Source organism: Ruegeria sp. AD2(2025), assembly GCF_056542385.1.
This window is the reverse complement of the sequence record NZ_JBQFZS010000001.1, coordinates 559,692-673,257: the sequence shown is the minus strand read 5'-3', so window position 1 is coordinate 673,257 and position 113,566 is coordinate 559,692. Positions and strand designations below refer to the sequence as shown.

Genomic DNA, 113,566 nt, shown 5'->3' with positions numbered 1-113,566 from the left:
TTCGGCGCAGCAGTTGCGGGATTTGGGCGCGGACGAGGCCTATGCGCGCCTGCTGCAATCGGGCTCGCGCCCGCATTTCATCGGCTATTATGTGCTGGTCATGGGGCTGCAGGGCCGCCCATGGAACGATTGCAAGGGCGACGAGAAGAAGGCGCTGCGCAAGCGATTTGACGCAATCAAAGCCGGGGTCAGCCGGGCACCGGAAAGCCAGATGGTCTCTGATTTGGACGCTGTCGGCGTGCGCGTGACTCCGGCAGACCTGAAACCCCTCTGAGCACGAAAAAGGCCGCCCCGGTCCGGAGCGGCCCAATCTTGTCACCGAAGCGGTGGCTTAGCCGACCAGTTCGATGCCCGAGAAGAAGTACGCGATCTCAACCGCGGCGGTTTCCGGTGCGTCCGAGCCGTGGACCGAGTTTTCACCAACCGATTCAGCAAACTCGGCGCGGATGGTGCCGGGGGCTGCGTCAGCGGGGTTGGTTGCGCCCATCACTTCGCGGTTCTTGGCAATGGCGCCTTCGCCTTCCAGAACCTGCACAACGACCGGAGCCGACGACATGAATTCGCACAGTTCGTCATAGAACGGACGCTCGGCGTGCACGTCATAGAACTTGCCTGCTTGCGCCTTGGTCATGTGGATGCGCTTTTGCGCGACGATGCGCAGACCGGCTTCTTCGAACTTGGCGTTGATCTTGCCAGTCAGGTTGCGGCGGGTTGCATCGGGTTTGATGATCGAGAATGTGCGTTCCAGTGCCATGTCGGCCTCTCCTTACAATGTGGCGCAAGGTGTGCGCCGAAATCCATCGCGCGCCGCCTAACATGGTCTGCGGCGTATGAAAAGCACTATGATGCGTGATGGCTCAGATCGTATCGGGCAACGGGTCCTGCCGGTCGACCCGGCGCACGTAAAGCACCGCCAGCAGGCCGATGAAGCTGCTGACACACATCAGGCCCAACACCAGAAACGGCGCGTTCTCCGGGCTGACCAAGGCCCCGGTCAACGAGGTGATCACCGCGCCCAGCCCTACGATCATTGCCCCCGATAACCCTGCCGCGCTGCCCGCCAACTTCGGGCGCACCGACATAACGCCCGACGAGGCATTGGCATTGGTCAGCCCGTTGCCGAACCCCACGCAGATGGCAGATCCGAAGAAAACCCAGACCGAGCCCAGCCCCGCCGCAAACACAAGCAGCCCGCAAAACGGCCCGGCCGAGGCCACGATACGCCCCGCCAGGATCATGGTGGTCAGCGGTGTATGTGCCGCGATGCGCCCGGTGATGAAGTTACCGACCATGAAGCCTCCGGTGATGATCCCGATGCCCAGCCCCAACAACGCGGGGCTCAGATCGAACCACGCTGCCGCCACCAGCGGCGCGCCGGTGATGAAGCTGAAGAAAGCTCCGATCGAAAAAGCCGCACACAGGGCATAGCCCCAGAACCGGCGGGCGCGGAACAGGTGGGGATATTCGCGCAGCTGCGCCGAAAAGGTTGCGGCGCGGTTGGTATTGGTCTCGCCCATATCGGCCCAAAGCAGCGCCAGCATCCCCGCGCCCAGCGCCGCATAAAGGACAAACCCCGCGCGCCAGCCGAACAGCATATCCAGCGCGCCGCCCAGCATCGGCCCCAGCATCGGGGCCAGCGCCATCGCCATGGCGACATAGCCCAGCTTGCTGGCAGCCTCGTTCGGGGGGTAGAGATCGCGGATCGACGCGCTGGACAGGACCGGCCCGGCCACCACCGCCGCCTGCAGCAGGCGAAAACCAAGGAAGGCCCAGATCGACTCGGCCAGCACACAGCCCAGCGATGCTGCGGCAAAGACAGCCATGCAGATCAGCAGAACCGGCCTGCGCCCGAACCGGTCCGACAGCGGCCCCATGATCAGCTGCAACACGGCTGAGACACCCAGATACCCGGCGACCGACAGATTGATCAGGCCGTAATCAACCTGAAAATCTGCGCTCATCCGCGCCAGCGATGGCAAGAACATATTCAGCGACAGCACCGACAGCGCCGTGGCGAAAACAAGCGTAACCAGCGAAGGGGGCGATTGAGCTGCGCGCATGACAGGAACCAGCGAAAATCCGAACCGGATCAGCGCTATCACATCGCCCGCGTATTGAACATGCCACCTCTGCACCCTGAACATACCGAGCCGCTGGCGGGCCGCCGCATGCTCTGTTAAGAGCGCCCCATGCTACGGATCGAGGATATCACATACGCCGTCGAAGGCCGCCCCCTGTTTGACGGGGCCAGCGCCACGATTCCCGATGGCCACAAGGTGGGTCTGGTGGGTCGCAACGGTACCGGCAAGACCACGCTGTTCCGCCTGATCCGGGGTGAGCTGGCGCTGGAATCGGGTAACATCTCGGTCCCGAAACGCGCGCGCATCGGTGGGGTCGCGCAAGAGGTGCCCTCGTCAGATGTCTCGCTGATCGATACCGTTCTGGCCGCCGACACCGAACGTGCCGCCCTGATGGCCGAGGCAGATGTTGCCGAAGACCCCGCGCGCATTGCCGAGATCCAGACACGTCTGGCCGATATCGACGCCTGGTCTGCCGAGGCGCGCGCTGCATCGATCCTCAAAGGATTGGGGTTCGATGATGAGGACCAGTTGAAACCCTGCTCGGATTTCTCGGGCGGCTGGCGGATGCGCGTGGCGCTGGCGGCGGTGCTGTTTGCCCAGCCCGACCTGCTGCTGCTGGACGAACCGACCAACTATCTGGACCTCGAAGGCGCGCTGTGGCTGGAAAGCTATCTGGCCAAGTACCCGCATACGGTCATCATCATCAGTCACGACCGCGGACTGTTGAACCGCGCGGTTGGCTCGATCCTGCATCTGGAAGATCGCAAGCTCACCTATTATGCCGTGCCTTACGACAAGTTCGCCGAACGCCGCGCCGAACGTCTGGCGCAGGCGGAATCCGAGAACGCCAAGGCCAAGGCCCGCATCGCGCATCTGCAAAGCTATGTGGACCGGTTCCGCTATAAGGCATCCAAGGCGGTTCAGGCCCAGTCACGTCTGAAGATGATCGAACGCATCCAGCTGGTCTCAACCCCGCAAGAGGCTGCCTTGCGCGCCTTCACCTTCCCCACGCCCGAGGACCTGTCGCCGCCGATCATCCAGCTTGAGGGCGGCGTGACCGGCTATGGCGACACGGAAGTGCTGCGCCGCCTGAACCTGCGCATCGATCAGGACGACCGCATCGCCCTGCTGGGCAAGAACGGTCAGGGCAAGTCAACGCTGTCCAAGCTGCTGTCGGACCGCCTACCGCTGATGGCGGGCAAGATGACCCACAGCAACAAGCTGCGCATCGGCTACTTCGCGCAGCATCAGGTGGACGAGCTGTATGTAGACGAAACCCCGCTGGACCACCTGCGCCGCCAGCGCCCCGATGAGGCCCCTGGCAAATGGCGCTCGCGTTTGGCCGGGTTCGGGCTGAACGCCGATCAGGCCGAGACCGAAGTTGGGCGTCTGTCGGGGGGGCAAAAGGCGCGGCTGTCGCTACTGATCGCCACTATCGACGCACCGCATATGCTGATCCTCGATGAACCGACCAACCATCTGGACATCGAAAGCCGCGAGGCGCTGGTCGAGGCGCTGACCGCATATTCCGGCGCGGTCATTCTGGTCAGCCACGACATGCACCTGCTGTCGCTTGTGGCGGACCGGCTGTGGCTGGTCTCGGATGGGACGGTCAAGCCGTTCGACGGAGACCTCGAGGCCTATCGCGCCATGCTGTTGGCCCGCGACAAGCCGGTGAAGGAAAAGCCGGCAGCCAAGCCCAAGCGCCCGTCACGCGATACTATTCTGGCCTTACGTGCTGACCTGCGCAAATGCGAAGAGCGCGTCAACAAACTGACGGACATGCACGAAAAGCTTTCGGCCCGATTGGCTGACCCCGCACTTTATGAAGAAGACCGCGTTCAGGACCTTGAAACGTGGAACCGCAAATTTGCCGAAGTGGTTGAGGCCATGCAGCGCGCCGAGGCGCTGTGGGTGACCGCCGCTGAACGGCTGGAACAGGCAGAGGCTGCAGCATGATGGACATGGCGTTCCTGATTACGTCGTTTACCACGTTGTTCGTGGTGATCGACCCTCCGGCGCAAACGCCGATCTTCGTGGCACTGACACAAGGCATGGACAAAGAGACGCGCCGCGTGATCGCCCTGCGGGCTTGCATAACGGCGGCAGGTATCCTTGCGATGTTCGCCGCCTTTGGCGAGGCGGTTCTGGGCTTCATCGGCATCTCGATGGAGGCGTTCCGCGTCGCGGGTGGCGTGCTGCTGTTCCTGACCGCGCTCGACATGCTGTTCGAACGCCGCACCAAACGCCGTGAGCATAGCGCCGAGGAAGAAGAGCACCCCGACCCGTCTGTCTTCCCACTCGGCATCCCTCTGATCGCCGGCCCCGGCGCAATTGCCACAATGATCCTGTTGGCCGGGCAAACGCCGGGGATCGAAGGGCTCGCCGTGGTGATTGGCATGATGCTGATCGTGGTGGCTATGGTCTTTGTGACCTACCTGACCTCGGGCGCAGTGGCACGGTTGCTGGGCAAGACCGGATTGAACGTGCTGACCCGTCTGCTGGGTATGCTGCTGGCAGCGCTTTCGGTGCAGTTCATTCTGGACGGGCTCAAGGCCTTTGGGTTTGCCTCCTGAGGCCCCATATAGACATCAGGAAACTGATTTCGGGTAAGCGGCATGGATGGCGACAGTCTTGGGTATCTGACCTATCTGGTCTTGCTGGGCGCGGCCCTGTTGATGTGGTTCATCACGCAGAACCGCCAATCCCTTGGCAAGACAATGCAGCAAGCAGCTGCCTGGGTGTTCATCTTCATCGGCGTCATCGCGGTGATTGGCCTGTGGGACGATATCCGCTCGACCGTCAGCACCACCCCGCAGCTGACCGTGACCGACCACAGGATCGAGGTGCCGCGGTCCTTTGACGGGCATTACTACCTTCCAATGCTGGTGAATGGTCAGGCCGTCACCTTTCTGGTCGATACCGGGGCCAGCCAGATCGTCCTCAGCGCCGAGGACGCCAAGCGGGTCGGCATTGATCCCGATCAGCTGAACTATGTCGGGCGCGCCGCAACCGCCAATGGCATCGTGCGTACCGCCCCGGTGCGGCTGGACAGCCTCGCGCTGGGGCCGATCACGGATCGCAATGTTTCTGCCTCGATCACCGAAGGCGATTTGGGGCAGTCGCTGCTGGGCATGGCTTATCTGCACAAGTTCCCGAACATCCAGTTCACCGATGGTCAACTGATCCTGTCACGCTAGCGATTAGAGCGGCGCGCGCGGTCACGGCACCTCTGGGTGCGGGTGTCCTGCGATCACGCAACTTGTGACTGGTCAAAACCGCAAGCGCACCCTAGCGTTCCGGGATGACCCACGCGATCCACGATAGTCGCTATTCCTGGCTGCGCCTGCTGATCACTCTGGCCATTGCCACGGTGGTCAATGTGGGCATGTGGGCCGTGATCGTGGTGATGCCCGCCATCGAGACCCAGTTCGGGGCCGGACGCGCCGAAGCGTCGCTGCCTTATGTCCTGACCATGATCGGCTTTGCCTTGGGCAATATGTGGCTGGGTCAGTTGGTGGATCGGCTGGGCGTGACCAAAGCGCTGATCGGGGCGGCAATTCTGAGTGCTGTCAGCTATCTGCTGGCCACACTGGCCCCGAACATGCTGCTGCTGTCGCTGGCGCATCTGCTGCTGGGGTTGGGTACAGCCGTGGGGTTCGGCCCTCTGATCGCCGATATCTCGCACTGGTTCATGCGGCGGCGCGGGATCGCCGTGGCGCTGGTGGCCAGCGGGAACTACTTGTCCGGCGCAATCTGGCCCACGCTGCTGTCGGGCATTCTGGCCCGCGAGGGCTGGCAACAGGTCTACCTGACCCTCGCGCTGATCACTGTTGTTATCGTCATCCCCCTGTCCCTGTTACTGCGCCGTCAGGTCCCGGTTGAGGCGCATAGCACCGCCGCAGCCGCCGCACAGACCCGCGCGCAGAGCGTCGGCCTGTCGCCGCGCGCATTGCAGTATATCCTGGGGCTGGCCGGTATTGGCTGCTGCGTGGCGATGTCGATGCCGCAGGTCCATATCGTGTCCTACTGCGTCGGGCTGGGTTATGGCCCTGCGGTCGGGGCCGAGATGCTCTCGCTGATGTTACTGGGCGGTGTGGTCAGCCGCGTGATCTCGGGCCTTGTGGCAGACAAGCTGGGCGGGCTGACCACCTTGCTGATCGGGTCGATCCTGCAATGCATCGCGCTGTTTTTGTTCCTGCCGTATGACGGGATGGTCTCGCTCTATGTCATCAGCATGTTGTTCGGTCTGGCGCAGGGCGGCATCGTGCCCAGCTATGCGTTGGTCGTGCGTGAATACATGCCCCCGCAAGAGGCCGGTGCGCGTGTGGGCTTTGTCATGATGATGACCATCATGGGCATGGCTTTGGGCGGCTGGATGTCGGGCTGGATTTACGACGTAACCGGAAATTATCAACTGGCCTTCATCAACGGCATCCTCTGGAACGGCCTGAACATCGCCATCCTGCTGACGCTGATGAAACGATCCCGCCCCCGGGGTGGAGAGGTTTTGGCATGACATATCTGACCCGACGCACCTTGATCGCAGGCCTGAGCGCCCTGCCCGTGATGGGGGCCGCGCAGAACGGGCTGATCCCCTATGTGCTGGCGCCCGATGGCACCTCGGTCGGGTTCACCTTCGATCTGTCGGGCGTGGCGCAATCGGGGACGATGCCCATACGCTCCGCCGATATCCGGATCGACACCAAACGTCTGCAAAACAGCAAGGTCGACGTGGTGCTGGACGTGGCGGATGCACGCACAAAACTACCGTTCGCCCGAGGTCCGATGCTGGGCCGCAGCGTACTGGACGCAAAGAGCCACCCCACGATCCGCTTCACCTCCACCAAAATTCAGCTTGGCCCCATCGGTCGTATATCCGAGGGCGCAACTGTCACCGGTGACCTGACAGTCCGTGGGGTGACACGCCCGGTGACGCTGATGGCGAACCTTTATCGCATGCCGGGCAGCGCCGTCGACGATCTGGACGCCTTGTCGATTCGCCTGGTCGGCGCACTGAACCGGCACGAGTTCGGGGCCTCGGGCTATCCCGATCTGGTGCAGGACACCGTCGGCCTGAACATCCGCGCCGAAATCCTTCGCGACAGCTAATACCTAAGGGCAAAAAACGACCTGCGAAAGTCGAATAGTCGCGCGCAATGCCCGGGCGAGCCGTCAATCTGAGACCATCATGCGCACGATCATTTCCTTTGCCGCCCTGTTTCTTTCGGTCATTCTGCTGCAACTGTCGACCGGCGGCGTTGGGCCGCTGGACGCGATCTCGGGCCTGACTCTGAACTTCTCGACAGAACAGATCGGCCTGCTGGGGTCTGCGCATTTCCTCGGCTTCTTCATCGGCTGCTGGTGGGCCCCGCGCCTGATGGGCAGCGTCGGACATTCCCGCGCCTTCGCCGTCTGCACTGCGCTTGGCGCAATGGGCCTGTTGGGGCACACCTTGACCGAGGATCCACGCATATGGGCCATCCTGCGCATCGCCTCGGGCACCTGCGTGGCGGGCTGTTATACAGTAATCGAGGCCTGGTTGAACGCCAAAGTCACCAATGACTCACGCGGGCGCGTCATGGGCAGCTATCGCATCGCCGATCTGGGCGCATCGCTTTGCGCACAGCTGATCATCGCGGTTCTGCCACCTGCGTCTTACGTCTCATATAACCTGCTGGCGATCCTGTGCTGCGCCTCGCTGCTGCCGCTGACCCTGACGCGAGCCAGCCAGCCCAAAACACCGGACGCACCGCGCCTGCGTCCAAGAATGGCTTGGCAAAGCTCACCGCTTGCCGTGGCCGGAGTAATCGTCTCAGCGCTCAGCTCAGCCTCGTTCCGGATGGTGGGGCCTGTTTACGGGCAAGAGGTTGGTCTGGGCGTAGATCAGATCGCCTTCTTTCTGGCCTCCTTCGTACTGGGTGGCGCGCTGGCGCAGTATCCGCTGGGATGGCTTGCCGACAAATACGACCGGCGCTGGGTACTGATCTGGTTGTCCGCGGCCGCAGTTCTGAGCTGCGGCATCACCATGGCGGCCAGCGGAACCGGAACGCTGGGCGTGATGCTGGCGGCCGGATTCTTTGGTCTGACGACCTTTCCGATCTTCTCGGTCTCGTCCGCCCACGCCAATGATTTTGCCACCACCGAGCAGCGGGTCGAGCTTTCGGCCGCGCTGATGTTCTGGTACGCGCTCGGGGCCATCGCCTCGCCCTATATTTCATCGACCTTGATACAGCAGTTCGGGCCGGGCGCACTCTTCGCTTTTGTGGCTGTAGGTCATCTGGGACTGATCGTCTTTGGTCTGGCCCGCATGCGGTCACGCCCAACGCCGCACGAGCGCACGAACTACGTCTACGCACCCCGGACATCCTTCACCATCGGACGCCTGCTGAAACGGTCCCGAGAGGACTAGAGCCTTACTCCAAGGGCGGCGACGACTGAATCATCTCGTCCAGGACAGAGCCCGCTTCATACCCCAGCAGGTCGATCTCCAGCCGGCGCGGATCACCGAATGCCCAGGCCCCGACATGCCGCTGCATACGCTCATAGCCGACAAAATCGGCCATCGCTTTGTTCCCGTGTGCGTTCTCGGCAAACATGACCTGCCCGGCGGCAACCTTTTGCGGCATTACCCGTTCCAGATACAGCTCGACCACATTGACCCCGGTCACGTTCGAGCCGCCATGGTGAACGACATAGATCTTATCCCATTCATCCTGACTCAGCGCCGCGCGGGCATCCGAGACCGCCCGGTGCAACGCCGTAAGTTCCGCACGCGCGGCATCGCGCATATTCGCGGCCCAAACCGGGCGCATCTCGTTTATGGCCTTTGACACATCATCAGGCGTCAACGTCCCGCGTGCCGTCGCTTCGCTGACAAATCCACGGGCTGTTTCCAGCATTTGCCGCTGTTTCCCGATCGCCTCCTTCGAAAGATCAAGATGATCGATTGAGGCCAGCAGCGTATCAATGGCCTGCGCGATCGCTTCAAAATCCTCCTTCCAGCGTGTGTTTCCCGTCTCATCCTCGGGCCATGGCGTGACCGCGCCAATGATCCCCAGAAGAACGTGCGACGTGGATTTGAAGATCAGATAATCCGCACCATCCCGCGGATAGGACACCTGTCCGTCCTCGGTCATCACGGTGACATCGCGGGCGATGACCATGACCGGTCGGGTCTGCGCCGTCAGCGCATCCTGTCCCCTTCTGAAAACAGACAGCATCGCCTTGTCGAAGGTTTCAATCGCCGCCAGCGCTTCGTTCTGGTCCGCCAGAACACTGGTCGGTGACAAAAACGCGGTCATGGCAACGATGGTGGACGCGCGAAATACCCGCGCCAAATAAGAGCAATACATAAATCCCCCCTGCAAAACTGCTTTGGCCATCGTAACACACCGTCCGGAGTTTTCGCGAAGGCGGCGTTTCCGGGTGAGAATAAGGCACCAACACCGAAACCGGGCTTTTGCTGAGCGGTCACATACTGTAGACGGGCGCGCAGTTAGTTACGTGGAAACGCAAAATGGCCCGGATTCTTATTACCTCGGCGATCCCTTACATCAACGGGATCAAGCACCTCGGCAACCTGATCGGCTCGCAACTGCCCGCCGATCTTTATGCACGTTACCAGCGTGGCCGGGGGAATGAGGTGATGTTCCTGTGTGCAACGGATGAACACGGCACCCCGGCCGAGCTGGCAGCGGCGAAAGCGGGCAAGCCCGTCGCCGAATACTGCGCGGATATGTATGCCGTTCAGGCCGAGATCGCGCAGCGCTTTGGCCTCAGCTTCGATCACTTTGGCCGCTCGTCCAGCGCGCAAAACAAGCGCCTGACCCAGCATTTTGCGGGCAAGCTGGACGATGCGGGGCTGATCCGCGAGGTCAGCGAAAAACAGGTCTATTCCAACGCCGATGGCCGCTTTCTGCCCGACCGCTATATCGAGGGCACCTGCCCCAATTGCGGCTATGACCGTGCGCGCGGCGATCAGTGCGAGAACTGCACCAAACAGTTGGACCCGACCGACCTGATCGAACCGCGCAGCGCAATCAGCGGCTCGACCGATCTTGAGGTGCGCGAGACCAAACACCTGTATCTGCGTCAATCCGCCATGAAGGATCAGCTGGACGCCTGGATCGACAGCAAGACGGACTGGCCGATCCTGACCACTTCGATTGCCAAGAAGTGGCTGCATGACGGCGACGGCCTGCAGGATCGCGGCATCACCCGCGATCTGGACTGGGGTGTGCCCGTAAAGAAAGGCGATCAGGACTGGCCGGGGATGGAGGGCAAAGTCTTCTATGTCTGGTTCGATGCCCCCATCGAATACATCGCCTGCGCCAAGGAATGGGCTGATTCCACTGGCAAAACCGACGCCGAGTGGGAGCGCTGGTGGCGCACCGACAAAGGCGCGGATGACGTGCGCTATGTCCAGTTCATGGGTAAGGACAACGTGCCTTTCCATACGCTCAGCTTCCCGGCCACCATTCTGGGCTCGGGTGAGCCATGGAAGATGGTCGACCACCTGAAATCCTTCAACTACCTGAACTATGACGGCGGCCAGTTCTCTACCTCGCAAGGTCGCGGCGTGTTCATGGATCAGGCGCTGGAGATCCTGCCCGCCGATTACTGGCGCTGGTGGCTGCTGAGCCATGCGCCCGAAAGCAGCGACAGCGAGTTCACGTGGGAAAATTTCCAGCAATCGGTGAACAAGGACCTGGCCGATGTGCTGGGCAACTTCGTCAGCCGGATCACCAAGTTCTGCCGCTCGAAATTCAGCGAGGCCGTGCCCGAGGGCGGTACCTTTGGCGAGCGCGAGCAGACGCTGATTGCCGATCTGACCAAACGCATCCGCGCCTATGAAGGCCATATGGAGGCGATGGAGGTTCGCAAATCCGCGCAGGAATTGCGGGCAATTTGGGTCGCGGGCAATGAATATCTGCAGGCCGCGGCACCTTGGTCCACCTTCAAGGAAGACCCCGAACAGGCCGCCGCGCAAGTGCGTCTGGGCCTGAACCTGATCCGGCTTTATGCCGTCCTCAGTGCGCCGTTCATCCCCGAAACCTCGGCCCGGATGCTGAGCGCGATGAACACGCTGGATACCGGCTGGCCCGACGATGTTGAGGCCGCGCTGAGCGCCCTGCCCGCTGGCCATGAATTCTCGGTGCCCGAGGTTCTGTTCGCCAAGATCGCGGACGAACAGCGCGAGGACTGGCAAGAGAAATTCGCCGGAACGCGCAGCTAAGCACCATCTTCAGACAACGCAGAAACGGGGGTCATTGTGGCCCCCGTTTTTCTTTCGCGCGCGGGCCTGAGGCAGCGTCAGTGACCTAAGCCTGCCGAAAAAATGGGAAATTCTGCGCGCTTTCGGACGGCCTCACATTCAACATACTTGAGATGTCAGGGCAAAACGGCCATCCTGAACCGGAATTCTATCGACTCGTCCGGGCGCCGCTCCGCCTCGGGGACGGAAAAACTTAGTTTGAACGAGGCATTCATCATGGCCCCAGCATCAAAACCCCAGACCTTTCGCACCGGCACAGCTTTTGCCCTTGTCGCCTGCCTGACCTTTGCCCAGACGGCCTTGGCGCAGGATCAAAGCGACGCACCCGCGCCCAAGGTGTCGATCGCGGCGGCCTATTCCGAAGAGATCACCGACGAGGCCTCGTTCATCGGGCGCGCCGAGGCCATCAACAAGGTCGACATCGTCGCCCGCGTCAGCGGTTTTCTGGAAAGTCAGGATGTGGAAGACGGCGCGCTGGTGACCGAAGGCGACCTGCTGTTCAAGATCGAGCCGGACCTCTACGAGGCCACATTGCAGGCGCGCAAGGCCGATCTGGACCGGGCGCAGGCCAATCTGGAACTGGCCAAGGTTGATCTGGCCCGCAAGGAAGAACTCTATAAACGCGACGCGACGCCGGAATCCGAACGCGACATCGCCCGCGCCAACGAACTGGTGGCCGAGGCCGAAGTCAAAGCCGCGAATGCCGCTATCCAGCAGGCCGAACTGGACCTTGGCTATACCGAGATCCACGCGCCCTTCACCGGGCGTCTGGGCCGGGTCGCCACCAGTGTCGGCGACGTGGTCGGGCCCAACAACCCTCCGCTGGTCAATCTGGTCAGCGAGGCCCCGATCTATGTCAATTTCTCGTTGAATGAAAAGCAGTTCACTAGCGTTCTTGAGACGGTGGGTGAAGACCCCGCTTCGCTGGCCGAAAGCGACAAGACGCCGGTGGTCAAGGTGACGCTGCCCAACGGCACCGAGCTGCCTGAGACCGGCAAGCTGGTGTTTGTCGATAACCGTATCGACCCGCTGACCGGGGCCATCACCGTGCGCGCCGAGTTTGACAATGCCGACCGACTGATCATCGACGGGGCCTTTCTGAACGTCCAGATCGAGGCACTGGAACCCACCCTGCAAGTGCTGGTCCCACAGGCCGCCCTTCAACGCGATCAACGGGGTGAGTTCGTTTTGGTCGTGAATGACCAGCAGATGGTCGAACAGCGTTACATCACCACCGGAGACGTGGTCGGCACGGCCATCATCGTGCTGGACGGGTTGCGCGAAGGCGAAAGCGTCATCGTCGAGGGCCTGCAACGCGTGCGGCCTGGTGTGGCCGTGGACGCGGTTGTCGCCTCTGAGCAGCCGGGAGAGTAACCGATGTTCTCAGCCCTGTTCATCAGTCGGCCCAAGCTGGCGCTTGTCATTTCGTTGGTCCTGACCATTCTGGGCGGGATCGGCTATATGGTCCTGCCCGTGGCGCAGTTCCCCGACATCACGCCTCCGGTCGTCAGCGTGACGGCCACGTATACCGGTGCGAACGCCGAAACGGTTGAAAACACCGTGGCCGCGCCGATCGAGGCGCAGGTCAACGGCGTCGACGACATGATTTACATGACGTCGACCTCATCCGATAACGGGTCCTATTCGCTGAACGTCACGTTTCAGGTGGGCACCGACCCCGATATCGCCTCGGTCAACGTGCAGAACCGGGTGGCGCAGGCCATGTCCTCGCTGCCGTCCGAGGTGACGTCTTCGGGCGTGGTCACGCAGAAATCCTCGACCAACATGCTGTTGCTGGTCACGCTGACCTCACCGAATGAGACGTATGACAGCGTGTTTCTGTCGAACTATGCCTCGATCAACCTCAAGGACGCGCTGGCGCGGGTTCAGGGCGTGGGCAAGGCGGATGTTCTGACCAACCTGGAATACGCCATGCGGATCTGGATGGATCCGGACAAGATGGCAGCGCTGTCACTGACACCGGGGGACGTCATCAGTGCGATCCGCGAGCAGAATATCGAGGTTTCGGCCGGGTCCATCGGCGCACCCCCGGTGCCCGAGGGACAGACGTTTCAATATACGATCAAGACCAAGGGCCGTCTGACCTCGGCTGCAGAATTCGGTGACATCGTGATCCGCACCGGCGATGCCGGCGCGATTGTGCGCGTCAAAGACATCGCGCGGGTCGAGCTGGGCGCTCAGTTCTATGCGGCGTCCGGCTTTTTCGAAAGCGTCCCCGCCACCGTGATCGGCATCTATCAGGCCCCGGGCGCGAACGCGCTGGCCGTGTCGGAACGGGTTCAGGCCGAGTTGGAGCGCCTGTCGCGATCCTTCCCCACCGATGTCGAATACGCCGTTCCGTTCAACACCACAGACTTCGTGGAACAGTCGCTGAACGACGTGGTCTCGACCCTGATGCTGACCTTCGTGCTGGTGATTTCAGTCGTGTTCATCTTCCTCGGCAGTTGGCGCGCGACGATCATCCCTGCGGTGGCAATCCCCGTGTCCCTGATCGGGACATTTGCCTTTCTGCTGGCCTTTGGCATGTCGCTTAACACGATCTCGCTGTTCGCGCTGGTGCTGGCGATCGGCATCGTGGTGGACGACGCCATCGTTGTGGTCGAGAACGTCGAACGCATCATCGCGGATGAGGGCCTGCCCCCCGCCGAGGCGACCCGTAAGGCGATGGGCCAGATCACCGGGCCGGTGATTGCCACCACGCTGGTCCTGCTGGCGGTTTTCGTGCCGGTGACCTTCATGCCCGGCATCTCGGGGCGGCTGTATTCACAGTTCGCGGTGACAATTTCAACCGCCGTGGTGATTTCGTCGATCAACGCGCTGACGCTGTCGCCGGCCTTATGCGGGCTGGTGCTGCGGGCGCGGTCGGGCCCTCCCAAAGGGCTGCTGGCGGTGTTCGAAGGCTTCATCGGGTCGATGCGCAATGGCTATACCGCGATTGTCCGCAAACTGCTGATCCTGCCGGTCATTTCGCTGGGCATCATCGCCGCCTTTGCGACGGGGACCGGGACGATCATGGGCAACACGTCGAAAGGGTTCATCCCGCTTGAGGATAACGGTTACCTGTTCGTTGACATCCAGCTGCCCGACGCGGCCACGCTGGAGCGAACCGAAACCGTGACCGCCCGCGTCGATGCGCAGATACAGGAAATCCCCGGCGTGGCCAGCACGGTTCTGGTCAATGGGTTCTCGCTGCTGAACGGAACCACGACCAACGGCGCGGCAATCTTCGTCAACCTCACCAACTGGGAGGAGCGGCAGGAACCCGAGCTGAGCGCCGATGCCATTCTGGGTCAGGTTCTGGCCATCGCCAACGGCGAATCCGCGGCCTCGATCGTGGCCTTCAACCCGCCGCCTATTCAGGGCCTCGGCATGTCCGCAGGTGTTGAGATGGAGGTGCAGCAGACCGGTGGTGGCTCGCCGCAGGATCTGGCGGCGGCGGTTGGCTCATACGTCTATGCGGCCAACCAGCGGCCCGAGATTGCGCAGGCCTACACCACCTTCCGCGCAAACGTGCCGCAACTCTTCGTTGATCTGGACCGGGAAAAGGCCAAGACCCTGCAGGTCTCGGTGGCCGAGATTTTCCAGACCATGCAGGCGCAGCTTGGGTCCTACTACGTGAATGACTTCAACCTGTTTGGCCGGGTCTATCGCGTGATGATCCAAGCCGAGGGGTCCTACCGGAACAAGGTCGAGGATATCTCGGACCTTTACGTCCGCTCGACCAAGGGCGAGATGGTGCCGCTGGGCACGCTGATCGATGTAGAGAACGTGCTGGGGCCGGTTCTGTTGAAACGGCACAACCTGTTCCGCTCGGCCACGGTGACAGCGGTGCCTGCACCCGGCCTGTCCACCGGTGACGCGATCAATGTCATGACCGAGGAATCGGCAACCGCCCTACCGCCCGGCTATGCGTTCGAATGGACCGGCACAGCGCAGCAACAGTTGGCCTCGGGCGGGCTGGTGGTCGTGATCCTCGGGCTCGCGATCCTGTTCGGTTATCTGTTCCTTGTGGGGCAGTACGAAAGCTGGTCGATGCCCGTGTCGATCCTGATGTCCGTGGTCGTGGCGCTGTTTGGCGCGGTGGCGGCGGTGGCCATCGTGGGCAGCGACATTAACCTGTATACCCAGATCGGGATGATCATGCTTGTGGGGCTTGCCTCGAAAAACGGTATTCTGATCGTGGAATTCGCGATGGAGCAGCGCGCCAAGGGCCTGTCGATCAAAGAGGCCGCCGCCGAGGCCGCGCATCAGCGGTTCCGGGCGGTGATGATGACCGCCCTGTCCTTCCTGCTGGGCGTTGTGCCGCTGCTGGCCGCTAACGGTGCGGGGGCTGCCAGCCAGAAGGCGATCGGTGTCGCCGTGTTTGGCGGGATGCTGGCCGCGACGCTGTTCGGTGTCATTCTGGTACCGGTCCTCTACGCGGTCATGCAGGGGCTGCGGGAACGGATCAAGGGCAGCAAGGACGATCCCGGACCCTCTGAGGAAGCGGCATAAAATATCGAGCAAAACGCCCCCTCGCGGGGCGTTTTACCTTTGGATAGCGCCCGTGACGCGGTCAGCCATCCACCTGTCGACCCGCTCAATCTGCTCGGGGCTCAGCCGCAGACCCAGCCGGTTGCGCCGCCAGACAACATCCTCGGCGGTGCGGGCGTATTCCTTGTCCATCAACCAAACCAGTTCGGCTGCGGTCAGGGTCGCCCCGAAATCCTCGCCCAAATCCCCGGCCGCAGCAGCATCGCCCAGAATATCCCGCGCCTCGGTCCCATAGGCACGCACCAGACGGCGCGCCCAGGCCGCATCCAAAAAGGCATAGTCCGCGCGCAGGTCACGCACCAGATCGTCGAACCCATCAACCGGAAAATCTCCGCCGGGCAGCGGCACCCCCGCCGTCCACGGCCCCGGTAGGCTCGGAAAATGCTCGGCCACCTTGTCCAGCGCGCTTTCGGCCAGACGACGATAGGTGGTGATCTTGCCGCCAAAGACGTTCAGCACCGGTGCGCCCTCGGCATCGACCCGAAGCGTATAGTCCCGTGTTGCCGCCGTGGCGCTGCTGGCCCCATCGTCATAAAGCGGCCGCACGCCGGAATAGGTCCAGACGATATCGTCCCGCGTGACCGGCTGCGCGAAATACTTCGAGGCGAAATCGCACAGATAGTCCTGTTCGGCCTCTGTGCAGACGGGCGGTTCCGACGGGTCCGCGTGATCCTGATCGGTGGTGCCAATCAGGGTGAAATCCTGCTCATAGGGAATGGCAAAGATGATCCGCCCATCCTCGCCCTGAAAGAAATAGCATTTGTCGTGGTCGTACAGCTTGCGCGTCACGATGTGACTACCGCGCACCAGACGGACCCCTTCGCGCGTGTCGGTGTGGATTTTGGTGTGGATGATATCGCCAACCCATGGTCCACCCGCATTGATCAGCATCCGCGCATGAATGACGCGGGTGCCTTCGTCATCGTGGATTGTGACGTGCCACAGATCGCCGCTTCGCTTCGCGGACACGACCTGCGTCCGGGTCAGGATCGTCGCCCCACGCGCCTCGGCGTCGCGGGCATTGAGGACCACCAGCCGCGAATCCTCGACCCAGCAATCCGAGTATTCATAGGCCGTTTCGAACTTGTCCTGCAGCGGCCCGCCCTCGGGCGCATCGGTCAAATTCAAAGACCGCGTTCCCGGCAGGATCTTCCGCCCACCCATGTGGTCGTACAGAAACAACCCCAACCGGATCAGCCAGGCCGGACGCCGCCCCCTCATCCACGGCATCACCAGACCCAACAGTCGCGAGGTCGGTGTTTCGGTATCGAACCGCATGTCTCGGTGATAGGGCAACACGAACCGCATCGGCCAACTGATGTGGGGCATGGCGCGCAGCAGGATCTCACGCTCGATCAGGGCTTCGCGGACCAGACGGAGTTCGAAGAACTCCAGATACCGCAACCCGCCGTGAAACAGCTTGGTCGAGGCCGAGGACGTGGCCGAGGCCAGATCGTTCATCTCGGCCAGCGTGACCGAAAGACCGCGGCCTGCGGCGTCACGGGCGATACCGCATCCGTTGATGCCGCCTCCGATCACGAAGAGGTCGGTAATCTGGCTGTCCTGAGGCTGCATATCCGGTCGATTCCCTGATGTGGGGGGTCGGGCGCATTAACCGTATCATGGTTCGGATCGTCAATGCATATCTTCGCTAAAGTTCGTTTTGACGCATTTGTCACGATGATCCATGCCCTATTGCCATTTAATCTTGCCTTGCTTCCACAAAAAGAACAAAAACGAAATCACATATCCCACCCCGGAGCCCGTTATGTCATTGTCCTTTCGCCAATCGGACATCCTTGAGATCGCCAAAACCGAAGGCCGCGTGGCCGTCGATGATCTGGCCGAACGCTTTAACGTCACGGTCCAGACCATCCGCCGCGACCTGTCCGACCTGTCGGATGCGGGGAGACTAGACCGGGTCCATGGCGGCGCGGTGCTGCGGTCAGGTGTGTCGAATATCGGCTACGAAGACCGCCGGGCCCTGCACGAAGACGCCAAAACCCGCATCGCCGAACGCTGCGCCCGCGACATCCCCGAAGGCAGTTCGGTCTTCCTGAACATCGGCACCTCGACCGAAGCCGTTGCCGCGCAGTTGCTGGCCCACAAGAACCTGATGGTGGTGACCAACAACATGAACGTCGCCAATATTCTGGTGGCCAACCCCGAGTGCGAGATCGTGGTGGCGGGCGGCGTCCTGCGCCGCTCGGACGGGGGGCTGGTGGGCAACCTGACCGTCTCGACCATACGGCAGTTCAAGTTCGACGTGGCCGTCATCGGGTGTTCGGCGCTGGATGCCGATGGCGATCTGCTGGATTTTGACCTGCAGGAAGTGCTGGTCAGCCAGACCATCATCGCACAGGCACGGCAGACCTTTCTGGTGGCCGACCAGTCAAAATTTCATCGCTCGGCCCCGGCGCGCATCACCTCGCTGGCCGACATTGATGCGATCTATACCGACGCCTCCCTGCCCGGCGACCTGCCGCAGGCCTGCAGCGACTGGCAAACCCGTGTGGCGATAAGCGCCCTTTCTGACCAAACACCCCCACAAACCGATTGACGATTTACCCCCCTCGCCCGAGGATAGGACAACCTTCCCGACACGAGGCGCGAGCATGGGACTTCTGGGGCAGCCGCTGGGCTATTACGACTATCTGACGTTTGTGGCGCTGATTCTGCTGCTGGCCGCGGTGATGGCGCTGTTTCTGTTCCTGATGGGTCTGCCCGGACGCATCGCCATCAAGCGCAACCACCCCCATGCCGAGGCCGTCAAGATCATGGGCTGGATGGGGTTTCTGGCCATCGTCCCATGGGTTCACGCCTTTATCTGGGCCTTCCATGACGGCGTGACGGTCGACATGCGTCGCGGACCGGACGAAGAACGCAAAGCCATCCGGGATGAGATCAAGCGGCTGGGCGGGACGGTCAAACCGGAATACCAGGACCCGCTGGACACCGACGACACTCAGAAAAGCTAAAGCCAGAGGAGCCCAACACCCATGCTTGTCGCCCTCGGCATCACGCTGTTTTACATCATCTTTGTCTGGTTCGTGTTCTTCAAGGCCCAATGGCTGAAGTTCAACATCATGTGGGGCATCGTCTCGTTCTGGGTCGGTGCGCATCTGCTGCTGATCTTTTTGGTCGCGCTGCGCTTCTTTCAGCCCTTCTCGATCGACGGCCATGTGGTGCGCTCGACCATCCAGATCCTGCCGCGGCTGACCCAGCCCACGCTGCTGACCGAGGTGCTGGTCGAGCCGAACACCTGGGTCACAAAGGGCGAGCCGCTGTATCGCTTTGACGACACAGTGTTTTCGCTGGCCGTCGACAAGGCCAAGGCGCAGCTGGTTGCGGCACAGCAGAATGCCAAGATTCTGGAACAGGACGTCATCGCCGCGACCGAAGCCATCGAGCGCGCAAATGCCAAGCTGGCCTATGCCCTGACCGAGCAGGCGCGGTACGAAAACCTCGTCCCCGCAGGCGGGGCCCGGCAGGACGAACTTGATCGCTGGAACGAACAGGTGGCCGAGGATCAGGCTCTTGTGAACGAGGCCGAGGCCAATCTTGAGAAAACCAAGCTGGCGCAGTCCTCACAGATCGACGGCGTGAACACCGGCATCCTGCAGGCCCAAGCACAATTGGCCGAGGCTGAATACTTCCTGAACAACACCACCGTCTATGCCCCCGAAAACGGCATGATCGTGTCGCAACAGGCGCGTCCGGGTCTTGTCGTCGGTGACCTGCGGCTGGGGGCAATTGCCAGTTTCGTAACCGAAGACAGCCCCTATATCCTCGCCACCTTCCGCCAGCAGAACCTGAAATTCGTCGAGGTCGGGCAGCCGGTCGAGGTCGCGCTGGATCTCTATCCCGGCGAGATTCTGACCGGCAAGGTGGAGGCGATCTGGTGGGCCACCCGTCAGGGCCAGTATCTGCCCTCGGGCCGCCTGCCCGGTTTCGAACTGCCGAAACTGCCCGGCCGCATCGCGGTACAAATCTCGGTCGATGTGCCCGAAGGCCATACCTTCCCCGCCGGCGGTCACGGGGCGGTGGCAATCTATACCGGCATGGGCCAGAGTTTCGAGTTTCTGAGGCGCATCAACATCCGCCTCTATTCCTTTGCCAACTTCATCCGACCGCTGGATATCTGAGGATGCGCGCCATGACACTCCGCCGGTTGTTGGGCACCGCCCTCTGCGCCGCCACCCTTGCGGCCTGCACGCCGGTGGGGCCTGATTTCGTGCGCCCGAACTCGCCGGTCGTGAAACAGTGGATCGAGGTGAACAGCCCCAGCGCCGGTCAAAGCGGCCTGACGTCGCGCAGCGCGCCGGTGGTGCGCTGGTGGGAGACGTTCAACGACCCCACCCTGAACAAGCTGATCGCCGAGGCCTATGCGCAGAACCTGACCCTGCAAGTCGCCGGGGCCCGCGTATTGCAGGCCCGCGCGCAGCTTGGCATCGCGTTCGGAGAGCTCTACCCCCAATCACAAGCCGTCGGAGGGTCGCTGCAGCGCCGTCAGATCAGCGACAATCTGGGCCCCATCGCGGATATCCGGCAGATCGTGCCGCTGGACACCGAATTCTCGACCTCGCAGGTCGGGTTCGATGCCCAGTGGGAGCTGGATGTGTGGGGTGCCCAACGGCGTGGCGTGCAGGCGGCGCGGTCCAATCTGGCGCTGCAGGTCGCCAATTACGACGACGCGCTTGTGACGCTGACCGGCGATGTGGCGGCGCTTTATATCAACATCCGTTCCTTGCAAGAGGCCTTGGCCGTCGCGCGTGAGAATATCGAGATCCAGCAGGTCTCGGCGGATCTGACGCAGTTGCGGTTCGACAATGGCGTGACCACCGAACTGGACGTTCAGGAATCGACCGCGCTGCTGAACAACACCAAGGCGCTGGTGCCGCAGTTGGAAAGCGACCTGCAACAGGCCAAAAACGCGCTGGCGGTGCTGCTGGGGAAAACCCCGTCGCAGATGGCGGGCTTGTTGGGTAATTCAGGGCGCATTCCGTCGGCGCGCTCGAACGTCGCTGTGGGCGTCCCCGCCGAACTGCTGCGCCGCCGCCCCGACGTGCGCGCCGCCGAACTGGCCGCCGCGACGCAATCGGCGCAGGTGGGCATTGCGCTGGCTGATCTGTATCCCCAATTCATCCTGTCGGGCTCGATCGGGCTGCAGGCCTCGGGCGGGAGGGACCTGTTCAGCACCAACAGCGCGACCGGTCTGGCCAACGCGGGCGTGGTCTGGAATGTGCTGAACTATGGCCGCATCAAGAACAATGTGCGCGCGCAGGACGCCGCTTATCAGGCGCTGATTGCGAATTATCAGAACACCGTTCTGACCGCCTATTCCGAGGTCGAAAGCGCGATGGTCGCCTATGCGCAGGCCCGCAAACAGGTCACCTTCTACCAACGCAGCGTCGAGGCCTCGCGCAAGGCGGCCGACATCGCGGTCGACCAGTACCGCGACGGCATCGCCAGCTATTCCCGGATTCTGAACACACAGACTGCTCTGCTGCGATCGCAGGCCAATCTGATCGAAGCGCGGCAGGAGGTCTCATCCAATCTGGTCGCGATCTACAAAGGTCTGGGCGGCGGTTGGCAAATCCGTCAGAATCAGGAATTCCTGCCCGGCACGGTGTTGGCCGAGATGGCGTACCGTACCGATTGGGGCGATCTGCTTGAGAAAACGCCGACGCGGGCCAGCCTGAACTGACCGCTACTTCGTCAGCCCGCGCAGACCACCCGAGATCAGGATATTCACCTCATACAGAATGCGCGGCGCGGCCAGCCCGCCGGGGCTGGCGAGGTAGTTCGGGCTCCATTCCGGGTCAAACTTCTGTTTGAAGCTGCGCAGGCCTTCGAAATGATAGAACTGCTCGCCATGCTCGTAGACGAAGCCGCCGATACGGTTCCAAAGTGAGGCCAGTTGCCGGTTCTCGATCCCGGAAAATGGTGCCGCGCCCAGCGAGAACCAGTGGAACCCCTGTTCTGCCCCCCAAGACATCATTTCGGCAAACAGCGCGTCCATGACAAAGCTGGGGCTGTCGGGTTCATAGCGCATCAGGTCCAGCGACAGCTCGGATTTGTTGCCGCCCTGGAACAGGTTCGCGAAGGCCATGATCTTGCCGGTCTCATCCCGCAGAACCGCGTGGTCAAAGTAAGACAGGTACTTTTCGTCAAAGCCCCCGAGGGCAAACCCTTTCTCCTCGCCCGCCTTCCTGGCCAGCCAATCATCCGAGATTTTGCGCAGCTCAGGCAACACCGGGGCCAGTTCCTCTTTGGGAATGATGTCGAACACATAGCCCTCGCGCTCGGCCCGGTTCTTGGCCTGCCGGAACCGTTTGCGCGGCTTGCCGTCCAGCGAGAAATCGGTCAGCGGCACCCGCGCGACCTCACCGATTTTCAGGATCGACAGGCCGAGGTCGAGAAACGTCGGCAGGTACTTGGTCGAAACGCTATAGAACGCGCACAGTTTACCTTCGCGATCCGCCATTTCGCGCAGTTGCCAGATCAACTGCTGGCCCGCCGTTTCATCCCCGACCGGCTCACCCTTGGTGATCAGCGCGTTGCCCGTGTCGGCGTAGGCCAGAAAGGCGGTTTCATCGTCCGAGATCAGGAATTGCTTGTCGCCGGTCAGCGAGATTTGGGATTCGGTGTCTTCGCATTCCATCACCAGCCGTTCGACCACTTCGGGGATTTCGGTGCGGGTCGGTGTCGGTATCTCGCGCCCAAACAGCGAGTTCACGGCTACCACGCCAAGGATCACCGCCACCACGAGGCTGGAGCGCAGGAAGCGTGATGCATCACCGTTCCATGCGAATTCCCACCACAGCGCGTTCTGGTATTCGACATGGGAATAGGCAAACAGCCCAACCCAGAAGATCACCAACAGCAGGGCCATCACGCTGACCAGCCACGGGATGTTTAGCCGGAATATCGATGCACCACTGACGCGGTAGAATGCGCCCCGGAACATCGCCAGCAGGGCGATGGTGCCCAGCAGCGAGATGGCCTCATGCGTGTCCAGACCCTTGGCCAGAGAGGCAAAGAACCCCGCCACCATCAGCAGCATCGCCACAACCCACGCACGGTAAAGCTTGCGGAACAGCGCGCGCGACACCAGCAGCAGCAGCACACCCACAGCGCTGCCCGCCAGATGCGAGGCTTCGACAAAAGACAGCGGCAACACCTCGCGCAAGACGCTCAGGTTCTGCGACCCGGCTGGCAGCGCGCCCGAGACCAGCAGGATCACCCCTGCCACCGCGGCAACCCCCGCGGCGACCATTGGCACGATGGGGCGGATGGCGCGATAGACCCACGTCGCCGCGCCGCCGATCTTGTGCCGTTGCGTCAGCACAGAGGCCCCGGCAATGGACAGGCTGGCGATGCCAAACGGGCAGAACGTATAGACGATGCGATAGAGCAGCAGCGCGGCAATCACATCCGAACGCCCCGAGGCCCCGAGGCCGGCGATCAGCGTCGCCTCGAACACCCCGATCCCGCCCGGCGCGTGGCTGAGGATACCCGCCGCAATCGCCGCGATATAGATGGTGAAGAAATACGGATAGCCGACGCCCAGATCATCCGGCATCAGCACGTAGAGCGCCATGGATGCCCCGAACAAGTCCCCAATCGCTGCGATGGTCAGCAGGCTGGCCAGCTTGCCACCGGGCAGGTTGAAGCCAAAGCCGCCATAGGCCAGACGCCGCCCCCCGCTGGACAACCACACGAACAAGGCGGCGAGACCGGCCAGAAGGCACAGGCCAATCGCCGTTTCGGTGGTCTCTCCGATCGGCAACACGTTGGATATCCCATCGGGATGCAGGGTCAGCAGGATGCCCAAAATCAGGATCAGCCCCATCCAGAACGCCACCCACGAGGTCGCGATAACCCCGGCGACGCGCCCCAGATCCAGCCCCAGCGACGCGTAGATCCGATACCGGATCGCCGTGCCGGTGATGTAGGAAAAACCAAGGCAGTTCGACACCGCATAACCGCTGGCCCCTGCCATGCCCGCAACAGGCAGCGGGACCTTCCCATCCGCAACGCTCTGAACTGCGAAAACGTCATAGAAGGACAGCGACAGAAAGCTGAACGCAGTCCAGCACAGCGCAAAGAACATCAGCTTCCACGAGGTCGCGGCGATGTCGGTCTTCACATCCGCCCATTTCACATGGGCCGACAAGTCGTGCAGCACCGTCAACGCGATCAGCGTGATCAGAACCGGTATCGCCACCCGAACCAGAGGCTTTTCCAGCAATCCGGTGACACGCTCGGCCAGCTTTTCGACACGCGACTCGTCGTTTGTCGCCTCTGAAGTCATTCTGAATTGTCCCTGCCCTGCTGCCGGTTCCGGCGTCAGATCAAAGCTTTGCACATATTTGCAAGCGATCAAAGCACCTTGCGTCGGGTCTTAGGTCCGGCCCTTGCGCGTGGACAGCAGCAAATTGGTCTCGGACCGGGTGACCCCCTCGAGCCGGCGGATGTTGAACAGGACCGTATCGAACTCGGCCAGCGTGTCGGTCCCGATCTCGACGATCAGATCCCAACTGCCATTGGTAGAATGCACCGCGCCGACCTCGGGCATGGCGGCAATGCGGGACCTGATCCGCTCGGTCCCGCGGCCCTCGATCTCGAGCATCATCAGGCCGCGCACCGGGCTTTCCGACACCCCCTGTCGGGTCACGACCGTGAACCCCACGATCTCGCCCGATTGCTTGAGTCGCTGCAGCCGGCTGCGCACGGTGGTTCTGGTAACACCCAGCAGTTCTGCCAGTTCCGATAATGAGGCGCGGGCGTCCCGATGAAGCGCATTCAGCAGGCGGCTGTCCAATTCGTCCATAGGTGATCACCAAATCGAATTTCCACAGCCCAGTTTGACCATTTTGGCCTCTTCTCTCAACCCATATCGCGTCCCTATACACACGTATGGATAAAAAATCTCTCATTCTGGCCGGAGTCCCGATGGATTCCGGTAAACGCCGTCAGGGCTGCCGCATGGGGCCCGACGGCTATCGCGTGGCCGGTCTGGCCGAGGCTCTGACCGATCTGGGACATAGCGTTACCGATGTCGGCAACATCCAGCCGGACCCCGTCGACATGGCCGAAGATTCGCACCTGTTTGCCCTGCCCGAATGCGTGGGCTGGACCAGCGCGCTCAGCCGGACGGCGCAAGAGATCGCACATCAGGGCCTGCCGATCTTCATGGGTGGCGACCACGCGCTTGCGATGGGCACTGTTTCAGGCATGGCCGCCCATGCGCAAAGCGCCGGACGCCCCCTGTTTGTCCTGTGGCTGGACGCCCACAGCGATTTCCACACCCCCGCCAGCACCGACAGCGGTAACCTGCACGGCACGCCCGTGGCTTATGTCACCGGTCGTGCGGGTTTCGAGGCATTCCCCCCCCTCGCCGCGCCGGTCCCCACGGATCGCGTCGGCATGATCGGCCTGCGCTCGGTCGACCCCGCCGAACGCGCTGCGCTAGAGAAAGACAAGGCCATGCTGGCCGACATGCGCAGCATCGACGAACATGGGATCAAGGCCCCGTTGATGGCCTTCCTCGACAAGGTGCGCGCGGCGGACGGGCTTTTGCACGTCTCGCTGGATGTCGACTTCCTGGACCCTTCGATTGCCCCGGCGGTCGGCACCACCGTCCCCGGCGGCGCGACTGAGCGTGAGGCGCATCTGGTCATGGAACTGCTGCATGAAAGCGGCCTCGTCAGCTCGCTGGACCTGGTCGAGCTGAACCCGTTCCTGGACGAACGTGGCCGAACCGCAAAACTGATGGTCGATCTGGCCGCCTCGCTGTTGGGGCGCCGTATCTTCGACCGCCCGACCCGGAGCTTCTAGATGACACAACCCTCTGACAAGGCCCTCGTGCCCTTCGTATCCGTCGACAACATGATGCGCCTGATCCACCATATCGGGGTCGAACAGATGATCACCCAGATCGCCGCACAGATCGAATCCGATTTCAAACGGTGGGAGAGTTTCGACAAAACGCCCCGCATCCCGGCCCATTCGCCCCATGGCGTCATCGAGTTGATGCCCACCTCGGATGGCGAGGCCTATGGTTTCAAATACGTCAACGGCCACCCCAAGAACACCTCCGAAGGCCTGCAGACCGTCACCGCTTTCGGTCTTCTGGCCGATGTCTATACCGGCTATCCCACCCTGCTGACCGAGATGACCATGCTGACCGCCCTGCGCACAGCGGCGACCTCGGCGCTGGTGGGTAAATATCTGGCCCCGAAATCGGCGACCGTGATGGCGATGATCGGAAACGGCGCGCAATCCGAATTCCAGTGCCTTGCGTTCAAGGCCCTGTGCGGTATCAACACCGTTCGTCTGTACGACACCGACCCCAATGCCACGGCCAAATGCGCGGCCAACCTGCAGGGTAAGGGGCTGACGGTGATCCCCTGCAAGACGCCCGAAGATGCAATAGAAGGCGCGCAGATCATCACCACCTGCACCGCGGACAAGAAATACGCCACCATCCTGACGGACAACATGGTCGGCCCCGGCGTTCACATCAACGCAATCGGCGGCGACTGCCCAGGCAAGACCGAGCTGCACCGCGACATCCTGCTGCGGTCGAACATCTTCGTGGAATACCCCGAACAAACCCGGATCGAAGGCGAGATTCAAGCACTGGACGCCGACCACCCGGTCACCGAAATCTGGCAGGTCATGACCGGTCAGGCCCAGGGCCGCACAGATGATCGCCAGATCACCCTGTTCGACAGCGTCGGCTTCGCCATCGAAGATTTCTCGGCCCTGCGCTATGTCAAGCGCGCCATCGGCGACACGGACTTCTTCGAACCCCTCGATATGCTGGCCGACCCGGACGACCCGCGCGACCTGTTCGGTATGTTGATGCGGGCCCAGTAATCGCGCGTATCGCAGCCACTGAAAAAGGGGGCTCTGCCCCCGTCCAGCCCCATTTGGGGCTGGACTCCCCTGGGATATTTATAGCCAGATGAAGCCGGGATCCACTCCGGCTTCGAGGTCGAGATACGCGTCCCTTTCTCGATCTCGTATGTGCCCCCGCCGGGTCCGTCTGGGTCCAATTCTTCATCTGGCTATAAATATCCCGGAGCGCGAGGCAGAGCCTCGCAAACACGCTCTGTGTCTTGCCGCCGTGTCTATTCTGGGCGATAGGTGAGCCCAGGGCACCGGAGGAGCGCGCATGAAAATCGCCACGTTCAACATCAACGGCATCAAGGCGCGGGTCGAAGCCTTGCCGCGCTGGCTGGACGACGCGCAGCCCGACATCGTCCTGCTGCAGGAGATCAAGTCTGTCGACGAGAACTTCCCGCGAGAATTGTTCCAAGATCGGGGATATCACGTCGAAACCCACGGCCAGAAAAGTTTCAACGGTGTGGCGATCCTGTCCAAACTGCCGCTCGAAGATGTTTCGCGCGGGCTGCCCGGGGATGGCGATGACGTGCAGGCGCGGTGGATCGAGGCCGCGGTCGTCGGAAAGCAGGCCCTGCGTATTTGCGGTCTGTATCTGCCCAACGGGAATCCTGCGCCGGGGCCCAAATATGACTACAAGCTTGCCTGGATGGAGCGCCTGTATGATCGGGCGCGTGATCTGATGGCCTCTGAAGAACCTGCGCTGATGGCTGGGGACTACAATATCATCCCGCAGGCCGAGGATGCCAAACACCCCGAGGTCTGGCGCGAAGATGCTCTGTTTCGCCCTGAAAGTCGCGCGGCATTTCGAAAAATCCTCAATCTGGGCTTTACCGAGGCCTTCCGCGCCCGCACACAGGGGCCTGGGCATTACTCATTCTGGGACTATCAGGCCGGTGCCTGGAACCGCAATGACGGCATTCGCATCGACCACTTCCTGCTGACGCCGCAAGCTGCGGACCTGCTGCTCGACTGCCGCATCGACTCGGAGATACGGGGGCATGAAAAACCCTCGGACCACGTGCCAGTGTGGGTTGATCTCGATTTGTAACGCGTCAGGCCGTCGGATCGTAACTGTAAATCCAGTCGTATTTACCAGCCAAACGCGGCCCGATTGCCATCAGCGCAGCTTGCGCCGCTAGCCGCATCGGCCCGCCAAGGTGAAAGTTCCGGGCATTGGCGGCGGCGGCGGCGACCACCTTCTCTGCCCTTGGTCGCCGGGCGGCCTCATAGGCTGCCAAGGCCGAGGTTGCGCCGGATTGGTCTTCAAAGGCCCGGCCCAGTACCCAAGCGTCTTCCAACGCCAAGCACGCGCCTTGTGCCATGAAGGGCAGCGTTGGGTGCGCGGCGTCGCCAAGCAGCGCTAGCCGCCCGTTCTGCCAGGTGCGCGCAACAGGGCGGAGAAACAGCGCCCAGAGATGAAGCGCCTGCACCTGCGCGAGAATGTCGCCGACATCCCCTCCGAAGTCGGCAAATCTTGACCTGAAATCCTGCGGATCGCCTTCGCGCATCCATCCCTCTTCGCGCCAGTCCGATCGTTCTTCGACGGCGACGATATTCATCATGCTCTGATCCCTGAGGGGGTAGGTCACAACATGGCGCCCCGGTCCCATTGTCAGAACGGCACGCGGAGCGTCCACCTGGCGGGTCCAGGGGATCGTGGCGCGCCAGGCCACCTGACGCGAGAACTTTGGATCTTCGGGGCCGTTCAGGATCGGGCGGGTAATGCTGCGCCCGCCATCTGCTGCAATGGCACATTCCGCGCTCAGCCGCTCTCCGGTATTCAGCACGATCTCGACATCCGACGGGTGTTTACGCACCGCCGTCACCCGCGCACCCAGACGGATATCGACGCCCGCTTGCAGCGCAGCGCTGTGCAGCAGATCAATCAGGTCCGCCCGGTGGAAATAATATGTCGGCCCCGCCGATGGCGCCGGCAGGTCGCTGATCCGCCGCCCCCGGCGATAGTCGCGCAGCTCGGTTCCATACGATCTCAGCCCCGCCGGAGTCTTGTCGCCGACCACATTCAGGGCGCGCAGCACGGCCATTCCGTTGGCGCTGATCTGCAAGCCTGCGCCCACTTCGGTCAGTTCTGGCGCTTGCTCCAGCAGGGTAACGTGGCCGCCCTTCTGACGCAGGACCAGCGCCGCAGCCAACCCACCGATGCCGCCGCCGATGATATGGAATTTCAGACCCTTGATATTCATGCCACCGCCATAACGCAAAAACGCCGGAGTGGAAGACCCCGGCGTTCGATGTTTCGTCAATCTCCAGCGATCAATCGTCGCGGTGAACCTTTTCGCGGCGCTCGTGGCGCTCCTGCGCCTCAAGTGTCATGGTTGCGATCGGGCGCGCATCCAGACGTTTCAACGAGATCGGATCACCGGTTTTTTCGCAGTACCCGTACTCGCCTTCCTCGATCCGGCGCAGGGCCGAGTCGATCTTGGCGACCAGCTTGCGCTGGCGGTCCCGGGTGCGCAGTTCCAGCGCACGGTCGGTTTCCTCGCTGGCGCGGTCGGCGACATCCGGTATGTTGCGGGTGTTGTCCTGCAGCCCTTCGATCGTGTCGCGGCTGCCCGCCAAAAGTTCGTTCTTCCAATCCAGCAGCTTGCGACGAAAATACTCGAGCTGGTTTTCATTCATAAAAGGCTCATCTTCGGCCGGGCGGTAATCCTCCGGCAGAAAAACTTCCTGCTTCATTTCTGCTCCCTCAGTATGGGCTGAAACGTCGGTTGCATTTGTGTCACCAGACATTCGGCACCCCCTTCTGCGGAGCGTGTATCCGACCGCGCGGGGAATGTCACTATGCAAACTTGTCCCGCCCCGACGCCGCTGCTCCGGCATGTCTAAATATGAGACCTCTAACAACAAAACCTTATTTCTTTGTGGAATTAAGCGGGCATTTTTCGGGCAAATTGCAACCAATAGCATAGTTTGGCGGAAGCGAATCACGCCTGAAAGCGCCGCACTGCAGCACCGCACGGGCGTCGCGACGCAGCGATCCGGGTTGTCAAAAATGCCGCCTCTCTGTAACCCGGGCTGCAATCGCTCCACCATCATGAGGGTCCCATGACCGCACGTTTTCAAGGCACCGCCGAATATGTCGCCACCGACGATCTGACCATTGCGGTGAACGCTGCTGTGACGCTGGAACGCCCGCTGCTGGTCAAGGGCGAACCCGGCACTGGTAAGACCGAACTGGCCAAGCAGGTGGCCGGCGCGCTGGGACTGACAATGATCGAGTGGAACGTGAAATCCACCACCCGCGCACAGCAGGGTCTGTACGAATATGATGCCGTCAGTCGCCTGCGCGACAGCCAGTTGGGGGACGAGCGGGTCCATGACGTCTCGAACTACATCCGCAAGGGCAAGCTGTGGCAGGCCTTTGACGCCGACGAAAAAGTCGTTCTGCTGATCGATGAGATCGACAAGGCCGATATCGAGTTTCCAAACGACCTGCTGCAGGAGCTCGATAAGATGGAGTTCCACGTCTACGAGACCGGTCAGACGATCCGGGCCAAGCACCGTCCCATCGTCATCATCACCTCGAACAACGAAAAGGAACTGCCCGACGCGTTCCTGCGCCGCTGTTTCTTCCACTACATCCGCTTTCCGGACGAAGCCACCATGCGCCGCATCGTCGAAGTGCACCACCCCGGCATCAAGGATGCGCTGCTGACCACCGCGCTGACCCAGTTCTATGAAATCCGCGAGACGCAGGGGCTGAAGAAAAAGCCCTCGACCTCGGAAGTGCTGGACTGGCTCAAGCTGCTTCTGGCCGAGGACCTGACGTCCGAGGACCTCAAACGCGACGGGGCCAACGCGCTGCCCAAGCTGCACGGTGCGCTGCTGAAAAACGAACAGGACGTGCATCTGTTCGAACGGCTTGCCTTTATGGCACGCAGCAAGCGCTGATCCCCTGAACATCCGGCGATCACGGCTTGCCTTCTGTGGGGCCGGATGTCAGCATTGCAGCCACAAAAGCCCGACGCTGAAACGGGCCCCGCAGAGCAGGAAACCCGAACATGCCGACCGACCTCACCATCCGCCCTTTGCGCCCCGATGACCGGGCGGCGTGGGCCGAGATGTGGCGCGACTATTTGGCATTCTATGAATCCGAAGTCGCGGACGAGGTCTATGACAGCACATTCGCGCGCCTCTTAGGCGATGATCCGCAAGACTTTTCTTGCTTTGTGGCCGAACAGGATGGCGCGCTTGTCGGGCTGACGCATTACCTATTTCACCGTCACGCGTGGAAGGTGGAACGCGTCTGCTATCTGCAAGACCTCTATGCCCGCCCTCAGGCGCGCGGTACCGGTGTGGGGCGTGCGCTGATTCAGGCTGTTTATGACGAGGCCGACAGGCAAGAGGCGCCAAACGTCTACTGGCTGACGCAGGAATCCAATCACACCGCCCGCCAGCTTTATGACCGCATCGGCAAATTAACGCCGTTTCTGAAGTATCAGCGCCCATGATGCGTCTGGGTGTAGTCCTTGTGCTGGCGGCGCTGTCCGCCTGTACCTCGGTCGACCGGATCGAGTTGCCGACGCGCATCAAGGTGATCGAAGAAGCGCTTCCGCCTTCGAAAACCTTCGGCACCGCCCGACCCAGCGCCCCTGCCCGGTCCAACAAGAACATCGCAGCAGATTTCCTATCCCTGCATTTCGCGCTGGAAAGCGGCGCGGAACTGCCCGTCTTTACCCGGTTCGAAGGGCCGGTCACTGTGCGGCTTGCCGGAACGCCTCCGCCATCGATGCAGACCGATCTGACGCGCCTTCTGACCCGGCTGCAGCGCGAGGCGCGGATCGACATTCGTCAGATTTCCGAGGGTCAGGCGAATATCACCATCGAAGCGGTAAGCCAGAAACAAATCCGCCGCATCCTGCCGCAAGCCGCCTGTTTCGTCGTCCCCAATGCCTCGAGCCTTGAGGAATACCGCCGCGACCGTCGCAAAAGCAAAAGCAACTGGACCGAGCTGCGCAGCCGCGAGCGGATCGGGATTTTTATCCCCTATGACGCCAGCCCGCAGGAAGTCCGCGATTGTCTGCACGAGGAACTGGCACAGGCGCTGGGGCCGTTGAATGACCTCTATCGCCTGCCGGATTCGGTGTTCAACGACGACAATTTCCACACCGTCCTGACCGGGTTCGACATGCTGATCCTGCGCACCGCCTACGCGCCGGAGTTGCAGAGCGGCATGACCCAGGAACAGGTCGCGGTGGTCCTGCCGGGCGTGTTGACACGCCTGAACCCGCGCGGCGACCGGATCGCGCCGCAACCGGTGTCCGAGACGCCGCGCGCGTGGATCAACGCGGTGCAGCGGGCCTTGGGATCGGGCTCGGGTTCTGCCAAGCGGGTTCGGGCCGCGCAAGAGGCCGCGCAGATCGGCAAGCAGCAAGGTTGGACCGATCACCGCCGCGCCTACCCGCATTATCTGCTGGGCCGGATGGGTCAGTTCGATGACCCCCAAGCGGCACAGCAGCAATATGCGCTGGCGCAAAAGTACCTTGACGCCACACCGGGAACCGAGGTGCAGCGCGCCCATATCACCGCCCAGACCGCCGCTTTTGCGCTGGCGCAGGGTCAGGGCCCCGACGCGCTGCCCGAATTGAACGACGCCATCAAGGTCATGACCCAGGCCGAGAACGCCGCCCTTCTGGCCACGCTCCTGTTGCTGAAATCCGAAGCGCTGCGGCAAGCGGGACAGACCGAACAGGCACGCACCGTCAGGCTGGACAGCATCGGATGGGCGCGCTACGGCTTCGGCTCGGATTTGGTGGTGCGTTCGGTGTCAGAGGGTCTTGCACAGGCAGCCGCCACGAACACAGGTGGATAACGGCAGATGGTAGTGGTTCTGGGCATGGCGATTCTGGGCGCGTTTCTGGGCGTTCGGACGGCGCGCAAACGCAATGGCAGCGGCGCAGACCTGGCTCAATACGCCGCCGGATATGGCATCGCCTTTGCCCTGCTGGGCCTGATCATCTCGCTGGTTCTGGTCCGCATGGTCTGATCGCATGTTCCTGCCCTTCTTCGACAACCTCCGCAAAACTGGCATTCCCGTATCGTTGCGCGAATACCTGACCTTTCTGGAGGGTATGAAAAAGGGTCTGGCGACCTACGATGTCGAGGCGTTTTACTACCTGGCCCGCGTCTCGATGGTGAAGGACGAACGCAATATCGACAAGTTCGACCGCGCCTTTGCCGCCAGCTTCGAGGGCCTGAACGAGATCAGCTTTGATCAAGTGCTTGAAGCGGTAGATATTCCCGCCGAATGGCTTGAGAAGATGGCCGAAAAGCACCTCAGCGCAGAAGAAAAGGCCGAAATCGAGGCTCTGGGGGGCTTTGACAAGCTGATGGAGACGCTGCGCGAACGCCTCAAGGATCAGCAAGGCCGCCATCAGGGCGGTAACAAATGGATCGGCACCGCCGGGACCAGCCCGTTCGGGGCCTATGGTTATAACCCGGAAGGCGTGCGCATTGGCCAGAAGGAAAGCCGCCACCAGCGCGCCGTCAAGGTCTGGGACAAGCGCGAGTTTCGCAATCTGGACGACACGGTGGAACTGGGCACACGTAACATCAAGGTCGCCCTGAAACGCCTGCGCCGCTGGGCCCGCGAAGGTGCTGCCGAGGAACTGGATCTGGACGGCACCATCCGCGCCACCGCCGAGCATGGCTATCTGGACGTCAAAACCCGCCCCGAGCGTCACAACGCGGTCAAGGTGCTGCTGTTTCTGGACGTGGGCGGTTCAATGGACCCGCATATCAAGGTTGTGGAAGAACTGTTCTCGGCGGCACGAAGCGAGTTCAAGCATCTGGAATACTACTACTTCCACAATTGCCTCTATGAAGGTGTCTGGCGCGACAACCACCGTCGCTGGGACCAGCAAACGCCGACCCACGAGGTGCTGCGCACCTACGGCCCGGACTACAAGTGCATCTTCGTTGGTGACGCTTCTATGAGCCCCTACGAGATCGCCTATCCCGGAGGCGCCAATGAGCACTGGAACCAAGAGGCCGGTCAGGTCTGGTTGCAGAGGGCGCGGGATCAGTGGGCCTCGACTGTGTGGATCAATCCGGTGCCCGAGAAGTATTGGGAATATACCCATTCGGTCGGCATGATCCGCGAGATTTTCGAGGACCGCATGGTGCCGATGACTCTGGCCGGGCTGGAACAGGGGATGCGAGAACTGACGCGGTAGCGCCGCCCAGACCAATTGCCGATGAATACAGGAAACCAACTTATGACCGAAGACGATCTGGGGTTTATATTCAAACAAGTGTCGGGCGGGGATGTCCTGATCACCCATCGTGGCAAGCGCGCGGCGACCTTGCGCAAGGACAAGGCGCGATGGTTTCTTGAGGATATGGACGGTCTGGATTTTGCATCCCAGCAGCAGGAAATGGCGCGGCTGACGGGGAATTATCGCCGCGGCAACGAACGGATGGCCAAAAACCATCCCCGCAATCGGTGAGCGGACGGTTCTTGCCCCGGCGCGCTTCTGCCCTCATATCTGTGTCATGATCAGATTCACGCCGATCCTTCTGGCCGTTCTCTATGGCTTGGCGATGTACCGGATTTCCATCTGGCGCACGCATCGGGAACTGGACGCGAAATCGACCGAGTTGGCGGACCCGGCGCTGAAACGCATGACCGATCGGCTGGCGGCAGCGTTGGAAATCGACCGGGTACCTGTTTACATCTACGAGATCGACCCAGTGAACGGGTTGGCAGCGCCGGATGGGCGGATATTCATCACGCGCGGGTTCTATCGCAAGTTCGCCAACGGCGAGGTCTCGGCCGAGGAGATGGCCAGCGTTATTGCGCATGAGTTGGGGCATGTGGCCTTGGGTCATGCGCGGCGGCGGATGATTGATTTCTCGGGTCAGAATGCGATGCGGGCGGCGCTGATGATGCTGCTAAACCGGTTCATCCCTTTCATTGGCGCATGGATTGCCAATGCGCTGACCGCCCTGCTGGCATCGCGCCTGTCGCGGGGGGACGAGTATGAGGCGGATGAATATGCCGCCGCGTTGCTGACCAAGGCCGGGATTGGGATTGGGCCTCAGAAATCGCTGTTCCATAAGCTTGAAGAATTGACAGAGCAGCGCGCCGGGGTGGTTCCGGCGTGGTTGATGAGCCATCCGAAGACGGATGAGCGGATTGCCGCGCTGGAGGTGTTGGAGCAGCGTTGGGGGGCGGACGGATAGGTTTGGGTGCGAGGGGCGCTGCCCCTCGCGCTCCCCGGGATATTTTTGGCCAGATGAAGGGTGGATCCGCGTCAGGTGGTGAGGGCTTTGCCCAATCTGGGCAGGCGGGCCTTTTTCATCAGGGGGCGGAGGGTCCATTGATCGCCGGAGAGGTGGTTGGCCTGGGTGAGGGTTTTGGCGGCGACCTGCGCCATGCCTTCGGGGTCGGTCAGCCAGAAGCTGTGCAGCAGGCCGTCGGGATCGCGGCGGTCGATGCCTTCTTCGGCAAGGATGTTTTTCGGGAAATCCTTGGCGTTGACGGTGACGATCAGGTCTGACGATGAGGCGACTGCGGTGGCTAGGACGTGGATATCCGCTTTGTCGGGCAGCCAGAGGCGTTGTTCCATGCCCGGTGCGGCGGGGTGTTCGGCCTTGGGCCAGTTGGCTTGGGTCAGGGCGATTTCGGCGCGGGCCTGCGCCTCACCCGTGGGGCCGAGTTTGCGGGCGGCACGGGCCCATTCTTCGAGGATGCGGGCGGACCAGACCGGGGTGAAATGGCCCAGCTTTGCCGCGCCCAGCAGCATCTCTCGCATCACCGTGGGGTAGATGACGCAGGTATCGAGGACCGCTTTCACAGGCGATAGAATACGGCTTTGAGATAGCCGCTTTCGGCCAGTTGCGGCAGTTGCGGGTGGTCCGGCCCGGCAAAACCCGTCTGGATCAGTTGCGCCTGCCGCCCTGCCCGGCCAATCCCCCGCGAGGAGGCGTCGCGGAAGCGGGCCAGATCGGCGGCGTGGGAACAGGAGCAGAGGCCAAGGTAGCCGCCCGATTTCACCAGCGGTGCGGCCAAGCGCGCGATGCGTTCGTAGGCGCGCAGGCCTGCGTCCAGCGCTTGTTTCGAGGGCGCAAAAGCGGGTGGGTCGCAGATCACCACGTCGAATGTGGCCCCTTCTTCGCCCAGTTGCGTCAGAACGTCGAATGCGTCGCCTTGGCGGGTCTGGAACCGGTCGGCAACGCCCGCGGCCTCGGCCCCGTGTTCGGCCAGCGCCAGTGCGGCGGCGGAACCATCGACCGCCAGTGCCTGCGCGGCACCACCGGCCAGCATGGCCAGGCCGAAGCCGCCGACATGGCTGAACACGTCCAGCACCCGCGCTTCGGGATGCACCAGACGGGCGGCAAAGGCGTGATTGGGGCATTGATCGTAGAACAGGCCCGTTTTCTGGCCGCCGGTCAGGTCGGCCATATAAGTTGCACCGTTCATGGGCACGGGCAGCGGTGCCTCGGGCGTCGTTCCGCGCAGGGTCTGGTTAAGGTCGTCGAGACCCTCTAGCCCTCGGGTGCGACCGGAGGCGTTTTTCAGAACCGTGGTCACGCCGGTCACTTTGACCAGAGCATCGGTCAGGGCGTCCAGATGCGCCTCGGCCCACGCAGCGTTGGGTTGGATGACGCAGGCATCTGCAAAGCGGTCGATGATCACGCCGGGAAAGCCATCAGCTTCGGCATGGATCAGGCGGTAATAGGGCGCGTCAAACAGGCGCTCGCGCATCTCCAGCGCACGACGCAGGCGGGTTTCGAACCAGTCGGCATTCAGGTCCGCGTCAATGTCCCGGTCCAACACCCGGCACATGATTTTCGATGCGGGGTTCACCGCGACCAGAGCAATGGGCTGGCGTTTGTCATCTTCCAGCACCGCCAACGCTCCGGCTGCGATCTTGCGGGTGCGGCGGTCGGTGACGATGTCATTGGCGTAGACCCATGGGAAACCATGGCGCAGCCCGCGCGCGTTGGCTTTGGGTTTCAGGCGGATGCGGGGGCGGTCGGATGAGGCGGTCATGGCGCTCTCATAGCTTTGAACCGGTTGGGGTGAAAGCCCTGTTAACGGTTCCGGTTGCGCCAGCCGCCGCGGCGCTTGGGGGCCTGCGCCGATTGCAGCCCTTCGGCCAAAACCTGCGTCATCGGGTGATCACCCGCTTGCGCCGCGTATTGCGCGTGTAGTTCGGTCAGCGCCTGTTTCTGATCCCTGTCCTCGGGCAGGCTGAGCGCCCAGTCGAGGAAGATGCTGCGGCATTCGGACATGGTGATGCCGTCGATGCGATAGGCCTCGCGGATCAGGCCCTTGTGGTCGTTCGGATCATCGCTGCGCGCCATTTGCCTCTCCTTCAACCACAGCGCCGATCAAGGCGGCGGCGGTGTCGTAGCTATCCTGCAACGCGGCCTGTAGCGTGTCGACCTGATCGAACCCGGTGGCCCGGCAGAGGAAGGCCGCGCCGCCCTCACCGATCTTGTCCGCCTCGATCGCTTTGCCCGAAAGCAGCCGCGCCGCGCATTGTACGGACCAGCATAGGTCGTAACAGTCCTTGAGCGTCTGCGCCTGCGCGACCTCCAGAAGTCCGGCAGCGACCGCGCCGTCCAGACCCGCGCGCACATCGCGTTGTGCGGAGCCCGACAACAGCGCTCCGCTCTGGGCCAGCAATTCGATATCCATCATCCGTCCGGGGCCGTTCTTGGCATCCCAAACCCCCGCCGGAGCCTTGGCGGCAGCCAGACGGGTGCGCATCTCGGCGACCTCGGTCAGAACCTTGCTGCGGTCGCGGGGGCGCGAGAGGAATTCGGCACGAAAGCCTTCGATATCCTCGGTCAGCCCGGCATCCCCGGCGATCACGCGCGCGCGGGTCAGGGCGAGGTGTTCCCACACCCATGCCTCGTTCTGCTGGTAATTGGTAAAACTGCCCCAACTGGTGGCCACGGGTCCCTGATTGCCTGAGGGGCGCAGGCGCATATCGACTTCGTAGAGCCGCCCCTGCGACATCGGGGCCGTCAGCGCGGTGATCAGGGCTTGCGTGAACCGGGCATAATAAGTGCGCGTGGCCAGAGGGCGCGGGCCGTCGGACATTTCCTGATCCTGCGGGTCGTAGATGACGATCATGTCCAGATCGGACTGCGAATTGATCCGCCCGGCCCCAAGCGAGCCCATGCCCAGAACCGCCGCCCCGCGCCCCGGTGCAGGCCCGTGCTTTCTGGCAAACTGGGTTTCGACGCAGGGCAGAACCGAGGCGATGACAGCCCCCGCAAGTTCCGCATATTGCTGCCCGGCCTGCGCCCCGTCGATGAGGCCGCGCAGGTGGTGGACACCGATGCGGAAGTGCCATTCCTTGCACCAGCGCCGGGCCAGATCCAGCTGGGTTTCATAGTCGTCTTCTGCTGACAGGGCTTGCTGCAAATCGGATTTCAGCGCCGCCTGCCCCGGCCAGTCGTCAAAGAAACTGCCGCCGATGACCGCATCAAACACCGCCGCGTTGCGCGATAGATGGGTGGCCAGCGCGTGCGAGGTACCGACGATGTCGACCAGCAGGTCGATCAGTTGCGGGTTCGCCTCGAACAGCGAAAATAGCTGCACCCCGGCGGGAAGGCCCGCCAGAAATCCATCCAGCGCTAACAGAGCCTCATCGGGCTTTGCGGTCTTGGCCAGACGCGACAGAAGCTCGGGCCGCAGGCGTTCGAATATCCGCGCGCCGCGTTGCGACCGCAGCGCCGGGTATGTCGTCCACCGGGCCAGCACACCCTTGTCGAATTCAACCTCTGGCGTGGTTGCAGGGCGCGGGCTGGCGCCGGGGGCAAAGAACCCCTCGGTCAGGTCATGCACCTCGGTCAGGCGGCGGGTCAGATCGGCGGTCAGATCCGCGCTGCTGAGGCCCATCAGGCAGGCGACGCGTTCTATGCCGTCCTCGGACTGCGGTAGCTTGTGAGTCTGGGCGTCGTGCACCATCTGGATGCGATGCTCGACCTCGCGATGGGCGCGGTAATGGTCGGTGAGCTTTGCGGCCACATCCTCGGGCACCCAGCCCTTTGAGGCCAGCGCCGCCAAACCCGGAACCGTGCCACGCACGCGCAGATCGGGATCGCGCCCCCCGGCAATCAACTGGCGGGTCTGGGTGAAGAACTCGATCTCGCGAATGCCGCCCTGCCCCAGCTTCATGTCGTGGCCGGGGATCGACAGGCTGCCGCCCGTTCCCTTGTTCTCGCGTATGCGCAGGCGCATGTCGTGGGCGTCCTGAATGGCGGCGAAATCCAGATGCCGCCGCCAGACAAAGGGGCGCAGGGCGTCCAGAAACCGCTCTCCGGCGGCGATGTCCCCGGCGCAGGGACGCGCCTTGATATAGGCCGCGCGCTCCCACGTCCGACCAAGGCTTTCATAATAGCGCTCAGCCGCCTCCATCGCCATGCACACGGGCGTCACCGCCGGATCGGGGCGCAGGCGAAGGTCGGTGCGAAAGACATAGCCATCCGCGGTTTTGTCGCTGAGCGTGGCGCAGAAATTCCGCGTCGCCCGGACCATGCCATGGCGCGCATCGTAGAAGTCACCCGGTTCAAACCGGGTCTCGTCGAACAGCACGATCAGGTCGATATCCGAGCTATAGTTCAGCTCATGCGCGCCCATCTTGCCCATCGCCAGAATGACCATCCCGGCGGCGGTTTCGACATCATCCTCTGTCATGCCCGGCAGTTTGCCGCGTCGGATCAAGGCGGCGATTTCCGCCTTGGCCGCCACATCCGCAGCCAACGCGCCGAAATCGGTCAGCGCTCCGGTCACCTTTTCCAACGGCCAAGCCCCTGCCAGATCGGCCAGCGCGGTCAGTAGTGCCAGCCGCCGCTTAGCCTGTCGCAGCCCCGGCTTCAACTGATCCGGCGGCAGCGCCCGTGCGGCCGCCATGACTTCCGCCAAAGCCTGATCCGGATCTTGCAACGCTTCGGTCAACCAAGCCTTTTCCTGGTCAATCAGCCCTTTGAGATAGGGGCTGGACCCCGCTGTGCCTGCAATCAACTCTCCCTGCTCGGTGCTCAGGTCCGGCAACAATGCGCGGGTTTCGGCCCCAAGGGCCGCGTCAAACGCGCGGGGAATTCGGTGAATGGCAAGGCTCATGGGCGATCCAACGGGGTATCCTGACTGAAACTGTTGATCCAGACATCATGCCTCCGCTCCCACAGGGATGAGATCAGCATCGCCTCGGGCTTGGGTGCATCCGGGCGGGTATAGTCTGCGCGGTATGTCAGCAACACGATGTCCGAGGTCAGCACCCGCAGCTTTGCCTCGGACAGATCATACGTGGCCATCGTCGGTGCATCGGCGAACTGCCCCACGTGATCATCGCGGTTGGCAAAGCCCGTCGGGTAGACGCCCAGAAAATCCGGGCTCAGCAACGCGCGGTCGGCCTGCGCATTACCCTCGACCAGCGCAGTCCAGACCTGCTTTTCCAGCGAAAGGATCTGATCAAGCGTCGGAGCGGGTTTGTTTTCAATATCTTGCATGAGCAGAAATTGCGCCCGATCCGTCACGGCGTCAACCGGCGAATCCTCTATGTAAATCTTTTTCACATCACCCCTTGCATTGATCGGATGATCGCCCCATCTAGGGTATGTGAAGAGCATTTACATCCTGAGTGGAGAGACCAAATGACCGCACTGTCCGAACACGCCGTTCCTGAAAACCCGGGCTGGCTGCACCGCGCAGAGGCCTGGCTTGACAGCAAGGGCAAAGGGGCCTGGATCGCCGCAATGGTCCTTGGCTTTATCTTCTTCTGGCCCATCGGCCTGGCCTTTCTGGCCTATATGATCTGGAGCAAACGCATGTTCAGCAAATCCTGCAGCCGCCGTTCGTCTTGGAACAGCCACATGAGCGCGATGAAACCTTCCGGCAACAGCGCCTTCGACGCCTACAAGGCCGACACTCTGGCGCGGCTGGAGCGTGAGCAGAAGGACTTTGAGGCCTTCCTGCACCGCCTGCGTGAAGCCAAGGACAAGGCCGAGTTCGACGAGTTCATGGACGAACGCGCCCGCGACAATCGCGATGACACAGACACCGGCGAACAACCCGCCTGATCCAGCCTTGCCCTGCCCCGATCTTCGGGACAGGGTGCCTTTGACCAATAACCGGACCAAGACATGACCCACCTGCCCGATCCCGACAGACAGCCGGAATTCTATCAATCCGTCGCCACCAAGCGTTTCTTTGCGTGGCTGTTTGATATCGCTTTCATCTCGTTGCTGTGTACCGTTGCGATCCTGCTGACCTTTGGCATGGGCTTTTTCATCCTCGCCCTGATCTATGCGGTCATCAGCTTCATCTATCGGGTCGTGACCATCGCCAATGGCTCTGCCACGCTGGGTATGCGGTTCATGGGGATCGAGTTGCGTGATGCGTTCGGGGCGCGCATGGATACCGGCAAAGCCATCGCGCATACGGCGGGCTATTTCGTCAGCATGGCGATCCCGGTGCTGCAGATCATCTCGGTCATCATGATGATGACCAGCGCGCGCTGTCAGGGTTTGACCGATGCCTTCCTTGGCACCGTCATGATCAACCAGCGGGCCTGAAAAACTCCTGACTGAAACACTTGGCGGCATAAGGAACCGTTGCTATCATCCGTTCCGAGGAAATGCGGAACCTTCATGCGACACACGCTGCCAATCGCGCCACAATTCTATGTGACGGCCCCACAGCCCTGCCCTTATCTTGAGGGCAGGATGGAGCGTAAGTTGTTCACCGCCCTTCAGGGGGAAGGCGCGGACCAGTTAAACAATTGCTTGTCCCAACAGGGCTTTAGACGCTCGCAGAACGTGCTCTATCGCCCGTCCTGCACCGATTGCTCGGCCTGTTTGTCGGCACGGATCGACGTTTCGGCCTTCCGCCCGAGCAAGAGCCAGAAACGTGCAGCAAAGCGCAACGGTTATTTGAAACGCCGCGCCACATCGCCTTGGGCTACGGACGAGCAGTTCGACCTGTTCCGCCGCTATCTGGATGCCCGTCACGCCGATGGCGGGATGGCCGATATGGACGTGTTCGAATTCGCCGCGATGATCGAAGAAACTCCGATCCGCAGTCGTGTTGTCGAATATGCCGACCCGGTGACGGACGAACTGATCGCGGTCAGCCTGACGGACGTTCTGGATGACGGGCTGAGCATGGTTTATTCGTTCTACGAGCCGCAGTTTCAGCAGAAATCGCTGGGCACCTACATGATCCTCGACCATATCGAGATCGCGCGCGAGGCCGGTCTGCCCTATATCTATCTGGGCTATTGGGTGCCGGGCAGCCCCAAGATGGGGTACAAGGCCAAGTTCTCGGGGCTGCAGGCCTATATTCAGGGCCAATGGCGGCTGGTCGAGGACCCGGATCAGCATGAACAAGCCTCGCACCATCCCCTGTCCTCGGCCCCGATTGCCGAGCAGGTTGCGAATATCCAACTGCCCGACCGACACCCGACCAAGGGCTGATCCGCGATGCGGCAGAGCCTTCATGCGGTGACGCTGGTCGTACCGGACTATGACGCGGCGATTGCGTTTTACACCGGGGTTCTGAACTTCACCCTGACGCAGGATATCGAGCTGGGCGATGGCAAACGCTGGGTCCGCGTCACGCCGCCGGGATCGTCCGGCGCATCGCTGCTGCTGGCCAAGGCGGTGGGCGCGGAACAGGTGGCCTCGGTCGGGAACCAGACCGGCGGGCGCGTTGGGTTCTTTCTGGAAACCGATGATTTCTACCGCGACCATGCCGCAATACTTAAGGCTGGCGTCGGGTTCGAGGAAGCCCCGCGCCGCGAACCTTATGGAATCGTCGCCGTCTGGCGCGATCCTTTCGGGAACCGCTGGGATTTGATCGAGTTTTCAGCACCTTCCTTGATCGAATAAAGCCATATAGATCAAGGCATTACCAAAACCCCCAATCAAACCGCCCATTGATGCGGCAATTTTGACCACCTTGCATAATTTTTAGGCGGTTGAAAACTGACGTTACGTCACCAGATTAGTCGAACTTCTTGATACTCAATCCAGTTCTGAGGCCTGCGGTCATCTAACGATTTGCAGGGGCTGGCATTTCTTGTTGCTGCGACGGGCTTCCCACCATCGCAGAGGTACTGAAGGAGGGGGAAAATGGTTAACGCCACACGCCGACTGGTCTCGGCCACTTTGACGACCCAGATCCTGATCGCGCTGGCCCTCGGGTCGGTGTTTGGGCTGGTTCTGAACTATCTCGATATCGCCGCCCTGAACGCCACGCTTGTCGATGGCGCGCTGTCAATGCTTGGGCAGATGTTCCTGAACGCGCTGCAGATGCTGGTGGTGCCACTTGTTGTCTTCTCGCTGCTCTGCGGAGTGGTCGGGATCGGAGACGTCAAGCTGCTGGGCCGCGTCGGCGGCATGACCTTCGTCACCTATCTGGCCACCACCGCGCTGGCCGTGACCACCGCGCTTGTGTTCGCCAGCCTGATCGGCCCCGGCAAAGGGTTCGAAAGCATGTATCTGGTCGGAGACGGGGTGAGTGTCGCCAACCCGCAGACCACGTGGGAGATTCTGGCGAACATCATCCCCAAGAACCCGATCAACGCGCTGGCCAATGGTGAGATGCTGCAGATCATTTTCTATGTGATGGTCGTGGGTATCGCCGTTCTGATGATGGGCAGCCGTGCCAAGGCGTTTGTCGAAGGTTGCGAGTTCATGAACGAACTGGCGATGAAGATCGTCAAGATCGTCATGGCCTTCGCCCCCATCGGTGTCTTCAGCTTGATCGCCAAGACCTTCGCGATGGAAGGTTTCGGCCTCTTCGGCCCCGTGATCGGCTATCTGACCACGATCAGCCTGACGCTGGTGTTCCACCTCTGTGTCACCCTGATGGCGCTGCTGTATTTCACCACCGGCCTCAACCCGCGTGTGTTCCTGCGCAAGATGCGTTCGGCTCAGGTGTTTGCGTTCTCGACCTCCAGCTCGAACGCGACGATCCCGGCCAGCCTGCAATGCGTGACGCAGCGCATCGGTGTTGATCGTTCGGTCGCCTCGTTCGGGGTTCCTCTGGGCGCGACGATCAACATGGATGGCACCGCGATCATGCATGGCGTGGCCACCGTGTTCCTCGCCAACGCCTATGGCATGGATCTGGGGCTGAGCGGCTATCTGACTGTCATCTCGATCTCGGTTCTGGCCTCGATCGGCACCGCTGGGGTTCCGGGTGTGGGCATCGTGATGCTGGCGATGGTTCTGAACCAGTTGGGAATGCCGCTGGAAGGCATCGGGATCATCCTCGCCGTCGACCGTATCCTCGACATGATGCGGACCGTGGTGAACATCACCGGTGACGCCGTCGTGACCACCATCGTCGGAAACAAGGTCGGCAAGCTGGACCGGGCCGTGTTCGACAACCCCGAGGCGGGCGTGTTCGACACCACCGACCTGGAGATCGACCACGATGTCGAACAGGAGTTTGCCAAGCTGACACATCCTCAGCCGCAGACCTGACATGAAAAAAAGGAGGCCCCGCCGGGGCCTCCTTTACATCAATCAGTTCGGGATCAGATCGGGCACGATGGTCACGATCGTCGGGAAGAACCAAAGTATCCCGATCCCGACCACCTGGATCAGCACGAACGGGACAATACCGCGATAGATATGGCCGGTGGTGACCTCTTTCGGTGCAACCCCCCTTAGATAGAACAGCGCAAACCCAAAGGGTGGCGTCAGAAACGAGGTCTGCAGGTTCACCGCCACCATGATGGTCACCCATTTCGGGTCGAACGACCCGCCATAGATCACCGGACCCACGATGGGGATCACGATGTAGATGATCTCGAGGAAATCCAGAACAAAGCCCAGGAAGAACAGCACCAGCATCACGATCAGGAAGACCGTGAACTCGTTGTCGAAGCTCTTGAGGAACTGCTGGATGTAATGCTCACCGCCGAACGAGATCACCACAAGGTTCAGCAATTGCGAGCCGATCAGGATGGTGAATACCATCGAGGTCACCTTGGCCGTTTCACGCACCACGGGCGTCAGGACACCGCTGGCGAACAAGACCCAGCAGCCGAACAGCAGGCCGAACAGCGCATACAGGTAGGCCGAATAGGCGATGATGAAGGCGATCCAGCTTTCGACCGAGACATTGCCCTGATTGATGCGCAGGTCGAAGTTCACACCCATCAGAAGCGCGATGATCACGGCGAAGGTCGACCAGATGATCACCTTGCCCGACCGCCCCTGATCCTGAAGCTTGCGATAGGCCGCGAGCATGATGGCACCACCTGCCCCCAGCGCCGCCGCGGGCGTTGGGTTGGTCACACCGCCAAGGATCGAGCCCAGCACCGCGATGATCAGAACCAGCGGCGGGAAGACCACGCGGATCAGATCATTGGTGGCGCAGCGTGCGGCGGCTTCTCTGCAGCCATACATGGCCAACGCAAAGGGCAAGGCCAACAGCAGGAACGTGGCCCCGGATGAGGTCGTGGGTGCAATCAGCAGCACATCGGCCAAGAGCATCAGGATCAGACCAATGGCCCCCAAGATCAGCGGCTGAGGCGCACGCGAGGGCGCAATGCCCCGACCCAACACCAGCGTCAGGCCCAACAGAACAACCATTACGGCCACGCCGTTGCCAATTGGCGCAGCCGAGGCGATCTTGGCCTCTTGCGCAGCGGCCAGTTCTTCTTCGCTCAGGCGCTCGGAAGATGCAGCGCCACCGGCCGCATCGATCTCTTCCTGCTCGGCCACCGCCTGATCCCATGCGGATTGGCCATGCAGTTCGATCATCGAAGCCTTGCACTCTTCGGACACGTTGGTGCGAAGCGACGCCCCTTGCCCGATATCCGAAAACGCTGAGACCGAGATGTTCTGGCTTCCGATCACACCCGCGCTGCCCAGCAGCAACGCGCCTACGATCAGAGCAACCGGAGCGCCCAGCAGCCATGTCAGGCCTTCGGACCGTGTGATGGTCTCGCCCGAACCGCCCGACAGTTCCACGGCGGGTGCCTTATCCGGATTAAGCAGCGCATAGCCAAAGGCATAAAGCGCGTAGAGCAGCGCCAGCATAATCCCCGGCAGCAGTGCCGCCTGGAACAATGTCCCCACCGAAACCACAGCGGGTTCACCCAGATATGTCAGCGCGTCGGTACACCCGGCCTCAACCGCGCGGGTTTCCTGTGCGGTGGAATAAAGGTCTCCGGCCAGTGTCCCCAGCAGAACGATCACGATAGAGGGCGGAATGATCTGCCCCAACGTCCCCGAAGCCGCGATCACACCCGTCGCCAATTCCGGCGAATAGTTGTTGCGCAGCATGGTCGGCAGCGCCAGCAGGCCCATGGTCACCACGGTCGCGCCGACGATCCCCGTCGAGGCCGCAAGGAAAGCACCCACAACCACAATCGACACAGCCAAACCGCCGGGCAGCGGGCCAAAGACGCGCGCCATCGTGGTCAGCAGGTCGTTTGCGATCTTCGAGCGTTCCAGCGTGATGCCCATCAGGACGAACATCAGCACCGCCAGCAGGGTTTCGATGGATTGTCCGGCCAGAACTCGTTCGTTCATGCGGTTCACAATGAAGGACACGTTCCGATCCAGCGCGGTTTCCCAGCCCTGCACAAAGACCGGTTCGGCGATCCTTGGTAAATCCGGGTATCGGAACACGGATATCACATCAGGTTTGACCCCTGAATTCACCACGTCTCGGTAAGCCTGCGAACTGGTGTCGATCGCTTGGTGGATCAACAGCCCGGCGCTGTCTAGCGCGGCGATGATGCCAAAGGAAATCACCCCGGCCCCGCCGATGGCGAAGGCCACAGGGAAACCCGACAGGATGCCTCCGAAGAGGCAGAAAAATACGATAATGAGGCCTATCTCGACGCCATCAAGTCCGAATAGCATTGTCTGGTTCTCCGTCCTTAATGCGTGCCTTCGTAGGCTTCTTCACCCTCACCAAGGCTGTCCTTGTCGAGGTATTTTCCGGTGCTTCCCACCCCTTCCACGAATTCCAGATACGAGCGGTACAGGAAGGCAATTGCGTGCAGGAACACCATGGCGGCAAAGGCCACCAGCAGAATCTTGAACAGGAAGTAGGCGTTAAAGCCGTTGGGGCTGAACCCGATGGTTTCCACATTCCAGCGCAGGGCGCGGGACTTGGCCAGCAGACGATCCAGCGTATCACTGGCCGAGGGTTTCGGCACGATCAGGTGCCGCCACATAAAGTACCAGCCATACATCCAGGTCAGCACGGCCATCGGCATCATGAACAGAACTGCTCCGCACATATCGACGACACGTTTGGCACGGTGGCTGATGCCCGCATAGATCAGGTCAACCCGCACATGGCCGCCCTGCACGAAGGTGTAGGTGCAGCAGAGGCAGACGACCATCGCATTATAGAGTTTAAGTTCTTCCGCGAACCAACTGATATCCATCTGAAAAGGGATACCCAAACCAAAGGACATATCAGGCCGCGTGAACACCCGTTGCATGAACACGATGATGATCTGCTGGATCACCATCAGCAGACCCGCCCATGCGAAAAACCGACCCGTCGTGTTGGCGAACCCTTCGAGGACACGCACAATCCCCCACATGAAGCCACGCCAGTAAAGCCCGATGGCGGTCAGAACCAGAAATAGCGTGAAGATCACGAAGAAGAACTCGACCGACCCGCCATAGTAGACAAAGCGCATGATCGCCTCTTTGTCCGACCAGTTCAGCCAGAGCTGCGGATGCGTGATCGCGTATCCGAAATTATAGAAGGCTTCGGCAATGTTCTGAATGAACCAGATCAGCCCATTCCACAGGGCGCCGAAGAACGAGATACCGTTATCGTCCTGCATGTTGTCCCCAGGTCGCGTCGGTTGCACGTTTGGTTAGGGCGGCATGTCCGAGCCGCCTATGTGCAACGGGAAAGGCTCCCCCGTTAGACGGGGGAACCGATTGCTGTGAACGGGATGGCTTAGCCGCGCACGCGGTCGCGCTCGGACGTGTAGACACCCGACGACAGGTTGTTCCAAGCCGAGGACTCAGCCATCGACTTCATGGCGCTGTCGTGGATGCGCGCAAACAGCTCGTCACCCATATACTGGTCCAGAACTTCCTGGCTGGCCTTGCCGAACGCATCCCAAACGGGCTGCGGGAATTCCATGACCTTGACGCCCGCGGCCTGCAGGCGCGCCAGAGCTGCACCGTTATTGGCCAGGAATTGCGCCAGGTTCCACTGGTGGCATTCAGCTGCAGCGATTTCGATGATCTTCTGCTGCGCCGCGCTCAGGCTGTCATAAACCTCACGGTTGGTTGCCAGCGACAGACCCGCACCCGGCTCGTGGAAGCCCGCGGTGTAGTAGGTCTTGGTGATTTCCTGGAAGCCGGCCTTCTCGTCGGCCCAGGGACCGATCCATTCGGTTCCGTCAATCGCACCGGACGACAGCGCCTGATACACTTCCGAACCCGGAATGTTCTGCACCGACGCGCCCAGTTTGCCCAGCGCTTCGCCGCCCAGACCCGGCATACGGAATTTCAGACCGTTGAAATCTTCGGGGCTGTTGATCTCTTTCGAGAACCAGCCGCCCGCCTGCGCGCCAGTGTTACCAGCCAGGAAGGATTTCAGGCCGAAGATTTCGCCCAGCTCATCATGCAGCTGCATGCCGCCTGCGTGGTAGTACCAGTTCACCAGTTCCTGCGCGGTCATGCCGAACGGAACAGCGGTAAAGAACGCATAGCCCGGGTGCTGACCGACAAAGTAATAGTCTGCGGCATGATACATATCAGCCTGACCGGACGAGACAGCGTCAAACACTTCGAACGCGCCAACCAGTTCGCCGGCGGCTTTGATTTCGACGTTCAGGTTGCCATCCGACATGGTGGTGATGCTGTCGGCACAACGCTGCGCGCTGTCGAAAACGCCTGCAAGACCGCGGCCCCACGAGGTGACCATGGTCAGCGTGCGCTTGCCCTGCGCATAGGCGGGTGCCGCCAGTGTGGTGGCTGCAGCAGCCGATCCGCCCAGTGCTGACGTTTTCAGAAACTTACGACGATCCATATGAGTGATCCTCCCCTGTCATATTTATTGCCCGGTTCTGTCCCGGACCGATCGTTTCCAGTGCGCGACAGCCTAGTTGCACGCACATGAATGTGAATACCTACTACTACGTAGCCGAGAGGGTTTTTGGTGAAACAGCCTCGCAAATCGGGCCTGATTTACCTGCATTCCATCAAAACCCGGTGCCTGAACCGTCAGTTTGATCAATCTTTTTGCAATTTCCCCCTCGCTTGCGTATCGATTCGACCATGGGAGGATTCCGAAATCTGGTCTCGCTGACCTACGCGCAGAAGCTGTCGCTTGTCGCTGCAATACCGCTGATCGCAGCGGTGGCGGCGATTGCGCTGGTCGTTGCTTATGAATCCCGTGCAACGGCGGAAAGCGAGATACAAGCGCTCGAGCGTCGTCTGATCGAAGCCAAGAAGGACGAGCTGCGCAACTACGTCACGCAGGCGCGCAACGGGTTTGCCTATATTTACGGGCGCGCATCGCCGGATGACGAGGTAGCGCAGAACCTCGTCACGCAGATCCTGTCGGCGATGATCTACGGCAAGGACGGGTTCTTCTTTGTTTACGATTATGACGGGAATAATCTGGTCAGCCCGCGCCAGACCGAATTTATCAATCGCAACTGGGTCGGCCTGACGGACAGTGATGGCACCCCCATCGTCGACGAATTCATCAAACTCGCCCGTCAGGGGGCCGGTTGGCACAGCTTCATGTGGCAAAAGCCCTCGACCGGGGAAGAGGCGCAGATGATCGCCTATGTGGTCGGCCTGCAGGACTGGCGCTGGGTGGTGGGCACTGGCGTCTTCATCGACGATATCGTCGCCACCGTCGCCAATGCCCGCGCCGAGGTCGAGGCGCGTGTGCAGCGCACCTTCCTTTATATCGGCGGCATCGTTCTGGCCGCTGTGCTGATCGTCTTTGCCTCGGGCATGTTGCTGAATTTCCGCGAACGGCGGCTGGCTGACGCCAAGCTCAAGGAACTGACGCAGCGGGTGTTTGACGCGCAGGAAGAAGAACGGGGCCGCGTGGCGCGCGAGTTGCATGACGGCATCAGCCAGATCCTTGTCGGCGTCCGCTATGCGCTGGACAACGCCCGCCGCCGCCTGTCGCGTGGCGATGATGCAGGCGCACAGGACCCGCTTGAGAAAGGTATCGACAATCTGGGCACCGCGATCACCGAGGTCCGCCGCATCAGCCGCGACCTGCGCCCCGGTGTGCTGGACGATCTGGGCCTTGGCCCCGCGCTCAAGGCGCTGACGGATGATTTCCGCGAACGCACGGGCATCGAGACCGAATTCTCGACGGTGGTGTTCCGCAACCGGCTGGATCAGGACAGCAAGATCGCCCTCTACAGGATCGCTCAGGAGGCGCTGACCAATATCGAGCGTCACGCAGGCGCAACCCGTGTAACCATCGACCTGCGTGGACACAAGAAAGGGGCCACGATGCGCATAACCGATAATGGTCGCGGCCTGCGCAGCGAGCCGGTCGGTGCAAGCACCGGGATCGGGCTGCGCAACATGCAAGAACGTATCGAACAGCTTGACGGATCGCTCCGCATCCTATCTTCGCGCGGCCAGCGCAGCGGCACCGTGATCGAGGTCAGCCTGCCGCTCAGCCACCTGCTGCCGCCGCAGGAAGACGCAACACCAAAACGAAAGGCCGGTTCCCGATGACTGATACGATCCGGGTTCTCATTGTCGACGATCATCCCATGGTGGCCGAGGGCATCCAGTCGCTGCTGGAAAGCTATGACGAGATCGAGGTGGTCGGCACACTGTCGAACGGCCAAGAGGCAGCGGATCAGGCCGTACATCTGCAACCCGATGTGATCCTGATGGACCTAAATATGCCCGGCCTCAGCGGGCTGAGCGCCACCGAGATCATCCTCGAACGCCTGCCCGACACCCGCATCCTGATCCTGTCCATGCATGACAGCCCCGAATACATCTCGACCGCCCTCAGCCACGGGGCGAAGGGCTATGTGCTGAAGGACGTCCCCACGGAAGAAATCAAGCAGGCCATCGACGCCGTGATGCGCGGTGAGAGATACCTCTGCACCGGGGCCAGCGGCTCGCTGGAGCCCAAGGATGGCAACACGCGCGAGGCACTGACAGGTCGCGAGCAGACCATCCTGCTGGAACTGGCGCAGGGCAAATCCAACAAAGAGGTCGCGCAGGCGCTGGATATCTCGGTCCGCACGGTCGAGACCCACCGCAAGAACATCAAACGCAAGCTGGGCATTTCTTCCACCGCAGGCCTGACCCGCTATGCTTTGGAACATGGCGTCCTGCAGGGCACCAGCCCCGGGCTCTGACCGCAGCGCGGCACGCGCTGCCCGGCCCAACCGGAGGAGATGCGCCGAAGGCGCATTGACGACGGGCGGGAGAGCTACCCGCCGCCGCGCGGGCTGATGTCTTCTCCGAAAAACACCAGCGTCCCGTCCTCGTCGATAACATGGAACTCGCGCTGTTGATACGGCTGATTAAAGGGCGGTCGCACACGTCCTTCGGGCAGGTCGTCCAGACCCGGGCGCAAGCTTTCGAACAGGGCGTCGATACCCTTTACATCGATGTAGAAGGACTGATCATCCCCCAAAGCCCGCCCATCGGGGCGCGGCGGGCATTCCAGCAGCCGGATCGCCACCGGGCCATGGCGCAGAAAGGCATAATTGTCCTGCCGGAAAGTGCAATCGAAACCCAGTCGGTCGCAATAAAACGCAACCTGCGCGTCCAGCGAAGAACACAGGACAAATGACGTGAGTTGCACGATCTGCATCAACCGACCCTCCCCTGACCGATGCCCTCAGTCTAGCACAGTTCAGTCGATCAACTGATCCCCGCGCAACCCTTCGCGTTCATAATGGTGCGGCAATACCCGGCCATACAGCTGTCGGGTGCGCTCGACCCCGCCACACATGCCCTCGGTTTCGACGAATGAGAATATCCCGACATACCGCCGCCGCGGCCCCTTGACCGGCGCAACCCGGTGCAGCGAGTACCGGCCACGGAAAATCTGCAAGTCTCCGGGCTGCAGTTCCAGCGTACGCACCCGCCCCATGTTGCCATCCAGAACCGAGGCAACATCCGCAAAATTCTCATCCTCGGCGCTGCGCAGATTGGGCGCATATTGAAACGCCCCACCCTCTTGCCCATTCTGGATCGCCAGCGTGACCGTGTAATTGTTGGTGTCGAAATGCCAGGGAAAGCCCTGCCCTTCCTCGACCACATTTACGATTACATCGGCCAGCGGATCATCATAGCGGAAAAAGCGATCCTCGGGTTCCGCCAATGCCGCACGGATGAAGGGTAGAAACCCCTCGAATTCATAGATCCTCCGCAGGGGGCCATCCTTGGTGAAGTTATCGGCGGGAACAAAGGCGTTCGAGCGATCATAGAACCGACGCAACGGATGCCCGATGCCAAAGCGCGGGTCATCCTGCGTAAAATACGCGTTGGTCCGGTTGAAAGACCGATGCGCCTGCGGGGCGGTGGCTTCAGCCTCTCGCACCAGATGTTCCAGTCCGGCTTCATGCACGAAACCGGGCAGCACGGCGCATCCGTCCCGTTCCAGTTCGCGCCGTAGATCCTCGATCATCCGGTTATAGGCCCACGAATCCGGGCAATCGATCGGGTACCGCCCCAGATCCACCAGATCATGCAGCATCTCTGACCTCCGATAGTCATACGCCTCAGCCCAGCGTGACGCAGAGAATTAGTCTGATCATGCCCATTTCAGACACTTCGCTGACGCTTTCGGACATTCGCGCAGCACTCCGGGCGCGCCAAAATCAGCGCGGAATTCGCGGAAATTCCCAACGTGCGGCAAATTGCGCAACAATATGTCGCAAAATACCGCAATCAGGATAGAAAATTGGTGAGATTGCCTGTTGACGCCCCGGCGTGCCGCTCATAATGTCCCTGCACGCAAAGAAGGAGCCTCTGGCGATGAAAGCGCTAGTCGTAATCGTAGGAACCACGCGCATGGGCCGGTAACGGTAAACCATAATCGAACCCATGCGCCTCCGAAACTCTCGGGGGCTTTTTTTTGGCAAAACGCAAGACACATGTCGCGAACGGAGCAAAGCAGATGACACGTGAGATGACCGGCGCAAAGATGGTGGTTCAGGCCCTCAAGGATCAGGGCGTGGACACGGTATTCGGATATCCCGGCGGCGCCGTCCTGCCCATCTATGATGAGATCTTTCTGCAAAACGACATCCGTCACATTCTGGTGCGCCACGAACAGGGCGCGATCCACGCCGCCGAAGGCTATGCGCGGTCGACCGGCAAACCGGGCGTTGCCCTTGTGACCTCGGGGCCTGGTGCCACCAACGCGGTAACCGGGTTGACCGACGCGCTGCTCGACTCGATCCCGATCGTCGTTCTGACCGGTCAGGTGCCCACCTTCATGATCGGCTCGGACGCCTTTCAGGAGGCCGACACCGTCGGCATCACCCGCCCCTGCACCAAGCATAACTGGCTGGTCAAAGATACCAACTCGCTTGCCGCCAGACTGCACGAGGCGTTTCACGTCGCCACCTCGGGCCGCCCCGGTCCGGTTTTGATCGACATCCCCAAGGACGTGCAGTTTGCCACCGGCACCTATACAACACCCGAACCGTCGGCGTCGCATTACCAGCCGGTGCTCAAGGGCGAGTTGGAGGAAATCACCGAACTGGTGGCCGCGATGGAGACCGCTAAGAAGCCTGTATTCTACACAGGCGGCGGCGTGATCAATTCGGGCCCAGAGGCAAGCCGCCTGCTGCGCGAGCTGGTGGATGCGACCGGCTTTCCCATCACCTCGACCCTGATGGGGCTTGGGGCCTATCCGGCCTCAGGCAAGAACTGGTTGGGTATGTTGGGGATGCACGGCCTCTACGAGGCCAACATGGCGATGCATGACTGCGACCTGATGATCAACATCGGCGCGCGGTTCGACGACCGGATCACCGGGCGGATCGATGCGTTCTCGCCGAACTCGATCAAGGCGCATGTGGATATCGACCCGTCCTCGATCAACAAGGTGATCCGGGTGGACATTCCGATCGTGGGCGACGTGACCCATGTGCTGCAGGACATTCTGGCCGTGTGGACCGAGCGCGGGCGCAAGACCGAAGCCGCAGCTGTGGCCGAATGGCAGAAGCTGATCGCCGACTGGCGCAAGGTGGACTGCCTTGCCTTCACCAACAGCGAGAAGACGATCAAACCGCAATACGCGCTGCAGCGGCTGGAAGAACTGACCAAGGGGCATGACCGCTATATCACCACCGAAGTGGGCCAGCACCAGATGTGGGCGGCGCAGTATCTTGGGTTCGAAGACCCTAACCGCTGGATGACCTCGGGCGGGCTGGGCACGATGGGCTATGGTTTCCCGGCCTCGATCGGTGTGCAGATGGCCCACCCGGATGCCTTGGTGATCAACGTAGCGGGCGAGGCCTCGTGGTTGATGAATATGCAAGAGATGGGGACTGCGACGCAGTACCGCCTGCCGGTGAAACAGTTCATCCTGAACAACGAGCGCCTCGGCATGGTCCGCCAGTGGCAGGAGCTGCTGCATGGCGAGCGCTATTCGCATTCGTGGTCCGAGGCCCTGCCCGATTTCGTAAAACTGGCCGAGGCCTTCGGCGCCAAGGGCATCATGATCAGCGACCCCGCCGATCTGGACGACGCGATTATGGAGATGATCAATTACGACGGCCCGGTGATCTTCGACTGTCTGGTCGAGAAGCACGAGAACTGCTTCCCCATGATCCCGTCCGGCAAGGCCCACAACGAAATGCTTCTGGGCGAGGCCGAAACGCAGGGCGTGATTGATAGAAAGGGTTCGGTTTTGGTGTGAGTTGGATTGCCTTAATAATCAATGGATGGGTGCAGTCCCCTGCGCCCAAGCTCTCAAGGTCAAGATATGCTTAAGTCGACAGGCAATCGCTCAATCGCGCCGGATATCATTGATGATAGACTTCAGGCCTTTGGCCTCGAAGGCCGCTGGCGGTTGGTCTGGTTGATCCTCGTCTATCTCTATGCCTTATCCGTCGTCTGGCTTTATCTTACGCTGCTAACGAACGTTCTCCATGATCGTCCGACCTTTAACAATGATTTCAGGATTTTTTGGGCCGCCGCCCGCATTGCGTTGACAGATGGTCCGTTGTCCACGTTCAGCGTGGACAGAATTATCGAAGTTAACGGCGTTATTGATGAAGGCTGGATGCCCTGGTCTTATCCTCCGGCGTTTTTGGTCGCCGTACTTCCTTTGGGCGCGCTATCTTTCCCGACGGCATGGGTGGTTTTTACTGCCGTTTCAGTCATCGCCATATTCATCGCGATGCGGCCGCTCTCTGGCGGTCGGAGATCCATCTGGCTGGCATTCTCGTGCGCCCCCGCGTTCCTGCCTGCCTTTTTCATGGGGCAAACCAGCATACTCTGGACCGCGGGTTTGATTGCGGCGCTCACTGCCCTGCACGGCGGACGACCGGTGCTGGCAGGCTTTCTGATCGGCCTACTTACACTGAAACCACAACTCGGTATCCTCATTCCGGTCGCGCTTCTCGCCATCGGTACCTGGCGGACGATCCTTGCAGCCAGCATCACAACAATAGCGATCTCTCTGCTCGCGACCTTGATTGTCGGCTTTGACTATTGGCCCGCGCTTCGCGCGATGATGCATGAACATTTCATGGTGCTCAGCAGGACAATCGCCGATGAGGGGCGAATGGCCAGCGCCTTTTCGATCCTTGCAGGCCTTGGCTTGCCAATCACTTCTGCCCTAACGATCCAGTGGTGTATTACCATTTTGGCGGCAGCAGCGATCGCTGTTACATGGCGAAGCAAGACGATTGAATTCGATCTGAAGGCTGCGGTTCTGTGCACCGGCATCATGCTCTCGACACCGTACCTATGGCACTACGAAACAGCTCTTCTCGCTCCGATTGCTATCTATCTGGTAAGAGCCGGAGTTTTAGGGGCTAACTTACCCAGCCGCCTCATCGTACTTCTGATGTGGCTTGGCCTTGGTCCCGCGCTGGTTCTGATAATTTTTGGGGCCTCCCCATCATTGCGCTATGCGTTTGTACCGGCCATGCTGGCTTCAATAGCTGTTTGTACGAAAGCCGTATACGTCCGACTTAACGCATCCTGTTCAACGGTCAGTAATCTTTAGGAAAATCCATGACCCCGCTAAACATCGTCAAAGGCTCCTCCCGCCATTCCGCCTATAACCTGCGCCCGACCTTTTCGGACGTTCAGGAACAACACACAATCGCCGTTCTGGTCGAAAACGAACCGGGCGTTCTGGCCCGTGTGATCGGGCTGTTCTCGGGGCGTGGCTATAACATCGACAGCCTGACCGTGGCCGAGGTGGACCACACCGGGCATCTCAGCCGGATCACCATCGTCACCACCGGCACGCCGCAGGTGATCGAACAGATCAAGGCACAGTTGGGGCGTATTGTCTCGGTGCGGGATGTGCACGATCTGACGGTCGAGGGCTCGTCGGTCGAGCGTGAGCTGGCGATCATGAAAGTGGTCGGCGAAGGCGACAAGCGGGTCGAAGCGCTGCGTCTGGCCGATATCTTCCGCGCCAATGTGGTCGACAGCACGCTGAACTCGTTCATCTTCGAGATCACCGGCGTACCCGATAAAATCGACGCCTTTGCCGATCTGATGCGCCCGCTGGGGCTTGTCGAAGTCGCCCGTACCGGTGTAGCCGCGCTGCTGCGCGGCGATTGAGCGTAATTCGCAGCCGCTCTGGCACCTTGCAGCCAGAGCGGGCTGATGATCTTGTGCCATCCCCGCGTCTGACTGGACGATATTCATACAATAACCGCAAAAAGATCACGCAAATCGGCGTAAACCCTATTGATTTTGTCACCGGGCACGCTAGCGTCTGAGCCGTAGCGGAGCCGACGAGGGTCTCTGTTAGGGTCACCTTTACGATTTCTGCCTGACGTTCGGCCTTTTTTGGGGCCGCTGCGACTATGTTTCCCTGCAATACCACTCACGACCGGGACAAACATGGCCGACACATTTCGCAGCCCCGCCGAGTTGCGCAGCATGTTCGGGGCGAACCTGCGTCAGCTTGCGCGGCGATACCCGTCCGTCGCGGCGCTTTGCCGCCAGTTGGGGATAAACCGCACCCAGTTCAACCGCTATCTGTCAGGCGAAAGCTTTCCGCGCCCGGATGTTCTGGACCGCATCTGCCGGTTCTTCGGGGTCGACGCCCGTATCCTGCTGAAACCGCTGGACGAAATTGCGCCGCCTCAGGATCATCCCGCATCCGAGACAATTGATCGCTTTCTGGCAGCCAAGTCCGAGACACCGATCGAGCCCGGCTTCTATCACGCCGAGGAAACCGGCACGGGCCTGCACCGGCTGTTCTTCATGCGGCAGATCCAACACTGTACCCTACTGCGCGCATATGAGCCGCGACCTCTGATGCAGGAAACCCCCGCCCCCACGCGCGAGATTCAGGGGTTTGTCTCGCATACCAACGGGCAGATTTGCGCCCTGATGTCCCGGCGGGGCGGGCTTGATTGCCGGATGATGGTGGCGACCCCAACCCCTGACACCCCCGAACCAAACTGGTCCGGTTATCTGATCAGTCTTCCGCGCGCCGCAGGTACCGGCGCGGATGTGCAAGAACTGGAACTGCGATATCTGGGCCGCGACCTGCCCGCAGCCCTGCGACTGGCCCGCGCAATGCCTCGCTCACCGGTCCATATGCCCGCGCAGATGTGACCGAAGTGTCGCTGTGAGAAAAGCCGAAGTCGCGGAATTGAAAGTCAGCCCCACTGTGCCGTGGCTAGGCTGGTTCCCAACTCAGGAGGACCACATGACCAGCACCCCAACCAATCTGTCAGCCGTCCGCCAGCCCATCGAGACCGCTCTGGGCCTGCCCAACGCGCATTATACCGACCCCGCCCATCACGCCGAAGAGGCCAGCGCCCTGATGCTGGACGGCTGGGCCGGCCTTGCCGCAACGGCAGACGTGCCCGAACCCGGCGACGCGGTGCCGCTGCAGTTCATGGGCATCCCCTTGCTCCTGCTGCGGGACAGGTCGGGACAGGTGCGCGTGTTTCAGAACATCTGCCGCCATCGCGGCATGATCCTGGTGGAAGAACCACGCAAGATCGAAGGGGCCATCCGCTGCCCCTATCACAGCTGGTGCTATTCGACCGAAGGCCAACTGGTTGCAACCCCGCATGTGGGCGGCCCCGGCCAGAACGCACATGAGCGGGTGAACCGGTCCGAGCTTGGCCTGATCGAGGTGCGCAGCCATATCTGGCGCGAGCTGGTCTGGATCAACGTCTCGGGCACGGCCCCCGCCTTTGAAGAGGCCAACGCCGCCCTGATCGCGCGTTGGGCCGAGTTCGAGAAGCCGCTGTTTCACGGCGGTGCCGACAGCAGCTTCCGCCTTGATGTGAACTGCAACTGGAAACTGGCGGTCGAGAATTACTGCGAAAGCTATCACCTGCCCTGGGTGCATCCGGGCCTGAACAGCTATTCCCGGCTGGAAGATCACTATCACATCCAGGAACCCGGCCTGTTCTCGGGTCAGGGGACGCTGGTCTATCGGCAACTGACAGCCGAGGATGGCACCGTCTTCCCCGACTTCGCGGGGCTTAGCGCAAAATGGGACACCGCCGCTGAATACATCGCGGCCTTTCCCAACGTGCTGCTCGGCGTCCACCGCGATCACGCCTTCGCCATCATCCTGCGCCCCGAGGCGCTGGACCAGACCTCGGAACATATTCACCTGTTTTATGCGGTGGCCGACACCGACGACGATCTGCGCGCGCGCAACACCGCCCAGTGGAAGGAGGTCTTTGAAGAGGATGTCTTTGTCGTCGAAGGGATGCAGCGCGGCCGCGCTGCCCCGGGTTTTGATGGCGGGCGGTTTTCTCCGGCCATGGACGGGCCGACCCACCTGTTCCACGACTGGGTGGCAGGCCGCCTGCAGGCCCATCGCGCCCGACCGGCGGCGGAATGAACGATCTGGACGCGCGGCTCAGACAGGCGCATCAAGCCGCAGACACCGCCGCGCTGGCCGATCTGTATCGGCAGGCGGCGGATGCGGCACGGGATGAAGATACCGCCGCGTTCTTCCTGACCCACGCCTATATCCACGCGCTCGAGGCGAACCTGCCCGCCGCCGCCCCTCTGCGCCAGCGCCTGATCGACATGGGGCGCGAGGTTCGGCAGCCCTGACTACACAGATGGCTGCTGCGCCGCCTCGGCCCCGCCATCTCCGGTGATCAGCCGGTAGAGGTGCCAACTGCCATGGCCCAGCAGGGGCAGCGTCACAAACAGCCCTAAAAACCACGGGATCAGCGCCACAAAGGTCACAACCGCGATGAAAGCCCCCCACCCCAGCATCACCGCCTTGTTGGCATTCACGTAAGCAAAGCTCGAGATCATCGCCGTTACGAAATCCAGCTCACGGTCCAGCAGCATCGGAATGGACAGCACCGTGATCATATAGAGCAGCACGGCAAATACCGCGCCGACAACCGTTCCCACGGCCAGCATCGTCAGCCCGTTGAGGGTCAGGAACACCTCGAACGAAGACGAGATATTGGTCATCGTCGTCAAGCCCAGAAACAGGGCAAAGATCATATGGCCGAGGAAGAACCAGAACAGGAACATAACCACGATGATCGCACAGATCGACGGCAACTGCCGGCGGCTCTGCTGGATCACAACACCGAAAATCGCGCCGAAATCCAGCGGCTCCTGCTGTTCCAGACGGTGCGATACCTCATAGAGACCAACGGCCGCAAAAGGTCCGATCAGCGGAAAGCCGATGGCAGCCAATACCAGCCAGAACGAGGTGCCGGTCTGCAACGTAACCCAGGCCATGATCCAGCCCCCCAGCACGTAAAAGCCCGCAAACAGCAGCCCAAACAGCGGCGCGCGGCGGAAATCATGCCAAGCCCGCCGCAGGGCCTCTTTCAACATCGCCGTATCGGCAGGCTTCAGCGTTGGCACACCAAAGGGTTTGTCCATCTCTGTCTCTCCTCCCCAGGCCCCTGCTCTAAAGGGCCGGTCTTTTCTGCGGCCACTCTGTTTCCACGTGATAGGCCGCGCCAATCGCCAGCAATAGTCCGTCTGATCCACGCGGGCCAAACAGTTGCAGCCCCATTGGCAAACCATCGGCACCGAACCCCGCAGGCGCCGCCAGACAGGGCAGGCCAAGCAGGCTGACCGGTGTCGTCACCTGCATCCAGCGGTGATAGCTGTCCATCGCCTGCCCCGCGATCTCGGTCGGGTAAGGCAGTTCGATCCCGAAGGGCCAGACCTGCGCTGCAGGCAGGATCAGCGCGTCATAGGCCTCAAACACCTCGGCCGCCCGCCGGAACCAGTCCGACCTAATGACGCTGGCCCGGTGCACCTCCATCGCACTCAGCGCCTGCCCCCGATCCAACTCCCACTGGGCGCTGTCCTTCAACGCGGCCTTCTGATCCACCAGCGGCTCCAGCCCCGCCGCCACACTCCAGGATCGCAGGGTGGTCCAGCTGTTCCAGATCAGGTCAGCGGAAAAGGGCGGTGCAACAGGTTCGACCTGCGCCCCAAGCCCCTCGAAAACCTTCAACGCGCGCTCGCAGAGATCACCAATCCCCTCTGCATACGGAAATGCCCCGCCCCAATCGCCCAGCCACCCGATCCGTACCCCCGAAAGGTCAACGGGCCGGACCGGAGCGACATCAGCAACCGGCCCGCTCAAAGGCATCCTCGGATCAGGGCCCGATATCACATCCAGCAATATGCCAAGGTCAGCCGGGCTGCGCGCCATGGGCCCCAGGGTCGAAAGCTGATGCAGGAAACTGTCCCCGGCAGGCTCGGCCGGGACCCGCCCCCAACTGGGCCTGAATCCGTAGACATTGTTCCAGGCGGCCGGGTTGCGCAGGCTTCCCATCATGTCCGACCCGTCGGCCAGCGCCAGCATTCCCGTCGCCAGCGCCACCGCCGCCCCGCCCGACGATCCGCCACAGGACCGGGACAGATCATAGGGATTGCACGTCGCGCCATAGACGGGGTTGAACGTATGCGACCCCAGCCCGAATTCCGGCGTGTTGGTCTTGCCGATGATGATCGCCCCCGCCGCTCGCAAACGCGCCGCGATCAGGTCATCGGACCCCGGAACATGATCCTTGAACAAAGGCGACCCCTGCGTCGAACGAACCCCCGCCACATTCACCAGATCCTTGACCGCAACAGGCAGACCACGCAGGGCACCACGGCGCGGCCCGGCATCCATGGCCCGGGCCTCGGCCATCAGCTCATCCTCGCCCCGCAAGGCCACAATCGCATTGACCCGACCATTGACCGCACCGATCCGGTCCAATGTCGCCTGCATCAGCGCCTCGGCTGAAAGCCGTCCATCAGCCAGCCCGCCCAACAGGTCTTCGGCAGAGAATTCACTCAAATTCATCAAGGTTCCAAACCGATACGCCACCGCCTCTTGCAACCCAGCCTAGCCAAGCCAAGACAGCAATTAAACCCACTGTTTGAATGTATCTTTTCCCGCGCCCACCCGCGCAACGGGATCCCGCTTCATCTGGCCAAAAATATCCCGGGGGAGTCGCGGCCCGCCGCGACGGGGGCAGAGCCCCCGGCGACCTCAGTCGCCCTGCGCCTCGGACCGGGATTTCCCCGCAACGTCCAGCGCCAGCGTCGCCGCCATGAACCCATCCAGATCCCCGTCCAACACCCCTTTGGTGTCCGAGGTCTCATGATTAGTCCGCAAATCCTTCACCATCTGGTAGGGCTGCAGCACGTAAGACCGGATCTGGTTGCCCCAACCCGCGTCGCCCTTGGCCTCATGCGCCGCGTTGATATCGGCATTCCGGCGGTCCAGTTCTTGCTGATACAGGCGCGATTTCAGTGCCTTCATGGCAATGTCGCGGTTCTGGTGCTGCGATTTCTCGGAACTCGTCACCACGATGCCAGTGGGGATGTGCGTGATCCGCACCGCCGAGTCCGTCGTGTTCACGTGCTGCCCCCCGGCCCCCGAAGACCGGTAGGTGTCGATGCGAATATCCGAGGGGTTCACCTCGATCTCGATATTGTCGTCCACCACCGGATAGACCCAGACCGAACTAAACGAGGTATGCCGCTTGGCCGCCGAGTCATAAGGCGAGATTCGCACCAGCCGATGCACGCCACTCTCGGATTTCAACCAACCATAAGCATTGTGCCCGGAAATCTTGTACGCGGCAGACTTGATCCCCGCCTCTTCTCCCGCCGTCTCGGACTGCAGCTCGACGGTATAGCCCTTCTTCTCGGCCCAACGCACATACATCCGCGCCAGCATCGAGGCCCAGTCGCAGCTCTCGGTCCCCCCTGCGCCCGAGTTGATTTCGAGGAAGGTGTCATTGCCATCCGCCTCACCGTCCAGCAGCGCCTCAAGCTCTTTCTTGGCGGCCTTCGCGCCAAGCGCCTTGATGGCCGCTTCGGCATCTTGAACGACCTCTTCGTCCTCTTCCATCTCACCCAGTTCGATCAGCTCGATATTGTCGCTCAGATCGGTTTTGATCGTCTCGTAGGTCTCAATGGCATCGACCAGCATCTGCCGTTCGCGCATCAGCTTCTGCGCGTTCTCGGGATTGTCCCACAGGTTCGGGTCCTCGACGCGTGCGTTGAACTCCTCCAACCGGTGCGGCGCGGTTTCATAGTCCATGCGCTGCGCCAGCAGCTCCAGCGACTTTTCGATTTCCGCCACGATGTTCTGGGTTTCGGCGCGCATGGTCTTGTCCCAACTTGCTCAATCAGGCCTGCGTGATAGCAAGAGGTGCAAGCCACCACAAGACGGGCAGGATCGGAATGCAGAGCACTGCGGAAAAGATAGCAGATGAATGGGGTCTGAGCCTTCTGGCGCAGGTCGCCGATACCGGTCACGCGCGGGTCTGGAAGGTTCAGACAGCCGATGGTTACGCCGCCCTGAAGCTCTATCGCAGGGCGGATCGAGGGAATGAGGCTGCGGGGACGAAGCTGCTCAGCCTATGGCAGGGTCGCGGCTCGGTTCGGGTTCTGGCCGAAACCGCAGATGCGGTGCTGATGGACTGGCTCGAGGGGCCGTCCTTGGGCGATCTGGCGCGAGGAGGTCAGCCCAATACGGCCCTGACAACTCTGGCCGAAACAGCGCAGCGCCTGCATCGCGCGCCGGTTGTGCAGACAACGGGCCTCAAGCCGCTGCAGCAGGTCTTCGACCCGATCTTCGCAATCCGCTTCTCACCGAAATGCAACCCGCAACTGCAGCATGACATGGCCCGGGCGATCGCTCTGGCACGCACCCTGCTGGACAGTCAGCCCGTCGCCGTCCCGCTGCACGGCGATCTGCACCCCGACAACGTCATCCAAACGGCCCAAGGCCCTCGGGTCATCGATGCCAAAGGCTATCTGGGCGATCCCGCGTTCGAGCTTGCCAACGCTCTGCGCCACCCCAAGGGCATGGCCGCGCTGGCGCGGCAACGCAGCCAGATCGAACGATGCCTGAAACTTTACGCCAGCGCGATGCGCGTAGACGTGAACCGGCTGACCCAATGGGCCGCCGCAAAATGCGCGCTGTCGATCTTTTGGCGCGCCGAAGGCCTGATCGAGACCGACCGTGAGGCCGATCTGCTGCACCTGTTCCTAAAGATCGCGGATCAATAAAGCCCGCCGCCCTGCAGATCGCCCTGACTGGCGTTGGGCCCAACGGTGATCGTGTTCCCGGTCGAGGTCGTCACCTGACGCCCGCCACGGGTCACTTCCTCGAACAGCGGCAATTCCGATCCAACAGCGAACCCACCATCGTAAACCCGGTCGATAAAGCCATCGACGCCATCGCGGAAATACTCGGCCACAACATATTCGCCGCTGGCATCCTCGGGCAGACGCGCGCCGCTGAACCGGTCGATCTTGATGAAATGCCCACCCGGAGGCACTTCGAACGGGCCACCGCCGTACTTCTCGACCGCTTTCTCCATGAAGCTCTGGAAGACAGGGCCGCACATCGTGCCGCCATAAGCCCCCCGCCCCATCGGGCGCGGGCGGTCGTAGCCGATATAGCAACCTGCCACGATGTTCGAGGTGAAGCCGATGAACCACGCATCCTTGGATTCGTTGGTCGTCCCGGTCTTACCCGCTGTCGGCACCGGCAGCTTGACATGGGCCGAGGCCGTGCCGCGATCGACCACGCCTTTCATCATCGAGGTCAACTGATAGGCCGTAATCGCATCCATCACCTGACTGCGGTCGGTGATGATCTGCGGCGCCTCATCGGGTTCCAGCCAGCTTGAATTGCAATCCAGACATTGCCGGTCATCGTGGCGATAGATCGTCTTGCCGTACCGGTCCTGAATCCGGTCAACCAGCGTCGGCTCAACCCGTTCACCCCCATTGGCAAACATCGCGTAGGCAGCAACCATCTTGTAGAGCGTCGTTTCCTCGGACCCCAGCGAGTTCGCCAGGAATGCCCCCATCCGGTCATAGACGCCAAAGCGTTCGGCATAGCCCGCGACAACGGGCATCGTGACCTCTTGCGCCAGACGGATGGTCATCAGGTTACGCGACTGTTCGATCCCGGTACGCAGCGGTGTGGGACCATAGAATTTGTTCGACGAATTCTTCGGCCGCCATAGGCCCTGCGGTGTGTTCACCTCAATCGGCGCGTCCACAACGATGGTCGCGGGGCTGTAACCGCTGTCCAAAGCTGCGGCATAGACGAAGGGCTTAAAGCTCGACCCGGGCTGACGCTGCGCCTGCGTGGCGCGGTTGAACACCGTGTCCTGATAAGAGAACCCGCCCTGCATCGCCAGAACACGACCAGAGTTCACGTCCATCGCAACAAAGCCACCTTGCACTTCGGGCACCTGACGGGCGGACCATTGCCCTTCTTCGCCTTCCATCACAAGGATTACGTCACCACGTTTGAAGTTGGCCGCAAAGTCGCCCTGCATCCACTGGATGTCCGAGCGTGGAATGGTGCCGTCCGCCGGGCCGTCTTCGATCCCGACAGTCAGAGATTGATCACCCACGTTCAGCACGACCGCAGGATACCACTGCGTCGGCAACACCACATCACGCGGGATTTCCATGACCGCCAGCGCCTCGCGCCATTGCGCCTCATCCGCCAGCTTTTCTTCGGCGATCACCTCTCCGGTGCCGCGCCAGCGCCCGCGTGAGCGGTCGTATTTCTGCAGCGCGGTCCGCAGGGCCTTGGCGGCTTCGACCTGCATCTCTTCATCCACCGAGGCGCGCACGGTGAAGCCACCTGTAAAGAACTCTCCCTCGCCGAAATCCTCGCTCAGCTGACGGCGGATTTCGTCGGTGAAATAGTCGCGCGGCGGCAAAGCCGTGCGGAAGCTTTCAAAGTCACCATTCTGGACCGAGCGCAGCGGTGCATCGACCTCGGCCTCATAGGTCGCCTGGTCAATATACCCGTTCTGCTGCATCTCGCGCAGCACATAGTTGCGGCGGGCCAGCAGGCGCTCTTTTTGCCGAACGGGGTGATAATCCGACGGGGCCTTGGGCATCGCGGCAAGCGTCGCGGCCTCATGCGGGGCCAGTTCCTGCAGCGTTTTGTTGAAATAGGTCTGCGCCGCCGCAGTCACCCCATAAGAGTTCTGGCCCAGAAAGATCTCGTTCATGTAAAGCTCGAGGATCTGTTCCTTGTCCAGCGTATCCTCAAGGCGGGTGGCGAGGATGATCTCTTTGATCTTACGCTCGGCCCGGCGGTCGCCGGACAGCAGGAAGTTCTTCATCACCTGCTGGGTAATGGTCGACGCCCCGCGCACGTTTGCGCCCTTGGACTTCACCGCCTCAACCCCGGCTGCGACGATGCCGCGCGGATCGTATCCCTGATGGGTATAGAAATTCTTGTCTTCCGCCGAAATGAACGCCTGCTTCACCAGATCGGGAATTTCTTCGGACGGGGTGAACAGGCGGCGTTCCTGCGCGAACTCGTCGATCAATTGACCTTCGCCCGAATAAATCCTGCTGATCGTGGGGGGCTTATATTGCGCCAGCGACTCGTGGCTGGGCAGGTCGCGGCCATACATCCAGAACACCGCGCCGACAACCAGCGCGGCCATGAAGATACCCAAGGTCACGAGGCTGAAGATCGCCCCGAAAAACGAAAGAATAAACCGGATCACGTTACTGCCTTTTACTCGCGGTGCCGCCTATATAGGGACGCGCCTGCCCCGGGTCAAAACACGAAAGCCTACAATGGCCGTTTTGCGCCGCTGCGTTATTGCCCCACCAGCGCGCGTTTCACCAGATCGTCCTGCCGCCAGCCCTCAAGCCCCTGCGCCAGCCCCCGCGCCATCGCTGCGCGCCAATCGGGGTCTTGAATGTTCTTCAGATCACGCGGGCTGGACAGAAACCCAAGCTCCACCAGTACCGAGGGGATATCCGCCGCCTTGAGCACCGAGAACGATCCGGTGCGGATCGGGCGGCTGTTCATCGGCCCGCCCTGCTGCGCCATGCCGTCAGCCAGCGCCCGCGCCAGAGCGTTGGTGCGCGGCCTCGTTTCCTGCCGCGCCATGTCCAGCAGCACGTCGGCCACCTGATCGTCGGACCCGCTCAGATCAATCCCGGCGATCAGGTCGCCCCGGTCATGCCGCTCGGCCAGTTTCTGGCTGGCGACGTCCGAGGCCTCATCGGCCAGCGTATAGACCGCAGCCCCATGCGCGCGCCCTTCGGACAGCGAATCCGCGTGGAGTGAGATAAACACATCCGCCCCCGCCCGATGCGCCAGCGCGATGCGGCGTTCAAGGCTGACGAACTGGTCATCCACCCGCGTCATCACCACCTCGTACCCGCCCGCGCGCAGCAGCATCTCGCGCAGTTCACGTGCGAAAGTCAGCATCAGGGTTTTTTCATCGGTGCCGGGAACTTCGGCCCCCGGATCAATGCCACCATGACCGGGGTCCAACATCACGCGCAGGGTCCGGTTGTCGCGCGGCTTTTCGGCCTCGGGCGTGACCGCCGGTTCGGGCAAATCCCAGCCGGGCTGGCGCGGCGCGCCCGCGCTGGCGGCAAAGCTGTCGAAATCGGTGCCCATCAGATGCAGCGACAGATGCGCGGCCCCGGTGGCCTCATCCACGCGCAGATCGGCGGTTTCGATGGCCAAGGGCGCGCCCAGTTCCAGCACCAGCCGCGACCAGCCGGGCACATAGGTCCCGAACTGCACGCCGCTGATCCGGTTGGTTTGCAAAAAGCGCTGACGGTCAAGCCCGGTCCAGTCGACCTCCTGAAAATCCAGAACCATGCGATAGGGATCGCGCAGGGTGAAGACGCGATAAGGCACCCCCTGGCTAAGGCCAAGATCGACCCGCACGCCCGACCGGCCCGCATCGGTGATCCGGCTTTGATCCGGCAGCACCCGCGCAAGCGCGCTGAAGTCATGCGCGAATGCTGCGCCGGTCAGCGCCCAGATCAGGGCGAGTGCATAGAAAATCCTGCTCATGGCCTCAAGTTTTCCCGAGATCGTTTGGCCGGTACTCTACCCGACCAACGCCGTTTTGTGAACGCCCTAGACCGGCGCGGCAATCGCCCCGCGCTCGACCATGAAACGCTGCAGGCGGGCCAGGCCCTCTTCGATATCCGCCGTCGCGCGCGCATAAGAAAACCGCAGCGTCGTGTGCCCGCGCACGGGATCGAAATCCAACCCCGGGGTGACCGCGACACCAGCCTTGTCCAGAATCTCGGCCGCAAAGGCGCGGCTGTCGTTGGTCAGGTCCGAGACATCGGCATAGACATAAAACGCCCCATCGGGCGGCGCGATATTGGTGAACCCGGCCTTGGGCAACCCGTCCAGCATCAGCGCGCGGTTGCGGCGATAGACGTCCAGATTGGCCTGCAGTTCCGTGTCGCAAACCATCGCGGCCAGCGCCGCCACCTGACTGGCATGGGGCGCGCAGATGAACATATTCTGCGCAATCCGCTCGACCACACGCACCTGATCCTCGGGCACCACCATCCAGCCAACCCGCCAGCCGGTCATCGAGAAATACTTGGAGAATGAGTTGATCACATAGCACTCATCCGTCAGTTCCAGCGCGGTGACGGCTTTGGCTTCATATTCCAGCCCGTGATAAATCTCGTCGCTGATGAACGAGGCCCCCTGCACCTGTGCCGCTTCGATCAGCGCGCCCATCGCGGCGCGATCCAGCATCGTGCCAGTGGGATTGGCGGGCGAAGCGACCATCAGGCCCTGCAGGTCCAGACCGGCGAAATCGGCAGGCACCGGCTGCAACCGGTTTTCCGGCGCGGTGAGCAAGTCAACGGGCACCAACCCCAGCGCCTTGAGGATCTGCCGATAAGACGGATAGCCCGGCGCGCCGATGCCGACACGGTCGCCACTGTCGAACAGAGCGGTGAAGGTCAGCAGGAACCCGCCCGACGAGCCGGGGGTGATCACCACGCGCTCGGGGTTCAGATCGACATTATACCACTCGCCATACAGCCGCGCGATGCGCTGGCGCAGCGCGGGCAGGCCCAAAGCCACCGTATAGCCCAGTGGCCCCTGCTCCATGGCCTTCGCCAGCGCGGCGGTTGCGCCTTTGGGCGCGCCGGTTCCGGGCTGGCCGACTTCCATGTGGATGATGTGGCGACCGCCATCCTCGGCCTTGCGGGCGGCCTCCATCACGTCCATCACAATGAACGGGTCGACCCCGGACCGGGTTGAGTTTCTCATGCCCATCTCCCATGTTGCGGCCATGGCTTTTGAACGCGTATCCCGGCTGGCGTCAATCCCGGCCCTGATGCTGGCTGCGGTGCTGTGGCTGGCGGCAAGCGCACAGGCCAGCGCCCAGAACCTGATCCGCGACCCCGATATCGAGCACGGCCTGCGCGAACTGGCCTTTCCGATCCTGCGCGCCGCCGGGCTGAACACCAACCGCGTGCGGATTCTGGTGGTCAATGACAGCACGTTCAACGCCTTCGTCATCGACTACAACACCATCTACGTGAACTATGGTCTGATCCTGTCGGTCGACTCGCCCGAGATGCTGCAGGCCGTCATCGCACATGAGGCCGCCCATATCGCCAATGGCCACCTTGCCCGGCGGGCCGAGAACCTGCGTGCGGCCCAACGCAACGCCCAGTTCGGCACCGCATTAGCCCTGATCGTCGCCGCGGCGGGCGGAGGCGAAGCCGCCGCCGGCATCGCCGCTGGCACCTCGGGCTCGGCGCTGCGCAGCTTTCTGGGGCACACGCGTGCCGAAGAGGCCTCGGCCGATCGCAGCGCGGCCAGCTATCTGCGGTGGGCGGGTATCTCTCCACGCGGGATGGTCAACCTGCACCGCAAATTCGCCGGTCAGGAATTGCTGAGTCAGGCCAATCAGGATCCCTATATGCGTTCGCACCCCACCAGCCGCGAACGCCTGCGCGCCGCTGAACAGTTTCTGGATGAGTTCGGCGACAAGGCCCAGCAGAACGCCAATGCCGATTATTGGTTCGCGCGGGTCAAGGGCAAACTGTCGGCCTGGCTGCGCGCGCCCGGCTGGACCCTGCGCCGCGCGGTCGAGGAAACCGACCCCGGCATCCGCCTGATGCGCGAGGCTTCGGCCCATCACCAGAACCGCGATCTGACCCGCGCCCGCGCCGCTATCGACAAGGCCCTTGAAATCCGGCCCGACGATCCATTCTTCTATGAATTGAAAGGCCAGATCCTGCTGGAAAACCGCCGTCTGAAAGAAGCGGTTGCAGCTTACAGCACAGCTGTTGATATGGCCCCGAATGACTCGCTGATTTTGGCCGGGTACGGGCGGGCCCTGCTGGCGGATGGGCAAACGAAGGACGCCTTGCAAGCGCTTGAAAAAGCACGTGCAAGGGACTACCGAAATGCCCGGTTGATGCAGGACCTTGGCGCGGCGTATGCGCAGGTTGGGAATAATGGTATGGCCTCGGCGGTCACCGCAGAACGATATGCCTTGCATGGTCGGCTGGATGATGCAGGTATCCACGCAAGACGCGCCCTTGGGCAACTGCCCGAGGGGTCTCCGGGGTGGCAACGGGCGCAGGATGTGCTGATTGCCTCGGAACGGGCGAAGAAACAGAAAAGGAAACGGAAATGATCCTCAGACATGCTGCAACCGCCCTTCTGGGGCTTTCCATGCTTGCCGCTCCGGCGCACGCGCTGGACCTGAACGCCATGAGCGACGCCGAGCGGGCCGAATTCGGTGCGCAGGTGCGTGAATACCTGCTGGAAAATCCCGAAGTGATCATCGAAGCGATCAACATTCTGGAAGAACGCAACGCCGTCGCCGAGGCTGCTGCTGACAAAGAACTGGTCGCCGCCAACGCGGACGCGTTGTTCAACGACGGCTACAGCTGGGTGGGCGGCAACCCGGACGGAGACATCACTTTGGTCGAGTTCATGGACTATCGCTGCGGCTATTGCCGCCGCGCGGTGCCCGAAGTGGCCGAATTGCTGGCCGCAGATGGCAATATCCGGCTGGTGATCAAGGAATTGCCCATTCTGGGCGACGCCTCGGTCGTATCGTCGCGCTTTGCCATCGCGACAAAACAGGTGGCCGGGGACGATGCCTATAAGCAGGTCCATGACGCCCTGCTGGAGTTCAGCGGCGAACCTTCCGAGGTGACCCTGCGCCGGATCTCAGACGGTCTGGGTCTGGACAGCGACGCCATCGTGGCGGCGATGGGCAGCGATGAGGTGACCGCAGAAATCGCCCAGACCCGCCAACTGGCTCAGCGCATGCGAATTTCGGGAACACCTTCGTTCGTTCTGGGCACTGAGATGTTGCGCGGATTCCTGCCCGCCGATCAGATGCAACAGATCGCAGATAGTGTTCGGGCCGAACAAGGATAAGCGTAGAGGCGGCAGAGCCGCCCTCGACATACGCTGTTCTGAGATTTGGCGGCCCTTCCTTTTACGGCCGCCAGAGTTCACATTTATTCTATTGCCGGTTTCTACTGCAACGAAGGGTATAGGTAGGTCTTTGGGCGTGCCCTTAGACACAGGAATCGCATTCTGAACTGGCAAAAAATTGCCGGGAGCTTACGTCGCTCTTTTCATCATCATTAAGATCGCATTAAAACTTCGTTACCACTCAAACCGACACCGAAGTTTCTTGCTAAACCGCGTTCGCAAAACGAATCCGAATTGGCCGCGCCTGCACGGCAACGCCCGCGTTGCAATTGCGCTGGGGCTTTCAATTCTTGTATCAGCCTGCGCTCAAAGCCCGAACGAAACAGATCTCGATCCTGAACTTCAGGCGGTAGCCCTACAGGAAGTCTCAAGAAAACATGCCCGGGGGCAACGCGTATGGTGTGTGCCTTATGCACGAGACCTCAGCGGCATCGAGATTCGCGGCAACGCCAAAGACTGGTGGGGAAAGGCGCGCAATATCTTTGAGCGGGGCAATGAACCAGTTGTGGGTTCAGTGATGTCGTTTCGGGCAACCCGAGGAATGCCCCTGGGCCATGTGGCTGTTGTATCCGACATTGTCACTGAGCGGGAGGTTGTCATCAACCACGCCAATTGGCACCGCAACAAAGTGTCGTTGAAAATGGGCGTTAAGGACGTGTCTAAAAACAACGATTGGACACTGGTCCGCGTAGAGAGCCGGCCGGGGCAATATGGCAGCTCCTACCCTGTGAACGGATTCATCTATCCGAATTTCGGCGAGTAACAATGGCTGTGTTCACGTTCAAACCGGAACACTGACATAGGCCTGCAGCGTTCCTCGTACCGCAACCAAGCATATACACCCGCCGCCCAAATCACGATGACCGGTACCTGTGCGCGCCTTGAGCCCCAGCGTTATTCTGCCGCCTCAGCTGCTGCATCCAGCTCGGCTGCCTTCTTCTCAACCTCTTCCACGATATGATCGATCATCTGAGCGTTCGACATCTTGTGGCTGGCCTTGCCCGCCAGATAGACCATGCCGGCCCCGGCCCCGCCGCCGGTGAAGCCGACATCGGTCATCAGCGCTTCTCCCGGGCCGTTTACCACGCAGCCGATAACCGACAGGCTCATGGGCGTCTTGATGTGCTCCAGCCGATGTTCCAGCGCCTCAACCGTTTTGATCACGTCAAACCCCTGCCGCGCGCAGGAGGGGCATGAGATGATGTTGACGCCGCGATGGCGCAGGCCCAGAGACTTCAGGATTTCAAAGCCGACCTTGACCTCTTCCACCGGATCGGCGGACAGGCTGACGCGGATCGTGTCGCCGATGCCCATCCACAGCAGGTTGCCCAGACCGATGGCTGATTTGATCGTGCCGCTGACCAGCCCTCCAGCCTCGGTGATGCCCAGATGGATCGGCGCGTCGGTGGCTTCGGCGATGCCCTGATAGGCGGCGGCTGACAGAAAAACATCACTGGCTTTCACACTGATCTTGAAGTTGTGAAAGTCGTTATCCTCAAGGATACGGATATGTTCCAGCCCGCTTTCCACCATCGCCTCGGGGCACGGTTCGGCGTATTTCTCAAGCAGGTGCTTTTCCAAGCTGCCTGCATTCACCCCGATCCGGATCGAGCAATTGTGGTCCCGCGCCGCGGCGATCACCTCTTTCACCCGCTTTTCGTCACCGATATTGCCCGGGTTGATCCGCAGGCAGGCGGCCCCGGCCTCGGCGGCTTCGATCCCGCGGCGATAGTGGAAATGAATGTCGGCCACGATGGGCACCGGGCTTTCGCGCACGATCTCTTTCAACGCTTCGGAAGATGCTTCATCGGGGACCGAGACGCGTACGATGTCCGCCCCCGCCTCAGCCGCCGCCTGTACCTGCGCGACGGTGGCCGCGACATCGGTGGTCAGCGTGTTGGTCATGGTCTGCACGGCAATCGGCGCATCCCCCCCGACGGGCACATTGCCGACCATGATCTGTCGGGATTTGCGGCGATAGATATCGCGCCACGGACGTACGGGATTGTGGGACATGTCGATCGGTCCGGATCAGCCTGAGTTGCGCCTTAGATAGTTCGCCAACCCGGCGGGAGCAATGCCAAGATCACTCGGCGGGCGCTTCTGCCGCCTCGGTCTGCAGTTCGGCGACCAACTGCTTGAGTGCGCTGTTCTGATCGGCTTCAAGATCGGCCACGGCGAAATTCTCGGCCACTGCATCCTTGGACAGGACAACACCCTTGGTCACGGTGCCGGGTGCACCGACCGGGCCAAAATGTTCGCCATTCATCGAGAAATAGACAGACCCCGAGGCCCCTGCCCGCAACTGCGGCGGTTCTTCGGTCAGCGGCACTTCGAACGTGCTGCCCTGTTCGACCGTGCCCAAGGTGCCTTCGAAGATCACGCTGCCATCTGCGGCGGTGACGCGCATCCAAGACGGGTTCACGGCCACGATCTTCAGCGTCGTATCCAGTTGTTCGACCACCTGCGGCAGCGCCGGACGTTCGACCGTATGAACTTCTGTCACCTGAATTTGCGGCGGCTCAGGCGCGCGGAAGGTGCCAACCGTCCGGGGGTCAAGCGTCGAAATCGGCGCATCGCGCGCCACCAGCACCGGCACATCCAGCGCCTGCGGGCGATACAGCCGGTCCAGCGCCTCAGAGCTTGGTACGTCAGCGCGGGCCAGCTCGGTTTCTTCCGTCCGCGCTTGCGCCGCGTCCAGCGGATCAAGGTCGGTCAGTACGACGGGCGCTTGCTCAACCGGGCTGACCTGCACCTGCTGGATGCGGTTCAGGACGGACCAGCCGCCATAGCCAATGCCGCCGATGACTGCGAGCAGAACCAGGGTCGAGCCAATGGCCCGCGGCTCAATCTGGCTGACAACGGATTCGCGGCCCGGAATATAAGGCGTGTTGGGCGAGACAAAGGGATCCCGCCCCATCGGTCCACGCGCGGGCAGACCGCCCGGTGCTTTCTTGACCACAGACGCCTCGGCCGACATGCCATGGGCGACCTCAAAGCCGCTTTCCTTGCAGAAGGTCTGAAACGTCTCGTCTGGGTTCATGCCCAGATAACGGGCGTAGGACCGCACATACCCGGCGATGAAACCGGGCGTGTCAAAGGCGTCGGGATCGGCGTTTTCGATGGCAGCGATGTAGTTGGCCTTGATCCGCAGTTCACGCTGCACATCCAGAAGAGACTTGCCCATCGTCGCGCGTTCGCCGCGCATGACATCGCCAAGCCGCACCTCATAGTCATCAAACCCCTTGGGTCTGACATCCATGTCCTCTTCGGAATCGCGCTGTGATCTGCGCCCAATCATTCCTGCTGCCCCATCTTTGCCTGTCGCGTGTTACGCGTCAGCGGCGAATCGCCCCTATGACGATTCGTCCGCTACTTTTGTTAGCTTAAGCCTAACACGCAGCAAACTCGTTGCACACTTTGGTGTGAGGTTATCCAGCAAGTTCGGCGCGATTTAGCGCACAATGTGACCAAAGTTCGTCCATCGCCTGCACCAGACGGTTCATTTCATCAGGCCCATGCACCGGAGACGGGGTAAAGCGCAGGCGCTCGGTGCCACGCGGAACGGTCGGGAAATTGATGGGCTGAACATAGATGCCGTAGTCATCCAGCAGCCGGTCGCTGAGGATCTTGGTATGCACCGGATCACCAACGATCACGGGCACGATATGACTGCCATGGTCGATCAGCGGCAGACCCAGCCCCTTGAGGCGCAGCTTGAGGATCTTAGCCTGCGTCTGGTGCTGCTCACGCAGCTCGGGCGTCCGCTTGAGATGCGCGACCGAGGCCGCAGCCCCCGCCGCAACCGCAGGCGGCAGCGAGGTGGTGAAGATAAAGCCCGGCGCATATGAGCGCACGGCGTCACACATTTTTGCGCTGGCGGCGATATAGCCACCCATCACGCCATAGGCCTTGGCCAGCGTGCCGTTGATGATGTCGATGCGATGGGCCAGCCGATCACGCTCGGTCACGCCGCCGCCGCGGGGGCCGTACATGCCAACCGCGTGGACCTCGTCGATATAGGTCAGCGCGCCGAATTCATCGGCCAGATCGCAGATCTCCTCGATCGGTCCGAAATCGCCATCCATCGAATAGACCGATTCAAACGCGATCAGCTTGGGGGCCGCGGGATCGTCCGCTGCCATCAGCTCGCGCAGATGTTCAACATCGTTGTGGCGGAAGATACGCTTGGCCCCGCCGTTGCGGCGCACGCCTTCAATCATCGAGGCATGGTTCAGCGCATCGGAATAGATGATCAGGCCGGGGAACAGCTTGGGCAGCGTGCTCAGCGTCGCGTCATTGGCGATATACGCGCTTGTGAACAACAGCGCCGCCTCTTTGCCATGCAGGTCAGCGAGTTCAACCTCAAGCCGCTTGTGATAAACGGTGGTGCCCGAAATGTTGCGCGTCCCGCCCGAGCCCGCGCCGGCAGCATCCAACGCCTCGTGCATGGCATCCAGAACAACCGGGTTCTGCCCCATGCCCAGATAGTCATTGCCACACCAGACGGTGATATTCTGCTGCGACCCGTCCGGGCAGGTGCGGACCGCGTGGGGGAAGTGCCCGTTGCGGCGTTCAATGTCGATAAAAGTCCGGTAACGGCCTTCGTCATGCAGCCTGGCAATCGCTGAATCGAGCTGAGCAGTATAGTCCAACGGACCCTCCCTGGATGCCCGGCCTCTGTTCGCGGCAGCCGGGCGGCTGTTTGTCCCGCGCCCCGCTGGGCGTCGGATTACGTTCCTCTGAACCACTCAAGTATAATCCAGAAAAAGCTGCATCATTGATTTGCATCAAATATCGACCTAAACCTCAGTCGACAAGTGGTGTTACGCCCATCCGACGCGAGGAAACGACGCAGGGCGACTCAATACCCCAATGCATAGCCGGTTTTCGATGAACGCGTGTTGGAGGGCCCTCCCCACGCTGCTACATACCCTACCAAATTCAGGACAATTCAGGAGAACACCATGTCGCTTGACGCCGTACTGAGCCGGATCGATTCCGATCTGACCCCCTCCATCGACCGCCTGATGGAGTTTCTGCGCATCCCCTCGGTCTCGACCGACCCCGAGTATGATCAGCAGGTCGAACAGGCCGCCGACTGGCTGGTCGCCGATCTGCAAAGCCTGGGTGTTCGGGCCGAGAAACGCGCCACAACCGGGCACCCGATGGTTGTTGGCCAAGTGGGCGAAGGCGAAGACGGACCGCATCTGCTGTTCTATGGCCACTACGACGTGCAGCCCGTGGACCCGCTGGAACTGTGGAACCGTGACCCGTTCGATCCTGCGCTGGAAGACACCGACCAAGGTCAGGTCATCCGCGGGCGCGGGGCATCCGACGACAAGGGCCAACTGATGACCTTTGTCGAGGCCTGCCGCGCCTGGAAAGCCGTTCATGGCAAAATGCCCTGCCGCATCACCTTCTTCTTCGAAGGCGAAGAGGAATCCGGTTCGCCCTCGCTGGCGCCGTTCCTCAAGGAACATGCCGAGGAGCTGAAGGCCGATCTTGCGCTGGTCTGTGATACGTCCATGGTCTCGCGCGGCGTCCCGTCGATTGCCTCGCAACTGCGCGGCCTGCTCGAAGAGGAATTCACCCTCACCGGCCCGCGCATCGACCTGCATTCGGGCCACTACGGCGGCCCCGGCCTGAACCCGCTGCGCGAAGTGTCCAAGATCATCGCGTCGTTCTATGACGAAGACACCGGTCGCGTCGCCGTCGACGGCTTCTACAAAGGCGTCCACGAGGTCTCGGCCGAGCAACTGCGCCAGTGGGAAAACTGCGGCTTTGACGAGGCGGAATATCTGAACTCGGTGGGCTATTCCCAGCCGCACGGCGAAAAGGGATACTCGACGCTGGCACAGCAATGGGCCCGTCCGACGCTCGAGATCAACGGCCTCTGGGGCGGCTATCAAGGTGTCGGGACCAAAACCGTGATCCCGTCCGAGGCGCATTGCAAGATCACCTGCCGTCTGGTCGGCGACATGGACCCCGCCGCGCTGCGCGGCAAGATCCGCAAACACGTCGAGGACCGCCTGTCGACCGACGCGAAAATCGCGTGGGAGGATAACGTGGCCGGCGACCCAGCCTCGGTCATGAACCTCGACCGCCCCGAATTCGAAGCCGCCCGCGGCGCGCTATCCGAAGAATGGAACCGCGAGGCCGTCTTTACCGGCATGGGCGGCTCGATCCCCGTGGTCGGCTACTTCCACGAGATCCTAGGACTGGATTCGATGCTGGTGGGCTATGCCAATGACGATGACGCCATCCACTCGCCCAACGAGAAATATGACGTCAAAAGCTTCCACAAGGGCATCCGCTCTTGGGCCCGCATTCTGGACGCTCTGAACCGTTAGGACTTTTTGCGAGGCTCTGCCTCGCGCTCCGGGATATTTTTAGCCAGATGAAGTGCGGATCCCCTGTTTCATCTGGCCAATAAATATCCCGGGGGAGTCGCGGCTTGCCGCGGCGGGGGCAGAGCCCCCTTCCCTTACATATGGATCACACGCCCATAGGCATCCAGAACGCTTTCATGCATCATCTCTGAAAGGGTGGGATGCGGGAAGACCGTGTTCATCAGGTCTTCTTCGGTGGTCTCCAACTGGCGGCCCACCACATAGCCCTGGATCATCTCGGTCACTTCTGCCCCGATCATGTGTGCACCCAGAAGTTCTCCGGTCTTGGCGTCGAAGATGGTCTTGATCATCCCTTCGGGCTCACCCAACGCGATGGCCTTGCCGTTGCCGATGAAGGGGAAGCGCCCGACCTTGATGTCATAGCCCAGTTCTTTGGCCTTGGCTTCAGTATAACCCACCGACGCGACCTGAGGCTGGCAGTAGGTGCAGCCTGCGATGCTTTCGGGTTTGACGGGATGCGCATGTTTGCCCGCGATCAGTTCAGCGACCATGACGCCCTCGTGGCTGGCCTTATGCGCCAACCAGGGCGCACCCGCGATGTCACCGATGGCATAGAGGCCGTCGACCCCGGTCCGGCAGAATTCATCAGTGACCACATGGGTCCGGTCGATCTTGACACCCAGAGCCTCAAGCCCAAGGTTTTCGACATTGCCCACGATACCGACGGCCGAGATCACGGTGTCAAAGTCGTGCTTTTCGACCTTGCCCTTCACTTCGATATGCGCGGTCACCTTGCCTTTGGCGCGGTCCAATTGCTTGACCATCGCCTTTTCCATGATCTTCATGCCCTGCTTGGTGAAGGCTTTCTTGGCGAAGGCGCTGATTTCCGCGTCTTCGACGGGCAGTACGCGGTCCATGACCTCGACCACGGTCGTGTCCGCACCCAGCGTGTTGTAGAAGCTGGCGAATTCGATGCCGATTGCGCCCGAGCCGATGACCAACAGTTTCTTGGGCATCCGCGGCGGCTGCAGCGCGTGCTTGTAGGTCCAGACCAGATCACCGTCGGCCTCAAGTCCCGGCAGTTCGCGCGCCCGCGCGCCCGTGGCCAACACGATATTCTTGGCCGTCAGCTCTTCGGTGCCTTTGTCGGTCTTGACGCTGACCTTGCCCTTGGCGGGGATCGTTGCCTCACCCATCACCACGGTCACCTTGTTTTTCTTCAGCAGATGCCCGATGCCACCTGACAGCTGCGCCGCAACCCCGCGCGAGCGTTTGACGACCGCGTCCAGATCATAGCCGACCTTGTCCGCCTTCAAACCGAAATCCTTGGCGCGCTCCATCAGATGGAACACCTCGGACGAGCGCAGCAGCGCCTTGGTCGGGATACAGCCCCAGTTCAGGCAGATGCCGCCCAGATGCTCACGCTCGACAATGGCGGTTTTCAGGCCCAGCTGGGTTGCGCGAATAGCGGCGACATAGCCCCCGGGGCCGGCCCCGATTACGATCAGATCATAAGATTGTGCAGCCATGTATCCCTCTCGGCGCAGGTCGGTTTCAAAACTAGTTTACCGTTAAACTATTTTTTTCAACGCATCAACAGCGCTGCCCGCGACATATGTGACGCAGGGTCAGATCGCCGGTTCAGCGCCGATTTCAGCCTATACCCGTACCTTCCGAAAGGCTAGAACCGAACCCGACCGCATTCATATCCGTTTATTTCAGAGAGGCCTGTCATGGCAAAAACCCTCAAAGATCTGTTGCTTGCCCTGTTGAACGCGACCCTGATCCTGCTGGCCTTATGCCTGTTTCTCGGCTGGAAATTGGCCCAGTCGGTCGACACCATCCGAACCGGGTTTGCCCAGAACCTGCAGCTGGTGACCCCGCTGCGCGATCAGGCGCAGGGCATTCGCGGAGAGCTGAGCGCGCTGCGCAGCGATCTGGCTGCGATCCGAGCTCAGGAGGGCGTACTGGATTCAGCTGATCGGCAAAAACTCAACGCCACCTTGCAGCGGCTGGGTAAGCTGGAAGAGGGCCTGGAAAGCACTCAGGCCCGGCTGGCGGGCCTGGTGAATAATCCCGAAGACCTGATCGACCACGCCATCACCACCTCGGTCGACCGCGTGACCAATAACCTTCTAACCGTTCGGGGATGTGTGCCGGCGACTTAGGTCGCGCCGGCCTGCAGTTCGCGTACCGTCGCCCCGTAGCCGCCATTGCTAACATATGCGGCCTCGTGTTCAGTTGTATTTCGATCCAGCGCATCGTTGCGATATGGGAAACGACCGAACTTGCGGATCACCTCGCGATGGGCGCGCGCGTGCAGCAGATTGCTCTCGCCATCCTGCGGCATCCGTTCGTGCATCAGACGCACACAGCGTTCCTGATCGCACAGGTTTTCCGAATGCATCATCGGCAGATAGAAGAACTGCCGCGCCGGCTCGTCGATTTTCATGTCCCAGCCTTTATCGACGGCACATTTTGCAGCCGCCAACGCCGCGCGATCCGTCGCAAACGCTTGCGCGCTGCCGCGGAACATATTGCGAGGCAATTGATCCATAAGGATAATATAGGCCAGCGAACCGCTGGGATAGGTCAGCCAAAGCGAGAATTTGCCCTCGCACGCGGCTTTCCATGTTGCCAGAAATCTGTCGCGGATTTGCGCATCCAGCGCATCATCCTGCAGGTACCACCCCTTGGGGCCAACCTCATCCAACCAGAAACTCAATACTTCTTCAGGACCGACCATTGCCCGAGACTCCGTAATTGTCCTCCCCAGGGACGTAACGTCATTTAAATCTCTTTTACAGATTTGTCACAGTAACATATTGCAACACAAAAGTCACAAATCCGGCGTCAGGCAGGTTCCTGCGTATCCGAGTCATCCTGCGCCGCCTCGATGGCGACCTCTTGGGCAACCTCAAGGGCCACGGGCGATGATGTTGGATAGAGCGGCGCGATCGCTCCGGTCTCATCCACCGGCACATAGGCGCGCTGGGTCATGCGGTAGGCCGCGTAGATCGCCATGGTGAACATCAGGGTCGCGATGAACAAGAAGAATCCCGACGGCCCCAGCAGGCCAAGCCCCATGAGCCAGCCGGTGATGATCGGGCCCGCGATGGCACCCAGGCCGTTGATAAACACCAACCCGCCCGAGGCGGCGGACATATCGTCATATTCCAGATAGTCGTTGGTATATGCGATCAGCAGGGAATAGAGCGGGCTGGTCATCCCCCCGATCGAAAACGCCGACAGCAAGAGCACCGGGAATGCGCCCGCGCCGAGCATCATGCCGACCAACGCACCGAAACCGCCTACGGCCGCCACCAGCAGGATCAGGATACGCCGGTCCATGCGGTCTGAAATCCAGCCAATCGGATATTGCAACAAGACGGCACCGACATAGAACGCCGCGACGAAGGTCGAAATCTCGACCAGCGACAGCCCGGCCTGTGCGCCATAAACCGCGCTCATCCCGAACTGGGCCGAGAACACGCCCCCCAAAAGGAACATGCCGACACAGCCCAGCGGCGAGGTTTCCAACAGCTTGCGCAGCGTCATCGGCTTGGTGGTATCAAACGCAGGGGTTGGCGAGATCGACAGCAGAATGGGCGCGAAGGACACCGAGACCAGGATCGAGGCGATCACAAAGGTCTCGTACCCCGCAGGGTCGCCCACCAGCATCAGTGCCTGCGCGCTGACGACACCCGCCATCTGGACGATCATATAGAGGGACAGAGCCTGCCCCCGGTTTTCATTGCTGGCCGCATTATTCAGCCAGCTTTCCGCCGTCACATACACGCCGGAAAAGCAGAACCCGATCACGACCCGGCCCAGCGACCACGCAATCGGGTCGGTCAGCATCGGATACATGATCATCACGGCAGAAATAAACGAAGCCAACGCCGCAAACACCCGCACATGGCCGACCCGTCGGATCATCTCGGGCGCCAGACGCGAGCCGCCGAGGAAGCCCAGGAAATAGGCCGACATCACAAATGACATCTGAAGCGTCGAAAACCCTTCGATCTCACCGCGCACGCCCAGCAACGTGCCCTGCAGGCCGTTGCCGACCATCAGCAGCCCCATGCCGAGAAGAAGCGCCCAAGCGCTGGAGAGAACCTGAAGCATGTCGCCCGTCCAAATGCCGAAACCAAGTGTCGATCTGCGCTCAAATACCGTCTGCGTCGCGTTTGTCTACGACATTGTGAGGACGCTAACGGAAAAGTTGCGCGCTAGGGGATGAGCAGCGAGGCATCGCCGTAAGAGAAGAACCGATAGTCTTCGCCAATGGCATGGTCATAGACCGCTCGCATCCGGTCCCGCCCCATCAGCGCCGAAACCAGCATCAGCAGCGTGGATTTGGGCAGGTGGAAATTCGTCATCAACGCGTCCGCTGCATGGAACTGAAAGCCCGGGTAGATGAAAATGTCGGTCTCGCCTTCCCACGGCGCGATCTCTCCGCCCCGTGCGGCGCTTTCGATCAGGCGCAGCGCGGTGGTACCCACCGGGATCACCCGCGCGCCTGCGGCCTTGGTCGCGGCGATCTCGGCAGCGGCCTGCGGGCTGACCCGGCCCCATTCGGCGTGCATCTTGTGGGTCGTCACATCCTCGACCTTCACCGGCAGGAACGTGCCCGCGCCCACATGCAGGGTCACATGAGTGAACTCCACACCGCGCGCGGCCAGTGCCTGCAGCAGCGCATCGTCGAAATGCAGCGAGGCCGTGGGGGCTGCAACCGCCCCGGAATGCCGTGCCCAAACGGTCTGATAATCGGTCTTGTCCTGCTCGTCCGCGGCGCGTTTCGCGGCAATATATGGCGGTAGCGGCATCGCGCCTGCGTGTTCCAGCGCCTTGTCAAAATCCTCGCCCGTCAGGTTGAAGCGCAGAAGGGCCTGCCCGTCGACAACCCGGTCCAGCGTGGCGCTGAGATCGTCGGAAAAGACAATCTCCTCACCCGGTTTGACCTTCTTCAACGGCTTGATCAGTGCGCTCCAACAGCCATCGGCCTGCGGGTCCAGCAAGGTTGCCTCGATCGCCGCGGAAACCGGGCCTTGGGCGCTGTTGCGGTGGCGGCGTCCGTTCAGGCGCGCGGGGATGACACGGGTGTCGTTCAGCACCAGACGGTCGCCGGGCTGCAACAAATCGGGCAGATCAAACACGCGCTGGTCGCGGATCACATCGCCTTGCGCCACCAGCAAACGCGCCGCGCTTCGCGGGCTGGCAGGCCGCGTGGCGATCAGGTGTTCAGGCAGGTGAAAATCGAAGTCGCTCAGTTTCATGGCCGCGCCATACATCGCCGCAACAGATTCGGCTACCGCCGGCGATCAGCGGTCCTCGCCCCGCGACTGCAGGGCGGGATGCGGCGTGTCGGACCGGTCCGGCGTGGCGTTCGGGCCGTCCGAGACCGTTGGCGCAGGTTGGCGCATCAGATTGCGCAGGAACAGCGGGGCCAGTCCCGACAGCGGATTGACCGAGACCTTGGGATCGGTCAGCGGCCCGGTCAGCGTGTAGTTAAAGGCAAACACCCCCTCGCCCTTGCGGGTCAGCACGCTGCCGATGGCGTTCAGCAGGTAGATCGGGGAAATCGCGCCGCGCAGGTTCAGGGCGCCCGCGACCGTATCAATCGTGCCATCGAAGGACAGACCCATCGAAGGACCCACGGCGCTGCCGCTGAGGATTTTCACCTCGGTGGGCGTGATGCGCATCTTGCTGTCGATCCCTGCAAAGAAAATACCCTGCCCCGCCATTTCATCCAGCAGCCCCACAAGGCTGATCGCGTTCAGCAGAGCCGCCATGGCCGGGGCATCCTTGATCCGCGTGTTCTCGATCCGCAGATCGACGTCATAGTTTCCGGGCTCGGCAATCGGGTCAAGCTGCAGTTGCAGGCTGCCGCCACGAGCCTGAGTGATAATGCCCGCAGACCGCATCACCGCGCCTGCATCTTCCGACGTCAGGCCAACCGCGCTGCGCCCGCTGTGCGGGGCCACCTGCCCCTTGACCGGCGCGCCTCCGTTGACCTGCGCCGCAAACGCGCCGGTCAGCCCGCCGGTAGTTTGGAACGATCCGGTCAGCCCTGTCAGCGCAACCGTCTCGGTCACCTGCAACCGGTCCAGTGTCACGTCCATCTTGGGCCCTGGCCCTCCGGCCCCGCCGTCGCTGCCGCCTTCGCCAATGGTCGATTTACCCAGATCCAGCACGCCGCCCAGAACCCGGATATCGGGCAGCGCGTCGCCACGCCCGATCAGCTCGGCCGGAACCGCCAGCCAGTCGCCCAGTTCGAACGAGCTGAACCGGACCCGGTCAAAATCCCCGTCTCGGAACGAAATCGTCGCCGAGGCCCGCAGCCCTGCCGTATCGATCCGCAGCGCATCGACGCTGAGCTGCGCGCCCAGCGTGGCCTCGGCCGTCAAGGTGCCGCTGGCCGCGGCCGGTTTGCGCCAGCCAAGCTCGGGGATGGCCAATGCAGTCCCGGCCAGATCAGATTGCGCCCGCAGCTTCGGCGGCGCGCCCGCGCCGATATCCAGCGTGAAATCCGCCAGCGCCTGTCCCGTCAGCATCCCGCGCGGCAGCCCCGCATGGATCTGGTCCAGCAGCCGGGGCGAGAATTCGATCTGACCGGTCAGAGTGCTGCGCTGCGCGGTCTCGCCTCCGATCGGCTGCTGCCACTTCGCGGTAACCGGGACGATGCCGAACAGACCTTCGCCGTCGATCGAAACCCCGGTCTGGTCCCCGCTGAGGCGCAGCCGGTCGGCGCTGATCTCAAATCCCGGCACCAGCTTGTCACTGTCCAGATCGGCCAGCGTACCGTCGAAATGGAACCGGGTATCTTCCAACTTCAGCCCCTTGATCAGCGGCAGCGACAGCGTACCGGCAAGGTGCACCTGACCGTAGGCCAGATCGACAGGCAGGTTGGCTTTGCTCAACAGCGCCAACGGAGGGCGATCCAGCAGGGACAGGCCCGCCGTCACGCTGCCGCTGGCCTGAATCCGCGCGATGCCCGGCGTTCCCTTCTTGATCCCCGTATCAGGAATGATGAACGAGGTGCCCGAGGCATCCACCGCCCCGCCCTCATCCGCAATCACCACGCCTTTCTGGGCCGTCACAGTAAAGCGGCGGTTCAGCAGGCTGGCCTGCCCCTGCGCCTCTTGTACCGGGGGCAGCGTCTTGGCGAACCGCAAGCTGGTCTTGTCGAACTCGAAATCCGCATAGATGTCGGGCTTTTCGCCGGGCCGCAGCCGCAGGGCAAAGTCCAGATCGGACATTTCGCCGTAATGCAAGTTCTCAGTGACCCACAGGCGCGGCTTGGGGGCCAGCCTCTCGGGCCAGTATTTCAGCAGTTGATCCGAATTCATCTGGTCGATCTGGGCGTCGATCTGGGCCTGCCAGCCCTCAGACAACCCGGCCAGCGCCCCGCTGAGGCGCAACCGGTGCTCGCCATCCTCGACCGTCATCTGCCCCACGCGCATCCGGAACGGGGCAAGCTTCATCTGGAAATCCACCTCCGCCCGCGTCAGGTTCAGTGCCTCGGGGAACAGGTTGGCGGGGTTAACCTCAATCCCGCTCAGGCGGAACTGCCCTGCCATGCTGTCCAGCCGCCCGGCCTCAACCCCGTTAAGAAATGCCTTGCCGTCGGCATGGACTTCTCCCCAAGCCGAGTTGATCGATATCTCGTTGAAATCCAGCACTTCCTGTTTTGGATCATAGGTGAAATAGGTACGCGCCGAGTCGAACCGGACCGGAACGGTTTCCGGCGTTGGCTGCACCGCTCCTTCACCCAGGTTCAGCGTGGCAAAGACAGGCCCCAGTGCTCCATCGGCGTCGACGCTGCCCCGCAACGCCCCAGAGATCGGCGTCCGCAGCACCTGCATCCACGCCAGCGCGGGGCTGTGCCCGGCGATATCCTCGGCGGGCAGATCGGTGATCGACACGCCGAATTGCGCCGCCGCACTGTCGAGCGAGCTGGTATAGTTCGCCTCGATCCCGCTGACATAATCCCGGCCCGCCAGTACCGAGAACCCGGTGGCCAGCCGCACCTCGCGCGCGCTGCGGGTGGCCTGAATATGCCCGCCGTCCAGCACCCATGACCGCCCAAGCCGCAGGTCGCTATAGTCCAACGTGATCGCATCCAGTTGAACCGAGGTCAGCGCCGACAGCGCGGGCGACCGGAACACCTCGTCCGAGGCTTCGATCAGCTGCGCCAGATTCGGAGCCTCGCCCACCGGCGTGCTGCTCGTGCCGACCGTCAGCGACAAAGCCCCATCCTCGCCTCGCGTCAGCGCGATCTGCGCGCCCTGCAGGATGATCCGCTTGGGTCGGACATGGCCGCGCAACAAGGGGCGCATAGCGAGGCTAGCGCGCAGGTCGCGGACCTCGGCCACCTGTTGCCCGGCGGCATCACTGATGCGCACATCGGTCAGGCGCAGGCGCGGACGCCAGCCTTCGTGGATGATAAAGCTGACATCGCCGAACCGGATCTGCACCCCGCCCAGCGCCTGATCCAGCCGCGCCTCGACCCGGTCGCGGACCCATGCGGGCGCGTGCATCGTCTGCCCGACCACCATGAACCCGGTCACCAGCGCCAGCAGCGCCAGAATGAAAACGCCCCGCATGGCCCACAGCCCAGCCGTCCGCCGACGCGACCGGCGGCGCGGCTTTTTGCCGGCTTCCGTCGCATCCTGCTGATCTTGCTGGACCAATTTGCGTTCCACGCCTTTCAACCTGCCCACAGCGCCCTATGATACGAGGCAACCGTTAATATCCTCAGCCCGGAGTCCTCATATGCCCGACGTTTCAGACATCGCCCCTGATTTCACCCTGCCCCGCGACGGCGGCGGAGAGGTTTCCCTGTCGGAACAGCGCGGCCGCGCGGTGGTTCTGTTTTTCTATCCCCGCGATGATACGCCGGGCTGCACCAAGGAATCCATCGGTTTCTCGGAACAGCTTCAAGCGTTTAGCGATGCTGGCGCTCACGTTTTCGGCATCTCGCGCGATAGTGTCGCCAAGCACGACAAGTTCGTCGCCAAGCACGGGCTGACCACACCGCTGCTGTCCGATGACGGGCAGACCGTGTGCGAGGATTACGGCGTCTGGGTCGAAAAGAATATGTATGGCCGCAAATCCATGGGCATCGAACGGTCAACCTTCCTGATCGACGCCGAGGGCAAGATCGCCCGCGTCTGGCGCAAGGTGAAGGTGCCGGGCCACGTCGATGAGGTGCTTGAGGCCGTGCAGGCACTCTGACCCTCTCGACCCGCCCTCGCATCCGCGCTATGCCCCGCGCGGATGCAGCGTAAGGGGGCAAACCGTGGCGAAAACACTGACCCAGATGGCGACCGAGGTTCTGACCACGGCGGATGGGCGGGCCAAGACCGCGTTGTCCAAACGCCACGCCGCCGCATGGTTCGCGTCCCGCAAGGGCAAGGCTGAGCTGATCGAGATCGGAACCGCCACGCCCCCGCGGAACCCTGCGCGCCCTGACAAGCCCGACCTGCTGTCGCCGCGCGATGTCCCGCGCCGTAGGCCGGGGTCCGAGGCGGGGCGCATCGCCCTGCTGCACGCGGTCGCCCATATCGAGCTGAACGCCGTGGACCTGCACTGGGACATCATCGCCCGTTTCGGTCACGTCCCCATGCCCATCGGATTCTATGACGATTGGGTCAAATGCGCCGAAGAAGAATCGCGCCATTTCGAGATGGTCTGCGATTGCCTTGAACAGATGGGCAGCCATTACGGCGCCCTGCCCGCCCATGCCGGAATGTGGCGCGCCGCCGAAGACACAGCCGAGGACCTGATGGGCCGCCTCGCCGTGGTACCCATGGTGCTTGAGGCACGCGGACTAGACGTCACCCCCGGCATGATCGACATCTTCCGCAAGGCCAAGGCAGATGACGCCGTCGCCGCGCTCAAGGTGATCTATGCCGAAGAGGTCGGCCATGTCGCCTATGGCTCGAAATGGTTCCACTTCCTGTGTGGACGCGAGAATGCAGATCCCAAGGATGTATTCCACTCGCTGGTGCGCCGCTATTTCCACAGTACCCTGAAGCCGCCCTTCAACGAGGAAAAGCGCGCCGAGGCCGGATTACCGCCCGATTTCTACTGGCCGCTAACCGAGGACCTGCCACCACCCGGGGTTGTGTCAGACTGACATTAAACGCGCACTTTCGGCAAATTCCCGCCGATCACGTGCGGGAAATCTCCGCCCGGGGCCGTTGACTGGTTAACAAACTTGCCCGATTGGCCCGACCGCTTTATGCAGTCGCCCCAAGGAGCGGCTACTCACTCACGACCGGCTCCGGGATATGGGGACAATTGAGGTAGGACGCGTGCGCACACGCCTTGCAATCAAACTGCACTCTCTGCTCGAGCGGCACTTTCCTGAACGCCGGGTCTTTCTGAAATCCGACAATGACACACGGTTCATTCGGCTGAGTTCCGAGACTCAGATCGCAGCCGTCGCCGGTGTTGCCGCGATGGTCGCGTGGACCGCGATTGCCACGTCGATCCTGCTGATGGACAGCATCGGATCGGGCAATTTCCGGGAACAGGCCAAGCGCGATCAGGCCACCTATCAGGAACGGCTGAACATCCTGTCGACCGAACGCGACGCCCGCGCCGCCGAGGCGCTGGCCGCCCATGACCGGTTCAACGCGGCGCTCGAACAGATCTCGGTCATGCAGTCGGAACTGCTGGAATCGGAAAACCGCCGCCGCGAGTTGGAAACCGGGATCGAGGTGATCCAGACCACCCTTCGCGCCACCATGAAGCAGCGTGAGGACGCCCGGGCAGAACTGGCAGAACTGCAACAAAGCGCTGATGGCGATGCGGCTTATATAATGGCCTCGGCCAACCCGGCCCAGATGGCGTTTATGACCGACGCACTGGCCCGCACCGCCGCGCAGCGCGACCAGATCGCCGCCGACGCGCAGGGCGCACTGGATCAGCGCGACGAGTTGGAATTGGAAATCCGCCTGATGCAGGAGCGCAGCGAAGAGATTTTCCGCCAGTTGGAAGAGGCGATGGTGATCTCGGTCGAGCCGCTGGACAAGATGTTCCGTCAGGCCGGAATGCCCACAGACCACATCCTCGAAGAGGTCCGGCGCGGATATAGCGGCATGGGCGGTCCGCTGACCCCTTTATCCTTCAGCACACGCGGTGAGGAACTGACCCCCGACCAGATCCGCGCCAATATCCTGCTGGAACAGATGGACCAGCTGAACCTCTATCGCATCGCTGCCGAAAAGGCCCCCTTCGCCAGCCCGGTGCGTGCAGCGGTTCGGTTCACCAGCGGATACGGCACCCGTCGCGACCCCAAGACCGGTGGCCGCCGGATGCATAACGGCGCAGATTTTGCCGGTGCTTCGGGCACCGATATCTTCGCCACAGCCGACGGTGTGGTCACCCACGCGGGCTGGCAATCGGGCTTTGGACGGCTGGTCAAGATCAAGCACGCCTTCGGGATTGAGACACTTTACGCTCATAACACCAAGATACGCGTAAAGGTTGGTCAAAGGGTCTCGCGCGGGGATCATATTGCTGATATGGGTAGCACCGGACGGTCCACCGGCACGCACCTGCACTATGAGGTGCGCGTGAACGGGAAACCTGTGAATCCAATGACTTACATCAAGGCTGCGAGAAATGTTTTCTAAGAGCAAAATCAACGAACCCGGATCGAAAGAGCCTGAGGCAGCAAAACCCGCCGCACCGGCCACTCCGGCGGCCCCTGCACCGGCTGAAACCAAGGCCAGCACCCCGCCCAAGCCCAAGCCGCCCGCATCGGTCCTGTCCTCGGACCTGCACATCACCGGCAACCTGAAGACCTCGGGCGATATCCAGGTCGAAGGCACTGTCGAAGGCGATATCCGCGCCCATCTGCTGACCATCGGCGAAACCGCCACCATCAAGGGCGAAGTCACCGCCGATGACGTTGTGGTTAATGGCCGCATCGTGGGCCGTGTGCGTGGCCTGAAGGTCCGCCTGACCTCGACCGCACGGGTCGAAGGCGACATCATCCACAAGACCATCGCCATCGAAAGCGGCGCGCATTTCGAAGGTTCAGTGCAGCGTCAGGACGACCCGCTGAACCCGGGCCGCAGCGCCAAGCCCGCTGGCAACCCGGCAGCGGAAGTGAAGAAATAAATCCGGCCCCCGGATTTCGGAAACCAACGCCGCAGCCCGCGCTGCGGCGTTTTTCTTTGCCCAAGCCGCAGCCCCTAAGCGGTCGGCTGGTTCCAGCTTGCGTCTGTCTCAATCACCGCCGCAACTGCCAACGCCTTCTCTGACAGATCAGGCGGCGTATCATCCGCAAAGGCCAACTGCTGCAACCTGCGATACATCGCCTGAGAGGTGTAAAAATCGAACACCTCGGTGCGCGCCGGGCTTTCCCAGAAGGCGGTCATCCAGACCGACTCGCGCCCCGGTACGCGCCCCGCACACCAATCCCGCCAGAACCGGTGGGCCAGAACCGCGCTGCGCTGCGCCGCCACCTGATCCAGCAGATCCTGCAGCGGCCAGCCAGCCAGCGCGAACATGCACAATGTATCGTCAAGCGCCTCGCCCATATCATCCGCAAGGGCGCGGTTCAGGTAAAGGCGCTGGAAGCGGTCCAGAACGCTCCATTCGTCGGCAGACCAGTTCGCGGCCACGCCTGTGGCGAACCGGTTCAGACTGACTTCGGGGCCGGCGTTGCTGACATCCTCGCCATAGGCCAGAATTTCCAGCACACGCGGCAGAAGATAACCCCATGTCGCTTTGGCGATCCCGCTGGGATCATAAGCCGCAAAGTACCAGTCCTGAACATAGCTCAGTGGCAGATCGCCGATCGGAGGGTTGAAGAAATCTGCCTCAATATCGGCATCCATGCAGCATCCCTCGCACACCTCGATGCTTGCAGGTTTGGGATAGGCGAACACGCGATAGGCCTCTTGCACAAGCTCGTAGAAAGGCTCGCCCACCGCGACCTTCGGAGTGAAAGGTTGTTTGCGTTCTTGCCCCATACGGACCCCGCTGAAAACTGAAGAGGGTCCCTCAGGTCTACCCCCGCGCCCTGCATCTGGCAAACCCATCGCCTGAAACGGGCCGCAAACTTCAATTTCACAAAAACTGATTTCTGAATTACACTCCACCCCATTGTTTTCCGGAGGAGATTTCATGTCATCAAAACTCATGGCCGAGTTTTTCGGCACGTTCTGGCTGGTCCTGGGCGGCTGTGGTAGCGCGGTTCTTGCGGCAGGTGTGGCCGATGTGGGTATCGGCTGGCTGGGTGTTTCGTTTGCATTTGGCCTGACGGTTCTGACCATGGCCTATGCCGTGGGTCATATCTCGGGCGGGCATTTCAACCCTGCGGTCAGTCTGGGCCTGATGATCGGAGGGCGGTTCGACGCCAAAGACCTGATCCCCTACTGGATTGCGCAGGTGATCGGCGCGATTGCCGCCGCTGCGGTGCTGTATCTGATCGTCAGCGGTGCGCCCGGTTTCGAAGGCGCGGGCGGCTTTGCCTCGAACGGATATGGCGAGGCGTCGCCCGAGGGGTACTCACTGATGTCGGCGCTGATCATAGAGATCGTGATGACCGCGTTCTTCATCGTGATCATTCTGGGCGCGACGTCTAATTTTGCGCCCGAAGGGTTTGCGCCCATCGCCATCGGCCTTGGGCTGACCCTGATCCACCTGATCTCGATCCCGGTGACGAACACATCCGTCAACCCGGCGCGATCAACCGGCGTTGCCCTGTTTGCCGACGGCCCGGCGCTGGCGCAGTTGTGGCTGTTCTGGGTGGCCCCGCTGATCGGTGCTGCAATCGGCGCCGTGATCTGGCGGGCAATGGGCGACGACTAAGCCCCAAAGCAAAGGCCCCGGCGCAATCCGCACCGGGGCCCTGTTCGTTCATTCGGTCACAGTGACCTTTTTCATCGCATCCGGCTGGCCGATGACCGCGCCATTCGGCCCGTCGCCGCGCTTGATCGCATCGACCACATCCATCCCGTCCGTGACCTGACCGACCACTGTGTACTGGCCGTTCAGGAACGGACCCGGCGCAAACATGATGAAGAACTGCGAGTTGGCACTGTCGGGATCCTGCGCCCGCGCCATACCGACCACGCCCCGGTCATAGTTATAGTCCGAGAACTCGGCAGGCAGGTCAGGACGGTCCGAGCCACCGGTGCCCGCGCGGCGCATATCCGCGCCAATACGGCCATGTTCGACATCGCCGGTCTGCGCCATGAAGCCGTCGATCACGCGGTGGAACACCACGCCATCATACTGACCAGCAGCTGCCAGTGCGGTGATCTGTTCGACATGCTGCGGTGCAAGATCCTCGAACAGGTCGACGGTGACAGTGCCGTTCGCACCCTCACCTTCGATTTCGATCTCAAGACCCGTGGCCAGCGCAGGGCTGGCCAACAGAGCGAATGCGGCGGCCAGCTTATACATCGGCGGCCACCTTGACGCTGATCATGCGGTCAGGGCTCGCAGGCGGCTCACCGCGTACGATGGCATCCACATGCTCCATCCCGTCGATGACGCGGCCATAGACGGTGTATTGACCGTTCAGGAAGTGGTTGTCCTTGAAGTTGATAAAGAACTGCGAATTGGCCGAATCCGGGTTGGCCGAGCGAGCCGCGCCCAGCGTGCCGCGATCATGGGGCAGTTTCGAGAACTCGGCCGGGACATTCGGCAGCGACGAACCACCGGTGCCCGCCATGCGGATGTTGAACCCGTCTTCCATGTCACCATGCTGCACGTCGCCGGTCTGCGCCATGAAACCGTCGATCACACGGTGAAAGGCCACGTTGTCATACTCGCCACCACGCGCCAGTTCCTTCATGCGGGCCGAATGCTGAGGGGCCACGTCCGGCAGCAGCTCGATCACGACGTTGCCGTCCTTCAGCTCGATGATGATCGTGTTTTCGGGGTCTTTGATCTCGGCCATCTGGCCCTCCTGTCTTTGAAACTTGCGCAAATACCTAAGACGCGGGGGCGCGAATGCCAAGTGACGCATTGACCTGAAGGCAAAATGCAGGAAAAGAACCGCCAGAAACTGGATGCAATGGGCAAGGATAAGCGCGATGGGCTGGAAATCTCTGGACGATATGGATCTGAACGGCAAACGGGTTCTGGTGCGCGTGGATATCAACGTGCCCGTCGCGGATGGCGTGGTCACCGATGACACCCGCATCCAGCGTATCGTGCCCACCGTGCGCGATATCCTCGCTGCTGGCGGCAAGCCGATCCTGCTGGCCCATTTCGGGCGCCCCAGAGGCGAACGTGTCGCTGAAATGTCCCTGAAACAACTGGTGCCCGCGCTTGAGGCGGCGTTTGCCGTTCCCGTCCGCTTTGCCGATGATTGCGTCGGGCCTGATGCCAAAACCGCCGCCGCATCACTGGGCGATGGAGAGGTCCTGCTGCTGGAAAACACCCGCTTCCATGCCGAGGAAACCAAAAACAGCGTGCCTCTTGCAGAAGGCATGGCAAAGCTGGGCGACGTCTATTGCAACGATGCCTTCTCGGCCGCCCACCGCGCCCACAGCTCGACCGAGGCGCTGGCCCGTCTACTGCCCGCCTGTGCCGGGCGCCTAATGCAACAAGAACTCAGCGCGCTTGAGGCCGCCCTAGGCGCGCCCAAACGCCCCGTCACGGCGGTTGTAGGGGGCGCGAAAGTGTCCACCAAGCTGGACCTGCTGGGCAACCTGATTGAGAAGGTTGATTATCTGGTCATCGGCGGAGGCATGGCGAACACGTTCCTTGTTGCGCAGGGGCTGGACGTCGGCAAATCTCTGGCCGAACATGCGATGACCGACACCGCCGCCGACATCCTCGGCAAGGCCGAAACCGCAGGCTGCACCATCGTTCTCCCGCGTGACATCGTCGTGGCCGAAGCATTCGAGGCCAACGCGCCGCATCAGGTTCTGCCCGCAGATCAATGCCCCGTCGACGCGATGATCCTCGACGCCGGACCCGAAAGCGTTGCCGCCGTCTCCGAGGTGCTGGAGAAAAGCCAAACCCTGATCTGGAACGGCCCGCTGGGCGCGTTCGAACTGCGCCCCTTCGACGCGGCCACCAACGCCGCCGCGCTGGAAGCCGCCGCCCTGACCCGCGGCGGCAAACTGACCTCGGTTGCAGGCGGGGGCGATACGGTCGCCGCGCTGAACGCCTCGGGCGCGGCAGCGGATTTCTCGTATATCTCGACCGCTGGTGGAGCGTTCCTGGAATGGATGGAAGGCAAGACCCTGCCGGGTGTGGCCGCACTGGATCAATAAACACGTCAAGGCCCAGCTTTTTGCGCAGAGGGGATTCACAAGGCGAATCACCTGTGACATAGTGCGTTCAGATGCCTGCAAAGGGCACGTTTCTGAGGCAGTTTGTTACACGGCGGTTAACACAGTGACCCGTTCCCATCGCCCCGGTCTGGGGGCTTTCATCTTTTTCTCGGTTGCTTTCATGCTCGGCGTCTATTTCACCTTTGCCGCCGTGCAGGGGGATTACGGCCTGTTTCGCCGTGTCGAGATTGCAGCAGAACGCACAGCGCTCTCGCATGATCTGGAACGGCTGAATTCCGAAATCGCCCGGATGGAGAACCTGACCCGCCGCCTGTCCGACACCTATCTGGACCTTGATCTGCTGGATCAGCAAGCGCGCTCAGTGCTCGGCATGATCCGCGCCGACGAAATCGTCATCCGCTGACAAGATTTTTCGACGAAAAGTCTCCGCACCTTTCCGGCCATGAAACAAGCGCTGCATCATAGAAAGATGCGCGCCCTGCCCCCGCGTCACTTTTACCCTCGCCAGATGAAGCGAAATGCCTTAGAAGATAGTTTAACGCTAAACTATCTTGCCGAAAGGGGGAGATCGCCACAATGGCTGCGCGAAAAACCACAAAGAAACCAAACGTTTCTGCGGAAGAACTGACTACATACTACCGCGAGATGCTGCTGATCCGCCGATTCGAAGAAAAGGCGGGCCAGCTTTACGGTATGGGTCTGATCGGCGGGTTCTGCCACCTTTATATCGGACAAGAGGCGGTTGTTGTCGGTCTCGAGGCTGCCGCGAAAGAAGGCGATAAGCGTATCACCTCTTATCGCGACCACGGCCACATGCTGGCTTGCGGCATGGATCCGGGCGGCGTCATGGCCGAACTGACCGGGCGCGAGGGCGGCCTGTCCAAGGGCAAGGGCGGCTCGATGCATATGTTCTCGAAAGAGAAGCATTTCTACGGCGGCCATGGCATCGTCGGCGCGCAGGTCCCGCTGGGCGCCGGTCTGGCCTTCGCCGACAAGTATAAAGAAAACGGCGGCGTCACCTTCACCTATTTCGGCGACGGTGCGGCGAACCAGGGTCAGGTCTACGAGACCTTCAACATGGCCGCCCTCTGGGATCTGCCGGTGATCTTCGTGATCGAGAACAATCAATATGCCATGGGCACCGCCCAGGCGCGGTCGACCTCGAGCAAAGACATCTATCTGCGCGGCGAAGCGTTCGGCATCCCCGGCGAAATCGTTGACGGCATGGATGTGCTGGCGGTCAAGGCTGCTGGCGAAAAGGCCGTGGCGCATTGCCGCGCGGGCAAGGGTCCCTACATCCTCGAGGTCAAGACCTACCGCTACCGTGGCCACTCGATGTCCGACCCGGCCAAGTACCGCACCCGTGAAGAGGTTCAGAAGGTCCGCGAACAAAGCGACCCGATCGAACACGTGCGCGACCTGCTGCTGACCGGTAAACACGCGACCGAGGATGACCTGAAAGCGATCGACAAAGAGATCAAAGAGATCGTCAATCAGGCCGCCGAATTCTCGAAAGAAAGCCCCGAGCCGTCGCTGGACGAGCTCTGGACAGATATCTACGCCTGAGAGGACGAATAAGACATGGCAACCGAAATTCTCATGCCCGCCCTTTCGCCCACGATGGAAGAGGGCACGCTGGCCAAATGGCTGGTCAAGGAAGGCGACACCGTATCCTCGGGCGACATCATGGCCGAGATCGAAACCGACAAGGCGACGATGGAATTCGAAGCCGTCGATGAAGGCATCGTCGGCAAGATCCTGATCGCAGAAGGCACCGAAGGGGTAAAGGTCAACACCCCCATCGCGGTGCTGGTTGAAGAAGGCGAAGACGCCTCTGCCCTGCCCGCGGCTGCACCCGCAGCCGCAGCGGTGACCGAAGCCGCCCCTGCGGCGGTCGAGGCCCCCGCTCCTGCGTCGGCCCCTGCTGCTCCGGTCGTCGACCTATCGCCTGACTGGCCTGCCGACGCCGAGATGGCGCAGCAGACCGTCCGCGAAGCCCTGCGCGACGCGATGGCCGAAGAGATGCGCAGCGATGAAGACGTCTACCTGATGGGCGAAGAAGTCGCCGAATATCAAGGCGCGTACAAAATCTCCCAAGGTCTGCTGGACGAATTCGGCGGTAAACGCGTGATCGACACCCCGATCACCGAGCACGGCTTTGCCGGTATCGCCGTGGGGTCTGCCTTTGGCGGCCTGAAACCGATTGTCGAGTTCATGACCTTCAACTTCGCCATGCAGGCAATTGATCAGATCATCAACTCTGCTGCCAAGACGCTCTATATGTCCGGTGGTCAGATGGGCTGCCCCATCGTGTTCCGTGGCCCCAACGGTGCCGCCGCCCGTGTGGCCGCGCAGCACAGCCAAGACTACGCCGCGTGGTACATGCAGATCCCCGGCCTGAAGGTCGTCATGCCCTATTCGGCGGCCGACGCCAAAGGCCTGCTGAAATCGGCGATCCGCGACCCCAATCCGGTGGTCTTCCTGGAAAACGAAATCCTCTACGGCCGGTCTTTCGACGTGCCGCAGGTGGATGACCTGACCGTGCCGCTGGGCAAGGCCCGCACCTGGCGCGAAGGCTCGGACGTGACCATCGTCAGCTTCGGCATCGGCATGCAATACGCTCTGGAAGCCGCCGACAAACTGGCCGAAGACGGCATCAGCGCCGAGGTGATCGACCTGCGCACCATCCGCCCGATGGACACCGGCGCGATCATCAACTCGGTGATGAAAACCAACCGTCTGGTGACCGTCGAAGAAGGCTGGCCGCAAGGCTCGGTCGGCGGCTACATAAGCTCGGTCGTGATGCAGGAAGCGTTTGACTATCTCGACGCGCCCGTCATCACGCTGACCGGCAAGGACGTCCCGATGCCCTATGCCGCAAACCTCGAAAAGCTGGCCCTGATCACCACCGATGAGGTGATCGCCGCCGTCAAACAAGTGACCTACCGGTAAGGAGCGACAAACAGATGCCCACCGAAATTCTGATGCCCGCCCTTTCACCCACTATGGAGGAAGGCACGCTTGCCAAATGGCTGGTCAAAGAAGGCGACACCGTCTCCTCGGGAGACCTGCTGGCCGAGATCGAAACCGACAAGGCCACGATGGAGTTCGAGGCTGTTGACGAAGGCACCATTGGCAAGATCCTGATCCCTGAGGGTTCCGAAGGGGTCAAGGTCAACACAGCGATAGCGGTCCTGCTGGAAGACGGCGAAAGCGCCGATGACATTGGCACCGCACCTGCGGCAGCACCCGCGGCTGCGCCCGCAGCCGCCGCGGGCAACGAGGCCGCCGCGTCAGCGGCGTCCGAGGCGCCTGCCCCTGCTCCGGCAGCTCCGGCCAAAGCGGACGGCGGTCGTATCTTCGCCTCGCCGCTGGCCCGTCGCATCGCCGCGCAAAAGGGTCTGGACCTGGCGCAGATCACCGGCACCGGACCGCATGGCCGGATCGTCAAAGCCGACGTCGAAGGCGCAACCGCAACCGCTCCGGCCCCCGCCGCAGCGCCTGCCGCAGCCGCCCCGGCAGCCGTAGCTCCGGCTGGTCCCTCTGCGGATGTCGTGGCCAAGATGTACGAAGGTCGCGACTACGAGGAAGTCAAACTCGACGGCATGCGCAAGACCATTGCCGCGCGTCTCAGCGAAGCCAAACAGACCATCCCGCATTTCTACCTGCGCCGCGATATCAAGCTGGACGCGTTGCTCAAATTCCGCAGCCAGTTGAACAAGCAGTTGGAAGGCCGGGGCGTCAAGCTCAGCGTCAACGACTTCATCATCAAGGCCGTCGCCAACGCGCTTCAGCAGGTTCCCGAATGCAACGCCGTCTGGGCGGGCGATCGGGTTCTGCAACTGAAACCTTCGGACGTGGCCGTTGCGGTCGCCATCGAGGGCGGTCTGTTCACCCCCGTCCTGCAGGACGCTGACACCAAGTCGCTGTCTGCGCTTTCGACCGAGATGAAGGACCTCGCCGGTCGTGCCCGCGAACGCAAACTGGCCCCGCATGAATATCAGGGCGGCACCTTCGCAGTCTCGAACCTCGGCATGTTCGGCATCGACAATTTCGACGCCATCGTGAACCCGCCGCACGCCGGTATCCTTGCCGTCGGCACCGGCCTCAAAAAACCGGTTGTGGGCGATGACGGAGAGCTGACGGTCGCCACCGTGATGTCCGTCACCATGTCGGTCGATCACCGGGTCATTGACGGCGCGTTGGGTGCGCAACTGCTGCAAGCCATCGTAGAAAACCTCGAAAACCCGATGGTCATGCTGGCCTGATCAAACACCACCCGCCGGGGTCAAGCCCCCGGCGGGTACCCTCACGATCACCGCCACGATGTGAGCAAGCGTGATCGCCCGGCTGGTTGCCCAAGCAATCGCCTTCCCCCACCTTTGGTGCAGACGGTTTTGCAAACCCAGAGGTGGACCATGCGTTTTTCTGATCTGACCAAAACCCTGCTGTTGGTGACTCTGACGGCGATTGCGCTGCCCGCCGTGGCAACAGCGAAGCCCAACAGCTATCCCGGCGAAAACTCCAAGTTCAAATCCAACGATCCCGCCGTCATCGCACGGCAGAACGCCGAGCGCGAACGGCGGATCGAACTGCGCAAACAACGGCGCGAGGAACGCAGGCGCGCACGGCAAGAGCGGCGCAACAACCGTTCAAACTGATTTAGGATTACTGGTCCTTGCCCAGCATGTGATCCATCGAAATCGACGGCTGATCACAGCCCGCCTCACCCACGATCTTGGCCGGAATACCCGCCACGGTCGTGCAGGCGGGTACCTCTTGCAACACCACCGAACCGGCAGCGATGCGGCTGCAATGGCCCACTTCGATATTGCCCAGAACCTTGGCCCCGGCCCCGATCAGCACGCCATCGCCAATGGTGGGATGGCGCTGTTCCTCTTCCTTGCCGGTCCCGCCCAGCGTCACCGAGTGCAGCATCGAGACGTTGTCGCCGACCACCGCCGTCTCACCGATCACGATGGAATGGGCGTGGTCGATCATGATCCCCTTACCGATCTTGGCGGCGGGATGAATGTCGATCCCGAAAATCTCGGACGACCGCATCTGGAAGAAATAGGCCAGATCATGCCGCCCCTTCTGCCAGAGCCAATGCGCCACGCGATAGGCCTGCATGGCCTGATAGCCCTTGAAATACAGGATCGGCTGCAGCAGCCGGTGGCAGGCCGGGTCACGCTCATAGACCGCCATCAGGTCGGCGCGGGCCGCCTCGATCAGCGATTTGTCATGGGCATAGGCTTCGTCCACGATCTCGCGCAGCACCATCATCGACATCTCGTTCGAGCACAGCTTGGCCGAGATACGATAAGACAAGGCCCGCTCGAGGCTGCGGTGATGCAGAACGCAAGCATGCACCAAACCGCCCATCAGCGGCTCTTTCTCGACCGCTGCGTGGGCCTCGGATGTGATGCGATCCCAGACCGGATCGACAGGGGTGACTTGGCTGCGCGTTTCAAACATGGTTTTGATCCTTTGCTCCGCCTAGAATGCCATCTAGTCGCAAAATCACCAAACGCAAACCCTTGATGTGCTGCACAACGAAAAATGAACGCTGACGATCTGAACCATTTCAAACAGTTGATCCACAAACGCCTGACCGAGATCGAAGCCCAGTCCGCCTCGGGGCAAGAGGCGCAGTCGGTTGTTGAGCTGGATCAGCAAGCCGTTGGCCGGCTCAGCCGGATGGATGCGCTGCAAAATCAGGCCATGGCCAAGGCTCAGCAGGTGCGCAGGGATACCGAGACCCGCCGTCTTCGGGCGGCTCTGGCACGCATGGACGCGGATGAGTTCGGATATTGCGAGGATTGCGGCGATGATATCGCGCGCGGTCGGCTGGAACTGGATCTGGCCGCCACAAAATGCGTCAGTTGCGCCTCTGGCTAGTCTGAAACCGGATCAGATGGCGCAGAACCATCTCAAAACACTGGCAATATTGCACATCGTCAAATCCGGGCTCATCCGCCAGCACGCGGCTGCGCGCGACCGCCATCAGCGATCCGTTTCCGTAAAGCGGGTGCAGACGCCCGGTTGCTCGGGCATGACGATCCGCCAGTTCCGCCTCGGCGATCATCCGGGTGCATAGCCGATCCCGTTCCGGCGACGGCACGGCCAGCAAAGCCCGCGCCGCCGCGCTGATATCGCCGTGCAGGACGGGGCGCATCGGTGCGTCTTATCCGACCTGCAGCCGCGCAAAGGCCCCCGGTCCATAGCTGGCCGAGACCTGAGCAACCGCGACCTCGTAAGGTCCGCTCAGACCGTCCTCAAGCTTCATGGCACCGGAATACTGCCAGTTCGACGCGCTGACGACCGTCTCACGCAGCACTGCACCGGCTGCAAGGACCCGAACAAGGTAGGATTCGCTTTCTTCGCCCAAGGGCACCTCCAGCCCGTCCCAGTCATCCCCGTCGATCCGCGTCCGCCGTATCCATGAGACATCATCGCCCGCAGCCGAAATCTGCACCCTTAGATGGGCGGGTGCGTAAGGCCTCAGCCCGTTGCCATCAAATGCCTCAACCAGATGCACATAGGCCGGGTCCTCATAGCTGCGCGTGGCCGGGCCGATGCGGTAATGCTTGGCCACCCGCCGCTCGGTGCGCAGCAGCCCGGTCTGATAAACGCGCTCATCCAGCAGCACAAAGGTCGAGCCTTCTGGCCAGACATCCGGCATCAGCGCATCCGTGCCCAGCTGTCCGCGCAGCCGCCCAGACAGGGTATAGACGCCGGTTTCCTGCAGGACCGCATCGGAGAACTGGAACAGCTCCCAATTGCCGGGCGTACCATCCCCGATCGCCGCCAGATTGGCCCCGCCCAGCAGCGCCGACCGGGGCCGCGATTCCAGTAGTCCGTCGATCAGGTTGACCCGCAGCGCGGGCCCTTCGTCCCAGATACCGGCACCGGCGCGGCGCAGCGGGGTTTCGGTGAAACCGATCACCGCCTGCCCGGCGATGACCTGATGCAGCGTATAATCCTCATCCTGCGCCGCCGAATACACCGCCACGCTGCCGGGCCAGGGATCCGCTGACACCGCCAGATACGGCGCGTGCGGCACCTCAGACCCGGTGATCAACGGCAAATCCATGAACACCGGCAGCACCGGCACCGGAGCGATAAACGGCTTGGTCGCCACCCCATCATCGGCCACATCCGAGGCCGCATAGACACCCGGCTCGATCCGCACGGCATCCGCCAGCTGCATCTCGGCCTGTTCCAACCGGTCGATCCGATAAAGCGCACCCGCGCCCTGCCCGGCCCCCGGCAGCCGCACCACATCGCCTGCGCCCACATGCAGCAGCGACGGCGGCAGCGCAAATCTCGCCGTCTCACGCGAGACGCGGGATTCGCTCAGCCACCGTTCGACCGTCTGCCGCCCTTCGGCGCGGGTCATCGACAAGGGCATCTCGTTCACCGCCACCGCATGGGTGCGGTCATCGGGCAGAACCGCCTCTTCCGCGACCACATCGTGATCCGCATCCGACTGCACAAACCGCAGACGCACGCGGCCGGTCATCTCGGCTTCGGCCTCGCGGCGATGTTCGACCGTGCCGTCGAGGTCGGAACTGATAGCGATCTGCTCGGGGTTCAGATCATATGCCCGCCGTCCGTCACGGGTGCGGAATACCAGCACGCCATCGCGCTCAATCGCATCAAACCCGTATCGCAGCATCAGTGGCTGCAGAGCCTGACGCGCGTTCATCACATCCTCGACAGCATAGCCGCGAACCACGCCATACAGCGCCGAGACGTCGATATCCGTCACCCCCGCGCCATGACAGATCTCGGTGACGACCGAGGCCAACGTGCGCGACCCCGACCGCCCGTTCAGCCAATGCCCACGGGCATAGTTCTCTCCATCGGTCCATTGCGACCGCAAGTTCGGAAAGATCGGATAAGGCCGCGCATCCCAGGCCCAGACATAGGCGTTCGCCATATCCACCATCGGCCCGCCATAGATGTCCGAAACCGGATTAACCTGCGGATCACCCCAATAGCCCAGCATCGCCCTCAGATATTGCACCAGAATGAAGTCATCCCGCATCCCGTTGGAATATTTCGGCAATTCCGACTCGGACGATTTCGGGTCCAGAAACTTGTTCGGCTGGTTGGTGCCCTTGTCGATGGCCGCACAGCCTAGTTCCGTAAACCAGATCGGCTTTGACCCCGGCACCCAGGCGGTCGGGTTGTCTTGCCTCACCCCGCCAATCCGTTCGTGATGCCGGTTGCCCCACCAGTTGCGCACATCCTTGTACCGCCAGACCCAGGGCTCGCCATGGGTGTCATCGGTGATCGGTGTCCGCACCTGCGCCTCGGCAGCTTCGGGCGAGGCATAGTACCAGTCATAGCCCTCGCCGCCCTCGATATTGCCGCGCAGATAGTCCAGATCGTAGATCGACCCGGCATCCGCATCCGCATGACTGTCCCCCTCGCGCCAGTCGGACAGGGGCATGTAGTTGTCGATGCCGACAAAGTCGATATTGGTGTCGGCCCACAGCGCATCCAGATGGAAATACCGGTCACCGCTGCCATCCTGCGGCTGATAGCCGAAATACTCGGACCAGTCGGCGGCATAGCCGATCTTGGTGCCCGATCCCAAAATCTTGCGCACCTCAGCGGCCAGAGACCGCAACTGTGCCACCGCCGCAAAGCCCGAGGCCCCTCGGATCTGCGTCAGCCCGCGCAGCTCTGATCCGATGCAGAATGATGCCACGCCGCCTGCCACCTTGCACAGGGCCGCATAGTGCAGGATGAACCGCCGCAGCCCCCATTCCTGCGGGCCGCTATAGGTCACCTTGCCCCCGCTGGTGGAAAACTGAGACGCCCGCGCCGTTCCGAAAAACGCTGCAACCTGCGCATCCGCCGCCGCCGTCTGATCCGGCGAGCCCGCGCGCCCAGGTGCCACATCCAGCGTGATCCGCCCCCGCCAGGGCAGATGGGGCTGATCCCCCGCGTCAGACCACGGATCGGGCAGCCCGTTGCCCTCCAATTGCTCCATCAGAATGAACGGATAGAACATGACCCGCTTGCCGGTCTTCTTCAGCCGCTTGATCGCCTGAACCACCGCCGCATCCGCAGGCGTTCCGCCATAGACCGGCCGCCCATCCTTCCACCGGACGGTTTGGGCCGCCGCGCGCGACACGCCCGACACGCGCCACGGCATGTTCTTGCCATCGGCGCTTTTGCGTTCGACCTTTGGGCGGATCTGGCATTCGCCGCAGCGCAGATCATCACCAAACCAAGACACGATCAGCGAGGCCGCTTCGCACCCCGGTAGTTCGCGGCTCAGCGCCCGCGTCGAGGTCTCCAGATCAGACCGGCCCGAGCGTGAATTGACATTCGCCGCCCAACTGCGCCCCTTACCCTTGGTGTAGTTCACCTGAGACGAGGCCAGCGCATATTCGCCCGTCCCCGGCATCAGCGCCACGCCCTTGATGATCCGCGACAGGGCATCCTCGGCATCCGGCAGCCCGTCCTGTTCCTGCCGCACCACCTCGAAGGAAAACTGAGGCACACGGTTGCCATAGGCCGCCAGCGCCAGGTCTTCGATCACCACATAGGCAGTGCCGCGATAGGCGGGCACCTGGCCCGCCCCCTCGATGGCCTCCATCAGCGGATCGGGCAACTGATCCGGTCCGCCGCGATAGATGCGCATGTTCAGCGACCTGCGCTCGACCTCCTCACCATCGGCCCAGATGCGTGTCACATCCGCCACTTCGCCCGCGCCCACGGCAATCGCCAGCGAAATGGAATAGCTATAGCTATGGGTCGTGGTCGTCACCTCGGCAGGCTTGGGCTTGCCCTTGCCGCCGCCCGTGGACTGGGTCGAGGTCGACGTCGTCCGCGTTTCCAGAAAGTCCGAGGCCCAGATGACCTGCCCCCCGACCCGCATCCGGCCATAGACCGTCGCAACCGGCGCACCCTCGCCGGTTTCGGTCAGGCGGAACCGGTCGAGACGCCCGGTCTCGACCACCTCGCTGCCGCCGCCCATCACGGATTGCCCCATCAGCCGGTTGTCGATCACCCGGCCCAGCGTCGCCCCCACCGCACGGCCAATGATCGCCGTCGACAGACCCGCGACCGAGCCGCCAATCGACCCGCCCAGCGCCGCGCCCGCGGCAGACAGAAGAATTGTAGCCATCAGAGACCCTCCTGCGGGAATGCAAAACAGGCGACGACGCGGCGACGCCACGGCTCGCTGAGTGTGTTTTCGACAACGCCATGCCCGGAATAAGCGTGGATAAAGCGCAGCGGATCACGGTCGCTGACAATGCCCAGATGCTTGGCCACCGCCGCATCCCGCATCCGGAACAGCAGCACATCGCCCGGGGCCATGTCCGCAGGCGATTTCTCGACCAGATGGCGGCGGGCGGCGGCCCACATGCGCTCCTCGCCCTGTGGCTCGGACCAATCCATGCTATAAACCGGCACCACTTCGGGCTCATGCCCCTGCACGGCGCGCCAGACACCGCGCAGCAGGCCCAGGCAATCCGCCCCCGCACCGCGGACCGAGGCCTGATGCACATAAGGCGTCCCCAGCCAGCCGCGCGCCTCGGTTACAATATTCTGCCTTACCTGTGTCACCGCCTGCTGCCCCCTCTGTTCCGGTTGCCTTTCTTCGGCACCGCCATCACCCAATCCTCATGCGGAAGATCGGGAAATCCCTGAAAGTTCAGAATGTTGCTGAACTTCAACCGGCAGGTACTCATGCGTTTGTCACACCCCGCCGTCAGTTGCACCCGGTCGCCCACGGCCAGCCCGTCGCCAATCCCCGACCACAGCGTGACGCTGCGCCCGTCACCCTCGCGCTGGTCTTGCTTGACTGAGGCCCACAGCCCCTGCGCCGCTCCATCCAGCACATCCAGCCTGCCGCGCTCGAACCAGCCCTCGTCCGCGCCCTCGGCGCCGCGCAGGCGCAAGATGGTGCCTTCGACGCCGATGATCACGGCCTCGGCCCGATAACCCGGCGTGTCCAGGGCAAAGCGACACGCACCGTCGCCCAGCACAGCCGTACAGGGTTTCTGATAAATCCGCCCCAAGGGCCGGTTCAGCAAATCGGTCAGCCCGCGCAATTCCGCATGAAACGCCCCGCCTGCCCGCCGTAGCTCACCAATCGAGCCGCGAAACTGCAGCATCCGCTGCTCAGGATCAGCCCAATTGACCAGCCAGGCCCGCACCTCGGCCCCGTCAAAGCGCCCCGCCTCGATATCCTCTTCCCGGACCGAGGCATCAGACAGCGCGCCCATCGCCTCGGTATTATCGATCGACAGGCCGGTTGCCTGCTCGATGGCCGCAGCGGTCAGACCGGTGCTGGCTTTGAAGACCAGCCCGTCAAAGCTCAGCTCCATGTCGTGATCGGTGAAGCCATAGACCTGCCCATCGCTGCGCGTGATGGCCCAACACCGGCAGGTCGTCGTCAACCCGCCCTGCAAATGCGCCTGCAGCGCCTGTTTGTCGCCGTTCATCAGACCCGCACCTCAACCACCGGCACGTTCGGCACGTCCCCGGCCTGAAAGCTGGCAACACTGGTCTGAATCTTGTCGGTGTCGAACCGCACCGGCACGTCAAACTCAAACCCGGCGGTGATTTCAACCTGTTCGGGCGGAGGCGTGGTGAATGTCACGCAGCCCGTGGCCAGATCGACCTCGAAATCCACGCCTTCGCGCAGCGCGTCCTGATCCAGCCCCAGCTTTACGGTGCCCAGCACCGGCTTCACGATCGGCCGCACATAGCTTGCCCCGCCCGAGCTATAGGTCTTGACCAGCTGAAACTCGACCGTCTCTCCATCACCGCGCGCAATCACCTGATCGCCCTGAGCGACCTCAGCCGTCGCCGCGCCCGATTTGAAATCCGACCAGTCCTTCCAGCGAAACCCGAACATCTGCCCCTGCCGCGCCTCGAAGAACGAGATCAGCGTCTCGATATCATCCAGCGACCGCATCCCCAGACCCGCATCATAGCGCCTGCGCGAATGCGCCCACGGCGTGTTGCGTTCCTCGAACCCGTTGGCCAGCGTCACGATATCCGTGCGCCGTTCCGGCCCGCCCACCGAGCCAAAGCTCAGGCTGGCCGGAAATCTCACCTCGTGAAAATTCATGCTCTGCTCCCCTTACCTATTGCGATTGCCGCGACCCAAAGCGCGGCTCATCTGCGCCGCGATCTGACCCTGAGACCGGCGGAACCCCTGCACATCGGGGGTGGAGATGTTCATCACCACGTTGACCGCACGGCCCCCGCCCTGCGTCCGCACGCCCAGCTTGCCATCAGCCCCGCGCGCCAGCGGCATGATCGCCTCGGGCCCGGCCTCGCCCATCAGCCCGGTGCCACCGCGCATCGGGAACATGGTCGGGCTGCTGACCACGCCGCCATTGGCAAACGGCATCACGCGGCCCTGAGAGAAACTGCCACCATCCGCAAAGGGCAAAATGCCCTGCACCAGACTGCCAACCCCATTGGCCAGCATGCCTCCAAAATGATCCGTCACCGGCTTGATCGCCGCCGAATAGGCCGTGCGGATCATCGAGTTCTTCAGCACATCCAGCGCCCCGGACAGGTTCATCCCATCCAACACCACGCCATCAAACGCCTTGCGCAACCCGCCGGACATGCCACGTTCCAGCGTCGCCACATCCTTGCCGGTCTCTTCGAACGCGGCCCTGATGCGCTTCATCTGCCCGTCAAACGCTCCGGCCATGGTCGCCGCATCGCCCAAGGCATCACCCAGCGCCTCTCCCCGCTCCTGCAGGTCGTCAAACCCCTCACGATCCGTCATCACGCTCTCCTTGTTCCTTGTCCGGATAGGCCGCCAGCAGCGCATCAAGCCCCGCCCGGTTCATCGCAGGCATCCCCGCGCCCTGCCCCAGCATCAGCCGCAACTCAGCCGGGGTCAGACGCCAGAACTGTTCCGGCGTCAGACGCAGGCCCAGAAACCCGGCCCGCATCAGAGTGGGCCAGTCGAACCCGCTCACTCGGGCACCATGAAGGCGCGCGCCAGCAGTTCCGCTGCCGCCCGCGCGCCCGCCATCGGCCCGCCTGCGATCTCGGCATGCAGCAGGTCGGCACGGCTCACCTGAGCGCCGCCGCCACGTAACCCCGCGACAAGCAAAGCCAGCACATCGCCGCTGGAATACCCGCCGCCCTCGAACCGTTGCACCAGCTCAACCAGAGACCCGGCCTGCAACGCCTGCTCCAATTCCGCCAAAGCACCCAAAGTCAGCTTGAGCACTCGCTGCTCCCCATCGATGGTCAGCGCCACCTCGCCCGTCCACGGATTGGCCATCAGAGCGCCGTAAAGCTCAGCGCACCAGCGCTTGCCATGCTCATCTCATAGGTCGCCTCACCGTTATGCGAGCCCGCATATTCGATGCTGCTGACCTGAAACGGGCCTTCGACAATGCCGAAATCCGGGATGATCACCTGAAACCCCGGCGTTTCACCGTCAAAGAACAGCTGACGCGCACGCTCGTCGGTCCCCGCATCCTTGAACACGCCCGAGCCGGAAATCGCAGCGGATTTCACCCCCGCTCCCGACAGCAACTCGCGCCACCCGCCCTGACTTTCCAGGCTGGTGACATCCACGCTTTCCGCGTTGAAACTAATCCGCGTGGCGCGAAGCCCCGCGATGGTCTCGAACAGGCCAGTGCCGTTCATATCCACTTTGACCAACAGGTCTTTTCCGTTCTGGGCAGCCATATGCTCTCTCCGTTGATTGCTTAGTCGTCTTCCACGCGCGCGCGGAATCTCAGATCGATCTGGCGGATCGCGCCGCCGGTTCCCGTGCGCCGGGCGCTGGCGCGTTCGAACCACAGGCCCACAAGGCGGCCCCGGTTCAGGGCCAGCGCCGCACCTTCCAGCGCGTCACACACCGCGCCCGCCAGCGTTTTGGCCGCACCAAAGCCTGCCGCCTCGGACACCACCGACACGGTGAACCGATGCACAGCCCCCGCGCCTGACCGGTCCGAGGCATCGCGCACCTCCTCCGGCCCCAGCGTCACGTAGGTCTGCGGTAAAACCCCCGAGGGCACCGCATCATAAATCGCCCCGCCCGACAGCGCGCCGACCTGCGCATCCGCTGATAACTGTTGAAACACCGCCGCTTGCAACGCGGCCGATACGCCGTAGCTCATGCCGCCACCTCTTCGTCTGCAAAACAGGTCAGGTACTGGCCGCGCGGGTCACGCTCTGCCACCGCACGGATCACAAACCGGCGCGTCCCTTCGGCAAACCGCTGATCCGGCGCAGGCCGCATCGAGGACCCCTCGGGGGCGCCGCGCACTACGATCCGATAGCCAACCCGCGACACAGATGCGCCACCCACAGCCCGCTCCGCCCCGCTGCGCGCTGTCACCTCGGCCCAAAGCGCGCCCAAAGCGGCCCATGTCTCGGTGTACCCGCCCGCGCCATCGGCCACGCGCGTCGGGGCCTCCAGTACCAGCTTGCGGTTCAGTCGCGGCGTGCTCATTGCATCACCCCCGCGCCAAAGCGCACCGTGCGATAGCGCTGGATCAGGCTGGTCACGCCAAAGGGCATACACCCCGCGCCCAGCGCCGTTTCATCCCGGTATTCATAGTAATGCGCCGCCAGCAGCAGCACCGCCTGCCCCAGATCGGCGGGCAAACCGCCCCAATCCGCAGCCATCCCGGCCGTGAAACCGATCTTCACCGACCCACCCGTCTGCACCCTTGGCAAACAAGACCCAGCGGGGCGCAACCGAGGGCGCTGCGTGTCACGCTCCAACCGGAACATCGCCGCATCCACCACAGTCTCGACCCCCGCCGCATCGCTCAGCGTCACCGCACCGATCGAGACCACCGGGGCCACCGGCAGAACCTCGCCCGCCGGATCGCGCCAGGCACTAACGGTCCACGAGAAATCCCGCTCGATCAGCACCTTGCCGGTCCGCGCCTCAATCGCCGCAAGCGCCGCGCGCAGAAACCCTTTCAGCACCTCGTCCTGCACGTCCGCCTCGGCGAACCCCGTGCCCAGCCGCAGATGCGCCTCGAACTGATCCACTGGCAGCGCCGCATCCGCGATGACGGTTTCTTCGATCAACATCATCCATTCACTCCGCAATCTCGGACCCCTCCGGGGGCCTCTGTCAGGAAAATGACGGGCACGCGCCGCCCCACGTTGCTCGGACGGAGGGGAGCAGCTAGACAACGCGAGGGTTCACCCCGGCCCGTACCCGCCGCCCGAGGGGCCGAAACCCCCCGGATTCAGCCCGCGGTTCAGGCGGTGCCGAATTTCACCAGCTTGATCGCAGCAAAATCGCTTACGTCACCGCCCACACGCTTGGTTGCGTAGAACAGGACATGCGGCTTGGCGCTGAACGGATCGCGCAGCACGCGCAGATCGGGACGCTCGGCAATGGTGTAGCCCGCCTGGAAATCACCAAAGGCAATCGAGAAACTGTCGGTACCTGCATCCGGCATATCCTCGGCAATCAGCACCGGGTATCCCATCAGACGCGCAGGCTCACCCGCCGCCAAACCGTCCGACCACAGGAAGCGGCCATCGCTGTCCTTCAGCTTGCGGATCAGACCCGCGGTTTTCGAGTTCATCACGAAGGTGCCATTGACCCGGTACTGCGCGCCCAGCGCATAAACCACATCCACAATGGCATCCGCATCGACACCGCCATCCGTGCCGGTCGCCACATAGCCCAGATTGCCCCAGGCCCAGACGTCATTGTCAACCTTGGCATGATCCAGAATACCCTTGGGCTTGTCCGCCCCATCGCCACCAATAAACGCCGCCGCCTCAGCCCGCGCGAACTTGTCGGCAATACGACCGGCCAGCCAGCCCTCAACATCAAACGCGCTGTCATCCAGCAAGCGTTGCGAGGCTTTGGGCAACGCGCTTAGTTCGTGCAGCGGGATGGAGATCCGATCAATCGACGGCGTCGCGGTCTCAGTCGTGGCCGAGGTCTCATCCGCCCAACCCGCGCCCACGTCGGTATGGTCGATCAGCACGTCGAACGAGTTCGCCTCGACATTCACCACCGACGCGATCGAGCGGATCGAGGCGGTCGAATTCAGCACCGACTTGATCATCTCAGCCGTCTGCGGATCAACCAGATAACCGCCATCGCTGTTCACCGCGCTCGACAGCGATTTGGCCTCAATCTCCAGCCCGCGCAGCCCGTCATCCTCGCCCGAACGCACATAGGCGTCGAACGCCTTCTGATGCGGTGCGCCGTCCTCAACGGATGCCGCAAGATGCGGGCGTGCCGCGATGGTTGATTTACGATCCAGCATGGTCAGTCGCTCTTCTGTCTGTTGCAGTTTGGTTTTAACTTCGGCCTTGAGGCCCTTGAATTCATTCACGAAGCCAGCCATCGCCTGCTTCACCTCCTGAACCAGGGGCGCACCCTCTCCGGTCAAGCCCGGGGTCTCGGTCTTGCTCATCAGCACTTCCTTATTGGGGGGTTGAGGCGCTAGATCCGCGCCAGCTCCTGCCGGGCGTCATTGAACGCCTCGGCAATACTGCGCCAGGTGTTTTCAACGTCAGGCTCACCACCCTTCGCCGCCACCCGCGCACTGGGCAGCATCGGGAATGTCACCAAGGACACCTCCCACAGCTCCAGTTCGGTCAGGACACGTTGGCCCTTGTCATTCTTAACGGCCCGCTTGGTGCGATAGCCAATCGACAGGCCATCCATCGCGCCTGCCCGGATCAACTCAGCCGCCTCACGCCCCTTCTGCGTGGCCTCCAGCAGACGCCCCTTGACCCACAGGCCACGGTCATCCTCGCGCACCTCATCCCAGACGCCGATAGGCTGCGCCGGATCATGCTGCCACAGCATCTTGACCCGCTGACCCGCCTTGGACAGCCCGTCAAGCGAGCCTTGATACGCCCCGCGCTGCACCACGTCGCTGCCCTGATCGACCTGCCCAAACAGGCTGGCATAACCCTCGATCACCGCATCCTCGGTCACCGACAGCCCGTCGCCAAACCGCGCGAATTTATGTTCCAAATCCATGAACTTCTCCATGTAACCCACTGACATTACGGCGCTACCACCAGTAACGACTGAAACGCTTGCGCCAAAATCACCGCGACCACGCCGTAAACCGTCAGCCACAACCGCTTCTCCAGCCGCTCCATCATCTCTTCGATCTGATCCAACCTGCGGCACAGATGCGCGTGCTGGATCTCGGCCACCCGCTCATGCGCAGCCAGCCTCAGCCCCGGCGCACACTCGAACGAGGGATAGTCACCCATCGCCACGCTCCGGCAGCCCCAGCAACGCGCGCTTCTCGGCATCGCTCAGGAAATCGGCCCCGTTGACCCGCGCCCATTGCGCATCGCGCTCCGCCGACAGCGCAGGCACCTGATCCATGTCGGGTTTCAGCACCAGATCCTCACCCGAGAACCCCGCCAACCATTCCGACACCGCCGCCGCCACCCGCGTCACCAGAGGCAGCACGGTCAGGCGATAAAACGCCCGGTTGGCCTCCTGATAGTTCGAATAGGTCGCGTCGCCCTGGATCCCCAGCAACATCGGCGGGACCCCAAAGGCCAGCGCGATCTCGCGGGCGGCGGCTTCCTTGGTCTTTTGAAACTCCATATCGGACGGAGAGAACCCCATCGGCTTCCAATCCAAACCCCCTTCCAGAACCATCGGGCGACCCGCATTCCGCGCCCCGCGATAGTTCTGCTCGATCTCATCCGACAGACGCCGGAATTGATCCTCGGCCATCACCCCATGGCCATCACCCTTCCACACCAGCGCCCCCGAAGGCCGCGCCGCATTGTCCAACAGAGATTTCGACCACCGCGACGCGCTGTTATGCACATCAATCGCCATCGCCGCCGCCTGCATCGGCGAGAACCCATAGTGATCATCCTGCGGGTGGAACGACTTGATATGACAGATATTTTCTGCCGCAAACCGGTGCTTCTTGCCGCCCACTGCGTAATCATACGCCTTGGGCCAGCCATCCGCCCCCGGCACCACGCTCATCCGGTCCGAGCGCAAGACATGCAACTCAACTGGCAGCCCCTCATCAGCCTGAACCGCCTCGACATACGCATTGCCCGACAGCAACAACTGCCCGAATAAGGCCTCCATCAACTCCGCCCGCCCCTGCGCCGCATTCGGTCGGCGCATCAGCGACAGGATCGGATGGGTATCAAATCGCTGCGCTTGATCCTGCAACACCAGAGGCAAGGCCGCCGCCGCCTCAGCAATCAGCTTGACCGAGCGGAACCCCACCGGGTTCCCCGAAAACCCCGTCCGTGTCAGCGACACTGCGTCTCTGGGGCTCCACGCCACGCGCCCACCCGTCTGCCACGCCACCACAGGCCCCGCCGCGCTCGCCTTCGCCTCGGGCGCCTCGCCAGCCGATCCACGACGCAAGAAATCGAATACCATCTGTGCTCCTTTCTGCCGCCGCTCTGCCCGGCTTGTTGAAAGGAGTTATGACGGAAAGAAGTTTAAGCCTCGGGAATGGGGCGTACGGGGGTTGGGCAACGGGTCAATCGCGCGAATTGTTTTGGTTCGCAAATCTGCCTTCGATCACGCCGAACATGAGAATGATATATATCCAAGGTAGGGCAAGAATGTAGTAGAGGACTGATCGGTGTTCAGAGATAAGCGCAATCAGCAGAATTGCGACAAAGATCAATCGAACAAGCAAACCTTTTTTAAGAAGAGGAAGCTCATCTCCAGATGGTAATCTCAGCACTTTTGCGATGAAATTCAACTATTTCTTCCTGTGGTTTGAAACTCGGGTAGGTCTGCTATTTCCCTTTTCGAAACAGTATAAACAGAACTAACCCACCAAGCGTAACATAGTAGAAAATGACCTGCCCCAAGCTTCCGCCACTCTCTTCTTTCGAGATAGAGACAACCAGTGGAAGTAGCACTGCGATCAATAAGATTACACTATTCCAGAACTTACCCGATAACACAGATGCCCCTTTTTCATAGGCTCAAACGTTACGTCTATAATTCTAACGAACTACTCAGGTATTGGAACCCATCTCCCAAGTTTGTTTTGCGTGATAAGCGCTGGTTATATCATAGCGCTAAAGTCTCTTTGGCGAGCCTTCTTGCGCCTAAAAACCCCTCACAAAGCCCTCACCCTCGGCCTTCTAAACACCCCTGCCGGCCCCACAACCAACTCATGCAGCGCCCAGACCAGCGCGTCGACCCGGTCGGGCGAGCCCTGCCCCTCGAACCCGCGCGCGGTCATCTGGCACATCTGTTCCTCCAGCGCGTCCAGCCCGGCCACATGGTGCACCCGCCCCTGCTCGTACAATGCCGCTACAGGCTCGGCCCGCGCGACCTTTCCGCGCGACGCCCGCACCGCGCGATAAGGCACCAAGGGGTCCACCTGCCGCACCACCTCCTCCACCAGTTGCCCGCCCTGATTGACCTCGGCCACCAGCCGCTCGGCCCCGAATTCATCCATCGCGTCAATCGCCGCCTGCGCCCAGCCCACCGGGCCAACGCCCTGCACCGTGCGGTCGGCCAGCACATAGGCCCGCCAGTCCTCGGGCGCGCCCTGTAGCTGAGCGCCCACGACCACGATCCCGCAAGCATCCGCATCCGCCCCCGCCGTCACCGCCGGGTCCAGCGCCACAACGATGCGATCCAACGCGGGCACCCGCGCGCACCGCGCCGCCTCCAGCATCGAGCCCGTCCACAGCGCGCCCTCAGCATCCGAGAGCAGCACGCCGTCCAACTCCTGCCGCCCCAGCCGTGTTCCGGCATAGCGCGCACGCACCTCTTCCAGAAACGAGTCCGCCAGATTGGCCCGGTTCGCCTCGGTCGGCGCGTGGGTCTGCACGGTCGACGGAGACGCCAGCAAGTCCTTCAAAACCTTCACATTCCGCGGCGTCGTGGTCACACAGACCCGGGGCCGCTCGCCCAAGCGCAACGCAAATTGCAACATATCCCAGGTCTCGCCCGCCTTTTTCCACTTGGCCAACTCATCCACCCAGGCCGCATCAAACTGCGGCCCGCGCAACCCCTCGGGGTCATGCGCCGAAAACGCCTGCGCCTCGGCCCCGTTCGGCCAGACCAGCTTACGTTCTGATGCCTTCCACATGGGCCTGCGATCCGGCGGCGAGCACTGCAATATCCCGCTATCGCCAAAGATCATCACATCGCGCACCTGATCAAAGGTCTCACCGACCAAAGCCACGCGACTCGCCTCGCCGCGATCCAACGGCAAAGACCCCTCGAC

109 protein-coding genes (2 of these 109 only partly in view) are annotated in these 113,566 nt (G+C 62.0%); 55 read left to right on the top strand and 54 right to left on the bottom strand.

Translation table 11 applies throughout. From position 1 onward, the window contains the following. Positions 1-274, top strand: partial view of a TfoX/Sxy family protein gene (locus ACR1XV_RS03300; protein WP_480528876.1) — the 3' portion only. 74 nt of this gene lie to the left of the window's left edge; 274 of the gene's 348 nt are visible here — the last part of the coding sequence; the start codon falls outside the window, past its left edge; its stop codon occupies positions 272-274. A 57-nt stretch (positions 275-331) separates the two neighbouring features. Here ACR1XV_RS03300 and ndk read toward each other — a convergent pair whose 3' ends face one another. Together ndk and ACR1XV_RS03290 are read right to left on the bottom strand one after the other, a co-directional pair. After that, complete coding sequence (gene ndk / locus ACR1XV_RS03295) at positions 332-754, bottom strand: nucleoside-diphosphate kinase (protein ID WP_008757405.1); 423 nt, start codon at positions 752-754, stop codon at positions 332-334. Between the two features lie 103 nt (positions 755-857). Then, positions 858-2,060, bottom strand: a complete 1,203-nt coding sequence (locus ACR1XV_RS03290; protein WP_480528875.1) for a multidrug effflux MFS transporter — start codon at positions 2,058-2,060, stop codon at positions 858-860. 129 nt (positions 2,061-2,189) lie between these two features. Here ACR1XV_RS03290 and ACR1XV_RS03285 point away from each other — a divergent pair, with 129 nt between their 5' ends. The 6 genes from ACR1XV_RS03285 (at position 2,190) to ACR1XV_RS03260 (ending at position 8,493) form a co-directional block, all read left to right on the top strand. Next, on the top strand, positions 2,190-4,040 hold the full coding sequence (locus tag ACR1XV_RS03285; protein ID WP_480528874.1) for an ABC-F family ATP-binding cassette domain-containing protein: 1,851 nt from the start codon (positions 2,190-2,192) through the stop codon (positions 4,038-4,040). Further along, positions 4,037-4,657, top strand: coding sequence for a MarC family protein (locus ACR1XV_RS03280; protein ID WP_480528872.1), 621 nt, complete (start codon positions 4,037-4,039; stop codon positions 4,655-4,657). The genes ACR1XV_RS03285 and ACR1XV_RS03280 overlap by 4 nt, the downstream gene beginning before the upstream one ends. A gap of 42 nt (positions 4,658-4,699) precedes the next feature. Further along, positions 4,700-5,281, top strand: a complete 582-nt coding sequence (locus tag ACR1XV_RS03275; RefSeq protein ID WP_480528871.1) for a retropepsin-like aspartic protease family protein — start codon at positions 4,700-4,702, stop codon at positions 5,279-5,281. A gap of 104 nt (positions 5,282-5,385) precedes the next feature. Next, positions 5,386-6,600 carry an MFS transporter gene (locus tag ACR1XV_RS03270; RefSeq protein WP_480528869.1) on the top strand — a complete coding sequence of 405 codons (1,215 nt, stop codon included), beginning with the start codon at positions 5,386-5,388 and terminating at the stop codon, positions 6,598-6,600. Continuing rightward, a complete protein-coding gene (locus tag ACR1XV_RS03265) occupies positions 6,597-7,193 on the top strand; it encodes a YceI family protein (RefSeq protein ID WP_480528868.1) in 597 nt (198 codons plus the stop codon). The genes ACR1XV_RS03270 and ACR1XV_RS03265 overlap by 4 nt, the downstream gene beginning before the upstream one ends. A gap of 79 nt (positions 7,194-7,272) precedes the next feature. Beyond that, positions 7,273-8,493 carry an MFS transporter gene (locus ACR1XV_RS03260; RefSeq protein WP_480528867.1) on the top strand — a complete coding sequence of 407 codons (1,221 nt, stop codon included), beginning with the start codon at positions 7,273-7,275 and terminating at the stop codon, positions 8,491-8,493. Positions 8,494-8,497: 4 nt separating this feature from the next. Here the strand turns inward: ACR1XV_RS03260 and ACR1XV_RS03255 are convergent, their stop codons facing one another. Then, positions 8,498-9,436 (bottom strand): hypothetical protein, encoded by a 939-nt coding sequence (locus ACR1XV_RS03255; protein WP_480528866.1) that lies wholly within the window; start codon positions 9,434-9,436, stop codon positions 8,498-8,500. Positions 9,437-9,600: 164 nt separating this feature from the next. Between ACR1XV_RS03255 and metG the strand changes: the two genes are divergently transcribed. From metG to ACR1XV_RS03240, 3 genes are all read left to right on the top strand, one after another. Next, a complete protein-coding gene (gene metG, locus ACR1XV_RS03250; RefSeq protein ID WP_480528865.1) occupies positions 9,601-11,319 on the top strand; it encodes a methionine--tRNA ligase in 1,719 nt (572 codons plus the stop codon). 255 nt (positions 11,320-11,574) lie between these two features. Continuing rightward, positions 11,575-12,732 carry an efflux RND transporter periplasmic adaptor subunit gene (locus tag ACR1XV_RS03245; protein ID WP_480528864.1) on the top strand — a complete coding sequence of 386 codons (1,158 nt, stop codon included), beginning with the start codon at positions 11,575-11,577 and terminating at the stop codon, positions 12,730-12,732. 3 nt (positions 12,733-12,735) lie between these two features. Beyond that, positions 12,736-15,873 carry an efflux RND transporter permease subunit gene (locus ACR1XV_RS03240; protein WP_480528863.1) on the top strand — a complete coding sequence of 1,046 codons (3,138 nt, stop codon included), beginning with the start codon at positions 12,736-12,738 and terminating at the stop codon, positions 15,871-15,873. A gap of 33 nt (positions 15,874-15,906) precedes the next feature. On the opposite strand, the gene glpD is transcribed toward ACR1XV_RS03240, so the two are convergent. Then, positions 15,907-17,487, bottom strand: coding sequence for a glycerol-3-phosphate dehydrogenase (glpD, locus tag ACR1XV_RS03235; RefSeq protein ID WP_480528861.1), 1,581 nt, complete (start codon positions 17,485-17,487; stop codon positions 15,907-15,909). A 193-nt stretch (positions 17,488-17,680) separates the two neighbouring features. Between glpD and ACR1XV_RS03230 the strand changes: the two genes are divergently transcribed. The 4 genes from ACR1XV_RS03230 to ACR1XV_RS03215 are packed head-to-tail and all read left to right on the top strand — an operon-like array spanning position 17,681 to position 21,619. Next, on the top strand, positions 17,681-18,472 hold the full coding sequence (locus ACR1XV_RS03230) for a DeoR/GlpR family DNA-binding transcription regulator (RefSeq protein ID WP_480528860.1): 792 nt from the start codon (positions 17,681-17,683) through the stop codon (positions 18,470-18,472). A 55-nt stretch (positions 18,473-18,527) separates the two neighbouring features. Next, the gene (locus ACR1XV_RS03225; RefSeq protein WP_480528859.1) at positions 18,528-18,890 is read left to right on the top strand and encodes a DUF3302 domain-containing protein; all 363 of its coding nucleotides are present in this window, start codon (positions 18,528-18,530) and stop codon (positions 18,888-18,890) included. A 21-nt stretch (positions 18,891-18,911) separates the two neighbouring features. After that, on the top strand, positions 18,912-20,057 hold the full coding sequence (locus tag ACR1XV_RS03220; protein WP_480528858.1) for an HlyD family secretion protein: 1,146 nt from the start codon (positions 18,912-18,914) through the stop codon (positions 20,055-20,057). Between the two features lie 11 nt (positions 20,058-20,068). Next, positions 20,069-21,619, top strand: a complete 1,551-nt coding sequence (locus tag ACR1XV_RS03215) for an efflux transporter outer membrane subunit (protein ID WP_480528857.1) — start codon at positions 20,069-20,071, stop codon at positions 21,617-21,619. A gap of 3 nt (positions 21,620-21,622) precedes the next feature. Here ACR1XV_RS03215 and mprF read toward each other — a convergent pair whose 3' ends face one another. Next, positions 21,623-24,229, bottom strand: coding sequence for a bifunctional lysylphosphatidylglycerol flippase/synthetase MprF (gene mprF / locus ACR1XV_RS03210; RefSeq protein WP_480528856.1), 2,607 nt, complete (start codon positions 24,227-24,229; stop codon positions 21,623-21,625). A gap of 90 nt (positions 24,230-24,319) precedes the next feature. Beyond that, positions 24,320-24,748 carry an Lrp/AsnC family transcriptional regulator gene (locus ACR1XV_RS03205; protein ID WP_480528855.1) on the bottom strand — a complete coding sequence of 143 codons (429 nt, stop codon included), beginning with the start codon at positions 24,746-24,748 and terminating at the stop codon, positions 24,320-24,322. Between the two features lie 86 nt (positions 24,749-24,834). On the opposite strand from ACR1XV_RS03205, the gene rocF reads away from it, so the two are divergent. The 3 genes from rocF to xth all read left to right on the top strand — a co-directional run bounded on the left by rocF (position 24,835) and on the right by xth (position 27,877). After that, positions 24,835-25,755: an arginase gene (gene rocF / locus ACR1XV_RS03200; RefSeq protein ID WP_480528854.1), complete on the top strand. Its 921-nt coding sequence runs from the start codon at positions 24,835-24,837 to the stop codon at positions 25,753-25,755. Beyond that, a complete protein-coding gene (locus ACR1XV_RS03195) occupies positions 25,756-26,799 on the top strand; it encodes an ornithine cyclodeaminase (protein ID WP_480528853.1) in 1,044 nt (347 codons plus the stop codon). 298 nt (positions 26,800-27,097) lie between these two features. Continuing rightward, positions 27,098-27,877 (top strand): exodeoxyribonuclease III, encoded by a 780-nt coding sequence (gene xth / locus ACR1XV_RS03190; RefSeq protein ID WP_480528852.1) that lies wholly within the window; start codon positions 27,098-27,100, stop codon positions 27,875-27,877. A 4-nt stretch (positions 27,878-27,881) separates the two neighbouring features. Here xth and ACR1XV_RS03185 read toward each other — a convergent pair whose 3' ends face one another. Both ACR1XV_RS03185 and dksA read right to left on the bottom strand, forming a co-directional pair. Further along, a complete protein-coding gene (locus ACR1XV_RS03185; protein ID WP_480528851.1) occupies positions 27,882-29,033 on the bottom strand; it encodes an FAD-dependent monooxygenase in 1,152 nt (383 codons plus the stop codon). A 70-nt stretch (positions 29,034-29,103) separates the two neighbouring features. After that, complete coding sequence (dksA, locus tag ACR1XV_RS03180) at positions 29,104-29,526, bottom strand: RNA polymerase-binding protein DksA (protein WP_480528850.1); 423 nt, start codon at positions 29,524-29,526, stop codon at positions 29,104-29,106. Between the two features lie 369 nt (positions 29,527-29,895). Between dksA and ACR1XV_RS03175 the strand changes: the two genes are divergently transcribed. From ACR1XV_RS03175 to ACR1XV_RS03145, 7 genes are all read left to right on the top strand, one after another. Then, the gene (locus ACR1XV_RS03175) at positions 29,896-30,741 is read left to right on the top strand and encodes an AAA family ATPase (RefSeq protein ID WP_480528849.1); all 846 of its coding nucleotides are present in this window, start codon (positions 29,896-29,898) and stop codon (positions 30,739-30,741) included. 110 nt (positions 30,742-30,851) lie between these two features. Beyond that, the gene (locus ACR1XV_RS03170) at positions 30,852-31,301 is read left to right on the top strand and encodes an N-acetyltransferase family protein (RefSeq protein ID WP_480528848.1); all 450 of its coding nucleotides are present in this window, start codon (positions 30,852-30,854) and stop codon (positions 31,299-31,301) included. Further along, positions 31,298-32,662 carry a DUF2927 domain-containing protein gene (locus ACR1XV_RS03165; protein WP_480528847.1) on the top strand — a complete coding sequence of 455 codons (1,365 nt, stop codon included), beginning with the start codon at positions 31,298-31,300 and terminating at the stop codon, positions 32,660-32,662. The genes ACR1XV_RS03170 and ACR1XV_RS03165 overlap by 4 nt, the downstream gene beginning before the upstream one ends. 6 nt (positions 32,663-32,668) lie before the next feature. Continuing rightward, positions 32,669-32,836 (top strand): hypothetical protein, encoded by a 168-nt coding sequence (locus ACR1XV_RS03160; RefSeq protein ID WP_480528846.1) that lies wholly within the window; start codon positions 32,669-32,671, stop codon positions 32,834-32,836. A gap of 4 nt (positions 32,837-32,840) precedes the next feature. Further along, entirely contained in the window at positions 32,841-34,025 is a 1,185-nt protein-coding gene (locus tag ACR1XV_RS03155; protein WP_480528845.1) for a vWA domain-containing protein, read from the top strand. Between the two features lie 42 nt (positions 34,026-34,067). Further along, entirely contained in the window at positions 34,068-34,298 is a 231-nt protein-coding gene (locus tag ACR1XV_RS03150) for a hypothetical protein (RefSeq protein ID WP_480528844.1), read from the top strand. Between the two features lie 46 nt (positions 34,299-34,344). Then, positions 34,345-35,034 (top strand): M48 family metallopeptidase, encoded by a 690-nt coding sequence (locus tag ACR1XV_RS03145; protein WP_480528843.1) that lies wholly within the window; start codon positions 34,345-34,347, stop codon positions 35,032-35,034. Positions 35,035-35,105: 71 nt separating this feature from the next. Here ACR1XV_RS03145 and ACR1XV_RS03140 read toward each other — a convergent pair whose 3' ends face one another. From ACR1XV_RS03140 to ACR1XV_RS03120, 5 genes are read right to left on the bottom strand one after another with little or no spacing between them, the layout of a single operon-like run. Continuing rightward, positions 35,106-35,648, bottom strand: a complete 543-nt coding sequence (locus ACR1XV_RS03140) for an RSP_2648 family PIN domain-containing protein (RefSeq protein WP_480528842.1) — start codon at positions 35,646-35,648, stop codon at positions 35,106-35,108. Further along, positions 35,645-36,847 carry an RSP_2647 family RNA methyltransferase gene (locus ACR1XV_RS03135; protein ID WP_480528840.1) on the bottom strand — a complete coding sequence of 401 codons (1,203 nt, stop codon included), beginning with the start codon at positions 36,845-36,847 and terminating at the stop codon, positions 35,645-35,647. The genes ACR1XV_RS03140 and ACR1XV_RS03135 overlap by 4 nt, the downstream gene beginning before the upstream one ends. Before the next feature lie 41 nt (positions 36,848-36,888). Continuing rightward, entirely contained in the window at positions 36,889-37,161 is a 273-nt protein-coding gene (locus tag ACR1XV_RS03130; protein ID WP_480528839.1) for a hypothetical protein, read from the bottom strand. Next, on the bottom strand, positions 37,145-39,934 hold the full coding sequence (locus ACR1XV_RS03125) for a [protein-PII] uridylyltransferase family protein (protein ID WP_480528838.1): 2,790 nt from the start codon (positions 39,932-39,934) through the stop codon (positions 37,145-37,147). The genes ACR1XV_RS03130 and ACR1XV_RS03125 overlap by 17 nt, the downstream gene beginning before the upstream one ends. Continuing rightward, on the bottom strand, positions 39,931-40,320 hold the full coding sequence (locus ACR1XV_RS03120) for a DUF4440 domain-containing protein (protein ID WP_480528836.1): 390 nt from the start codon (positions 40,318-40,320) through the stop codon (positions 39,931-39,933). Before ACR1XV_RS03120 ends, ACR1XV_RS03125 begins: the two co-directional genes overlap by 4 nt. 144 nt (positions 40,321-40,464) lie before the next feature. Between ACR1XV_RS03120 and ACR1XV_RS03115 the strand changes: the two genes are divergently transcribed. The 5 genes from ACR1XV_RS03115 (at position 40,465) to ACR1XV_RS03095 (ending at position 44,301) form a co-directional block, all read left to right on the top strand. Then, on the top strand, positions 40,465-40,890 hold the full coding sequence (locus ACR1XV_RS03115; protein WP_480528835.1) for a DUF2852 domain-containing protein: 426 nt from the start codon (positions 40,465-40,467) through the stop codon (positions 40,888-40,890). Positions 40,891-40,953: 63 nt separating this feature from the next. Beyond that, entirely contained in the window at positions 40,954-41,385 is a 432-nt protein-coding gene (locus ACR1XV_RS03110) for an RDD family protein (protein ID WP_480528834.1), read from the top strand. 75 nt (positions 41,386-41,460) lie between these two features. Next, the gene (locus tag ACR1XV_RS03105; protein WP_480528833.1) at positions 41,461-42,285 is read left to right on the top strand and encodes an arginyltransferase; all 825 of its coding nucleotides are present in this window, start codon (positions 41,461-41,463) and stop codon (positions 42,283-42,285) included. Between the two features lie 6 nt (positions 42,286-42,291). Continuing rightward, positions 42,292-42,699: a VOC family protein gene (locus tag ACR1XV_RS03100; protein ID WP_480528832.1), complete on the top strand. Its 408-nt coding sequence runs from the start codon at positions 42,292-42,294 to the stop codon at positions 42,697-42,699. 243 nt (positions 42,700-42,942) lie between these two features. Further along, positions 42,943-44,301 (top strand): dicarboxylate/amino acid:cation symporter, encoded by a 1,359-nt coding sequence (locus tag ACR1XV_RS03095; RefSeq protein WP_480528831.1) that lies wholly within the window; start codon positions 42,943-42,945, stop codon positions 44,299-44,301. Positions 44,302-44,343: 42 nt separating this feature from the next. Here ACR1XV_RS03095 and ACR1XV_RS03090 read toward each other — a convergent pair whose 3' ends face one another. The 3 genes from ACR1XV_RS03090 to ACR1XV_RS03080 form a co-directional block, all read right to left on the bottom strand. Continuing rightward, positions 44,344-46,698 carry a TRAP transporter large permease gene (locus tag ACR1XV_RS03090; protein WP_480528830.1) on the bottom strand — a complete coding sequence of 785 codons (2,355 nt, stop codon included), beginning with the start codon at positions 46,696-46,698 and terminating at the stop codon, positions 44,344-44,346. 17 nt (positions 46,699-46,715) lie between these two features. Beyond that, positions 46,716-47,642 carry a TRAP transporter small permease subunit gene (locus ACR1XV_RS03085; protein WP_480528829.1) on the bottom strand — a complete coding sequence of 309 codons (927 nt, stop codon included), beginning with the start codon at positions 47,640-47,642 and terminating at the stop codon, positions 46,716-46,718. 119 nt (positions 47,643-47,761) lie between these two features. After that, positions 47,762-48,844: a TRAP transporter substrate-binding protein gene (locus ACR1XV_RS03080; protein WP_480528828.1), complete on the bottom strand. Its 1,083-nt coding sequence runs from the start codon at positions 48,842-48,844 to the stop codon at positions 47,762-47,764. Between the two features lie 248 nt (positions 48,845-49,092). Between ACR1XV_RS03080 and ACR1XV_RS03075 the strand changes: the two genes are divergently transcribed. Next, entirely contained in the window at positions 49,093-50,529 is a 1,437-nt protein-coding gene (locus ACR1XV_RS03075; protein WP_480528827.1) for a cache domain-containing protein, read from the top strand. Further along, entirely contained in the window at positions 50,526-51,170 is a 645-nt protein-coding gene (locus tag ACR1XV_RS03070) for a response regulator transcription factor (protein ID WP_480528826.1), read from the top strand. Before ACR1XV_RS03075 ends, ACR1XV_RS03070 begins: the two co-directional genes overlap by 4 nt. A 74-nt stretch (positions 51,171-51,244) precedes the next feature. Here the strand turns inward: ACR1XV_RS03070 and ACR1XV_RS03065 are convergent, their stop codons facing one another. Next, positions 51,245-51,631: a bleomycin resistance protein gene (locus tag ACR1XV_RS03065; protein WP_480528825.1), complete on the bottom strand. Its 387-nt coding sequence runs from the start codon at positions 51,629-51,631 to the stop codon at positions 51,245-51,247. A gap of 42 nt (positions 51,632-51,673) precedes the next feature. Continuing rightward, positions 51,674-52,519, bottom strand: coding sequence for a HalD/BesD family halogenase (locus ACR1XV_RS03060; RefSeq protein ID WP_480528824.1), 846 nt, complete (start codon positions 52,517-52,519; stop codon positions 51,674-51,676). Positions 52,520-52,942: 423 nt separating this feature from the next. Between ACR1XV_RS03060 and ACR1XV_RS03055 the strand changes: the two genes are divergently transcribed. The 6 genes from ACR1XV_RS03055 to ACR1XV_RS03030 all read left to right on the top strand — a co-directional run bounded on the left by ACR1XV_RS03055 (position 52,943) and on the right by ACR1XV_RS03030 (position 59,058). Beyond that, positions 52,943-54,694 (top strand): acetolactate synthase 3 large subunit, encoded by a 1,752-nt coding sequence (locus ACR1XV_RS03055; RefSeq protein ID WP_480528823.1) that lies wholly within the window; start codon positions 52,943-52,945, stop codon positions 54,692-54,694. A 66-nt stretch (positions 54,695-54,760) separates the two neighbouring features. After that, positions 54,761-56,011 carry a glycosyltransferase family 87 protein gene (locus tag ACR1XV_RS03050; protein WP_480528822.1) on the top strand — a complete coding sequence of 417 codons (1,251 nt, stop codon included), beginning with the start codon at positions 54,761-54,763 and terminating at the stop codon, positions 56,009-56,011. Between the two features lie 8 nt (positions 56,012-56,019). Next, entirely contained in the window at positions 56,020-56,580 is a 561-nt protein-coding gene (gene ilvN / locus ACR1XV_RS03045) for an acetolactate synthase small subunit (protein ID WP_480528821.1), read from the top strand. Between the two features lie 285 nt (positions 56,581-56,865). Further along, positions 56,866-57,588, top strand: coding sequence for a helix-turn-helix domain-containing protein (locus ACR1XV_RS03040; protein ID WP_480528820.1), 723 nt, complete (start codon positions 56,866-56,868; stop codon positions 57,586-57,588). 94 nt (positions 57,589-57,682) lie between these two features. Next, entirely contained in the window at positions 57,683-58,840 is a 1,158-nt protein-coding gene (locus ACR1XV_RS03035; protein WP_480528819.1) for an aromatic ring-hydroxylating oxygenase subunit alpha, read from the top strand. After that, entirely contained in the window at positions 58,837-59,058 is a 222-nt protein-coding gene (locus tag ACR1XV_RS03030; RefSeq protein ID WP_480528818.1) for a hypothetical protein, read from the top strand. Before ACR1XV_RS03035 ends, ACR1XV_RS03030 begins: the two co-directional genes overlap by 4 nt. Here the strand turns inward: ACR1XV_RS03030 and ACR1XV_RS03025 are convergent, their stop codons facing one another. The 3 genes from ACR1XV_RS03025 to prfB all read right to left on the bottom strand — a co-directional run bounded on the left by ACR1XV_RS03025 (position 59,059) and on the right by prfB (position 62,596). Further along, entirely contained in the window at positions 59,059-59,856 is a 798-nt protein-coding gene (locus ACR1XV_RS03025; protein WP_480528816.1) for a DUF2189 domain-containing protein, read from the bottom strand. A 28-nt stretch (positions 59,857-59,884) separates the two neighbouring features. After that, positions 59,885-61,282, bottom strand: coding sequence for an amidase (locus ACR1XV_RS03020; protein WP_480528815.1), 1,398 nt, complete (start codon positions 61,280-61,282; stop codon positions 59,885-59,887). A gap of 189 nt (positions 61,283-61,471) precedes the next feature. After that, positions 61,472-62,596 (bottom strand): peptide chain release factor 2, encoded by a 1,125-nt coding sequence (prfB, locus tag ACR1XV_RS03015; RefSeq protein WP_480528814.1) that lies wholly within the window; start codon positions 62,594-62,596, stop codon positions 61,472-61,474. Positions 62,597-62,673: 77 nt separating this feature from the next. Between prfB and ACR1XV_RS03010 the strand changes: the two genes are divergently transcribed. Then, a complete protein-coding gene (locus tag ACR1XV_RS03010) occupies positions 62,674-63,504 on the top strand; it encodes an aminoglycoside phosphotransferase family protein (RefSeq protein WP_480528813.1) in 831 nt (276 codons plus the stop codon). On the opposite strand, the gene ACR1XV_RS03005 is transcribed toward ACR1XV_RS03010, so the two are convergent. The 3 genes from ACR1XV_RS03005 to ACR1XV_RS02995 all read right to left on the bottom strand — a co-directional run bounded on the left by ACR1XV_RS03005 (position 63,498) and on the right by ACR1XV_RS02995 (position 68,533). Continuing rightward, on the bottom strand, positions 63,498-65,987 hold the full coding sequence (locus ACR1XV_RS03005; RefSeq protein WP_480528812.1) for a penicillin-binding protein 1A: 2,490 nt from the start codon (positions 65,985-65,987) through the stop codon (positions 63,498-63,500). The genes ACR1XV_RS03010 and ACR1XV_RS03005 overlap by 7 nt on opposite strands. 95 nt (positions 65,988-66,082) lie before the next feature. Further along, positions 66,083-67,303 (bottom strand): N-acetylmuramoyl-L-alanine amidase, encoded by a 1,221-nt coding sequence (locus ACR1XV_RS03000; protein WP_480528811.1) that lies wholly within the window; start codon positions 67,301-67,303, stop codon positions 66,083-66,085. Between the two features lie 66 nt (positions 67,304-67,369). Further along, positions 67,370-68,533, bottom strand: coding sequence for a pyridoxal phosphate-dependent aminotransferase (locus ACR1XV_RS02995; protein WP_480528810.1), 1,164 nt, complete (start codon positions 68,531-68,533; stop codon positions 67,370-67,372). Between ACR1XV_RS02995 and ACR1XV_RS02990 the strand changes: the two genes are divergently transcribed. The 3 genes from ACR1XV_RS02990 to ACR1XV_RS02980 all read left to right on the top strand — a co-directional run bounded on the left by ACR1XV_RS02990 (position 68,532) and on the right by ACR1XV_RS02980 (position 71,492). Then, positions 68,532-69,914: a M48 family metalloprotease gene (locus tag ACR1XV_RS02990; RefSeq protein ID WP_480528808.1), complete on the top strand. Its 1,383-nt coding sequence runs from the start codon at positions 68,532-68,534 to the stop codon at positions 69,912-69,914. The genes ACR1XV_RS02995 and ACR1XV_RS02990 overlap by 2 nt on opposite strands. Then, complete coding sequence (locus tag ACR1XV_RS02985) at positions 69,911-70,669, top strand: DsbA family protein (protein WP_480528807.1); 759 nt, start codon at positions 69,911-69,913, stop codon at positions 70,667-70,669. Before ACR1XV_RS02990 ends, ACR1XV_RS02985 begins: the two co-directional genes overlap by 4 nt. A 262-nt stretch (positions 70,670-70,931) precedes the next feature. Next, a complete protein-coding gene (locus tag ACR1XV_RS02980) occupies positions 70,932-71,492 on the top strand; it encodes a CHAP domain-containing protein (protein ID WP_480528806.1) in 561 nt (186 codons plus the stop codon). 131 nt (positions 71,493-71,623) lie between these two features. Here the strand turns inward: ACR1XV_RS02980 and ispG are convergent, their stop codons facing one another. The 3 genes from ispG to hemA form a co-directional block, all read right to left on the bottom strand. Next, positions 71,624-72,745 carry a flavodoxin-dependent (E)-4-hydroxy-3-methylbut-2-enyl-diphosphate synthase gene (gene ispG, locus ACR1XV_RS02975; RefSeq protein WP_480528805.1) on the bottom strand — a complete coding sequence of 374 codons (1,122 nt, stop codon included), beginning with the start codon at positions 72,743-72,745 and terminating at the stop codon, positions 71,624-71,626. A 70-nt stretch (positions 72,746-72,815) separates the two neighbouring features. Next, positions 72,816-74,030: a helix-turn-helix domain-containing protein gene (locus ACR1XV_RS02970; protein WP_480528804.1), complete on the bottom strand. Its 1,215-nt coding sequence runs from the start codon at positions 74,028-74,030 to the stop codon at positions 72,816-72,818. A 130-nt stretch (positions 74,031-74,160) separates the two neighbouring features. Continuing rightward, on the bottom strand, positions 74,161-75,384 hold the full coding sequence (gene hemA, locus ACR1XV_RS02965) for a 5-aminolevulinate synthase (RefSeq protein WP_480528803.1): 1,224 nt from the start codon (positions 75,382-75,384) through the stop codon (positions 74,161-74,163). 312 nt (positions 75,385-75,696) lie between these two features. On the opposite strand from hemA, the gene ACR1XV_RS02960 reads away from it, so the two are divergent. After that, positions 75,697-77,082 (top strand): dipeptidase, encoded by a 1,386-nt coding sequence (locus ACR1XV_RS02960; RefSeq protein ID WP_480528801.1) that lies wholly within the window; start codon positions 75,697-75,699, stop codon positions 77,080-77,082. A 134-nt stretch (positions 77,083-77,216) separates the two neighbouring features. Here ACR1XV_RS02960 and lpdA read toward each other — a convergent pair whose 3' ends face one another. Next, positions 77,217-78,611 (bottom strand): dihydrolipoyl dehydrogenase, encoded by a 1,395-nt coding sequence (gene lpdA / locus ACR1XV_RS02955; protein WP_480528800.1) that lies wholly within the window; start codon positions 78,609-78,611, stop codon positions 77,217-77,219. A gap of 204 nt (positions 78,612-78,815) precedes the next feature. Between lpdA and ACR1XV_RS02950 the strand changes: the two genes are divergently transcribed. Then, positions 78,816-79,250: a hypothetical protein gene (locus ACR1XV_RS02950; protein ID WP_480528799.1), complete on the top strand. Its 435-nt coding sequence runs from the start codon at positions 78,816-78,818 to the stop codon at positions 79,248-79,250. Here the strand turns inward: ACR1XV_RS02950 and ACR1XV_RS02945 are convergent. The 4 genes from ACR1XV_RS02945 to ACR1XV_RS02930 all read right to left on the bottom strand — a co-directional run bounded on the left by ACR1XV_RS02945 (position 79,247) and on the right by ACR1XV_RS02930 (position 85,790). Further along, positions 79,247-79,828, bottom strand: coding sequence for a DUF924 family protein (locus tag ACR1XV_RS02945; RefSeq protein WP_480528798.1), 582 nt, complete (start codon positions 79,826-79,828; stop codon positions 79,247-79,249). The genes ACR1XV_RS02950 and ACR1XV_RS02945 overlap by 4 nt on opposite strands. A 107-nt stretch (positions 79,829-79,935) precedes the next feature. Next, the gene (locus ACR1XV_RS02940) at positions 79,936-81,210 is read right to left on the bottom strand and encodes an MFS transporter (RefSeq protein WP_480528797.1); all 1,275 of its coding nucleotides are present in this window, start codon (positions 81,208-81,210) and stop codon (positions 79,936-79,938) included. Between the two features lie 104 nt (positions 81,211-81,314). Beyond that, a complete protein-coding gene (gene queA, locus ACR1XV_RS02935) occupies positions 81,315-82,361 on the bottom strand; it encodes a tRNA preQ1(34) S-adenosylmethionine ribosyltransferase-isomerase QueA (RefSeq protein WP_480528796.1) in 1,047 nt (348 codons plus the stop codon). Positions 82,362-82,406: 45 nt separating this feature from the next. Further along, positions 82,407-85,790 (bottom strand): YhdP family protein, encoded by a 3,384-nt coding sequence (locus ACR1XV_RS02930; protein ID WP_480528795.1) that lies wholly within the window; start codon positions 85,788-85,790, stop codon positions 82,407-82,409. 70 nt (positions 85,791-85,860) lie between these two features. Between ACR1XV_RS02930 and ACR1XV_RS02925 the strand changes: the two genes are divergently transcribed. The 4 genes from ACR1XV_RS02925 to ACR1XV_RS02910 all read left to right on the top strand — a co-directional run bounded on the left by ACR1XV_RS02925 (position 85,861) and on the right by ACR1XV_RS02910 (position 89,220). Beyond that, entirely contained in the window at positions 85,861-86,322 is a 462-nt protein-coding gene (locus tag ACR1XV_RS02925) for a peroxiredoxin (RefSeq protein ID WP_480528794.1), read from the top strand. A gap of 85 nt (positions 86,323-86,407) precedes the next feature. Next, positions 86,408-87,226, top strand: a complete 819-nt coding sequence (locus tag ACR1XV_RS02920; RefSeq protein ID WP_480529287.1) for a ferritin-like domain-containing protein — start codon at positions 86,408-86,410, stop codon at positions 87,224-87,226. A gap of 178 nt (positions 87,227-87,404) precedes the next feature. Next, positions 87,405-88,730: a DUF5930 domain-containing protein gene (locus ACR1XV_RS02915; RefSeq protein ID WP_480528793.1), complete on the top strand. Its 1,326-nt coding sequence runs from the start codon at positions 87,405-87,407 to the stop codon at positions 88,728-88,730. Then, a complete protein-coding gene (locus ACR1XV_RS02910; protein WP_480528792.1) occupies positions 88,720-89,220 on the top strand; it encodes a bactofilin family protein in 501 nt (166 codons plus the stop codon). The genes ACR1XV_RS02915 and ACR1XV_RS02910 overlap by 11 nt, the downstream gene beginning before the upstream one ends. A gap of 74 nt (positions 89,221-89,294) precedes the next feature. Here the strand turns inward: ACR1XV_RS02910 and ACR1XV_RS02905 are convergent, their stop codons facing one another. Further along, positions 89,295-90,035, bottom strand: coding sequence for a hypothetical protein (locus ACR1XV_RS02905; RefSeq protein WP_480528791.1), 741 nt, complete (start codon positions 90,033-90,035; stop codon positions 89,295-89,297). Between the two features lie 196 nt (positions 90,036-90,231). On the opposite strand from ACR1XV_RS02905, the gene aqpZ reads away from it, so the two are divergent. Then, positions 90,232-90,918 carry an aquaporin Z gene (aqpZ, locus tag ACR1XV_RS02900; protein ID WP_480528789.1) on the top strand — a complete coding sequence of 229 codons (687 nt, stop codon included), beginning with the start codon at positions 90,232-90,234 and terminating at the stop codon, positions 90,916-90,918. Between the two features lie 48 nt (positions 90,919-90,966). Here aqpZ and ACR1XV_RS02895 read toward each other — a convergent pair whose 3' ends face one another. Then, entirely contained in the window at positions 90,967-91,515 is a 549-nt protein-coding gene (locus ACR1XV_RS02895) for a peptidylprolyl isomerase (protein ID WP_480528788.1), read from the bottom strand. Next, positions 91,508-92,014, bottom strand: a complete 507-nt coding sequence (locus tag ACR1XV_RS02890; RefSeq protein ID WP_480528787.1) for a peptidylprolyl isomerase — start codon at positions 92,012-92,014, stop codon at positions 91,508-91,510. Before ACR1XV_RS02890 ends, ACR1XV_RS02895 begins: the two co-directional genes overlap by 8 nt. A 136-nt stretch (positions 92,015-92,150) precedes the next feature. On the opposite strand from ACR1XV_RS02890, the gene ACR1XV_RS02885 reads away from it, so the two are divergent. From ACR1XV_RS02885 to ACR1XV_RS02860, 6 genes are all read left to right on the top strand, one after another. Further along, on the top strand, positions 92,151-93,341 hold the full coding sequence (locus ACR1XV_RS02885; protein WP_480528786.1) for a phosphoglycerate kinase: 1,191 nt from the start codon (positions 92,151-92,153) through the stop codon (positions 93,339-93,341). Between the two features lie 124 nt (positions 93,342-93,465). Beyond that, positions 93,466-93,765 carry an FtsB family cell division protein gene (locus ACR1XV_RS02880; RefSeq protein WP_480528784.1) on the top strand — a complete coding sequence of 100 codons (300 nt, stop codon included), beginning with the start codon at positions 93,466-93,468 and terminating at the stop codon, positions 93,763-93,765. Between the two features lie 173 nt (positions 93,766-93,938). Then, positions 93,939-94,928, top strand: a complete 990-nt coding sequence (pdhA, locus tag ACR1XV_RS02875; RefSeq protein ID WP_480528783.1) for a pyruvate dehydrogenase (acetyl-transferring) E1 component subunit alpha — start codon at positions 93,939-93,941, stop codon at positions 94,926-94,928. Positions 94,929-94,943: 15 nt separating this feature from the next. Beyond that, complete coding sequence (locus tag ACR1XV_RS02870) at positions 94,944-96,314, top strand: pyruvate dehydrogenase complex E1 component subunit beta (RefSeq protein WP_480528782.1); 1,371 nt, start codon at positions 94,944-94,946, stop codon at positions 96,312-96,314. A gap of 14 nt (positions 96,315-96,328) precedes the next feature. Then, positions 96,329-97,630 (top strand): pyruvate dehydrogenase complex dihydrolipoamide acetyltransferase, encoded by a 1,302-nt coding sequence (locus ACR1XV_RS02865; protein WP_480528781.1) that lies wholly within the window; start codon positions 96,329-96,331, stop codon positions 97,628-97,630. A gap of 150 nt (positions 97,631-97,780) precedes the next feature. Further along, entirely contained in the window at positions 97,781-98,023 is a 243-nt protein-coding gene (locus ACR1XV_RS02860) for a hypothetical protein (protein WP_480528780.1), read from the top strand. A 7-nt stretch (positions 98,024-98,030) separates the two neighbouring features. Here ACR1XV_RS02860 and cysE read toward each other — a convergent pair whose 3' ends face one another. After that, on the bottom strand, positions 98,031-98,840 hold the full coding sequence (cysE, locus tag ACR1XV_RS02855) for a serine O-acetyltransferase (protein WP_480528779.1): 810 nt from the start codon (positions 98,838-98,840) through the stop codon (positions 98,031-98,033). An 84-nt stretch (positions 98,841-98,924) separates the two neighbouring features. Between cysE and ACR1XV_RS02850 the strand changes: the two genes are divergently transcribed. After that, entirely contained in the window at positions 98,925-99,263 is a 339-nt protein-coding gene (locus tag ACR1XV_RS02850) for a TraR/DksA family transcriptional regulator (RefSeq protein WP_480528777.1), read from the top strand. Here ACR1XV_RS02850 and ACR1XV_RS02845 read toward each other — a convergent pair. From ACR1XV_RS02845 to ACR1XV_RS02760, 18 genes are all read right to left on the bottom strand, one after another. Next, positions 99,244-99,540, bottom strand: a complete 297-nt coding sequence (locus ACR1XV_RS02845) for a DUF7742 family protein (protein WP_480528776.1) — start codon at positions 99,538-99,540, stop codon at positions 99,244-99,246. The two genes, ACR1XV_RS02850 and ACR1XV_RS02845, sit on opposite strands and share 20 nt — an antisense overlap. A gap of 9 nt (positions 99,541-99,549) precedes the next feature. Then, the gene (locus tag ACR1XV_RS02840) at positions 99,550-103,512 is read right to left on the bottom strand and encodes a baseplate multidomain protein megatron (RefSeq protein WP_480528774.1); all 3,963 of its coding nucleotides are present in this window, start codon (positions 103,510-103,512) and stop codon (positions 99,550-99,552) included. Beyond that, positions 103,512-103,955, bottom strand: coding sequence for an NlpC/P60 family protein (locus ACR1XV_RS02835; protein WP_480528773.1), 444 nt, complete (start codon positions 103,953-103,955; stop codon positions 103,512-103,514). Before ACR1XV_RS02835 ends, ACR1XV_RS02840 begins: the two co-directional genes overlap by 1 nt. After that, positions 103,952-104,836 (bottom strand): DUF2163 domain-containing protein, encoded by an 885-nt coding sequence (locus ACR1XV_RS02830; RefSeq protein ID WP_480528772.1) that lies wholly within the window; start codon positions 104,834-104,836, stop codon positions 103,952-103,954. Before ACR1XV_RS02830 ends, ACR1XV_RS02835 begins: the two co-directional genes overlap by 4 nt. Continuing rightward, entirely contained in the window at positions 104,836-105,468 is a 633-nt protein-coding gene (locus ACR1XV_RS02825) for a phage distal tail protein, Rcc01695 family (protein WP_480528771.1), read from the bottom strand. The genes ACR1XV_RS02830 and ACR1XV_RS02825 overlap by 1 nt, the downstream gene beginning before the upstream one ends. A gap of 12 nt (positions 105,469-105,480) precedes the next feature. Further along, positions 105,481-106,143: a phage tail tape measure protein gene (locus tag ACR1XV_RS02820; protein WP_480528770.1), complete on the bottom strand. Its 663-nt coding sequence runs from the start codon at positions 106,141-106,143 to the stop codon at positions 105,481-105,483. Then, positions 106,130-106,339 carry a rcc01693 family protein gene (locus ACR1XV_RS02815; RefSeq protein WP_480528768.1) on the bottom strand — a complete coding sequence of 70 codons (210 nt, stop codon included), beginning with the start codon at positions 106,337-106,339 and terminating at the stop codon, positions 106,130-106,132. Before ACR1XV_RS02815 ends, ACR1XV_RS02820 begins: the two co-directional genes overlap by 14 nt. Continuing rightward, complete coding sequence (locus ACR1XV_RS02810) at positions 106,336-106,650, bottom strand: gene transfer agent family protein (RefSeq protein WP_480528767.1); 315 nt, start codon at positions 106,648-106,650, stop codon at positions 106,336-106,338. The genes ACR1XV_RS02815 and ACR1XV_RS02810 overlap by 4 nt, the downstream gene beginning before the upstream one ends. Beyond that, positions 106,650-107,063, bottom strand: a complete 414-nt coding sequence (locus ACR1XV_RS02805; RefSeq protein ID WP_170396490.1) for a phage major tail protein, TP901-1 family — start codon at positions 107,061-107,063, stop codon at positions 106,650-106,652. Before ACR1XV_RS02805 ends, ACR1XV_RS02810 begins: the two co-directional genes overlap by 1 nt. A gap of 20 nt (positions 107,064-107,083) precedes the next feature. Then, entirely contained in the window at positions 107,084-107,497 is a 414-nt protein-coding gene (locus ACR1XV_RS02800) for a DUF3168 domain-containing protein (RefSeq protein WP_480528766.1), read from the bottom strand. Continuing rightward, a complete protein-coding gene (locus ACR1XV_RS02795; RefSeq protein ID WP_480528765.1) occupies positions 107,494-107,832 on the bottom strand; it encodes a phage head closure protein in 339 nt (112 codons plus the stop codon). Before ACR1XV_RS02795 ends, ACR1XV_RS02800 begins: the two co-directional genes overlap by 4 nt. Next, on the bottom strand, positions 107,829-108,428 hold the full coding sequence (locus ACR1XV_RS02790; RefSeq protein ID WP_480528764.1) for a head-tail connector protein: 600 nt from the start codon (positions 108,426-108,428) through the stop codon (positions 107,829-107,831). The genes ACR1XV_RS02795 and ACR1XV_RS02790 overlap by 4 nt, the downstream gene beginning before the upstream one ends. A gap of 170 nt (positions 108,429-108,598) precedes the next feature. Then, positions 108,599-109,777 (bottom strand): phage major capsid protein, encoded by a 1,179-nt coding sequence (locus ACR1XV_RS02785; protein WP_480528763.1) that lies wholly within the window; start codon positions 109,775-109,777, stop codon positions 108,599-108,601. A gap of 29 nt (positions 109,778-109,806) precedes the next feature. Further along, positions 109,807-110,352 carry an HK97 family phage prohead protease gene (locus ACR1XV_RS02780; protein WP_480528762.1) on the bottom strand — a complete coding sequence of 182 codons (546 nt, stop codon included), beginning with the start codon at positions 110,350-110,352 and terminating at the stop codon, positions 109,807-109,809. Between the two features lie 26 nt (positions 110,353-110,378). Beyond that, a complete protein-coding gene (locus ACR1XV_RS02775) occupies positions 110,379-110,594 on the bottom strand; it encodes a GTA head formation protein, RCAP_rcc01685 family (RefSeq protein ID WP_480528761.1) in 216 nt (71 codons plus the stop codon). Beyond that, on the bottom strand, positions 110,587-111,747 hold the full coding sequence (locus tag ACR1XV_RS02770) for a phage portal protein (protein ID WP_480528760.1): 1,161 nt from the start codon (positions 111,745-111,747) through the stop codon (positions 110,587-110,589). The genes ACR1XV_RS02775 and ACR1XV_RS02770 overlap by 8 nt, the downstream gene beginning before the upstream one ends. 103 nt (positions 111,748-111,850) lie before the next feature. Further along, positions 111,851-112,078, bottom strand: a complete 228-nt coding sequence (locus ACR1XV_RS02765) for a hypothetical protein (RefSeq protein WP_480528759.1) — start codon at positions 112,076-112,078, stop codon at positions 111,851-111,853. Positions 112,079-112,444: 366 nt separating this feature from the next. Next, positions 112,445-113,566, bottom strand: partial view of a DNA-packaging protein gene (locus ACR1XV_RS02760; protein ID WP_480529286.1) — the 3' portion only. The gene runs 249 nt beyond the window's last position; only the last 1,122 of its 1,371 coding nucleotides appear in the window; its start codon lies beyond the right edge, outside the window; the stop codon is at positions 112,445-112,447.

Excerpts from the sequence above, each read along its gene's own strand:
- ndk (WP_008757405.1), bottom strand. The coding sequence starts at position 754 with ATGGCACTGGAACGCACATTCTCGATCATCAAACCCGATGCAACCCGC.
- ACR1XV_RS03290 (WP_480528875.1), bottom strand. The coding sequence starts at position 2,060 with ATGCGCGCAGCTCAATCGCCCCCTTCGCTGGTTACGCTTGTTTTCGCC.
- ACR1XV_RS03285 (WP_480528874.1), top strand. The coding sequence starts at position 2,190 with ATGCTACGGATCGAGGATATCACATACGCCGTCGAAGGCCGCCCCCTG.
- ACR1XV_RS03280 (WP_480528872.1), top strand. The coding sequence starts at position 4,037 with ATGATGGACATGGCGTTCCTGATTACGTCGTTTACCACGTTGTTCGTG.
- ACR1XV_RS03275 (WP_480528871.1), top strand. The coding sequence starts at position 4,700 with ATGGATGGCGACAGTCTTGGGTATCTGACCTATCTGGTCTTGCTGGGC.
- ACR1XV_RS03270 (WP_480528869.1), top strand. The coding sequence starts at position 5,386 with ATGACCCACGCGATCCACGATAGTCGCTATTCCTGGCTGCGCCTGCTG.
- ACR1XV_RS03265 (WP_480528868.1), top strand. The coding sequence starts at position 6,597 with ATGACATATCTGACCCGACGCACCTTGATCGCAGGCCTGAGCGCCCTG.
- ACR1XV_RS03260 (WP_480528867.1), top strand. The coding sequence starts at position 7,273 with ATGCGCACGATCATTTCCTTTGCCGCCCTGTTTCTTTCGGTCATTCTG.
- ACR1XV_RS03255 (WP_480528866.1), bottom strand. The coding sequence starts at position 9,436 with ATGTATTGCTCTTATTTGGCGCGGGTATTTCGCGCGTCCACCATCGTT.
- metG (WP_480528865.1), top strand. The coding sequence starts at position 9,601 with ATGGCCCGGATTCTTATTACCTCGGCGATCCCTTACATCAACGGGATC.
- ACR1XV_RS03245 (WP_480528864.1), top strand. The coding sequence starts at position 11,575 with ATGGCCCCAGCATCAAAACCCCAGACCTTTCGCACCGGCACAGCTTTT.
- ACR1XV_RS03240 (WP_480528863.1), top strand. The coding sequence starts at position 12,736 with ATGTTCTCAGCCCTGTTCATCAGTCGGCCCAAGCTGGCGCTTGTCATT.
- glpD (WP_480528861.1), bottom strand. The coding sequence starts at position 17,487 with ATGCAGCCTCAGGACAGCCAGATTACCGACCTCTTCGTGATCGGAGGC.
- ACR1XV_RS03230 (WP_480528860.1), top strand. The coding sequence starts at position 17,681 with ATGTCATTGTCCTTTCGCCAATCGGACATCCTTGAGATCGCCAAAACC.
- ACR1XV_RS03225 (WP_480528859.1), top strand. The coding sequence starts at position 18,528 with ATGGGACTTCTGGGGCAGCCGCTGGGCTATTACGACTATCTGACGTTT.
- ACR1XV_RS03220 (WP_480528858.1), top strand. The coding sequence starts at position 18,912 with ATGCTTGTCGCCCTCGGCATCACGCTGTTTTACATCATCTTTGTCTGG.
- ACR1XV_RS03215 (WP_480528857.1), top strand. The coding sequence starts at position 20,069 with ATGACACTCCGCCGGTTGTTGGGCACCGCCCTCTGCGCCGCCACCCTT.
- mprF (WP_480528856.1), bottom strand. The coding sequence starts at position 24,229 with ATGACTTCAGAGGCGACAAACGACGAGTCGCGTGTCGAAAAGCTGGCC.
- ACR1XV_RS03205 (WP_480528855.1), bottom strand. The coding sequence starts at position 24,748 with ATGGACGAATTGGACAGCCGCCTGCTGAATGCGCTTCATCGGGACGCC.
- rocF (WP_480528854.1), top strand. The coding sequence starts at position 24,835 with ATGGATAAAAAATCTCTCATTCTGGCCGGAGTCCCGATGGATTCCGGT.
- ACR1XV_RS03195 (WP_480528853.1), top strand. The coding sequence starts at position 25,756 with ATGACACAACCCTCTGACAAGGCCCTCGTGCCCTTCGTATCCGTCGAC.
- xth (WP_480528852.1), top strand. The coding sequence starts at position 27,098 with ATGAAAATCGCCACGTTCAACATCAACGGCATCAAGGCGCGGGTCGAA.
- ACR1XV_RS03185 (WP_480528851.1), bottom strand. The coding sequence starts at position 29,033 with ATGAATATCAAGGGTCTGAAATTCCATATCATCGGCGGCGGCATCGGT.
- dksA (WP_480528850.1), bottom strand. The coding sequence starts at position 29,526 with ATGAAGCAGGAAGTTTTTCTGCCGGAGGATTACCGCCCGGCCGAAGAT.
- ACR1XV_RS03175 (WP_480528849.1), top strand. The coding sequence starts at position 29,896 with ATGACCGCACGTTTTCAAGGCACCGCCGAATATGTCGCCACCGACGAT.
- ACR1XV_RS03170 (WP_480528848.1), top strand. The coding sequence starts at position 30,852 with ATGCCGACCGACCTCACCATCCGCCCTTTGCGCCCCGATGACCGGGCG.
- ACR1XV_RS03165 (WP_480528847.1), top strand. The coding sequence starts at position 31,298 with ATGATGCGTCTGGGTGTAGTCCTTGTGCTGGCGGCGCTGTCCGCCTGT.
- ACR1XV_RS03160 (WP_480528846.1), top strand. The coding sequence starts at position 32,669 with ATGGTAGTGGTTCTGGGCATGGCGATTCTGGGCGCGTTTCTGGGCGTT.
- ACR1XV_RS03155 (WP_480528845.1), top strand. The coding sequence starts at position 32,841 with ATGTTCCTGCCCTTCTTCGACAACCTCCGCAAAACTGGCATTCCCGTA.
- ACR1XV_RS03150 (WP_480528844.1), top strand. The coding sequence starts at position 34,068 with ATGACCGAAGACGATCTGGGGTTTATATTCAAACAAGTGTCGGGCGGG.
- ACR1XV_RS03145 (WP_480528843.1), top strand. The coding sequence starts at position 34,345 with ATGATCAGATTCACGCCGATCCTTCTGGCCGTTCTCTATGGCTTGGCG.
- ACR1XV_RS03135 (WP_480528840.1), bottom strand. The coding sequence starts at position 36,847 with ATGACCGCCTCATCCGACCGCCCCCGCATCCGCCTGAAACCCAAAGCC.
- ACR1XV_RS03130 (WP_480528839.1), bottom strand. The coding sequence starts at position 37,161 with ATGGCGCGCAGCGATGATCCGAACGACCACAAGGGCCTGATCCGCGAG.
- ACR1XV_RS03125 (WP_480528838.1), bottom strand. The coding sequence starts at position 39,934 with ATGAGCCTTGCCATTCACCGAATTCCCCGCGCGTTTGACGCGGCCCTT.
- ACR1XV_RS03120 (WP_480528836.1), bottom strand. The coding sequence starts at position 40,320 with ATGCAAGATATTGAAAACAAACCCGCTCCGACGCTTGATCAGATCCTT.
- ACR1XV_RS03115 (WP_480528835.1), top strand. The coding sequence starts at position 40,465 with ATGACCGCACTGTCCGAACACGCCGTTCCTGAAAACCCGGGCTGGCTG.
- ACR1XV_RS03110 (WP_480528834.1), top strand. The coding sequence starts at position 40,954 with ATGACCCACCTGCCCGATCCCGACAGACAGCCGGAATTCTATCAATCC.
- ACR1XV_RS03105 (WP_480528833.1), top strand. The coding sequence starts at position 41,461 with ATGCGACACACGCTGCCAATCGCGCCACAATTCTATGTGACGGCCCCA.
- ACR1XV_RS03100 (WP_480528832.1), top strand. The coding sequence starts at position 42,292 with ATGCGGCAGAGCCTTCATGCGGTGACGCTGGTCGTACCGGACTATGAC.
- ACR1XV_RS03095 (WP_480528831.1), top strand. The coding sequence starts at position 42,943 with ATGGTTAACGCCACACGCCGACTGGTCTCGGCCACTTTGACGACCCAG.
- ACR1XV_RS03090 (WP_480528830.1), bottom strand. The coding sequence starts at position 46,698 with ATGCTATTCGGACTTGATGGCGTCGAGATAGGCCTCATTATCGTATTT.
- ACR1XV_RS03085 (WP_480528829.1), bottom strand. The coding sequence starts at position 47,642 with ATGCAGGACGATAACGGTATCTCGTTCTTCGGCGCCCTGTGGAATGGG.
- ACR1XV_RS03080 (WP_480528828.1), bottom strand. The coding sequence starts at position 48,844 with ATGGATCGTCGTAAGTTTCTGAAAACGTCAGCACTGGGCGGATCGGCT.
- ACR1XV_RS03075 (WP_480528827.1), top strand. The coding sequence starts at position 49,093 with ATGGGAGGATTCCGAAATCTGGTCTCGCTGACCTACGCGCAGAAGCTG.
- ACR1XV_RS03070 (WP_480528826.1), top strand. The coding sequence starts at position 50,526 with ATGACTGATACGATCCGGGTTCTCATTGTCGACGATCATCCCATGGTG.
- ACR1XV_RS03065 (WP_480528825.1), bottom strand. The coding sequence starts at position 51,631 with ATGCAGATCGTGCAACTCACGTCATTTGTCCTGTGTTCTTCGCTGGAC.
- ACR1XV_RS03060 (WP_480528824.1), bottom strand. The coding sequence starts at position 52,519 with ATGCTGCATGATCTGGTGGATCTGGGGCGGTACCCGATCGATTGCCCG.
- ACR1XV_RS03055 (WP_480528823.1), top strand. The coding sequence starts at position 52,943 with ATGACACGTGAGATGACCGGCGCAAAGATGGTGGTTCAGGCCCTCAAG.
- ACR1XV_RS03050 (WP_480528822.1), top strand. The coding sequence starts at position 54,761 with ATGCTTAAGTCGACAGGCAATCGCTCAATCGCGCCGGATATCATTGAT.
- ilvN (WP_480528821.1), top strand. The coding sequence starts at position 56,020 with ATGACCCCGCTAAACATCGTCAAAGGCTCCTCCCGCCATTCCGCCTAT.
- ACR1XV_RS03040 (WP_480528820.1), top strand. The coding sequence starts at position 56,866 with ATGGCCGACACATTTCGCAGCCCCGCCGAGTTGCGCAGCATGTTCGGG.
- ACR1XV_RS03035 (WP_480528819.1), top strand. The coding sequence starts at position 57,683 with ATGACCAGCACCCCAACCAATCTGTCAGCCGTCCGCCAGCCCATCGAG.
- ACR1XV_RS03030 (WP_480528818.1), top strand. The coding sequence starts at position 58,837 with ATGAACGATCTGGACGCGCGGCTCAGACAGGCGCATCAAGCCGCAGAC.
- ACR1XV_RS03025 (WP_480528816.1), bottom strand. The coding sequence starts at position 59,856 with ATGGACAAACCCTTTGGTGTGCCAACGCTGAAGCCTGCCGATACGGCG.
- ACR1XV_RS03020 (WP_480528815.1), bottom strand. The coding sequence starts at position 61,282 with ATGAATTTGAGTGAATTCTCTGCCGAAGACCTGTTGGGCGGGCTGGCT.
- prfB (WP_480528814.1), bottom strand. The coding sequence starts at position 62,596 with ATGCGCGCCGAAACCCAGAACATCGTGGCGGAAATCGAAAAGTCGCTG.
- ACR1XV_RS03010 (WP_480528813.1), top strand. The coding sequence starts at position 62,674 with ATGCAGAGCACTGCGGAAAAGATAGCAGATGAATGGGGTCTGAGCCTT.
- ACR1XV_RS03000 (WP_480528811.1), bottom strand. The coding sequence starts at position 67,303 with ATGAGCAGGATTTTCTATGCACTCGCCCTGATCTGGGCGCTGACCGGC.
- ACR1XV_RS02990 (WP_480528808.1), top strand. The coding sequence starts at position 68,532 with ATGCCCATCTCCCATGTTGCGGCCATGGCTTTTGAACGCGTATCCCGG.
- ACR1XV_RS02995 (WP_480528810.1), bottom strand. The coding sequence starts at position 68,533 with ATGAGAAACTCAACCCGGTCCGGGGTCGACCCGTTCATTGTGATGGAC.
- ACR1XV_RS02985 (WP_480528807.1), top strand. The coding sequence starts at position 69,911 with ATGATCCTCAGACATGCTGCAACCGCCCTTCTGGGGCTTTCCATGCTT.
- ispG (WP_480528805.1), bottom strand. The coding sequence starts at position 72,745 with ATGTCCCACAATCCCGTACGTCCGTGGCGCGATATCTATCGCCGCAAA.
- ACR1XV_RS02970 (WP_480528804.1), bottom strand. The coding sequence starts at position 74,030 with ATGATTGGGCGCAGATCACAGCGCGATTCCGAAGAGGACATGGATGTC.
- ACR1XV_RS02960 (WP_480528801.1), top strand. The coding sequence starts at position 75,697 with ATGTCGCTTGACGCCGTACTGAGCCGGATCGATTCCGATCTGACCCCC.
- lpdA (WP_480528800.1), bottom strand. The coding sequence starts at position 78,611 with ATGGCTGCACAATCTTATGATCTGATCGTAATCGGGGCCGGCCCCGGG.
- ACR1XV_RS02950 (WP_480528799.1), top strand. The coding sequence starts at position 78,816 with ATGGCAAAAACCCTCAAAGATCTGTTGCTTGCCCTGTTGAACGCGACC.
- ACR1XV_RS02945 (WP_480528798.1), bottom strand. The coding sequence starts at position 79,828 with ATGGTCGGTCCTGAAGAAGTATTGAGTTTCTGGTTGGATGAGGTTGGC.
- ACR1XV_RS02940 (WP_480528797.1), bottom strand. The coding sequence starts at position 81,210 with ATGCTTCAGGTTCTCTCCAGCGCTTGGGCGCTTCTTCTCGGCATGGGG.
- queA (WP_480528796.1), bottom strand. The coding sequence starts at position 82,361 with ATGAAACTGAGCGACTTCGATTTTCACCTGCCTGAACACCTGATCGCC.
- ACR1XV_RS02925 (WP_480528794.1), top strand. The coding sequence starts at position 85,861 with ATGCCCGACGTTTCAGACATCGCCCCTGATTTCACCCTGCCCCGCGAC.
- ACR1XV_RS02920 (WP_480529287.1), top strand. The coding sequence starts at position 86,408 with ATGGCGACCGAGGTTCTGACCACGGCGGATGGGCGGGCCAAGACCGCG.
- ACR1XV_RS02910 (WP_480528792.1), top strand. The coding sequence starts at position 88,720 with ATGTTTTCTAAGAGCAAAATCAACGAACCCGGATCGAAAGAGCCTGAG.
- aqpZ (WP_480528789.1), top strand. The coding sequence starts at position 90,232 with ATGTCATCAAAACTCATGGCCGAGTTTTTCGGCACGTTCTGGCTGGTC.
- ACR1XV_RS02895 (WP_480528788.1), bottom strand. The coding sequence starts at position 91,515 with ATGTATAAGCTGGCCGCCGCATTCGCTCTGTTGGCCAGCCCTGCGCTG.
- ACR1XV_RS02890 (WP_480528787.1), bottom strand. The coding sequence starts at position 92,014 with ATGGCCGAGATCAAAGACCCCGAAAACACGATCATCATCGAGCTGAAG.
- ACR1XV_RS02885 (WP_480528786.1), top strand. The coding sequence starts at position 92,151 with ATGGGCTGGAAATCTCTGGACGATATGGATCTGAACGGCAAACGGGTT.
- pdhA (WP_480528783.1), top strand. The coding sequence starts at position 93,939 with ATGGCTGCGCGAAAAACCACAAAGAAACCAAACGTTTCTGCGGAAGAA.
- ACR1XV_RS02870 (WP_480528782.1), top strand. The coding sequence starts at position 94,944 with ATGGCAACCGAAATTCTCATGCCCGCCCTTTCGCCCACGATGGAAGAG.
- ACR1XV_RS02865 (WP_480528781.1), top strand. The coding sequence starts at position 96,329 with ATGCCCACCGAAATTCTGATGCCCGCCCTTTCACCCACTATGGAGGAA.
- ACR1XV_RS02860 (WP_480528780.1), top strand. The coding sequence starts at position 97,781 with ATGCGTTTTTCTGATCTGACCAAAACCCTGCTGTTGGTGACTCTGACG.
- cysE (WP_480528779.1), bottom strand. The coding sequence starts at position 98,840 with ATGTTTGAAACGCGCAGCCAAGTCACCCCTGTCGATCCGGTCTGGGAT.
- ACR1XV_RS02850 (WP_480528777.1), top strand. The coding sequence starts at position 98,925 with ATGAACGCTGACGATCTGAACCATTTCAAACAGTTGATCCACAAACGC.
- ACR1XV_RS02845 (WP_480528776.1), bottom strand. The coding sequence starts at position 99,540 with ATGCGCCCCGTCCTGCACGGCGATATCAGCGCGGCGGCGCGGGCTTTG.
- ACR1XV_RS02840 (WP_480528774.1), bottom strand. The coding sequence starts at position 103,512 with ATGGCTACAATTCTTCTGTCTGCCGCGGGCGCGGCGCTGGGCGGGTCG.
- ACR1XV_RS02830 (WP_480528772.1), bottom strand. The coding sequence starts at position 104,836 with ATGAACGGCGACAAACAGGCGCTGCAGGCGCATTTGCAGGGCGGGTTG.
- ACR1XV_RS02825 (WP_480528771.1), bottom strand. The coding sequence starts at position 105,468 with ATGAATTTTCACGAGGTGAGATTTCCGGCCAGCCTGAGCTTTGGCTCG.
- ACR1XV_RS02820 (WP_480528770.1), bottom strand. The coding sequence starts at position 106,143 with ATGACGGATCGTGAGGGGTTTGACGACCTGCAGGAGCGGGGAGAGGCG.
- ACR1XV_RS02810 (WP_480528767.1), bottom strand. The coding sequence starts at position 106,650 with ATGGCCAATCCGTGGACGGGCGAGGTGGCGCTGACCATCGATGGGGAG.
- ACR1XV_RS02805 (WP_170396490.1), bottom strand. The coding sequence starts at position 107,063 with ATGGCTGCCCAGAACGGAAAAGACCTGTTGGTCAAAGTGGATATGAAC.
- ACR1XV_RS02800 (WP_480528766.1), bottom strand. The coding sequence starts at position 107,497 with ATGAGCTACGGCGTATCGGCCGCGTTGCAAGCGGCGGTGTTTCAACAG.
- ACR1XV_RS02795 (WP_480528765.1), bottom strand. The coding sequence starts at position 107,832 with ATGAGCACGCCGCGACTGAACCGCAAGCTGGTACTGGAGGCCCCGACG.
- ACR1XV_RS02790 (WP_480528764.1), bottom strand. The coding sequence starts at position 108,428 with ATGATGTTGATCGAAGAAACCGTCATCGCGGATGCGGCGCTGCCAGTG.
- ACR1XV_RS02785 (WP_480528763.1), bottom strand. The coding sequence starts at position 109,777 with ATGAGCAAGACCGAGACCCCGGGCTTGACCGGAGAGGGTGCGCCCCTG.
- ACR1XV_RS02780 (WP_480528762.1), bottom strand. The coding sequence starts at position 110,352 with ATGGATTTGGAACATAAATTCGCGCGGTTTGGCGACGGGCTGTCGGTG.
- ACR1XV_RS02775 (WP_480528761.1), bottom strand. The coding sequence starts at position 110,594 with ATGGGTGACTATCCCTCGTTCGAGTGTGCGCCGGGGCTGAGGCTGGCT.
- ACR1XV_RS02770 (WP_480528760.1), bottom strand. The coding sequence starts at position 111,747 with ATGGTATTCGATTTCTTGCGTCGTGGATCGGCTGGCGAGGCGCCCGAG.